This window comes from Streptomyces chrestomyceticus JCM 4735, from assembly GCF_003865135.1.
Taxonomy (GTDB): Bacteria; Actinomycetota; Actinomycetes; order Streptomycetales; family Streptomycetaceae; genus Streptomyces; species Streptomyces chrestomyceticus.
In genome coordinates this window covers 1,380,934-1,496,276 of the sequence record NZ_BHZC01000001.1, presented here as the reverse complement: position 1 = coordinate 1,496,276, position 115,343 = coordinate 1,380,934, and the positions used below count along the sequence as shown (strand labels likewise).

Below are 115,343 nucleotides of genomic sequence, written 5' to 3'. Positions count from 1 at the left end.
TGACCACTGGCGGGACGTCTCGCCGCCGGGCGCCGGGAAGCTGGAGTTCCGCGACATCGAGGCGTTCGACGCGCGGCACGCCGTGGTGCTGTCGGCCGGCGAGGGCGCGGCGTCCCGGGTCTTCCGTACGGACGACGGCGGCGCCACCTGGACCGAGAGCTTCCGCAACACCGACCCGCGCGCCTTCTACGACTGCATGACGTTCTTCGACAGCAGCCACGGCATCGCGCTCGCCGATCCCGTCGACGGCACGTACCGCATCCTGTCCACCGCCGACGGCGGCCGGAACTGGCGGGTGCTGCCCACCCGCGGCATGCCGCCCGCCCAGCCCGGCGAGGCGTCCTTCGCGGCCAGCGGCCAGTGCCTGGTCAGCTCCGGCGCGTACGACGCGTGGTTCGCGACCGGCGGCGCGGCGAAGAGCCGGGTCCTGTACTCCCCGGACCGCGGCCGGAGCTGGACCGTCTCCGAGACGCCGGTCCCGGCGGGCGACCCGGCGCGCGGCGTCTTCGGCCTGGCCTTCCGCGACCGTACGCACGGGCTCGCGGTCGGCGGCGACCACCGGACCGGCCGGCCCTCGCCCAAGGCCGCCGCGGTGAGCGCGGACGGCGGCGCGTCCTGGCAGGCGGCCGCCCGGCCGCCGAAGCGCTACCGGTCCGGTGTGGCCTGGTTCCCCCGCACCACGCGCGTCGCCCTGGCCGTCGGGCCGACGGGCAGCGACGTCACGCTCGACGGCGGCCGGTCCTGGCACACCTTCGACGACGAGTCGTACGACACCGTCGACTGCTCCGCCGACCTCGGCTGCTGGGCGGCGGGGGAGGACGGGCGCGTCGCCCGCCTGGAGCCGTGAGGTAGCGGCGGGCGGGCGCCCTGAGGCCGTCGTACCCGGCCCTCAGGGCACCCGCGCCGACACCGCCACGACGTGCGGCGCCGCCAGGTAGCGCGCGAACAGTGACGCGCTGCCCTCGGCGGCGGTGCGCGGCAGTTGCCAGGCGATGCCGGTGAACCCGGCCTCCGTCAGGGCCCGTTCGTGCGCCTCGCGGGACCAGTAGTAGGCGGTCACCCGGAACGTCTCCTCCTCGGCCCGGCCGTGCAGCCCGACGGGGTCGCCGTCCCGCAGGTGGGCGTCGGCCACGGTGAGGTCGAAGCCGTAGGGCCGGTAGTAGTGCGGGACGGTCGCGAGATCCGGATTGAGCGTGACGGCCACGAAGCGGCCGCCCGGGGCGAGCGTGTCGCGGGCGGCGGCGCACAGCCGGGTCAGCGCCGCCGGGGTGGGGGCGCAGGACGGCGCGTAGACGGCCACGGTCACGTCGAACGCCCCGTCGAGGGCGTCGGTGGTCGCCGTGTCGAGAACGCGGTACGACACGCCGAGGGGCTCCACCTCCTCCCGGTGCCGGGCGTGCGCGATCATCCCGGGCGACCGGTCGACACCGAGCACCCGGGCCGCCCCGTTCCGGGCGAAGAAACGGGCGTAGTGCCCCGAGCCGCAGCCCAGGTCCAGGACCCGCCGCCCCTCGACGCCGTCCGCCGCGGCGAGGACGGAGGGCATTTCGATGTGCCGCCGGAAGGGCAGCTCGTCGATGCTGCGCTCGTGCAGCGCGGCCATACCGTCGAAGGGGGAAGTCATGTCGCTGCCTCCGGAATGCGGGTCGCCGGGCGACGGGGTGGGCGGTGGACGGGCGGGCCCCGGGAGGCCCGCGGCCTGCGGAACGCATCATTCCGCAGCCGGCGGGCGTTCCCGGGGAGGCACCGGGCGAACGGCCGGTGCGCCACTCGCCCTGACCAGACGGCGTAGGGGGAGCGGCGTACGGAAGGAGAGCCGGCGGACCACGGCCGGCGCCCCGCTCGCCCCTCCGGCCCCTCGCGGCCGTCAGTCCAGCAGGCTTCCGAGCCGCCCCTCCAGCAGGACCAGCAACTCGGCCAGCCCCTCGGACAGTTCGGTCCGCCGCTTGCCGTCGATGCCCTCCAGCAGACCGGCCTCGTAGCGCAGTTGCTCGGGCAGCAGCCGGTCGATGACCGCACGGCCCTCGTCGGTGAGCGAGAGGTGCGAGACCCGCCGGTCCCGCTCGTCGGGCCGCCGCGCGACCAGCCCGCGGGTCTCCAACTGCCGTACCCGCTTGGTGACCGCGGCCCCGGAGGCGAACGTCTCGCGCGCGATCCGGCCCGGCGTCAGCTCGCGGTCCATCCGCCGCAGCGTCCCGAGGATGTCGAACTCCGGACGGGTCAGGCCCTCCCGGCGCAGCGGCGCGTCGGCGGCCTGCTGGAGCAGCGCGGAGCAGCGGTTGAGGCGCCCGATCACCGCCATCGGGCCGGTGTCCAGCCCCGGGTGGACCTGCTGCCACTGCCGCAGCACCCCCGCGACGATGTCCTCGGTCACGCGCACCTCTACTTCCCGGGCTCTCCCGGCCCCCGTCGGCATCCTGATTCGCGTACGGCGGGCCGCGGACCGCCGTACGGGCCCCGCGCCGCGCCGCGCCCGGCCAATTCTGCCTGGTGCCGCTCCGGGCGGCAGGGCGGGGCGGGCCGGGTACGGGCCGGACGGCGGGGGAGCGGCACGCGGCTAGGTGGGGATCTGGGGTGCGCGGCTACGCGGCCAGCGTCGGAGCGGACAGCCGGCGGACGAGCCGGGCCAGCGTGCGGTGCCCCTGCCGCTCGGCCAGGGCGACGCGCTCCTCGGGGACGGCGCGCTGCCACCACTCGCCGGCCGACACGTCCACCGCTTCCCGCAGCTCGACCAGGCCGGCGGCCAGGCGGTCGCGCGCCCAGCCGATCTCGCGCGCGTCGTCGCCCCGGGCCCCCTCCGGCCGTACCCGTTCCGCCTCCGGATCACCGTCGCCGTCGCCGTCCAGCAGCCGGAGCGCGGCGGCCTCGGCGGCCGCCACCCGGTCCAGTGCCGCTTCGATGCGGTCGGCGGCGCGGCGGTTGGTGACCAGGACGCAGCAGGCCAGGCCCACGGCCGCCCCCACGACGGTGTCGGTCCAGCGGTCGGTGACCAGTGTCCGGGCGGGCAGGTGGCTGCCGAACTCGGTCAGCAGCAGGGCCATCGGGGTGACCCAGACCGAGCCGAGCCAGTAGTTGCGGGTGATGCTCGCCTCGGCGCAGAACTGGAAGGTGAGCGCCAGCAGGATCATCGCGAGGTGGCCGGTGTGGATGACCGGCAGCAGCGCGGTGAAGAGCAGCAGCCCGAGGAGGTTGCCGATGGTGCGCTGCAAGGCCCGCTGCCACGAGAGGGTGGTGTTGGCCTGGTAGATGGAGGCCGCGGTGACCACGGCCCAGTACGGGTGGCCGACACCGACCGCCATCGAGCCCCAGCCCGCCAGCGCGCAGCCGGCGGCCACCCGCGCGCCGATGGGCAGCAGCGGTGAGCCGGGCGCCAGACGGTGGAGCACGGCGCGGAAGCCGTGCGGGTGGCCGGGCGCGGGGCGGCGCGGCTCCAGGCCCGCGGCCCGTCCGTGGCCGGCGCTCCGTTCGCGGTCCGCGTGCTCCGCGGCGACCCCGGCCAGCTCACCGGCCTGTGCGCCGGTGAGCGCGACCTGCGGCAGCGCCCGGCCTCGGCGCAGCTCGCGCGCCCACGCCGTGCAGCGCTCCGCCTCCTCCTCGTCGGCCTCCTTGGCGGCGAGGGCCGACTCGGCCCGTACGAGCAGCCGCTCCAGCCCCGAACGGTCGGCGGCCGCGGCGGGGGTTCGGCCCGGGACCTGGAAGAGCGTGTGCCAGGCGGCGTTCACGGCGGCGGCGGTGGCGTGCCGCGCGCGGTCCGGTGCGGCGGGGGAGTCGCCGGGCTCCGGGCCGGTGCGCAGCAGCGCGGCGGCGGCCTCCAGGGCCCGCGCCGTGGCGATGCGCTCCGGCCCGCGCGGCCGGAGCAGCGCGGGAGCCATGCACACCAGCCAGGCGAGCGCACCGGCGCCCAGGGCCAGGGACAGGTAGAAGGGCACCTGGCCGATCCGCTGCGGCACGAAGAAGGCGGACGCCGAGATGAAGGTGAAGATCAGGTTTCCCGGCGGCCCGACGCGGGTCGCGTCGCAGACCGTCTTGTGTACGGCGGCGACCAGCGAGGCGAGCAGGACGAGCAGCGGGACCGACGTGGTGAGTGAGGCGGCGGTCAGGGCGGCACCGAGGCTGGCGACCATGCCGAGCACCACCCATGCCAGCGTGCGCGCGCGGGCCGCGTACGGCAGGCCGTGTGCGTACAGGGTACACATCGCGCCGGCCGAGGTGTACAGGACCAGGTCCAGACGGCCCAGCGCGAGCAGGATGAACTCGGGGATGCCGAGGGCGACGACCGCGCTGAGCGCGGGCTTGTGCCAGATGTCCACGGGGCGGCGCAGCAGGACCGTGCTCCTGAGAGGCAGCGGGCGCGCGCGGACCGCGCCGGCGCTCCCGGAGAGGGCCGCTGCCTGCTTTCCCGTCGGTCTGGCGTGTTTCCCCATACCAGAAGCTTAACAGGTGTTTTACTCGTAAAAGATTCGCGTTCGTGTGCTCACCGTGCTCACCGGCCCGGCGCGGGGGAGGCGAGCACCCGCGCCCGGCACTCCGCGGGCGTGCCCCAGGCGCCACGCAGCGCCCGCGCCTTACGTATCCACAAGGAAAGGTCCAGCTCGTCGGTGTAGCCCAAGGCACCGTGCAACTGGAGTGCGGCCCGCGCCGCGGCATAGGCGGCCTCGCCCGCGGCCACCTTTGCCATCGCGATGCCGGTGCCCGCTCCGGCCGGGCCCTCGCCGTCGTCCGCCGTCCCGCCCGCGAGCTCCACCGCGGCCCCGAGGACCAGCGGCCCGGCGAACTCCAGTGCCACCAGCACATCCGCCAGCCGGTGCTTCACCGCCTGGAACGAGCCGATCACGACACCGAACTGGGTGCGCTGCCCGACGTACGCCACGGTGTCGTCCAGCAGCCGCCGGCCGACGCCGAGCGCCTGCGCCGCGGTGAGCAGCCGCGCGGTGTCCGCCGCGTACGCGGCGGCGTCCCGCACGGCCGGTCCGCTCGCCAGGACGTCTCCGCCGTCCACCGCGCACCGGGACAGCAGCCGGGCCGGATCGACCGACGGCTGGGCCGCTCCGCCCCTGCCGGGCCGCCACAGTGTGTCGCCGCGCACGGCGAAGGTGGCGTCGGCGGCCTCCGCGTCGAGGGCGTACGGCCCGCGCGCCAGATCCGCGTACGACACCATCGCGTCCCCGGCCGCCACGGCAGGCAGCCAGTCCTCGGCCGTGACGGCGGGCAGCCGGCCCCCGGTCAAGCCCGCGTCGCCGAGCCGGTCGAGCAGTACGGCCGCCGCGGCCGTCTCCACCAGTGGCCCCGGGACGGCGTGCCGCCCCGCCTCGACGTACGCCACGACCAGTTCGACCGGCAGGAACCCCGAGCCCCCGTACTTCTCCGGTACGGCCAGCCCGAACACCCCGGCCTCCCCGAGCCGCCGCCACACCGCGCGCCCGGGGCCGCGGTCCCCGGCGCCCCAGGCCCGTACGGCGGCCGGGGTGTCCGCCGCCGCCAGCATCCGGCCGAGCGTCCGGCCGAACTCCCGCTGCTCGTCGTCCAGAAGGAACCGCATCCCTCAACTCCCTCGCCGCGCCCCTTGCCGAACGGGCTCGCCGGTCCGGCTCAGCGCCGCCCCTTCGGCAGGCCCAGCAGCCGTTCGGCGATGATGTCGCGCTGGATCTCGTTCGTACCGGCGTAGACCGGACCGGCCAACGCGAAGATCCAGCCGTCGGCCCAGCTCCCGTGGTCCGGAGCCTCGGCGGCGTCGGCGGCCAGCTCGCCGTACGGGCCGAGGAGGTCGAGCGCCGTCTCGTGCAGGGCGATGTCCAGCTCGGACCAGAAGACCTTGGTGAGACTGGCCTCGGCGCCCGGAGCGCCGCCCGCCGCCCCTGGCGCGCCGCCCGCCGCGAGCCGTGCGGCACCGGCGTAGGCGGCCAGCCGGTAGGCGCGGGCGCCGATGACCGCGTCGGCGACCCGGTCGCGCAGTGCGGTGTCGGACGGGTCGGCGGTCTCTTGCCACAGGGCGGCGAGGCGGGCGGCGGCGGCCGTGAAGCGCCCCGGGCTGCGCAGCGTCAGCCCTCGCTCGTTGCCCGCCGTGCTCATCGCGACCCGCCAGCCCCGGCCCGGCTCGCCGATCACGTCGGCGTCCGGCACGAACACGTCGTCCAGGAACAGCTCGGCGAAGGCCGGTTTCCCGTCGAGACGGCCGATCGGCCGCACCGTCACGCCCGGCGCGGCCAGGTCGAACATCAGATACGTGAGCCCGTGGTGCGGCCGGTCCGCGCCGGGGTGGCTGCGGAACAGCCCGAAGGCCCGGTCCGCGAAGGCCGCCCGGGAGGACCAGGTCTTGTGCCCGCGCAGCAGCCAGCCGCCCTCGGTCCGTACGGCGGCCGACCGCAGCGCGGCGAGATCGGAACCGGCGCCGGGCTCGGACCACGCCTGTGCCCAGACGGTCGCGCCACTCGCCATCGCGGGCAGCACACGCGCAAGCTGCTCGCCCGTACCGTGCTCGAAAAGGGTGGGAGCGAGCAGACTGATGCCGTTCTGGGAGACCCGGCCGGGCGCCCGCGCCGCGTAGTACTCCTCCTCGAAGAGCAGCCAGCGGACCAGAGAGGCGCCGCGCCCGCCGTACTCCTCGGGCCAGGACACCACCGACCAGCGCCCTGAGTGCAGTTCGCGCTCCCACGCGCGGTGGGCGGCGAAACCCTCCGCCGTCTCCAGGGAGGGCAGGGGTACGGCGGGTACGTGGGCGGTCAGCCATTCCCGTGCCGCGCACCGGAACTCCTCGTCGTCCGCGCTGAGTTCGAGATCCATCGACGAGCGGCCTCCCCGGTGGCGGCGGGCTCCTGCGGGACCGTTCCCTAACAAGTGTTTGGTAGGTTAGCGTACCGCCATGACGCCCGAGAAGCCTCCGACGGCGCCCCCGGCACCCCCGTACGTCCCCGGACACGGCCTGCTCACCGGCCGCACGGCCGTCGTCACCGCCGCGGCGGGCACCGGCATCGGCGGCGCCACCGCGCGCAGACTCCTGGAGGAAGGCGCGGACGTACTCCTCTCCGACGCGCACACCCGGCGCCTGAAGGAGTACGCGGCCGCGCTCGCCGCCGAGTTCGGCGCCGGGCGGGTCGCCGCGCAGCCCTGCGACGTCACCGACGAGGCGCAGGTCGCCGCCCTCTTCGAACACGCCGAGCGGCTGCACGGGCGGCTGGACGTCGTCGTCAACAACGCCGGACTCGGCGGCAGCGCCGACCTGGTGGCGATGACCGACGACCAGTGGACCGCCGTCCTCGACGTCACCCTGAACGGCACCTTCCGCTGCACCCGCGCCGCGCTGCGCCGGATGCGCGCGGCCGGCCGGGGCGGCGTCGTCGTCAACAACGCCTCGGTGGTGGGCTGGCGCGCCCAGCGCGGCCAGGCGCACTACGCCGCTGCCAAAGCCGGGGTGATGGCACTGACCCGCTGCGCCGCCGTGGAGGCCGCCGCGTACGGGGTCCGGGTCAACGCCGTCTCGCCCAGCCTGGCCGTCCACCCGCACCTGGCGAAGGTCACCGGCGAAGAACTGCTGACCGAGCTGACCGGCCGGGAGGCGTTCGGGCGCTCCGCCGAGCCGTGGGAGGTCGCCAACGTCATCGTCTTCCTCGCCAGCGACTACGCCTCGTACATGACCGGCGAGACGGTCCCGGTCAGCAGTCAGCGCGCGTGACCGGGGAGGGACAATGAGCCCGTGTCCACCGCAAAGAAGACCGCGAAACCGGCCGCCGTGACCCCGCCGTCACCCGCCCGCCGCCGTGAACTGCTCGCCACCGCGGCCGAGGTGTTCGCCGCCCACGGCTACGACGCGACGACCGTACGCCGGATCGCGGACGAGGCCGGGCTGCTCGCGGGCAGCCTCTACTACCACTTCGACTCCAAGGAATCGATGCTGGACGAGATCCTCAGCACCTTCCTGGGCGAGCTGTGGGCCGGGTACGACGCGGTGCTCGCCGCCGGGCTCGGCCCCCGGGAGACCATCGAGGCCCTGGTCACCGAGTCCTTCCGGGAGATCGACCGGCACCGTCCCGCCGTGGCCATCTACCAGAAGGAGTCCAGGCAGCTCGCCGGACGGCCCCGTTTCGGCTATCTCGCCGACTCGCAGCAGAAGTTCGAGAAGGCGTGGCTCGGCACGCTGGAACGCGGCGTCGCCGACGGCGTCTTCCGCCCCGACCTCGACGTCCGGCTCACCTACCGGTTCGTCCGCGACACCGTCTGGGTCGCCGCGAGCTGGTACCGGCCGGGCGGCCACCACGGCCCGGAGGAGATCGCCCGCCAGTACCTGTCGATGGTGCTGGACGGCATCGCCGTACGGGACTGACACACCGCCGTACCCCCGTACCCAGCGTCGCCTTCAGCACCAGCGCACCCCGCACGCTCCGCCCGTCCCGACGACCCAGGAGCCGGCATGGCCGAGGCATACATCATCGACGCGCTGCGCACTCCGGTCGGCAAGCGCGGCGGCGGGCTCGCCGCCGCGCACCCGGCCGACCTCGGCGCGCACGTCCTCAAAGCGCTGATGGCGCGTACGGGCGTGGACCCGGCCGCCGTGGACGACGTGGTCTTCGGCTGCCTGGACGCCGTCGGCCCGCAGGCCGGGGACATCGCCCGTACGAGCTGGCTGGCGGCCGGACTCCCCGAGGAGGTGCCGGGCGTCACCGTCGACCGGCAGTGCGGCTCCTCCCAGCAGGCCGTCCACTTCGCCGCGCAGGCCGTGCTCTCCGGCACCCAGGACCTGGTCGTCGCGGGCGGCACCCAGAACATGTCGATGATCCCCATCGCCTTCGCGAGCCGCCGGGCCGCCGAACCGCTCGGGCTGACCGAAGGACCGTTCGCGGGCAGCGAGGGCTGGCGCGCCCGGTACGGCGACCAGCCGGTGGACCAGTTCCACGGCGCCGAACTGATCGCGGACAAATGGCGCATCTCCCGTACGGACATGGAGGAGTACGCGCTGCGCTCGCACCGGCGGGCCGTCCGCGCCGCCGACGAGGGGCGCTTCGCGCGCGAGCTGGTCCCGTACGGGGACGTGACGGCCGACGAGGGCCCGCGCCGTGACACCTCGGCGGCGAAGATGGCCGCCCTCGCGCCGGTGGTGCCCGGCGGCCGGCTCACGGCCGCCGTCTCCTCCCAGGTGTCCGACGGCGCCGCGGCCCTGCTGCTGGCGAGCGAGCGGGCCGTACGGGACCACGGGCTGACGCCGCGCGCCCGCGTCCACCACCTGTCCGTACGCGGCGAGGACCCGGTCCGGATGCTGTCCGCGCCGATCCCGGCCACCGCCCACGCGCTGAAGAAGACCGGACTCGGCATCGACGCCGTCGACCTCGTGGAGATCAACGAGGCGTTCGCGCCGGTGGTCCTCGCCTGGCTGGAAGAGACCGGAGCCGACCCCGCCCGGGTCAACGTCAACGGCGGCGCCATCGCCCTCGGCCACCCGCTCGGCGCGACCGGCTGCCGGCTCATGACCACGCTGCTGCACGAGCTGGAGCGCACCGGCGGACGCTACGGGCTCCAGACGATGTGCGAGGGCGGCGGCCAGGCCAATGTGACCGTGATCGAACGGCTGTGAGGAGGGCCGGGTGCCGGGCCCCCGGGACCGGCACCCGGCCCGGTGTCAGCAGGACCGGTTCTTTCAGCAGGCCCGGTTCTTCACGTACAGGGCGCGCGGGCCCCGGTCCGTGCCGTACCGGACGTCCTTGGTCGTGCCCTTGGCGAGGCGGCCGTTCACGGCGGGCCGGGCCGGTACGACGATCGTGTAGCAGGCGGTGCGCTGCGCGCAGAGGTTCTTCAGGCGGACGAACCGCTGGTGGTCCTTGGTGAAGTACTTCATCACCTTGGCGCACTGCGGCGCCCGAGGGGCCGCCTCGGCCTGCGCGGCCGTGGCCAGGCCCAGGGTCGTGCTGAGCGCCGTCGCCGCGACGGCCGTGGCGAGGAACTTGCGCATGTGATCTCCCCCGATGGAAACCTCCGCCCGCGGCGGGACCCGGGACGGCCTACAGTGTTCGGCCTCCACCGTAGTGGACGACATCCGGACCGGTGTTCGGGTCCGGCCCGCTCACTCCGTGCCGCCCCGCTCCAGCCGGTCCAGCGTCGCCGCCGCCTCGGCCATGATCCGGCCGACCAGTTCCGCGCACGACGGCAGGTCCTCGATGACCCCGGCCACCTGCCCGGACGCCATCACCCCGGCGTCCGTACGGCCCTCCACCAGCGCGGCCCGCAGCATCATCGGCGTGTTCGCGGCCAGCAGCACCTGGCTCCAGGTCAGCCCCGCGCCCCGCTTCATGGCCAGCCCGTCGCGCACCGTACGGGCCCAGCCCGTCCCCGCCTCCTTCCGGAACGCGGCGGCGTGCCGCACGGCCCGCAGCAGCGCCGCCGGGCGCCCGGACCGCTCCAGGGCCGCCACCAAATCCGTCCGCAGCATCCGGTGCGGCAGCCCGTCCACCGCACGCGTCACGGTGACGTCCCCGACCGAGGCCGCCAGGTAGCGCGCCTTGACCGCCTCCGGGACGGTGCTGTCGGACGTGAGCAGGAAGCGCGTCCCCATGGCCACACCGGCCGCCCCGAAGGCCAGGGCGGCCACCAGCCCGCGCCCGTCGTGGAAGCCGCCGGCCGCCACGACCGGGATGTCCACCGCGTCCACGACCTGCGGCAGCAGCACGCTGGTCGCCACCTCACCGGTGTGCCCGCCGCCCTCCGCGCCCTGGACGATCACCGCGTCCGCACCCCACGCGGCGACCTTCTCCGCGTGCCGCCGCGCCCCCACCGTCGGGATGACGACGACTCCCGCGTCCTTGAGGCGGGCGATCAGCTCCCGCGAGGGCGCCAGGGCGAACGAGGCGACCCGCACGCCTTCCTCGATGATGACGTGCACCCGCTCGGCCGCGTCCCCGGCGTCCGCCCGCAGATTGACGCCGAAGGGCCGGTCCGTACGGGAGGCGACCTCGCGGACCGCGGCCCGCAGCCGCTCGGTCGACATGGTGGCGGACGCCAGGATGCCGAGCGCGCCCGCCTCGGCGGTGGCGGAGACCAGGCGCGGCCCGGCGACCCACCCCATGCCGGTCTGCACGACGGGATGGCGGACGCCCGTCAGCTCGGTCAGCGCGGTGGTCAGGGGCCGCACGGCGGCACCTCGCGGTCGCGCAGCCCGCCCGGGTCGACGACCTCGCGGAGCAGGCGCAGTTCTTCGGCGGTCGGTTCACGGGTGTGCGGAACCTCTCCGTCCGGTACGTGCAGGGTGAACCCCGTCGCCGCGCGGACGTCTTCGAGCCGTACGCCGGGATGCAGCGACCGGACGCGCAGGGTGCGATCGGGCGTCTCGAAGTCGAACACGCCGAGGTCGCTGACGACCTCCGGGACGCGGTGGAAGCGGGTGGCGGACGGCCCGGCCGCCGCGGCCCGGTCGTACCCGACGCCGCAGACCATGTCGACCCGCTCGACAAAGGTCCGCGGCGAGTGCTTCGGCACCCAGTAGCTGGTCGGGTGGTTGAGGGTGTTGACCGGCGCGCCCCGCACCCCGAGCAACTGGCGGGACGGGCGCGCCCAGTCCCCGATGCAGGAGATGTTCTGGTTGCCGTACCGGTCGATCTGGCTCGCGCCCATCATGACGTGGCGGCGGCCGGTGGCCACCAGCGCCAGATGCCGGCGGTACGGCAGCCAGCCCTCGGTCATCGGCTCTGGCGCGCCCGTCCTCCCTGCCGCCGGTCCGCCGCCGACGAGCAGCGCCTCGCCGTCCGTCAGCAGGAGGTCGGGGGAGAAGGTCAGCCGCGCCAGCCGCGCGCCGAGGGCGGGAACCGTGCCCATGGGGGAGGCGAGCACCTCGCCCGCGCCGCGCCACACCTCGGCGCAGGCGATCACGCAGTATTCGGCGCGGGTGACGGCCGTGGGCCGGGTGCGGGCGGTCATCGGCGCTCCTCGGCGGTCGTCCCGGCTGCTGCGGGCTTGCTCTCTTCGCTCTCTTCGCTCTCTCCGGCCTCTTCGGTGAAGGCCGCCACCGCCGCCCGGTAGTCGTCCTCGTCGCCCGACAGGAAGCGCTTGACGAACGCCGCCCACGTGTCCGGGTCCGCCGCCGCCCGGACGTACGCCCGCTGGAACGCCTCGTCCCGCCCGTAGTCCGGCACACAGGACGTGAAGTGCGCACCGCGCGGCGCCTCCACGACACCGCTGACGAACATCCGGCTGACCAGCAGCGTCTGCGGACAGCCCGCCCGCGCCAGCTCTTCGCCGTCCACGATCCGTTCGCACGAGACGTACGCCGTGTCCGCCGCCTCGCAGAAGAGGTCGTCGAAGTACGGGTCGGGCCCCAGATACTGGGCGTTGCCCCGGGCGTCCGCCCGGTTGAGGTGCACCAGCGCCGCGTCCAGCCGCAGCGCCGGGGCGGCGGCCAGCACCTCGCCGTCCTCGTACGGCGAAGTGACCGTACGGAGATGGGGGTTGACCCGCAGCACGTCGGAGCCGAGCCCGGCCCGTACCGGCATGAACGGCAGCCGCTGGCCCGCCGCGGTCAGGCCCCATAGGAACATCGCCTCGTCCAGCTCGGTCAGTTCCAGGGCGCCGCGCTCGCGGGCGGCGCGGAAGTGCGGCTCCAGGGGGACCGAGTCCAGCGTGACGAAGGGCGTGACCAGCCGGCGGATCTTCCCGGCGGCCGCCAGCAGGCCGACATCGGGGCCGCCGCAGGAGACGACGGTGAGATCCGTCAGGCCGGACCGCAGCAGGGCACGGACCAGCGCCATCGGCTTGCGGCGCGAACCCCAGCCGCCGATGCCGAGCGTCATGCCGCTCTCCAGCCGCGCCACCACGCCGTCGGCGGTCATCCTCTTGTCGCTCAACTCGGGTTCCCTTCGGGGGCGTTGGTTTCGGGGGCGTCGGTTTCGGGCGTGTCTTCGCTGCGTTCGCGCTCCGGACCGTCCGCCGGCGTGCTGTTCCCCCTGTTCTCCCTGTTCCGCGCGAAGGCGTCCCGGTGCCGGTCGGCGACGCCGCTGAGGTTGGCCTCGAACGTGAAGCCCTGCTCGAAGCGGTAGCTGCGGTGCACGTCGACCGGGTCGATGCCGTTGATGGCGGCCTTGGCCAGCCGCAGCAGGTACCCGTCCTTGGCGGCGATCTCCCCGGCCAGCGCCAGCGCCGTGGCCAGCACCTCGTCGCGCGGCACCACGGACCAGACGGAGCCGTGCCGGTGGAGTTCGGCGGCGGTCACGGTGCGCGAGGTGTAGTAGAGGGTGCGCATCAGGTGCGGCGGGACGAGCCGGGCGAGGTGGGTGGCCGCGCCGAGCGCGCCGCGGTCCAGTTCGGGCAGGCCGAACGTCGCGTCGTCGCTCGCCACGATCGCGTCCGCGTTGCCCACCAGCCCGATGCCGCCGCCCAGGCAGTGGCCCCGCACGGCGGCGACGACCGGCACCTCGCAGTCGTAGACGGCCGCAAACGCCTCGTAACAGCCCCGGTTGGCGCCGAGCAACGCGGCGTGCCCCGGCGTCCGCCGCATCTCCTTGATGTCCACGCCCGCGTTGAAGCCGCGGCCCGCCGCGGCGAGCACCACACAGCGGACGCCGGGGTCGCGGCCGGCCGCGCGGACCGCGTCGGCCAGGTCGAACCAGTCCTGTACGGGCAGGGCGTTGACCGGCGGCCGGTCGACGGTGACCAGCGCGGTGCCGTCCTGGGGGCGGGACACGGTGACGGAGGTGGAGACACCCATGGGCGGATCAGCTACCTTTCCACCAAACGTTTGTTAGGTGCAGGCCGCTTGCGAAGGTAGCAGCGCGGGGCCCGCAACGGGAGGGCGGAGGTGGCCTTTTGGCGCTCGACATCGATCTGTCGGGGCGCGTCGCGGTCGTCACGGGCGGCACCCGGGGCGTCGGCGCCGGTGTCGTCCGGGCCCTGCTGGCGGCCGGAGCCGAGGTCGTCGCCTGCGCCCGCCGCCCGCCGGAGCGGCCGGTCACGGCGGCGGACGGGCGCACCGCCGCCTACGAACCGGTGGACGTGCGCGACCCCGACGCGGTCGCCGCCTGCTTCGACCGGGTACGGGCCCGTCACGGACGCCTCGACATCCTCGTCAACAACGCGGGCGGCACCCCGTACCGGCTCCTCGACGACTCCTCGCCGCAGCAGGCCGCCCGGGTCGTCGAACTGAACCTCGTCGCGCCGCTGACCGTCTCCCTCGCCGCACGGGCCGTCATGGCGCGGCAGCCGGCCGGCGGCTCGATCATCATGATCGGCAGCGTCAGCGGCACCCGCCCGTCGCCCGGCTCCGCCGCCTACGGGGCGGCGAAGGCGGGCCTGGAGAACCTCGCCCGCACCATGGCCGTCGAATGGGCGCCGCACATCCGCGTCAACACCCTCGTCGTCGGCATGGTCCGTACCGAACTCTCCCACCTGCACTACGGCGACGAGGCGGGCATCGCCGCCGTCGGCCGCACCGTCCCGCTCGGCAGGCTCGCGACCCCCGACGAGATCGGCGAACTCTGCGCCTTCCTCGCCGGCGACCGGTGCGCCTACGTGAGCGGGGCGAGCCTGGCCGTCCACGGCGGGGGCGAACGGCCGGCCTTCCTGGAGGCGGCCGGACAGCCGCCCGGTGCGCCGGACCCGTCCCCGTTCCTGTCTTCGGCGGCCGGTACGGCCGCCACCGCCGACCCGGAGGGCAGCGATGACCGATGACCACCCGACCGTGAGCGCCGCCACCGGTCTCTGCGCCGGCCGCGTGGTCGCCGTCACCGGCGCGGGCCGCGGCCTCGGCCGTGCCCACGCCCTGGCGTTCGCCGCCGAAGGCGCCCGGGTCGTCGTCAACGACCTGGGGGTACGGCCGGACGGCAGCCCGGCCGAGGACGCCGGAGGCCCCGCCGACGCGGTGGCCGCGGAGATCCGCGCGGCGGGCGGCGAGGCGGTCGCCCACGGCGGTGACGTCGCCACGCCCGCCGGAGCCGCCTCGCTCGTCGCCACCGCGCTGGGCACGTACGGACGCCTGGACACCCTGGTCAACAACGCGGGCTTCGTACGCGACCGGATGCTGGTGAACCTGACGGAGGACGAGTGGGACGCCGTCCTGCGCGTCCACCTCAAAGGCCACTTCCTGCCGCTCCAGCACGCGGCGGCGCACTGGCGTGCGCAGGCGAAGGCGGGCACTCCGGCGCAGGCCCGCGTCATCAACACCAGCTCGGGGGCAGGGCTGCTGGGCAGCATCGGCCAGGTCAACTACTCCGCAGCGAAGGCCGGTGTCCTCGGCCTCACTCTCGTGGCCGCCGCCGAACTGGGCCGGTACGGCGTACAGGTCAACGCCGTCGCCCCGGCCGCCCGCACCCGGATGACCGAGCGGACCTTCGCCGAGACCATGGCGGCACCGGCGGACGGCACCTTCGACGCGATGGCCCCCGAGAACGTCTCACCGCTCGTCGTCTGGCTCGGCTCCGCCGCCTCCGAAGGCGTCACCGGCCGGGTCTTCGCGGCCGAAGGCGGGCGCATCACGGTCATGGAGGGCTGGCGCCCGGGCCCCACCACCGACCGGCAGGCCCGCTTCACCCCGGTCGAGGCGGGCGACACGGCGCGCGGACTGCTCGAAGAGGCGACCGCGCCGGAACCGGTGTACGGGGCACCGAGGTAGGTTGGCGACCGCACCACCCACTGATCGCCACGCCTGGCGCATCGGTACGTCCGGCGCATCGTCGGGCCCGCCGCATCGTCAGCCTGGCGCATCGTCGGGTCTGGCGTATCGACTGGTGCGGCGTATCGCATGGGTCGGCGCGTCGACCGGCTCGGCGTGTTGTCGGTCCGTCACGTCCGTCGCGTTGCTGACTTGGCGTTCCGTCACGTCCGTCGCGTTGTCGGTCTGGCGAACCGTTACGTCCGGCACATCCGTCACGCCCGTCGCGTCGTCAGGCCCGGTGATCGCCTTGCTCGTGATGCGCGGGGCCCGCCGAAACCGTCGTGCCTGCCGCATCGCCCTGCCCGCCGAGGAGCACTCCATGTCGTCGTCCCGTACCTGCCTCGTCACCGGAGCGGCCTCCGGCATAGGCCAGGCCACTGCCGCCCGGCTCCGCGCGCAGGGCTGCACCGTGATCGGAGCCGACCTCGACGGCGCCGACATCCACGCGGATCTGGCCACCCCCGAAGGCCGTACGGAACTGGTGGAGCGCGCCCGGGAACTGACCGGCGGCCGGCTCGACGCGGTGATCGCCTGCGCCGGAGTCGCCGGCTTCGACCCGCTGACCGTGAAGGTGAACCACTTCGGGGCGGTGGCCACCCTGGAGGGCCTGCGCCCGCTGCTCGCCGCGGGCACCGACCCGCGGGCGGTCGTCGTCTCCTCGGTGGCGTCCGTGCACCCCTGCGACACCGCCGTCGTCGACGCCGCGCTGGCCGGTGACGAGCCCGCCGCGATCGCCGCCGCGCAGGCGGCCGTCGACCGCGGCGAGGGCTACCTCCTGTACGGCTCCTCGAAGGCCGCCGTCGCGCGCTGGGTCCGCCGCAACGCCACGACCGCCGACTGGGCGGGCGCCGGCATCCCGCTCAACGCCGTCGCACCGGGCACCGTCGTCACCCCCATGACCGCGCCCATGCTCGCCGACCCGGAGACGCGCCAGGTCGTGAACACGAGCGTGCCGATGCCCCTGCACGGCCACGCCCGCCCGGAACAGGTCGCCCCGCTCCTCACCTGGCTGACGTCACCCGAGAACACCCACGTCACCGGCCAGGTCGTCTTCCTCGACGGCGGCGCCGACGCCGTACTGCGGGGTGACCGTACCTGGTGACCCGCGACCTGGTGACACCGCGCCGGCCCGCCGTCGGAGCGGCCGGGTGCGGTCGGACCGGGTGCCGACGGACCGGGCGCCGTCGGACCGGGTGCGGCCGGGCCGGTGCCGCTACGGCTCCGGGAACTCGGCGGGCTCCCACACCGAACCGTCGTGGGCGAACATCACCCGCCGCGGCTCGAACGCGCTGAGCCGCTCCAGCCACGGCGGATGACCGGGCAGCGGGGCGGCGACCCCTTCGAGGGCGGCGTGCCGGGCCAACTGGCCGGACGCGAAGTCCGAGGCGAAGTCACAGGCTTGGCCCGCCAGGACCACCGTGCCGTCCTGCTGTTCCACCACCAGGGACTGGTGCCCCGCGGTGTGCCCCGGCGTGGGGACGATGTGGACGCCGGGCCACACCTCGGCCTCACCGCGCAGCTCCTCGTACACGACGCCCGGGAAGTCGACCAGTGCGTCCACCGTGTACCCGCCCGCGCGGGCCTCGGCCAGCTCCGTCTCCTGCACCAGGACGGGCCGTCCGGCGAACAGCGGATTGCCGCCGCAGTGGTCGAAGTGCAGATGACAGTTGACCACTACGGACACGTCGTCGAGCCGGTGCCCCGCGGCGGCCAGCGCGGCTTCCAGGGACCGGCGCCGGGGGCGGTAGTGCGCCTCGGTCTCCGGATCGGCCTCCCCTATCCCCGTGTCGAACAGCAGTAACCCGGCGTCGTGCCGCACCAGATACGCGAGCACCGGCTCCACCCGAGGCTCCGGCCCGCCGGTCTCCGACGTGGGACGCACGAAGTAGCCGAGATTGATCCTGCGCACGCTCCGCACGGGGGAGTGCTGCGCCGTGCGCCTGCTGACGGTCACCTTCTGATCCAGAGCATCCATCGGCCCATCGTGACAGCGGCCGCCGAACGCCGCCAGGTGCCGATCACGCCGGGGCGCGCGACGGCGTGCCGGACGGCGCACGGCGCGGGATGCGCGGCCCGGCGCGCGGGGGTGGCCTGCGGCCCACAGCCTGCGGACCACGGCCTGCGGGGTACGAGGCGCGGCGCGGGAGGCGCGATGCCGCGGCCTTCAGGCGTACGCCGGAGGATCTTCGCGCGGCTGCCGGTCAGTCGTCGGCGGCGGGCCGGGCCGCCACCACGCGCAGGCCCCGCTCGCCGAACTCCCGCCGGACGGAATCCCGCACGCCGCTGTCCGTGATGAGGGTGTCGAAGACGTCCGCGCCGCCGACCCGGGCGAAGCAGCGGGCGCCGATCTTGGAGGAGTCCGCGACGACCACGGCGCGCCGCGCCCGTTCGGCCATCAGCCGGTTGATCCGGGCCTCCGCCTCGTCGTGCACGGTCGCGCCCATCACCGGCTCCATGCCGTTGGCGCCGATGAAGGCGATGTCCACGGAGATCTGCTGGAGCACCAGCTCACTGAACGGGCCGACCAGTTCGAACGACCTGGAGTGCGCCACGCCGCCGGTCAGCACGATCTTGATCTGCGGCCGTACGGCCAGTTCGTTGGCGATGTTCAGCGAGTTGGTGACGATGGTCAGATGCGGCTGCGGTCCCGCCTCGGCGAACTCCGGCCGGGTGGCCAGCACCCGGGCGATCTCCGTGGTCGTGGTGCCGCCGCTGAGGCCGACCACGTCGCCGCGCTCGACCAGCTTCGCCGCGGCCTGCGCCACCGCTTCCTTCTCCGCGGCGTGGTGCGCCTGCTTGTAACGGATGGGCAGGTCGTACGCCACCGAGCTGAGCACCGCGCCGCCCCGGGTGCGGGTCAGCAACTGCTGGTCGGCCAGGGCGTCCATGTCGCGCCGCATCGTCGCGGCCGACACCTCCAGCCGGGACGCGGCCTCCTCGACCTCCACCCGGCCACGTTCGCCGAGCAGCTCAAGGAGGGCGTTCATCCGTTCATGGCGGTTCATGGCGCGAGCCTAAGTCCTCTCCGGCGGCCTGCGTGATGTCGGGAAGCCCTTCGGCGGCCGGGGGCAGGGGGAGCAGGCGCCACATACACCCCCTGGTGGGAGGGTACGCAAACGCTTTCGCGGCAGGTGCCGGGGGCCCCGTCCAGCGCCGCCCGCCCATCGGAGCGCACACCCACCGAGCGCACACCCCACTGAGCACACACTCCGTAGCCACCCTGCCGGAGCTGCACGCCCCCGAAGCGGGCACCCCACCGAGGCGCGCACCCCGTCAGCCCTCCGCCGGAGCCGCACGCCCCCAAGCGCACCCTCCGTCGGAGCCGCACGCCCCCCGGAGGCCCCCGGCTCACTTCCACACGCGTCACTTCTGCACGGGCGCCTCCGCGGCTGCCGACTGGCCCGGTACCGCGGCCGGGGCGCCGAGCAGGGCCAGGAGCCGGGCGGCCTCCTGGGCCACGGCCTCGCGTGCCGGTTTCACGTACTTGCGCGAGTCGACGAGGGTCAGGTCCGCGTCCAGGGTGTCCCGGATGCTGCGGGTGAAGACGGAGACCAGATGGGTGGAGATGTTGATCTTAGTCATACCTGCTGCGACGGCCCGGCGCAGTTCGTCGTCGGGCACGCCGGAGGAGCCGTGCAGCACCAGCGGCACCGGCAGCTTCCCGGCCAGCGCCCCGATCAGCTCCTTGTCCAGGACTGCGGTGCGTTCGTGCATCGCGTGGGAGGAGCCGACGGCGACGGCCAGCGCGTCCACCCCGGTCGACCGGACGAACGCCAGTGCCTCGTCGGGGTCCGTACGGGCACCGGGCGCGTGCACACCGTCCTTGCCGCCGACCTCGCCCAGCTCGGCCTCGACATAGGCGCCGCGCTGGTGACACCAGGCGGTCAGCTCCGCCGTGGCGGCCACGTTCTCCTCGTACGGGAGGGCCGAGGCGTCCACCATCACCGACCGCACCCCGGCCTCGACCCCCTCCCGCACCAGGTCCGGCTCGGTGATGTGGTCCAGGTGCACGGCGATCCGGACGGGGGACGCCTCGGCGAGCGCGAGGGTGGCGCGGACGATGGGCAGCAGGCTGCCGTGGTAGCGGATGCAGTTCTCGCTGATGCCGAGGATGACCGGGAAGCCGCTGCGCTCGGCGGCCGTGACGAGAGCCTCGGCGGTCTCCAGGTGGATGACGTTGAACGCCGCGGCGCCGGCCCGCGCCTCACGGGCGGCGGTGACGATCGACGAGGTGGGGACGAGGGGCATGGGGGCTTGACTCCCTTGCGGAACACGGAATGCGGGGCACGGAACACGGAGCGCGGAGCGCGATCGTTTCCGGCGGTTCGTGTGGACGGGACGGGTGCGGGGCGTGCACGGTCCGGGGCGCTGAAGGCGGAGGGTGGTGCGAGTGGGGCCGGGCGGGGGAGTGGGGCGGCGGACCCCCGGGCGCAACTCGTACGGTCCGGCCCGTATGGTGCGTCCGGCCCGTACGGCCGCCCGCCCCGCTACCCGGCCGCCGGTTCCGGCGCCGTGAGCATCACCGACCGGGTCAGGCTGCGCGGGTTGTCGGGGTCCAGGCCGCGGGCGCGGGCCCGCTCCAGGGCGATCCGCTGCACCAGCACCAGGTCGGCCAGCGGGTCGCGCCCGTGCCGCACGAACCCGGCGCCGGTCCGGGCGACCTCCGCCTCCAGACCTTCCGGCACCGGGCCGAACACCCAGGTCACGCGGCCCGGTGCCGCTATGGAGATGGGGCCGTGGCGGTACTCCATCGCGGGGTAGGACTCCGTCCAGCTCTGCGACGCCTCCCGCATCTTCAGCGCCGCCTCGTTGGCCAGCCCGTACGTCCAGCCCGTGCCGAGGAAGGAGAACTGCTCGGCGTCCAGCCACTCCTTCTCCACGGGAGCGGTCAGCGCCTCCTCCGCGTCGCGCACCGCGCCGGACAGGTCCTCGCCGAGGTGGGCCCGCAGCAGCGCGAGCGCGGTCGTCGCGAACCGGGTCTGCACCACGGACTGCTCGTCGGCGAACGGCAGGGTGACCGTCGCGTCCGACAGCGCGGTCGCCGGGGTGTCGGGGTCACCGAGCACGGTCACCGTCGGAATGCGGCCCTTCACCTGCTCCAGCAGGCGCAGTACCTCGGTCGTGGTCCCGGAGCGGGTGATCGCCACGACGGCGTCGTAGCCCCGGTCGGCGCCGAGGAACGCCTCCGAGGCCGCGAAGGCGTCCGTCACCCCCAGCCCGGCATCCTCCCGCAGGGCGGCGTACGCCTGCGCCATGAACCAGGAGGTGCCGCAGCCCACCACCGCGACCCGCTCGCCGGCGCCGGGCAGCGGGGTGTCCGCGCCGGCGATCCGTGCCGCCTCCCGCCAGGTGTCCGGCTGGCTGCGCAGCTCCTGCTCCATGTACGAGGTCCCGCTCACGACACCCTCCAGTTGTCTGCGTGAACTTGCAACATCATGCTCGATTGCAAGCAACTCTACGCACGCCCTGCGGCGTAATCCATCCCTCGGAAGGGTGGGAGTGCCCGTATGGCGGGAAGGGATGAGCAGTGAACTGGCGCTCCGTACAGGAGGTATGCGAGGGGCCCGGCCTCCCCGGGTGACTGTTGACACATGACTGAAGGGAGCCGAATACTCGCAAGATCACTCATGCAGCCGCAGTGGGGCGGCGGCCGTCGGACAGCGCTGCCCGCGCCGGCTCCGGGCGGTACGTCCGGTCACCGGCCGTCCACCGGCGGCTGCCGCGGTGATCGTCACGCAGCAAGGCCGTTCCGCCGACAGTCGTCACAAAGGACTCCCCATGTCCGTTGCAACGCGCTCCACGCAGTCACCGTCCCCGCCGCCGGGCCCCGAGGGCCCGCCGCCCCGGCGCACCGGCCGGCTCTTCGCCCTCACCGGAGCCGTCGTCGGCGTCATCTACGGCTACGACACCGGCAGCATCTCCGGCGCCCTGGTGTTCCTGAGCAAGGACTTCCACCTCAGCGACACCGAGAAGGGCCTGGTCAACAGCATCCTGGTGCTGGGGTCGATCCTGGGCGCGCTGATCGGCGGCAAGCTGGCCGACGCGCTGGGCCGCAAGGCCGCCATGCTGATCGTCGCCGGGTCCTACACGGTCTTCGTGGCGCTCTCCGCGCTCGCCCCGAACGTCGTCGTCCTGGACGCGGTACGGTTCCTGCTCGGCGTCGCCATCGGCATCTCGATCGTGGCCGCGCCGCTGTACATCGCCGAGTCGTCACCGGCGCGCACCCGCGGCGCCTCGGTGGCCGCGTACCAGGTCGCCACGGTCGCCGGTATCGCCCTCACGTACTTCGTGAACTGGGGACTGTCCGACGGCGGCCACTGGCGGCTGATGCTGGGCCTGTCCGCGGTCCCCGCCGCCCTCGTGCTGATCCCGCTGTTCCGGCTCCCCGACACGCCGCGCTGGTACGTCCTCAAGGGCCGGACCGACAAGGCCGTCGAGGTCATGACACTGACCGACCCCGACGTCGACCCGCACGCCGAGACCGAGGCGGTCCGGGCCGCCCTGGCCGAGGAGAGCGGCGGGTCGCTGCGCTCGCTGCTGCGCAAGCCCTACGCGCGCGCCACGCTCTTCGTCCTCGGGCTCGGCTTCTTCTGCCAGATCACCGGCATCAACGCGGTGACGTACTACAGCCCGCAGATCTTCGAGGAGATGGGGTTCACCGGCGACGGCCAGAACTTCCTGCTGCCCTCCTTCGTGCAGTTGGCCTCCCTGGCCGCGACGGTCCTCGCCATCCTCGTCATCGACCGGCTCGGCCGTCGCGTCGTCCTGCTCTCCGGCATCGCCACGATGGCGGCCATGCTCGGCGTCCTGACCGCGGTGTTCGGCTTCGGTGACCTGAAGGGCTCCGGCACGTGGATCGGCTTCGGCGCCGTCCTGCTCTTCACCGCCGCCTTCAACTTCGGCTTCGGCTCGCTGATCTGGGTGTACGCCAGTGAGGCGTTCCCCGCCCAGCTCCGCTCCACCGGCGCGTCGGCGATGCTGACCGCCGACCTCGTCGCGAACCTCCTCATCGCGCAGTTCTTCCCGTCCCTGATGTCCTGGGCAGGGGCCGCGACGACCTTCGCGGGCCTCGGCGTCCTCGCGCTCGGCGCGCTGGTCTTCGCCGCGTGCACCGCCCCCGAGACCAAGGGGCGGCAACTGGAGGAAATTCAAGGCTTCTGGCTCAACGGGGGGCGCTGGCCCACCCCGGCCCCGTAGGGCCGAGGGCCGGCCGCGCGGAAAACCGCTGGTCCCGCTCCGGGCACGGCCGTACGATCCGGCCCATGGGCATTTTCATCTGAGCAGCCGGACGTGAGTCCAGAACCACCGGCCCGGCGGGTGCCGCCGGGCCGGTGGTGTCCGTCCGTATGCCCGTGCACCTGCTCAGGAGACACCACCCATGCCGCGCACACCCGTATCGTCCTGCCCCGCCCTCGACCGCCGCGTCGCGCGCCTGCGCGAGCTGGCCGCGGCCGAACCCCGGCTGGAGGGCGTCCTGCTCTACGGCTCGTGGACCCTCGGTGAGGCCGACGCCCACTCCGACATCGAGGCGTATCTGTACGTCCGCGACGCGCACGCCGACACCTTCGACGGCCGGGAGTTCGTGGGGCGCATCGCCCCGCTGAAGCTGGCCTACACCAACATGTACGGCATCCTGGCGGTTGTCTTCGACGATCTGATGCGCGGCGAGTTCCACCTGGTGGCCGCCGGTCCGGGCATCGACGAGGTGCCCACCTGGCGCGGCATGGTCCAGTTGCCGGACCCCGGCGCCGCCGTCCTGCTGGACCGGGACGGACGGCTGACCGCCGCGGCCCGCCACCTCGCCGACCCCTGCCCGCCCGAGCCGGGTCCGACCGCTCAGCAGCTCACCGACGAGCTCACCAAGTGGACGCTGATGCTCGCCCACGTCCTGGAGCGCGGCGAGACGGCCCGCGCACACGCCCTGATGCACTCGGTCGTCGCCCCGCAGCAGCTCCAGTTGTGCCGCCTGCTGCGGGGGGCCACCACACACTGGCTCACCCCCAGCCGCGCCCTGGAACAGGACCTGCCGGCCGCCGACCGCGACCGTTACACGGCGACCACTGCGCCCGCCGTGCTCCCGGCCGTAAGGACGGCGGCGCGGGCTAGCTGGCAGTGGAGCCGGGAGCTGGCCGGCGAGGCGGCGGCGCGCTGGGGGACCGAGGTGCCGACCGCGTTGCATGAGGAGATCGGCGCGCTGCTCGCTCAGGACGGCGGTAGCTGTTCCCGGTAAGGCTCCAGCTCCGGCGCCGTCGTGGTCGCGACGAACTCGGTGATCCGGTAGTCGCAGACGCCCGCGACCGTGAAGGGGTCCTCCGCCACGATCCGCTCGGCCGTCGCCCGGTCCGCGACGGACGCGAGGATGACGCCGCCGTCGCGCGGCACCTTGCGCCCGGCGGCCAGGAAGTGCCCGGCCGCGTAGTGCTTCTTCAGCCATGCCACGTGGTCGGGCAGGGCGGCGTCGACGCGCTCCAGCGGCGCGGTGTAGGTCAGCTCCAGTACGAACATGAGTGCCATGGTAGGCGGCGATGATCACCGCACGGCCCGCAACCCGTGCCCGGGTACCGCCACGTACCCCGGTACGGCTGCCCGCCTCGCCCGGCACCTGCCCGGGCCGCTGTGCCCCGCCGGGCCGGGAGGTGGGGACCCGGCACGGGCACAGCGGCTCAAGCGCCGTGGAACAAGGGGAACCGGTGGAGCAGGCCGTCAGGAGTTGTTCTGGCGGCGGCGCAGGAAGTAGGTGCCACCGACTGCCGCGGTGGCCAGGACCGCGGCACCGGCGACGATCTCCGTGGTGTTGGAGTCCTTGCTGGTGCTGCCGACGCCCGTGTGCACCTTGCCGTGCGGCAGCCTGGCGTCCGTCTTGAAGGTGGTCATCCACTGCTTGCCGTCCGGGCAGTCGCCGTTCACGCCCCAGGTCGAGTAGCGGCCCATGTGGTTCGGTCCGCCGGTGAGCTGGGACGCCACCCGGGCGGTCCCGCGGTACGTCTTGCCGTGCTTGTGGGTGCGGTGGAGCCAGATCGTGCCGCTGCGGAAGCCCTGCGAGGAGGCGGCGATGCGCTGGGCCTTGCCCGTGTCGCAGGTGACGGTGACGGTGACGGCTCCGCCGGGACCGACCAGCTTCGGACTGGTGGAGGCCACCGGCTTGGCGAGCGCGGCACCGGTCGACAGGCCCAGCGCGGCGATGGTCAGGCCGGAAGCGGCGATGATGCGGGTGGGACGCATGGTTGATCCTCCGGCAGCGCGGAGGCGGCACGGGTGCGCCGCGGTGGGTCGGATGGATCCGCGCTGACGCATTTGAGATAAGCCTCGGCGCGCCGTCCCCGCCCGGTGAGGCTTCGTCAGGTAAGGTGCCGCCCTCCGGCGTGTCGGCCCGTACCGGGTGGCGTTGCGGCAGGTCACTGCGCCGACACGCGGTCGGCGATTCGTCCGCGCCGGGCGGGGGCAGACGGGTGAGGGGCGGCCGCGTCCCGTAGGCCGTTCGGGGCGGCCCGCTGACTGCGTGTCCGCCCCGCCTCACCCGTACCTCACGCCCGCCCCGTCACGGCCGCGGCCCCACCACCGTGTCACCGTCCTGGATCAGGATCGCCATGGCCGGACAGGAGTCGGCCGCGTCCAGCGCGTCCTCGTCCTCGGGGATCTCCTCCTTCAGCGGCCGGGCGTGCGGCCCGTCCAGGACGAAGATGCCGGGGGCGATGCCGGCGCACATCCCGGACGCCATGCACTGCTGCCCGTCGATCGAGGCCTTCCACGTCATCCGGCTCACCACCCCACCGGCATCTCGCGCGGGCCGCGGACCAGCATCTGGTCCTTCCACACCACGTCCCCGGCGAGGTGCAGCCCGGGGAAGCGGGTGAGCAGGGCGATCAGCGCCTCCTGGAGCTCCAGCCGGGCCAGCGGCGCGCCGAGGCAGTGGTGCACCCCGTGTCCGAAGCCGAGGTGCTGGTTGCCGTCGCGGGCGATGTCGAGAGTGCCCGGCTCGTCGAAGCGCAGTGCGTCCCGGTTGGCCGCGCCCACGGCGACCAGGACCGGTTCACCCGCCCGGACGAGCGTGCCGCCCACCTCGATGTCCTCGGTGGCGTAGCGGGGGAAGCCCGCGCCGCTGCCCAGCGGTACGAAGCGCAGCAGTTCCTCGACGGCGCTCTTGACGAGCGCGGGCTCCGCGCGCAGCCGCGCCAGTTCGCCGGGGTGGTCCAGGAGCGAGAGGACGAAGTTGGGGATCTGGGTGGCGGTGGTCTCGTGTCCGGCGACCAGGATGCCGACGCACAGGTCGATCAGTTCCAGCTCGCTGAGCCGGTCGCCGACGTCCCGGGCCTCGATCAGCCGCGTCATGATGTCGTCCCGCGGCGTGACGCGGTGATCCTCGATCAACTGCGCCATGTAGGCGCGCAGTTCCTCCCGGTTGGCCTCGAACTCCTCGGCCGTCAGGGAGCTGGTGGACAGCGCCGCGTCGCTCCACGCGCGGAACTTGGGCCGGTCCTCCTCGGGCACGCCGAGCATCCGGCAGATGACCGCGACCGGGATGGGCAGGGCGTAGCGGTCCACGAGGTCGACGGGCGGTCCGGCGGCCTCCAGCTCGTCGATGAGCTGGTGCGTCAGCTCCCGTACCCACGGCCGCAGCTTCTCCACCTGGTGGACGGTGAACGCCTTGGCGACGAGGGTGCGCAGCCGGGTGTGGTCGGGCGGGTCCATGCTCAGGATGCCGCTGTTGCGCTGGCCTTCGGCCTGCCGCGGTTCGTCGTGGTTGAGCCCTTCCGCGCGGCTGAAGCGCCGGTCGCCGAGGACCAGCCGCGCGTCGGCGTAGCGGGTGGCGAGCCAGGCGGGTTCGCCGTACGCCATCTGCACCCGCAGCAGTCCCGGCTGGTCACGGATCTGTTCGTAGGTGTCGGACAGGGCCAGTCCGTCGGGTTCGTTGAACGGGTAGGCAAGGGGCATCGTGTCGGCTGTGGTCACCGGGGGCCTCCCTCGTGTAAGCAACTGCTTACAAAGTAGAGGGGGGTTCTTGGTACGGTCAACGGCCTTGCGCGATCTCCGCCTTGGCGGGGCGTCGGACCCCGCGGACGCGGAAAGGGACGAGAGGAGTACGCCGATGGAGGAGAGCGAGCCGGTGGCCGGTACGGACCGGGTGCCGGACGAATCGGTCTCGGCGCCGGAAACGGACGGCGCCCCCCGGCGCCGTGGGGCCCAGGGCACCCGTCTGCTGCTCCTGGAAGCGGCGGCCGCGCTGTTCGCCGAGCGGGGCTACGAGCGGGCGACCGTACGCGACATCGCGGAGCGGGCCGGGGTCAACCAGGCTCTGCTCTTCCGCTACTTCGGGTCGAAGAAGGCCCTGTTCGGCGAGGTGGTGGCGCTTGGCGGCCAGGAGCAGTTGCACAGCACCCCGCCCGGCGAACTGTTCGAGGTGGCGCTGCGCGGCATGCTCGGCCACCGGGGCGGGGACCCGGGGGACCGCGCCCTGGAGACCTTCCTGCGCTCCATCGGGGACAGCGACGAGATCACCACCGCCGTACGGGAGATGGGGGACGACTACGCGCGCGTGCTCGCCACGCTCAGCACGGCCGACGACCGCGGGCTGCGCGCCGACCTCGCCCTGTCGTGGATGCTCGGCATCGGCCTGATGCGGGTGGTCGTCGGCAAGCAGCCGCTGGCCGACGCCGACCCGGACGCCGTCTGCGCGCTGGTCACCGGCGCGCTCGGCACCCTGCTGGAGGACCTGCCGCGCGCGGCGCCGCCACCCGGGTGACCGGTTCCGGTACGGCGGGCGCGCCCCAGGTCACCGGCCGGCCGCCCGCAGCTCGCGCCACTCCGGGGCCAGCACCGACCAGACCTCCCCGTCGAGGCGTACGCCGCGGAGCGGATAGCTCTCCCGCAGGACCCCCTCCCGTACCATCCCGAGCCGCTCGGCCAGCCTGATGCTGGCCGTGTTCCCGGGGGCCACCCGCCACTCCACGCGGTGCATGCCGCGCTCCTCGACCGCCCAGTCGAGGATCACCCGCACCGCCCGCGTCACGAGCCCGCGCCCGACGGCCGTCTCCTCCAGCCAGCAGCCGACCTCGCAGTTCCCGGTGGCGGTGTCGAAGGAGCCGAAGAGGACGCCGCCGACGAGCGTGCCGTCCGCCCAGATCCCGTACAGCCGGCCCCGGTCGGCGGCGGCCCGGTCCGCGTACGACTGCAGGAACGCCCGGGACGAGGGGAGGTCGGTGCTGACGTCGGGCAGGGGGATCCAGCGGCCGATGTACTCCCGGCCGCGCTCCATGTGCGCCAGGTACTCCTCCGCGTGGTACGGCTCCAGGGGCCGCAGTTCGGCACCGTCGTCGCCCAGCGATATCGCAAACATTCCCGCTCCACAGCACTTGTGCTTCCGCGCTCCTGTGCGCCTGCACGGACCGGGCTCCGTCGCGCGGGCCACCGGTCGCGACCGGCCGCGCGCCGCGCGCATCATCACACACGGCCGTCGCGGCCCACAGCGAATTACCCGCCCGCCCGTTGGATACCGTTGCCCCACCATGACGAACGACGCCACGCTCTCCCTCGAAGACGAACTGGCCCACTGGCCCACCGACGAGGCCGCGGCGCTCGCGACCCAGGACCGGTTGCGCGCCCGGGTACGGACCGCGCAGTCCGGGCCCGAGCCGGGGTTCGCCGGAACGGTCGTCGGTGTGGACGTCGCCTACGACGACGAACGCGACCTGGTGGCCGCGGCGGCCGTCGCCCTGGACGGCGTCACCCTCGCGGTCGTGGAGGAGGCCACCGCCGTGGGCCGGGTCGCCTTCCCGTACGTGCCGGGACTGCTGGCCTTCCGGGAGATCCCCACCGTGGTGGACGCCCTCCGCCGCCTCGGCCGCACACCGGACCTGGTGGTCTGCGACGGCTACGGGCTCGCCCACCCGCGCCGCTTCGGCCTCGCCAGCCACCTCGGCGTGCTCACCGGCCTGCCCACCATCGGCGTCGCCAAGAATCCTTTCACCTCGCGCTACGAACTGCCGGGCGAGGAGCGCGGCGCGTCCTCACCCCTGCTCGACGGCACCGCCGACGGCCGCGACGAGGTGGTCGGGCGGGCCCTGCGTACGCAGAAGGGCGTCAAGCCGGTCTTCGTGTCCGTGGGCCACCGTGTCGACCTCGACCGGGCCTGCGCGCACACCCTCCATCTGTCGCCCCGGTACCGCATCCCCGAGACGACCCGGGCCGCCGACGCGCTGTGCCGGCGCGCCCTGTCGGAGGCTCGCGCCGGCTGACGGCGCGCCGGGCGGCCGGAAGGACCACCGACCACTCGGCTGCCCGCCGCCCGTCAGAGCACCCCGCTCGCCCCCGAGATGGACTCGGCGACCACCCGGAACGTGATGCCCGCCCGCCGCAGCCGCCCGGTCAGCGCGTCACCCATCGCGACCGCCGTGGTCACCTGCCCGGCCGTCGCGGGCAGATCGTCGAAGGCCAGGCTCAGCGCCGACTCCGCGAGGATCTTCGCCGTCTCGTCGTACCCCGGGTCGCCGCCCGAGACCTCCGTCAGGACGCGCCGGCCGCCGCCCTCACCGACGAACCGCACCGAGAACGTACTGCGCGCCCGGCGCTCCTCGTCCGGCCCCGCGCCCGGAGCCAGCCGCCCCGACAGCCAGCGGCGCGCGGGCGGCACCTGCGCGACCGCGCACGCGGCGCCCGCGCCCAGCACACCGCCCACGGCGACCGGCAGCCACTTGACGGCGGCGAAGTGACGGTAGGTGAAGTCGGGCCCGTACCGCTCCAGTCCGGCCGCCGAGCGCGCGACGATCTGGGGGTCGAGCGTCGGCAGCGGCACGGCCCAGGCCCGTACGACGCCGTTGCGGTACGGCCGTCCGAGCGGCGCCCGTACGGTACGGTCCGACGGCCGTCCCTCCAGACGCTGCCGGTCGCGGGCGGCGCGCACCATGCCGAGCGGGCGCGAGGCCGCCGTCAGGGCGGAGGCCAGGGTGCCCCCGGAGATGGAGCCGTTGCTCCGTACGAAGCCGTCGACGCGCAGCGGGACACCGGCCGGCAACTGGCCGACCGTGAAGTGCACGCCGAGGTCGGGCGGTACGCAGTCGAAGCCGCAGGCGTGCACCAGGCGGGCGCCCGACGCACGCGCCGCCGCGTCGTAGCGCACATACGTCCGGTCGACGAACTCCGCCTCACCGGTCAGGTCGGCGTAGTCCGTACCCGCCTCCGCGCAGGCGGCGACCAGCGCGTCCCCGTAACTGAGGTACGGGCCGACGGTCGTGGCGAGCACGCGGGTGCTCGCGGCGAGCGTGCGCAGCGAGCCGGGGTCCTCGGTGTCGGCGCACAGCAGGGGCAGGTCCGCGCAGCCCGGATCGGTCCGCGCCAGATCGTCCCGCAGCCGTTCGAGCTTCCCGAGGTCGCGGCCGGCCAGCGCCCAGCGGCAGCCCTCGGGGGCGTGCCGGGCCAGGTACGCGGCGGTCAGCCGCCCCACGAATCCGGTGGCGCCGAACAGCACCAGGTCGTGGGGTCGTGCTGCGGTGTCCTGCCGTGCGCTCACGCCTGCCTCCGCATCGGTTCCCCGGCCGTGGCGCCGGCCGGTGCGGCGCCACGCTAGGCAGCGGCCGGTCGTCCGTCAACGAGGTGGCCTGCGCGGGCGGTCTTGACACGCCTGGGCGGCTGGACCACATTCACCCGCACGTCCGCCAACATGGGACGTCCGACGTCCGGAATGTTCCTGGCCGGGCGGCCGGCCGCGACGCCCCGGCCGACCGGGCCGCACCCGGTCCCCGGCCGGCACGCGGCACGAGCAGAAAGCTGGTCACCGATGCCCCCACCCGCGCCGCGCTCCGGGCCCCGTCCAGCGCGGCTCCCCGCGCCGCTCACCGGCGTCGTCCCGCCGCTGTGCACCCCGCTGACCCCGGACGGCCGGGTCGACACTCGCTCGCTGGCCGCGCTCACCACCCGGCTCGTCGGCGCCGGGGTCAGCGGGCTCTTCGTCCTCGGCTCCAGCGGTGAGGCCGCCTATCTGACGGACGCGCAGCGCCGCACCGTCGTCGAGACGGTGATCGAGGCGGCCGGAGGGCGGCTGCCCGTACTGGCCGGAGCCATCGACATGACGACCGCCCGGGTCCTGGAACACGCCCGCACCGCCCGGAGCCTGGGCGCCGACGCAGTCGTGGCCACCGCGCCGTTCTACACCCGCACCCACCCCGCCGAGATCGCCGACCATTTCACCCGGGTACGGGACGGCGCCGACCTGCCGCTGTTCGCGTACGACATCCCGATGGCCGTACACACCAAACTCCCGCTGGACACGGTGCTCACGCTCGCCCGCGACGGCGTGCTGGCCGGTCTGAAGGACAGCAGCGGCGAGGACGGGGCGCTGCGGCGCCTGCTGGTGCGCGTCCGCGCCCAGGTGCCGGACTTCTCCGTGCTCACGGGATCGGAACTGACCGTGGACGGCGCCCTGTTGGCGGGCGCCCACGGAGTCGTCCCCGGCCTCGGCAACGTCGATCCGCACGGCTACGTACGCCTCTACGAGCACGCCGCGGCGGGCCGCTGGCGCGAGGCCGCCGCCGAACAGGACCGGCTCGCCGCCCTCTTCGCCCTCACCGACGCGGGCGACCCGGCGGTGATGGGCCGCAACTCCTCCGCCCTGGGCGCCTTCAAGGCGGCCCTGCACCTCCAGGGCGTGATCGACTGCCCGGCCACCGCGCCGCCGCAGCTCCCGCTGGACGAGGCCGCCGTCGGCACGGTCCGGCGGTGTCTGGAAGAAGCCGGACTGCTGTGAGGCCGCGCCCCGCGAAGGGCCGGAACCGGGACCGGCGCCCGCCCTGGTACCGGCAGGTGACGCCCCGCCAGTGGAAGGCGATGCTCGCGGCCTGGGTGGGCTACCTCCTGGACGGCTTCGACTTCGTCCTGATCACCCTCGTGCTGACCGAGATCGCCGGCACGTTCGGACTGAGCACGGCCGGCGCGGCCTCCCTGGTGTCCGGCGCGTTCATCACCCGCTGGCTGGGCGGGGCGCTCCTCGGCGCGGCGGGCGACCGGTACGGGCGCAAGGCCGCGATGATCGCCAGCATCCTGCTGTACTCCCTCGGCACCTTCGCCTGCGGGTTCGCCTGGGACTACACCAGCCTGTTCGCCGCCCGGCTGGTCATCGGCATGGGCATGGCGGGGGAGTACAGCGCCAGTGCCACGTACGTCCTGGAGAGCTGGCCCGCCCCCTTGCGCAACCGCGCCTCCGGCTTCCTCATATCCGGCTACGCGGGCGGCACGGTGCTCGCCGCCCAGCTCTACCAGTGGGTCGTGCCCCAGTGGGGCTGGCGCTGGATGTTCTGGATCGGGGTGCTGCCCGTACTGGTGGCGCTCTGGGTCCGCAGGTCGCTCCCGGAGGCGGGCGACTGGAGCACGGAGGTCGAAGCGGCCGGAGCACGTCCCCGCCCCTTCGGCCCGCTGTTCGCCGGACGTGCCAGGCGGCGGCTGAACGTCCTGCTCGCGGCGGTCGCGTCCGCCGCCCTCTTCTGCGTCTTCACCCCGGCCGGTGCGGGATACACCCCCTGGCTCGCGGCGCTCGCCGCGCTCTGCCTGACCGCCTTCGCCGTCCAGCTCGGCGGGCGGCGCGGCTGGGTGCTGTACGTGTCCCTGACGCTCACCGTGTTCTGCGCGTTCCTGTATAGCTGGCCCGTGCAGGCCCTGCTGCCCACCTACCTCAAGACCGAACTGGGGTACGCGCCCGCCCAGGTCGCGGACGTGATGTTCTACGCCGGGTTCGGCACGATGGCGGGCTGCTGGCTGGCCGGCTTCGCGGGGGACCGGTTCGGCACCCGCCGCGCGTACGCCGGGACGCTGCTGCTCTCCCTCGCGTTCGTCTTCCCGGTGTTCGCCGTCCAGGACAGTCTGGTCGCCCTGGGCGTCCTGCTCTTCGGGCTGCTCGCCCTCGGCCAGGGCATCTCGGGCATCCTGCCCAAGTACATCGCCGGGCACTTCCCGACCGCGGTCCGCGCGGCATCGCTCGGCTTCGTCTACAACGTCGGCGCGCTCGGCGGGGCGGTCGCCCCGGTGCTCGGCGCCCGGCTCGCCGAGGGCATGACACTGGGCCGGGCGCTGGCCGTGCTCACCTTCGGGCTGACGCTGGTCGTCATCGTCCTCGTGGGCGGCGACGTACCGGTGCGGCTCGCGCGCCTGCTGAACCGCGAGACGGTGGGGGATCACCTGGTGCCCGCCGGGGCCGAAGCCGGGGCCGGGGCAGGCTCGGCGGGTGGGTCCGGCCGTCAGCGCCCGAAGTGACGTACGTACCGCCGCTGCCAGGGCGTCTCGACGGCGCGGTGGTCGTAGCTGCCGCGGACGAAGTCCACCGCCTGCCCGGCCGGTACCCCGTCCAGGACGGCAATACAGGCCAGCGCCGTGCCGGTACGGCCGCGGCCGCCGCCGCAGGCGACCTCGACCCGTTCCGTCTCCGCGCGTTCCCAGACCTCGCCGAAGAGTTCCCGGGCCAGGGCGCGGTCGCTCGGCAGCCGGAAGTCCGGCCAGCGCAGCCAGCGCGCCTCCCAGGGCACCTCGGGCGGCTCCTTGCCGAGCAGGTACACGGCGAAGTCCGGTGCCGGGCCCGGCGGCAGCGGGCGGCGCAGGCCACGGCCCCGCACCGCGCGACCGGAGGGCAGCCGCAGCACCCCCGCGTCGGTGTCCTGCCAGACCGTGCTCACCACGCCGCCTCCCCTGCTTCCTGTTTCCTGCTTACCTGTCCCAGGCCGTCACTCCGTACGGTCCGACTCCCGCCCCAGGGACACCCCGCGTACGCCGTCCAGCTCCGTGAGCTGTTCCACGAGCGCGTGCGCCGAGCCCGGACCCTCCAGCCGAAGCAGCACCTCGGCCGGCACCTGGTCGTCCGAGCCCGTCTCCACCTGGACGTCGGTCACCTGGAAGCCGCTGCTGGTGCACATCTCCAGCATCCGGCCCAGCAGACCGTGCTGGGCACGGTAGCTCAGGCGCAGTTCGACGCGCTCGACGAACGGCGCGCGCCGCCGCCCCGAGAACAGCTTCGGGAAGCCGCGGACCACGAGGAAGTGGACGAGCGTCGCGCCCAGGGCCAGCAGGGGCAGGCCGCCCCCGCAGGCCATGCCGATGGCACAGGTCAGCCAGATCGTCGCGGCGGTGGTCAGGCCCCGTACCGCGTCCTTCTTCACGAAGATCAGGCCGCCGCCGATGAAACCGATGCCCGAGACGATCTGCGCGGCCACCCGGGACGGGTCCAGCGCGACGCCGTCCGTGCCCAGCAGTGCGTAGAACCCGTGGACCGACACCTCCATGAAGAGCGCGCTGCCCACGCCGACGAGGGTGTGGGTCCGCAGTCCCGCGCTCTTCTGCTGGACCTGCCGCTCCAGCCCGATGAGGGAGGAGAGGACCAGCGCCAGGGCCAGTTCGGCGAACTGGCGGAGGCCCTGACCGTGGCTGATGTCGAACAACGGGGATGCGAGGTGCGTGTGAGGCATTCGGCCATTGTCCCTCCATGATCGGCTTACGGGCCGTTGTCAGTGGTCGCCGCTAGCGTGGTTCTCATGGCGATCGGCGGACGGTCGCCCGGTGACCGGCGGACGGCCGGTCCGGAGCAGCGGGAGGGGTGAGGGCGATGGTGCGGCGGTCCATATCCGTGTGCGGGGCCATCGCCGGTTCCGACGGGGGAGCGCGCCACTGGTGAGGTGACGCGTGAAGGCCCGTGGCGGCGGTGGGAGTTGACCACCGCCGCCACGGGCTTTTTTCCGTACCGGTCCGGTGCCGTGGGGGCTTGTGGAAAGTGGAACACGTTCTTAACATCGCGAGTGTTACATCAGAAGTGTCACAGTGCTGCGGAGCTCAGGGGGCCCGATGGCAGGGACAGGGAACGGCCCGCTGAGCGGGGTACGCGTGGTGGAGCTGGCCGGCATCGGGCCCGGTCCGTTCGCCGCGATGCTCCTGGCCGACCTCGGCGCCGACGTGGTGCGCGTCGACCGGCCCGGCGGCTCCGGCCTCGGCGTCGACCCGGCGTACGACCTCACCAACCGCAACAAACGCTCCGTGCTGGTGGACCTGAAGTCCGCCGAAGGGCCCGGCCAGGTGCTCGACCTCGCCGAGCGCGCCGACGTGCTGATCGAGGGGTACCGCCCCGGTGTCGCCGAGCGCCTGGGCATCGGCCCGGACGCCTGCCTGGAGCGCAACCCACGGCTGGTGTACGGGCGGATGACCGGCTGGGGCCAGCAGGGGCCGCTGGCCGGGACCGCCGGACACGACATCGGCTACATCGCCGTCACCGGCGCGCTCGGCATGATCGGCCCGCCCGGAGGCCCGCCCGCCGTCCCCGCCAACCTGCTCGGCGACTACGCGGGCGGCTCCCTCTACCTGGTCGTCGGTGTCCTGGCCGCGCTCCGGCACGCCCAGACCGAGGGCGGCCGAGGACAGGTCGTGGACGCGGCCATCGTCGACGGCACCGCCCACCTCACCTCGATGATCCACGCCATGCTCGCCGCGGGCGGCTGGCAGGACCGCCGCGGCGCCAACCTCCTCGACGGCGCGGCGCCGTTCTACGGCACGTACGAGACCGCCGACGGCGGCCACATGGCGGTCGGCGCCCTGGAACAGCGCTTCTACGGCGAGTTCGTCCGGCTGCTCGGCATCGCGGACGAAGCGCCCGCCCGCGACGACCTGGCCGCCTGGGAAGACCTGCGGACCGCCATCGCCGCCCGCTTCAAGACCCGTACGCGTGCGGAGTGGACGGCCGTCTTCGAGGCGTCCGACGCCTGCGTGGCGCCGGTGCTCTCGCTGCGGGAGGCACCCGGCCACCCGCACCTCGCCGCCCGGGGCACCTTCGCCGACCACGGCGGCATCACCCAGCCCGCACCGGCCCCGCGCTTCTCCGCCACCCCCGGCACGATCCGCCGGCCGCCCGCCCAGCCCGGCGCCGACACCGTCGACGTGGCCCGCGACTGGGACGTCCCGGCGCTCACCGACCGCCGCGATCCGGCTTCCGGGGCAGACCGCGGGACGGCCTGGCCGGACGGCACCCGGGCAGCGGACGCCCGCCCCGGTCTCCGAGACCGGAGGACTGATGGACACCCCTGACCCCGCACCCGACCCCCGCCGGCCCCCGGCCGGACCCTGCCGGACCCGAGGAGGCACCCCGCGATGACCGCGCAGTTGGAGCGCCGGATCTTCACCGAGGACCACGAGGCTTTCCGCCGCACCGTACGGACCTTCCTCGACCGGGAGGTCCTGCCACACTACGACCAGTGGGAGCAGGACGGCATCGTCAGCCGCGACGCCTGGCGCGCGGCGGGCAAGCAGGGCCTGCTGGGCCTGGCCGTCCCCGAGGAGTACGGAGGCGGCGGCAACCCCGACTTCCGCTACGCCGCCGTGCTGGCCGAGGAGTTCACCCGGGCCGGCGCCGCCGGGCTCGCCGTCGGCCTGCACAACGACATCGTCGGCCCGTACCTGACCCAGCTCGCCACCGAGGAGCAGAAGCGGCGCTGGCTGCCCGGTTTCTGCAGCGGCGAGACGATCACCGCCATCGCCATGACCGAGCCGGGCGCCGGCTCCGACCTCCAGGGCATCCGCACCACCGCCGAGGACCGCGGCGACCACTGGGTCCTGAACGGCTCCAAGACCTTCATCTCCAACGGCATCCTCGCCGACCTGGTCATCGTCGTCGCCAAGACCACGCCCGAGGGCGGTGCGCACGGACTGAGCCTGCTGGTCGTCGAACGGGGCGCGGAAGGCTTCGAGCGCGGCCGCAACCTGGACAAGATCGGCCAGAAGTCGCAGGACACCGCCGAGCTGTTCTTCACCGGCGTACGGGTGCCCAAGGAGAACCTCCTCGGCGAGCTGAACGGCGCGTTCGTCCACCTGATGACCAACCTCGCCCAGGAGCGGATGGGCATCGCGGTGGCCGGGATCGCCGCCGCCGAACACCTGCTGGAGATCACCACCCGGTATGTGAAGGAGCGTGAGGCGTTCGGCCGGCCGCTCGCCAAGCTCCAGCACATCCGGTTCGAGATCGCCGAGATGGCCACCGAGTGCGCCGTCACCCGCGAGTTCCTGGACCGCTGCATCGTGGACCACTCCGACGGGACCCTCTCCGCCGTGCACGCCTCGATGGCCAAGTGGTGGGCCACCGAACTCCAGAAGCGCGTCGCCGACCGCTGTCTGCAACTGCACGGCGGATACGGCTACATGAGCGAGTACCCGGTCGCCAGGGCCTTCACCGACGGCCGCATCCAGACCATCTACGGAGGCACCACCGAGATCATGAAGGAGATCATCGGCCGCTCGATACTTGGCTGACCGGCCCGGCCCGGCCCGGACCGACCCCCGGAGCCCCGCCCGCGCCCCCGAACCCGCCCCGGGCCCCACCCCCACCCCCACCCCCGCCGCACCCGAAACGCCAGCTTGAAAGGCTGCTCACCGTGACTTCCGAAGCGTACGTGTACGACGCGATCCGCACCCCGCGCGGCCGCGGCAAGGCCAACGGCGCGCTGCACGGCACCAAGCCGATCGACCTCGTCGTCGGCCTCATCCACGAGGTGCGCCGCCGCTTCCCGGACCTCGACCCGGCCGCCGTCGACGACATCGTGCTCGGCGTCGTCGGACCGGTCGGCGACCAGGGCTCGGACATCGCCCGGATCGCGGCGATCGCCGCCGGACTGCCCGACACCGTCGCCGGCGTCCAGGAGAACCGCTTCTGTGCCTCCGGCCTCGAAGCGGTCAACATGGCCGCCGCCAAGGTCCGCTCCGGCTGGGAGGACCTGGTGCTCGCGGGCGGCGTCGAGTCGATGTCGCGGGTCCCGATGGCCTCCGACGGCGGCGCCTGGTTCGCCGACCCGATGACCAACTTCGACACCGGCTTCGTCCCGCAGGGCATCGGCGCCGACCTCATCGCCACCATCGAGGGCTACTCCCGCCGCGATGTCGACGAGTACGCCGCCCTCTCCCAGGAGCGCGCCGCCGCGGCCTGGAAGGACGGCCGCTTCGCGCGCTCCGTCGTGCCCGTCACCGACCGCAACGGCCTGGTCGTCCTCGACCACGACGAACACATGCGGCCCGGCACCACCGCCGACTCGCTGGCCGGCCTGAAGCCGTCCTTCGCCACCATCGGCGACATGGGCGGTTTCGACGCGGTGGCCCTGCAGAAGTACCACTGGATCGAGAAGATCGACCACGTCCACCACGCGGGCAACGCCTCCGGCATCGTGGACGGCGCGGCGCTGGTCGCCATCGGCTCCCGCGAGGTCGGCGAGCGCTACGGCCTGACCCCGCGCGCCCGCATCATCTCCGCCGCGGTCTCCGGCTCGGAGCCCACGATCATGCTCACCGGCCCCGCGCCCGCCTCCCGCAAGGCGCTGGCCAAGGCCGGACTGACCATCGACGACATCGACCTGGTCGAGATCAACGAGGCGTTCGCCGCGGTCGTGCTGCGCTTCGTCAAGGACATGGGGCTGAGCCTGGACAAGGTCAACGTCAACGGCGGCGCCATCGCCCTGGGCCACCCCCTCGGCGCCACCGGCGCGATGATCCTGGGCACCCTCGTCGACGAACTGGAGCGCCAGGACAAGCGGTACGGCCTGGCCACCCTCTGCGTCGGCGGCGGCATGGGCATCGCCACCGTCATCGAGCGCGTCTGACCCCCGTCCGACCCCACCCCGGAGCACCCACCATGACCGAGTCCACCACCATCCGCTGGGAACAGGACGAGACCGGCGTCGTCACCCTCGTCCTGGACGACCCGGACCAGTCGGCCAACACGATGAACGCGGCCTTCAAGGCGTCGCTGACCGCCGTCGCCGACCGCCTGGAGGCCGAGCGGGACACCGTACGCGGCGTCGTCTTCACCTCCGCCAAGAAGACCTTCTTCGCCGGCGGCGACCTGCGCGACCTGATCGCCGTCACGCCCGAGCACGCCCAGCAGGCGTTCGAGACGGGGCAGGGCATCAAGCGCGACCTGCGCCGCATCGAAACCCTCGGCAAGCCCGTCGTCGCGGCGATCAACGGCGCGGCCCTCGGCGGCGGTTACGAGCTGGCGCTCGCCTGCCACCACCGCGTCGCCCTCGACACCCGCGCCACCAAGATCGGCCTGCCCGAGGTGACCCTCGGCCTGCTCCCGGCGGCCGGCGGCGTGGTCCGTACGGTCCGGCTGCTGGGCATCGCCGACGCGCTGCTGAAGGTGCTGCTCCAGGGCACCCAGTACAACGCCACGCGGGCCCTGGAGAACGGCCTGATCCACGAGGTCGCGGCCACCCCCGAGGAACTGACCGAGAAGGCGCGCGCGTTCATCGACGCCCACCCCGAGGCCCAGCAGCCCTGGGACGTCAAGGGCTACAAGATCCCCGGCGGCACCCCGGCGCACCCGAAGTTCGCCGCCAACCTCCCCGCCTTCCCGGCCAACCTGAAGAAGCAGTTGAACGGCGCCCCCTACCCGGCCCCGCGCAACATCCTCGCGGCGGCCGTCGAGGGCTCCCAGGTCGACTTCGAGACCGCGCAGACCATCGAGGCGCGGTACTTCGTCGAGCTGGTCACCGGCCAGGTCTCCAAGAACATGATCCAGGCGTTCTTCTTCGACCTCCAGGCCGTCAACTCCGGCGCCAGCCGCCCCAAGGACATCGCGCCGCGCCCGGTGGAGAAGGTCGCCGTCCTCGGCGCCGGCATGATGGGCGCCGGTATCGCGTACTCCTGCGCCAGGGCCGGGATCGAGGTCGTCCTCAAGGACGTGTCCCTGGAGGCGGCCGAGAAGGGCAAGGCGTACTCGGAAGGACTGCTCGCCAAGGCGCTGAGCCGTGGCCGGACCACCGAGGCCAAGCGGGACGAACTCCTCGCCCGCATCACCCCCACCGCCGACCCGCAGGACCTGGCCGGCTGCGACGCCGTCATCGAGGCGGTCTTCGAGGACACCTCCCTCAAGCACCGGGTGTTCCAGGAGATCCAGCACATCGTCGCCCCCGACGCGCTGCTGTGTTCCAACACCTCCACCCTGCCCATCACCGGCCTCGCCGAAGGCGTCGAGCGCGAGGCCGACTTCATCGGCCTGCACTTCTTCTCGCCCGTCGACAAGATGCCGCTGGTCGAGATCATCAAGGGCGGGAAGACCGGCGACGAGGCGCTGGCCCGCGCCTTCGACCTGGTGCGGCAGATCCGCAAGACCCCCATCGTCGTCAACGACTCGCGCGGTTTCTTCACCTCCCGCGTCATCGGCCACTTCATCAACGAGGGTGTGGCGATGGTCGGCGAGGGCATCGAGCCGGCCTCGGTCGAACAGGCCGCGGCCCAGGCGGGCTACCCGGCCAAGGTGCTGTCCCTGATGGACGAGCTGACCCTCACCCTCCCGCGCAAGATCCGTGACGAGACCCGGCGGGCCGTCGAGGCGGCCGGCGGCACCTGGCCGGAGCACCCGGCCGACACCGTCATCGACCGCATGGTGGACGAGTTCGGGCGGCCGGGCCGCAGCGGCGGCGGGGGCTTCTACGAGTACGGCGAGGACGGGAAGCGGGGCGGCCTGTGGCCGGGCCTGCGCGAGCACTTCACCAAGGCCGGCGCCGCGATCCCGTTCCGGGACATGCAGGAGCGGATGCTGTTCGCCGAGGCGCTGGACACCGTCCGCTGCTTCGAGGAAGGCGTGCTGACCTCCGTCGCGGACGCCAACATCGGCTCCATCCTGGGCATCGGCTTCCCCGGCTGGACCGGCGGCGTCATCCAGTACATCAACGGTTACGAGGGCGGACTGCCCGGGTTCGTCGCCCGTGCCCGCGAGCTCCAGGCGGTGTACGGGGAGCGGTTCGCGCCGCCCGCGCTGCTGGTGGAGAAGGCGGAGAAGGGGGAGAAGTTCAGCGACGCGTGAGACGCGTGAGACGCGGGGTGGTGCGGCCCGGCCGGTGCCGGGTCCGCACCACCACGGCCCCGGCCGGTCAGCGCCCGGCCGGGGTGCAGACACCGGCTCTCAGTCCCCCTTGAGCCGCCACGCCGCGCGGGACCCGGCCCGGCCCGGCACCGGCTCGATCTGCCCGGCGTCCCGCAGCCGGTGGAAGACCCGCTTCATCCGGTTCTCGGAGGCGATGCCGGTGATCCGGCGCGCGATCCGGTTGGGGATCTCCGGGTTGGACCGCAGGTACTGGAGCACCAGTTCCTCGGGCCGGGCCAGCGGCGTGTGCTCCAGCACCACGACGAACGCGTTGTCCTCCACGAAGAACCGCGGCTCCCTGAGCTTGGCCGCCTTCATCGTGCTCAGTACGGTGTCCAGCCCCTCGCCGATGTCCTTGTTCGGCGGGTCCGGGTACTTGTTCAGTAACCGCACGATCGTCGGGTTGCGCGCGAAGCGGTCCGTGAACAGGGTGTCCGGGGTCATGTGGCCGGGCAGCCGGCCCGGACTGCGGACCTCCACCCGGTTGTCGAAGACCGAGATCAGGATGTCGTCGGAGAGGTTGTAGTCCCGGTGGATCACCGCGTTGACGATGATCTCCTTCAGCGCCTCCGGGGGATAGGCCATCGGCGACAGAGCGCCGTCCGGGCCCAGCACCGGCACCGACTGGATGATCCGGGTGACCGCCGCCAGCGTCCGGTCGATCAGCAGCCGGGCCGGCCCGTCCACCGTCGTCGGCGCCGACTTCAGGTGCCGCCGGTCCGGGACCTGCTCCCCGGTCTCGTACCGGGCGATCTTCACCGAGCACTTCTTCGGTACGACGACGGGCGGCTCGGCGGCGAACAGCACGGCGCCCGCCACGGTCGCCGGCGACCCGCCGCGGTCCACCAGGCGCTGCCGGCGCAGGAACCGTTCGGCGGGGGTGCTCGGGCTGTACCGGCCGAGGAAGACGCGCAGCTCGTCCTCGTCCCGCAGCTCCTCCAGGGTGTAGTCGCGCAGCAACTGGTCCTCGTAGGAGCGGGCGCCCTTGGACAGCGACAGATCGGTGATCTGCGTCCCCTTCAGGCGCCGTGACTGGGCGCCCCGGCGCTGCGGCACCTCGCCGCGCGCCGTCCGGTGCACGTCCGGGCTCTTGTGGACCGTGACCAGGCAGGCCCACCCCAGCTCCGGGTGCCCGTCCACCCGCAGGAACTCGATGTCGTACGGAACCGGCGGCTCCACCTGGTCGACCATCGCCTGCTGGACGAAGTTGGCGTCCTCCAGCGAGGCGAAGCCGCGCCACCGCGCCAGCCCGTGCCCGCTGCGCGGGTCCTCGATGCCGACGATGAACTCGCCGCCCTCGGCGTTGGCCAGCGCGGCCGCGATGACCTGCACGACCGCCCCGCCGCTGCGGCCGCTCTTGAACTCCCAGAAGTGGCTCTCCTGCCGGGCGAGGATGTCCGCCGCCTCGGCCCGGGAAATGCTGCGCCCCTCCACCCACGGCCTCGTCTCGCTCGTCGGGTCGTGCCGCACCGCCGGCCGCACCCGCGTACCGGTAACCACGTCATGCCCGCCGGGCGCGGGATCACTCCTCGGCGTAGGTCGCCCGCAGCTCCTCGCGCATCGACCGCTGGAAGGCCGTGACCAGAGCCTGCACCACCATCGGCTGCATGTGCGCGGAGAGCGACTTCATCGACTCCACCTGCTCGGGGTCCGACTCGCGCGCGCGGTACGGGCCCCACACCTCGTCGTGGAAGAGCCGGGTCAGCTCGCGCGCCGCCGAGCGGGTGTGCTCCTGCACGACGGTACGGGCGGCGAGCAGCGTCTCCAGCGCCACCGGTACGTCCAGCAGCCGGATGCCCAGGTGGAGGACGGCCGGGTCGACCCGGAACGCGTCGGGGGCCCCGGTGCGCTCCAGCACGTCCATCGCCGCCAGCCGGTCGATGTCGTCCTCGCTCAGCGCCCGGCCCGCGCGGCGCTCCAGGTGGGCCCGGGTCGCCTCCTCGGCGGAGTCCGGCGACCAGGAGGCGACCAGCGCGCGGTGGATGGCGAGGTCGTGGGCGCTGAGGTCGTCGGGCAGCCGGGCGAGGTAGCGCTCGATGGCGGCCAGCGTCATGCCGTGGTGCTGGAGTTCCTCGATCAGGGCGAGCCGGGACAGATGCGCGGCGCCGTACCGGCCGACGCGGCGCGGGCCGATCGCGGGCGGGGGCAGCAGCCCCCGGGTGCTGTAGAAACGGACGGTGCGCACGGTCACGCCCGCACGGGCGGCCAACTCGTCGACGGTGAGTGTCGGTTCTTCCCCGGCCCCGGTGGCCATGCCGCGCCTCACTTCCCTCGCTGCGTCCGCGCGGGTGCCCGCGCCCCCTGCGCCCGCCGCGTCCGTGCCGCGGGGGACCGTGTTCAACAGTATTGCTGTCTCACCAGCCCTGTGAAACCTTCCGGGACCGGCGGGGGCGGGGCGGGCGCGGGCCGGTCCCGCGCCCGCCGTCGCGGTGCGGCGCCGTGGTCGCGACGCGGCGGCGGTTTCCGGCCAGTGAAGACCGGAACTCGACGGCTGTGCCGTTCTCCTGGGTGAGGGGCGATGACCGGAGCGTGGCGGAATAGCGGGCTCATCGACATGACCCCGACAAGCCATTCCGGGCATAACCGGACGGATTATTGATGGCTCATACATGCTGTGATCCAGCCCACAGACGAGGGGGCGGCTCTGGGGGAAGGTGTGCCGTCGGCCGGACTCGCGTGACCCGTGGGACCGGCGACGGCTCCATCGCCTGCCCGAAAGCGAGATGAACCAGCTGTGAGCACGGAAACCGTCCAGGAAGACGCCCACAGGCCACCGGACGGGGGGAAGGTGTCGGCCGCCCAGGACGCGGGGGACGCCGGATACAGCAAGGGCCTCAAGGGCCGGCACATCAACATGATCGCGATCGGCGGGGCGATCGGCACCGGCCTGTTCCTGGGCGCCGGCGGCCGGCTCGCCTCCGCCGGACCCGCGCTCGCCGTCGCGTACGCGGTCTGCGGCCTGTTCGCGTTCTTCGTCGTACGGGCCCTGGGCGAACTGGTGCTGCACCGCCCGTCCTCGGGCTCCTTCGTCTCGTACGCGCGGGAGTTCCTGGGGGAGAAGGGGGCCTACGTCGCGGGCTGGATGTACGTCGTCAACTGGTCCACGACCGGCATCGCCGACATCACCGCGATCGCCCTCTACACCCACTACTGGAGCCTGTTCACCGCCGTACCGCAGTGGGCCATGGCGCTGATCGCGCTCGCGGTGGTGCTGGCCATCAATCTCATCTCGGTGAAGATCTTCGGTGAGATGGAGTTCTGGTTCGCGATCATCAAGGTCGCGGCTCTGGTCGTCTTCATGTTCATCGGGATCTTCCTGCTGGCCACCCAGCACCCGGTGGGCGGCGAGACCCCCGGCCTGAACCTGATCACCGACCACGGCGGCTTCTTCCCGAGCGGCCTGCTGCCCGTGGTGGTCGTGCTGCAGGGCGTGGTCTTCGCCTACTCCGCCGTCGAACTGGTCGGCGTCACCGCGGGCGAGACCAGCGAGCCGGAGAAGGTCGTGCCCAAGGCCGTGAACTCGATCATGTGGCGGGTCGGTGTCTTCTACGTCGGCTCGGTCATCCTGCTCGCGCTGCTGCTGCCGTGGAACAAGTACACCGGCTCCGAGAGCCCCTTCGTGACCGTGCTGTCCAACGTGGGCGTACCGGCCGCGGGCGACGTGATGAACCTCGTGGTGCTCACCGCCGCCATGTCCAGCCTGAACTCCGGCCTCTACTCGACCGGCCGCATCCTGCGCTCGATGTCGATGGCGGGCTCGGCGCCGAAGTTCGCCGCCCTGATGAACCGCAACCAGGTGCCGTACGGCGGCATCATGCTCACCTCCGCGGTGTGCGTCCTGGGCGTCGGCCTGAACTACCTGGTGCCGGGCAAGGCGTTCGAGATCGTACTGAACATCGCGGCGCTGGGCATCATCAGCACCTGGTGCACCATCATGCTCTGTCACATGGTCTTCGTCCGGCGCTCCCGCGCGGGCCTGGTCGACCGGCCCCGCTTCCAACTGCCGGGCACCCCGGTCACCGACATCGCGACCATCGTCTTCCTGCTCGGCGTCGTCGTCCTGATGGCCTTCGACAGCGAGGGCGTGGGGCAGCAGACCGTGATGCTGGTGCCGGTCATCGGCGCCGCGCTGTTCGGCGGTTGGTTCGTGGTCCGCGGCCGGGTGAGCCGGATCGCGGCCGAACGCGAGGCGGCGGCCGGCCGGGCGACGCTCGACAAGGGCTGATCCTTCGGCAGAGGCTGACCGTGCGGCCGTAGGACACGGCGAAGGGCGGTCGTGCGCACGCCGCGCGACCGCCCTTCGTCCTGCGGGTGACTCTCAGCCGTCCGTAGCTTGAGCCGCCTTCGCGGCCCGGTCGAGTTCCGCCCGCGCCGTACGGTCGGCCGCACGCCGGATGACCGTCGTCAGCACCGTGACCACACAGGTCAGGGCGACCGACACGACGGTGGTCCACATGGCGGCGCGGGCGTACCCGGCGGCGCTCGGCGTGCTGCCGGCCAGCGCGAAGAAGGCCGCGCCGATGACCGCGACACCGGCCGCGCCGCCGAACTGCTGGGCGGTGGTGAGCACCCCGGCGCCGATCCCGGCCCGCCGCACGGGCACCCGCACCAGCGACGCGCCGATCAACTGCGGGAACATCAGCCCGTTGCCCACCCCGGCCACCGCCATGGTGACGACGACCCAGGGCAGTGCCCCGTGGTCCGGCTGGAAGTGCAGTACGAGGGCGACCGCCGTCAGGCCGGTCACCGTGACGAGGCTGCCCAGTTGCAGTATGCGCAGCCCGAAGCGCTGGACCAGCGCCCGGCTCAGCAGGGCGAACCCGGCGTAACACACACCGGTCGGCGCGAACGCCAGCCCCGCCTCGAACGGGCCCAGCCCGAAACCGCCCTGGAGCAGCAGCGTCAGGGTGAACATCACGCTCGCCCAGTACGCCATGAAGGCCGCCCCCGTCACCACACCGGCGAGGTAGGAACCCTCGCGGAACAGCGTGAGGTCGAGGACGGGATCGCCGCCCCGCGCGGCCAGGCGCCGCTGCCAGAGCACCGTGGCCGCGCCCACCGGGACGGTGGCGCCCAGACAGATCCAGGTCCAGGCGGGCCAGCCGGCCGTCCGGCCCATGGCGAGCGGTACGAGCACCAGGCCCAGCGTCAGGGCCACGCCGCCCGCACCGGCCAGGTCCAGTCGGGCGCGGCGCTCGGAGCGCACCGAGGGCAGGAAGCGCAGGGCCAGCAGGGCCGCGACCGCGCCGATCGGCACATTGATCAGGAACAGCACCCGCCAGCCGAGCCCGAGGATGTCGGCGTCCAGCATCAGCCCGCCGAGCACCTGCCCGGCGACCGAGGCCGTCCCGCCGGCGACGCCGTACCAGGCCATCGCCCGGCCCCGGGCGTGCGCCGGGAACGTGGCGGTGATCGTGGCGAGCACCTGCGGCACCATCACGGCCCCGGCGAAGCCCTGGAGCAGCCGGGCGCCGACCAGTTGGGCCGGGTTCACCGCGATGCCGCACAGCAGGGAGGTGACGGCGAAGGCGATCAGCCCGACGACGAATGTCCGCCGGTACCCGAAGAGGTCACCGAGCCGACCGCCGGTGATCATGCCGCTGGCGTACGCGAAGGCGTAGCCGCCGACGATGAGTTCGAGGGCGGCGGGCCCGGTGTGCAGGTCTCTCTCGAACGAGGGGGCGGCGACGTTGACGACGAAGAAGTCGAACTGGGCCATGAACCACGCGGACAGCAGGACGGCGAGCAGCGGTCCCGGGCGCGGGGCGGCGGCGGTGGCGGGGAGGGCCGCGCGGAAGTGGCCCGTGGATCAGCGGATAACTCGGTCACCCCAGCATCCTGGACTTCCGATGTCCAGGAAAGCAAGTGGTGCCACGGTTCTTTGCCCCTTACTGAAAGTCCGCGCCGCCGCCCCGCCCCGAAGAGCCCGGAGCCCTGGCCTGCCGCCTTCAGCGCTGCGCGGCCACCACGGGGTAGTGGTCCGAGAGGTTGGTGTAGGTGTAGTCCTTGCCCCAGCTCGACACCGTCCAGGGGGCGGACCGCTCCTTGACGACCTCGTTGGACCAGCCCGCGGGCCGGGCGTGGCCGCGGCGGTGCAGGACGTGGTCCAGGTCCTCGCGCGGGTCGTCCGGGTAGCGGTAGGCCGCGACGGAGTTCTCCCGGGTGTCGAAGGAGTACGGGTGTCCGGTGCGCGCGTCGGCCGCCACGAGTCCGGCGTCGGTGAGCAGGGAGGCGAACTCGGGGCTGCGCGAGTCCACGTTCAAGTCGCCCGCGACCATGACCTGTTCGTCCGCCGGGATCTTCTTCGCGTCCAGGAAGGCGTCGATCTCCTTGAACTGCTTCGCCCGGACCGCTGCCGCTTCGCCCGCCTTGCATCCCGGGTCGGTCGACTGGGCGTGGGTGCCGACCACGTGCACCGTGGTGCCTCGGACGTTCAGCGCCGCGTAGACGAAGCCCTTGTTGGACCAGGAGTCGGCACCGCAGGCGTCCTTGAACACGTACTGCTCCTTGCGGAGCAGCGGCCACTTGCTCAGCAGGGTGACGCCGCCGTCCTCCGGGGTGGTGGCGGAATAGGCGCCGCCCGTGGCGTCCCAGCCGCTCCTGCCGCGCCCGACCACCGGTGTCTGGTACGGATACGGTGCCGCCGCGGCCGACTTGAGCGCGTCGGAGGACGCGTTGTCGAAGGCTTCCTGGAGGACGACGACGTCCTGGCCCTGGAAGAAACCGGCGGAGGCGATCGCCTTGGCCCGCTGGTCCTGCCCCCAGTTGGGGTAGAGGTTCTTGCTCATCAGGAAGACGTTGTACGAGAGCACCTTCACCGCGGGCACCGCGGCCGGGGCCGGGCCTCCGGCGTCTGGGCGGCCGACGCCGCGGGGGCCACGGCGAGGCACGCCGTGACGGCCGTCCCGGCGGCCAGCGCCGTGGCGAGGACGGCGGTGAGCGGACGGCGTGGCGGACGGTGCGGCATGCGGACTCCTGGTGGCGTGAGGGGGAAGACCCGCCGCACATCGAACCAGGCGCACTTACTTCTGAGTAACTTCTGGGTGGCGCGGAGATGGAGGGGACGTGGCGCGTGCGGCGGGGCCCGGCGCACACCGCGCCGGGCCCCGCTGTCACGTCAGTGCCGGTGACCGTGGCCGGTCTCGTGCACGGTGTTCGTGGCCTGGATCGACTTCCAGGACTTCGGCTGCGCCGGTGCCTTGGCCGGGGCGGCCGACCGGGCGCCGAACGCCTTCTTCAGCGCCGGGGCCGACGGCTTGGACGGCTGGAACAGCCAGGTGTCGAACAGCGCCGCGAGCGGCTTGCCGGTCTTGCGCTCGGCGTACGTCACGAAGTCCTGCACCGAGGCGTTGCCGTACTTCTTGTCGGTGGGCCAGGACTTCAGGAGCCCGAAGAACGCCCGGTCGCCGACCTCGTTGCGCAGGGCCTGCAGCGTGAGCGCGCCCCGGTCGTACACGGCGCCGCTGAACTGGTTGTCCGGGCCCGGGTCGCCCGGCTTGACCTTCCAGAACGGGTCGTCGGCCGGGTGCTGGGCGTAGACGTAGTCGGCCAGCTCCTGGCCGGTGCCCTCACCCTCCTTCTCCGACCACAGCCACTGGCTGTAGCGGGCGAAGCCCTCGTTGACCCAGATGTCCTTCCAGTCCTTGACCGAGACGCTGTCGCCGTACCACTGGTGCGCGATCTCGTGCACCACCACGGAGACGTTGGTGCCGTTGGCGAACGCCTCCTTGCCGTAGAACGGGCGGGTCTGCGTCTCCAGCGCGTACCCGGCCTTCACGTTGGGGACGTAACCGCCGACCGAGTTGAACGGGTACGGGCCGAAGACCGACTCCAGCCACTCCGTGACCTCGGTGGTGCGCTCGATGCTCGCGCGCGCCGAGCCCTCGTAGGAGCCGAGGTCCTTGCTGACGGCGTTGATCACCGGCAGGCCGCTGGCCGTGGTGTCCTTGGTGACGTCGAACTTGCCGACCGCGAGCGTGGTCAGGTACGGCGCCTGCGGCTTGTCCGAACGCCAGTTGAAGCGGGTCCAGCCGAGCTTGGAGGTCTGCGACAGCAGGACGCCGTTGCTCAGCGCCTGGTTGCCGTCCGGCACCGAGACGGAGATGTCGTACGTCGCCTTGTCGGTCGGGTGGTCGTTGCTCGGGAACCACCACACGGCGGAGTCCGGCTCCTGCGCGATCACTCCGCCGTCGGGCGTGCGGTGCCAGGCGGAGTAGCCGTCGATCTTCAGCTCGGACGGCTTGCCCGCATAGCGCACGACGACGCTGATGTCCTTGCCCTTGGGCAGCGGCGTGGCCGGCGTGATCTCCAGCTCGTGCTTGCCGGAGGTGGCGAAGGTCGCCTTCTTGCCGTTGACGCGTATCTCGCTGACCTTCAGGCCGAAGTCGAGGTTGAAGCGGTTCAGGTCCTGCGTGGTCTTGGCGAGCAGCGTCGCCGTGCCCTCCAGCAGGTCCGTCGTCGGCTGGTACTTCAGCCGCAGGTCGTAATGGGAGACGTCGTACCCGCCGTTGCCGCTCTCGGGGTAGTAGGAGTCGCCCGCGCCCGGAGCGCCGGGTGCGTAACTGGCCGCGGAAGCCGGGATCGCCAGCAGCAGGCTGAGGGCGGCCGCACCCGGAACGATGAGTCTGTGACGCACGAAATCCTCCAGCTTGTAGGGGAGGTGAGCCCGGTAGGCCCATCAGATCCTCAGTTGTTCAGACCTTATGTACCGGGGGCCCTCCCGTCATGTCCATGGCCGCACCTGACACATGACCGACATCAGGACGTCACAGGTCACCCCCGCACACCGTGCGCCACGGCACCCCGCGGACACCGCTCCGTTCCCGTCCGCCACCCCGCGCACTCTTACGCACAGGAGTTCCCCCGCGCTACCGTCCGCCCGTGACTCCTAGCGCGCGGTTCCCCCGCATCCCCTGGAAAGCGCTCGTGGCGGCGGTGGCCGTCGCCCTGCTGGCCACACTCACCGGGCCGGCGTCCGCCGCCCAGGCATCCTCCGGTGAGTCCAGACCCGTGTACTCCTACGACCGCGCGATACGCGAATCGGTCTGGGTGGACACCAGGATCGACGGCGACTCGGACGGACGCACCGACCGGGTCGCCGTCGACATCGTGCGGCCGCGCGAACCCGCGCAGCAGGGCCGCCGGGTACCCGTGATCATGGACGCCAGCCCCTACTACTCCTGCTGCGGACGCGGCAACGAGAGCCAGAAGAAGACCTACGACAGCGCCGGACGGCCCGTGCAGTTCCCGCTGTTCTACGACAACTTCTTCGTGCCGCGCGGCTATGCGACGGTCCTGGTCGACCTCGCGGGCACCAACCGCTCGGACGGCTGCGTGGATGTCGGCGGACGCTCCGACATCCAGTCCGCGCGCGCCGTGGTCGACTGGCTCAACGGCCGCGGACGCGCCTACGACTCCCGTACCGGCGGCAAACGCGTCACCGCCGGCTGGTCGAACGGCGACACCGGCATGATCGGCAAGAGCTGGGACGGCACCATCGCCAACGGCGTCGCCGCCACCGGCGTCGAGGGCCTGAAGACCATCGTGCCCATCGCCGCCATCTCCTCCTGGTACGACTACTACTTCGCCAAGGGCGCCCCGCTGTACAACTCCGGCCCCGACGCGCTGGCCAACCGCGTCAACAGCCCCGAGGCGCGCCTGCGCTGCGACGCCGTGCAGAAGAAACTCGCCGAGGGCGCCCCGCGCACCGGCGACCGGACCCCGCTGTGGACCGAACGCGACTACGTCAAGGACGCGGGGAACGTCACCGCCAGCGTCTTCGCCATCCACGGGATGCAGGACCTCAACGTCCGCACCAAGCACTTCGGCCAGTGGTGGGACGCGCTCGCCGACAACGGCGTCGAGCGCAAGGTCTGGCTCTCCCAGACCGGCCACGTCGACCCGTTCGACTTCCGCCGGTCCGCCTGGGTGCCCACCCTGCACCGCTGGTTCGACCACTACCTGATGGGCTACGACAACGGCATCGACGACGAGCCGATGGCCGACGTCGAACGCGCCCCCGACCGGTGGACCACCGACCGCGTCTGGCCCGCCGCCGGCACCTCGGCCACCACCGTACGGCCGCGCAACGGCAGCGCCCCCGGCGTCGGCGAACTCGGCACCCGGCGCGCGCCGCACGGCGCCACCGAGACCTTCACCGACGACCCGCGCCTGAACGAAGAGGACTGGGCCGCGCAGATCGACACGTCCACCCCCGCCAAGGCCGGGTTCACCACCAAGCCCCTCGCCGAGCCGCTGCGCCTGTCCGGCTCCGGCAAGGTGACCGTCACCGCCACCCCCAGCACCACCACCGCCCACCTCTCCGCCGTCCTGGTGGACCTCGGGCCCGACACCATCCGCAACTACGGCGCGGCGGGTGAGGGCATCACCACCCTCGCCGACCGCACCTGCTGGGGCGCGAGCACCGCCGGTGACAGCGCCTGCTACAAGGAGACCAAGGCCGACACGCTGAACGTCGGCCACACCGTCTTCAGCCGCGGCTGGGCCGACCTGGGCAACTGGGCCGACCCGGGCAAGGGCCGCCCGCTGACCCCCGGCAAGCCCTATACGATCACCCTCGACCTGGCCGCGAGCGACCACGTCGTCCCCGCCGGGCACCGGCTCGCGCTCATCATCGCCGGGACGGACGCCGGCCTGATCGACCCGCCGTCCACCACCCCGCGCCTGACCCTGGACCTCGCCCGCACCGCCGCCCGCCTGCCCGTCGTCGGCGGCGGCAAGGCGCTGGCCGCGGCCACGGCGGGGACCGGCGGGGCGCGGATCGCACCGGCGCCGGCGACCGGCGTGGAGCCCTCCGTTCCGCGCCGCGTACCGCAGGCGCGCTGACAGCACGGAGGGGCCGGGCCACCGTGGCCCGGCCCCTCCGCATCCCCCGCACCCGGCAGCACCCCTCCACCGTTCGCCCCACCGTCCGACACCGGAGGCACCCCCTCGTGACATCCCTCTCCCGCGGCCTCGCCTTCGGGGCGCTGGCCGCCGCGCTCACCGCGACCCTGCTGGCCGCGCCGCCCGCCGGGGCGTCCGGCCCGGACCTGCCCCGTACCGGCTTCGAGACCAGCAACGGCGCCCGCTGGACCAGCCAGCCGGAGGAGCGGGACTTCCTCGCCGCCGTGGACCGGGCGAGCGACCGTGTCCGTACGGAACGGATCGGCACCACCGCACAGGGCCGCCCGCTCCAGCTCGTCCGCATCGGCGCACCGGCCCCGAAGAGCGCGGCCGAGGTGCGGCGCGGCAGCGCGGTGCTGCTGATCTGCTCGCAGCACGGCGACGAGCCGTCCGGGCGCGAGGCGTGCCTGTCCACCGTCCGGGACCTCGCCTTCGCCGGGGACCGGGCCACCCGGCGCTTCCTGGAACGCACGAGTGTGCTGGTCGTGCCGACCGCCAACCCGGACGGCCGGGCCGCCGACACCCGGGGCAACTCCGACGGCGTGGACATCAACCGCGACCACCTCGCCCTGAAGACCGCCGAGGCGCGGGCGCTGGCCGCCGTACAGCGCGACCACCGCCCGGACATCGTCTACGACCTGCACGAATACGGGCCCACCGTGCCCTATTACATGAAAGACCTGCTCTCCCTGTGGCCCCGCAACCTCAACACCGCCCGCGCGGTGCACCGGGAGTCCACCGCCCTGTCCGAGAAGTACGTCCGCCCCGCAGCGGCCGACGCCGGTTTCAGCACCGGCATCTACGGCATCTGGACCGACCCGGTGACCGGCGACCCGGTCAAGCAGGTGGCCGGTGACGGCCAGGAGCGCATCCTGCGCAACACCGCCGGGGTGAAGAACTCCGTCGGGCTGCTCGTGGAGACCCGGGTCGACGCGCTGACCGACGCCGAGAAGGCCGACCCGGCGCTGAACAACCGCCGCCGGGTCGCCTCCCAACACGCCGCGCTGGACGGGCTGTTCGATTTCGTTGGTGAACGCCGGGCCCGGATCGAGACCGCCACGGCCCGCGCCCGGCTGGCCGGTTACGCCGACCGGGGGCCCGTCTACCTCGGCGGCGCGGACAACGAACCGCCTTCCGCCGAGAAGGTCCTGGCCGACCCGCCGTGCGCGTACCGCCTCGACGCGCGGCAGTACGCCCAGGTCAAGGACGAACTCGCCCTGCACGGAGTGTTGTCGCACCGAGCCGCGAAGGGCGGCGCCGTGGTGCCATTGCGCCAGTCGCTGCGCGCCCTCGTCCCGCTGCTGTTGGACGGCCGGGCCGATTATCACCTTACGGCCGCGACTCCGCTCAAGGGCTGCTGAACGGGTTCCGCCGCGTGGTAGGGGGTAACGGGTAGGAAAAAACTGGCCAATTGAAAGGTCGACACGTGTCGGAATCAGACAAGGACACGGGCGGCGGGGGAGGCGCGCCGGTCATGGCGGACCTTCCCGGCGAGCCGCGGCGCACCGGCCCTCCGCAGACCGACCGCGTGGTCTTCGGCGTCACGGCGCTGCTCACCCTCGCCTTCATCGTCTGGGGCGCCACCTCCACCGAGTCGCTCAAGAGCGCCTCGTCGACGATGCTGGACTGGGTCATCGCGAACGGCGGCTGGGCCTTCGTGCTCTCCGCCTCCGGCTTCGTGGTCTTCGCGATCTGGCTGGCGGTGAGCAAGTACGGCCGGATCACGCTCGGGAAGGAGGGCGAGGAGCCCGAGTTCCGTACGGTGTCCTGGGTCGCGATGATGTTCAGCGCGGGCATGGGCATCGGCCTGATGTTCTACGGGGTCAGCGAGCCGCTGGGGCACTTCGGCGCGCCGCCGCCGGGCACCGACCCCAAGGACGCCGCCCAGGCCATGGACACCGCGCTGGCCACCACCCTCTTCCACTGGACGCTGCACCCCTGGGCGATCTACGCGGTCGTGGGGCTGGCCATCGCGTACAGCGCCTTCCGGCGGGGGCGGCGGCAGACCATAAGCGCGGTGTTCACCCCGCTGATCGGCCAGCGGCGGGCCAACGGCTGGGGCGGGCAGGTCATCGACATCCTGGCCATCTTCGCCACGCTCTTCGGCTCCGCCGCCTCGCTGGGGCTCGGCGCGCTCCAGATCGGCAGCGGGATCAAGGTGCTCGGCTGGATGGACAAGGTCAGCACCACCCTGCTCGTCGCCGTCATCGCCGTACTGACCGTCGCCTTCATCCTGTCGGCGGTCTCCGGCATCGCCCGGGGCGTCCAGATGCTGTCCAACATCAACATGGTGCTGGCGCTGATCCTGGCCGTCTTCGTCTTCGTCGTCGGACCGACCGTCCTCATCCTGAACATGCTGCCGACCTCCATCGGCACCTTCATCGGCGAACTGCCGCAGCTCGCCGGCCGGACGGAGGCCAGCAGCGGCGACAAGGTCGGTGACTGGCTGCGCGGCTGGACGGTCTTCTACTGGGCGTGGTGGATCTCCTGGACGCCGTTCGTCGGCATGTTCATCGCCCGGATCAGCCGCGGACGCACGATCCGGCAGTTCATCGGCGGGGTGATCCTGGTGCCGAGCGTGGTGAGCCTGCTGTGGTTCGCGGTGTTCGGCAGCTCCGCGATGCACCTCCAGGACACGAAGCGGCTCGCCGGCGAGACCACGCCGGAGGGGCAGCTCTTCGACGTGCTGCACCAGTACCCGGCGGCCACCCTCACCAGCATCCTGGTCATGATCCTCGTCGGGATCTTCTTCGTCTCCGGCGCGGACGCCGCGTCCATCGTGATGGGCACCCTCTCGCAGAAGGGGTCCTTCGAACCGACCCGGCTCGTGGTCGTCTTCTGGGGCGTGGTCACCGGCGCGGTCGCCGCGATCATGCTGCTGATCGGCGGCGGTTCGGGCGACGCCCTCACCGGGCTGCAGAACCTGACGATCCTGGTCGCGGTGCCCTTCACCCTGGTGATGATCGCGATGTGCTGGGCGCTGATGAAGGACCTGCGCCACGACCCGCTGATCGTCCGCGGGCAGAAGGGCGAAGAGGTCGTCGAACTGGCCGTCATCGCGGGCCACGAGCGTTACGACGGCGACTTCGAGATCCGTATCGGACCGGGCAACGGCGCGGACGGCACCCGGGCCGGGGCGGCCGGCGCGTCCGCCCCGGCCGCCGAGGAGGGCACGCCGTAGCACCGGCCGCACGGGAGCGGCCACGAGGGGAGGGCCGGCGGGAGACCGGCCCTCCCCTCACCCCGCCCCGTCGCCCGTCAGCCGCACCACCTCGTCCGCGCACCCCCACGCCACCGTCACACCCGCCCCGCCGTGCCCGTAGTTGTGCACACACAGCGCGCCGCCCGGCAGCCGCTCCGCCTCCAGCCGTACGGCGGTGCGTCCCGGGCGCAGACCGACCCGGTGCGCCAGGACACGGGCGTGCGCCAGCTTCGGGTGGACCCGCGCGCAGCGCTCCACGATCGCGCGGGCGGTCGCCGGGTCCGGCTCCCGCGACCAGGCGCCCTCGCGCGCCGTGCCGCCGAGGACCACCCCGTACGGCTGCGGCAGGATGTACGTCGTGCTCTCGGCGTGCGCGTCCGCCGACCCGAACCACTCCTCGATACCGGGGTTCTCCACGATCACCAACTGTCCCTGCACGGGCTGCACCGCCACGTCCGGCACCAGCTCCCGGGCACCCAGCCCGGAGCAGTTGACGACCGTGCCGGCCTCCCGCCCCGCCTCCGCGAGCGAGGTGAACGGCCGCCGCTGCACCGTGCCGCCCGCCCGCGCCAACCGCCGCTCCAGGTACCGCAGATGGGACGGCATGTCCACCAGCGGCACCGCGGCCCGCCAGCCCGCGCCGCAGCCCGGCGGCAGCTCGTCCGGCGTGGCCCGCCGCAGCCCCGGCACCGCCGCGTGCCAGCCGTCCGGCTCCGCGTCCCCGGCGTCGGCCATCGTGCCGGTCACCAGCCGTACGCCGGTCTCCGCCGGGCGCGCCGCCAGCTCGGTGAGCAGGTGGAGGGAGCGCAGCGACCAGGCGACCGCGCGTTCCTCCGGCCGCACCCGGTAGGGCCAGCACAGGCCGCCCGCGACCGCGGAGGTGGTGTCCCGGGCCGGGTCACGGCTGACGACCCGCACCTCGCGCCCGAGCTCCGCCAGCCTGACGGCGGCCGTCAGGCCGGTCACCCCGCCGCCGATCACGATCACATCGCTCGTCGTCATGCCTGGACGCTATCCGCTGCGCCCGCCGCGGGCGACGGGTGTGACGGGGGCGGCCGCGCGGCGGCACCGGACCGCGGTCCGGCCGCCCGGCGGACCGGCATCGCGGCCGCGTAACCGGAACGTCCCCCTCCCCGTGAATTGCCCGGCGCCGGGCTCATATCAGCGGTCCGTGGGGATACTCAGGACATGGCTGCGCACTACGCGACCTTCGGACTGGCGCCCGCGACACGCGCCGGAGCGGTACTGTCCAACGGCGCGTACGAGGCCCACCGCGACTTCTGGGACTTCATCGTCGACGGCAGACCGCTCCTGCTGCGCCTGGCCGACCTCGACGCGGTCTCCCCGCTCGCCGCCGACCTCGGCCCGTCCCTGTTCACCGCGCACGTGCGGCGGCTGCTCCTGGAGGAGGACGCCCCGCTCGCCGACGGCCGCTACGTCCTCTACGGCTGCCCGGAGTGCGAGGGGCTGGAGTGCGGCGCGGTCACCGCCGTCATCGAGCGGGACGGCCCGGACGTCGTCTGGCGCGACTTCGCCTGGCAGACCGGGCGGACCGCGGACCTGCGGCGCGACGGCTACCCGGGCATCGGCCCGTTCCGCTTCCACGGCGCGCGGTACCGGGCCGCGCTGGAGAACCTGCTGTCCGAGGCCGGCCCGGAGCGCGGCGCGGCGGCCTCCCGGCGGGTCCTGCTGGTCGGCCGGCGGGTCGCGCTGCCCGCCCGGCTGGCCGCCGCCCTGCGCGGCATCGGCATCGGCGCGGAGATCACCCGGGACGCGGCGGGCGCCTCGCCGGACGAGTTACGTTCGTACGGAGCGGTGGCCTTCGGCAGCGCGGTGGGGGAGGCGGAGCGGACCGCGGTGCGCGCCGCGTTCGCGGCGGCGGGCTCCTCGGCGGTCTTCGTGGACCTGCCGGTGCCGGTCGTCCCGCTGCTCGTCGCCCGTGTCGAACAGGCGCTGGACCGGTGCCCGCAGGACCAGCGGCGCCTGCTGCGGCTGGCCGCGGCCCGCGGCGAGGTCACGGTCGAGACCGCGGTGCCGTGCCGGATCGGCATCACCGCGTACCGCGTGGACCGGCTGTCGCGCACCCGGACGGCGGAGCTGTTCGCCGGGCAGGTCGAGGCGGGCACGCACCGGCTGGCGGTGGACGCGCGGGCGACGCGGGGGACGGCGTACGTGGTCGCCCGGACGAGCGGCAGTGTGCTGGTCGCGCCGGTGGCGGGGGAGTAGGCGGGCGGACGGCGGGGCCGGCGCGGACCCGCGTCCGGTACGGCTGAATGTGATCTTGACATTCCGGTGACCCGCACGTCCCGGTGCGTACAAACGGGACCTTAAGCTGGATGTCGGCACCGTCGGCCGATGACGCCCCTCGGACACCCCGCCCCCCGCCCGTCCCGGGTACTCCGTGTGCCCTTCCTCCGTGCTGGGCAGTACGTCCCGCTCGGTACGGGTACGTACCCCTATGTCCGCCGCTCCCGTCCTCGTCATCCGTCGTACAAGGAGGCCCATGCCCCGCGCTCCGCGCGCCGTGCCCACCTGGCTCGCCCACCCCCTGCGCTGGCAGCGGCTGCCCGTGCCCTGGGCCGCCGTGGTGCGCGGAGCCCTGTGCGCCGGCCCGCTGCTCGCCGCGGGCGTGGCCACCGGCCACCCGGCCGCCGGAGTGCTGGCCGGCCTCGGCTCCATGCTCGCGGGCGTCAACGACCGCCCCGGCACCCGCCGCCGCGGCGTCGTGCACATCGGCCTGCCCGCCCTCGCGTCGTCCCTCGGCATGCTGATGGGCGCCACGCTCCAGACCGTCGGCGCGGGCTGGTGGGTGGTCCCCGCACTGTTCGCCGTGGGCTTCGTCTCGGGCGCGGGCAGCGTCGCCGGACCGGTCCGGTCCAACGCGGGCATGCAGATGCTGGCCAGCACCATCCTCGGTGCGGGCATGCCGCTGTCCGGCGCGCCGTGGCTCAAGGCCCTCTACCTCCTCGCCGGCTGCCTGTGGCTGCTCCTGCTGCGCCTGGTGTTCCACCCGCCCCGCCCGGTCGGCGGCCCGCTCAGCGGTGAGCGGGCGGCCGTCGCCACCGTCTTCGACGCGCTCGCGGACGCGCTGGAAGCCGTCGGCGGACCCGGCGCCGAAGCGGCCCGCCGCCGCCTCACCGCCGCACTCGACCGGGCCGACGAAGCCCTGCGGCTGCGCCGCCTGCTGCGCCGCCGCCCCCGCGCGGACGAACGGCTGCTCGCCGAGCGGCTGGCCGCCGGCACCGCGCTGTGCGAGGCCAGCGTCGCGCTGCTGTGGGAGGCCCAGCCGCTGCCGGACCGGGTCGCCGAGGGCCCGCGCCGCTTCGCCGAAGCGCTGCGCACCGGCCGGCCGCCGGGCCGGCTCGCCGCTCCGGAGACCAGCTCCCCGGCGCGCGGCGCCTTCGACCGCGCCCTCCTGGACGCCGCGGTGGTCTTCGCCCGTACGGAACCGCTGGACACCGCCGGGGCCGACGGCGGGCCCGCGGCGATCTCCGGGGCCGTACCCGTGCGTACGGAGACGTCGGGGGAGACGGCGACGGATGGGCAGATCGAGACGCAGCCGGGGGACGGGGAGCGCGGGACCCCCGCCGCGGAACGTCCCGCGCCTGGCCGCCGCCCCTCCCTGCGCGACCGGGCGATCGCGCTGCTCGCCCCCCGTACCCGGCGCGGCCGGAGCCTCCTCGGGCCGGCCGGCCGCGACTACGGCCTGCGGGTCGGCCTGTGCATCGCCGTGAGCGCGGCGGTGGCCCTCGCGCTGCGCGCCGAGCACTGGTACTGGCTGCCCGCCACCGTCACCTTCCTGGTCAAGCCCGACCTGGGTCCGCTCTTCTCCCGTACGGTCAACCGCTTCGCCGGGACCGTCGCCGGCGTGCTGGTCTTCGCGGCGGCCGGGATGCTGCTGGACGGCTGGTGGTGGCCCGCGCTCATCGCCGGAGCGGGCGGCGCGCTGCTGCCGTTCGCCACCCGCCACTTCGCGCTGCAGACCGTCGCGATCACCCTGATGGTGCTGTCGTTCGTGCACGTCAGCGGCGACCCGCAGGCCGCGCTGGAGCGGATCGTGGACACCTCGGCCGCCTGCGGCATCGTGCTCGTCGTCGGCCACCTGCCGCGGCTCGCCGACCCGCGCCGCCGCGTCGGCCACCGGGTCACCGCCGCGCTGCGCGCCACCGGCGCGTACCTGGGCGAGGTGCTCAGGACCGAACCGGGGCACGACCGGGGCGAGCGGCTGGTCCTGCGCCGGGAGGCCTACCGGGCGCTCGGCGAGGCCCGCGCGGCGGCCGAGACCGCGGCCGCCGAACTGGTCGCGGCGCGCGGCCGCAACCCCGACTGGCTCACGGTCGTCACCGCCGCCGAACGCATCGTCGACGCGGCGACCGCCTGCGCCGTACGCCTCGACCACGGCGCCCGCCGCCCGACCCGGCAGGAGGCCCACCGGCTGTCCGAGGCGCTCACCGCGATGGCGGACGCGCTGGAGGACCCGGGCCGCCCCGGCCCGCCCGCACTCGCGGCGCAGATCCCGCCCGTACCGGGCTGCGCGACGCTCACGGACGTGGCCGCCGAGCTGGAACGGATGCGCGGCTTCGCGGGCGCGGCCTGAAGCGGTCAGCGGAGCCGCGAACGTCCGGTCTGAACCCACCCGCATCGGGTAGGCGTGCTGCCGACGGGCGCCGGTTCGGCTTCCGCCACCCGCTTGGCACGCCGGGCATGCCGACGCCGCCGGGCCGGTGCGCTACTGGAGGAGCCGGGCGGCACCGTCGCGGCGCCACCGAACCGTCGATTCCAGCGTGAAGCCGGGAGCCAGCATGGGTGACATGTCGAAGAACCGCCCCGAACGGGAGCGCAGGGCAGAGCGCGCGGCGCGGGAGAACGCCCCCGCCTCCCCGGACCGCAGTGCCGGGGAGGCCGCCGGCGTAGGGGAGAGCTACGTGTCGCAGGAGGGCGACCACTGGGTCAGCCACGTGGGGAAGCCGGAGACCGGGAAGCACCGCAAGGGCCCCGGCCCGGTACCGCGTACGGACACGCCCGAGTGAGCTGAACGGGCGGCCGGGACCGGCTCGAACCGGTCCCGGCCGCGCCGTGCTCAGCGTCCGCCGCGCTCCTTGCCCAGGAGGCCCGCCCGGCGCAGGGCGTCGGCCATGGCGCCGTTCGCCGGGGCCGCGTCCCGCGAGCCGCCGCGGCGCTCGGTGCCGCCCTGGCGCTGACGCGGGGTGCTGCCGCGCCGCTGCTGGCCCTCCCGGTCACCGCGCCGCCCCTCGCGCGGGGCGCCCTGGCGCTGTCCGCCGCCGTCCGCGCCGCCGCCCTTGCCGGGCTCGTCGTCCAGGCGCAGCGTCAGCGAGATCCGCTTGCGCGGGATGTCGACGTCCAGCACCTTGACGCGCACGATGTCGCCCGGCTTGACCACGTCGCGCGGGTCCTTGACGAAGGTCCTGGACATCGCGGAGACGTGCACCAGGCCGTCCTGGTGGACACCGACGTCCACGAACGCCCCGAAGGCGGCGACATTGGTCACCACGCCCTCCAGGAGCATCCCGGGCTCCAGGTCGCCGATCTTCTCCACGCCCTCCTTGAAGGTGGCCGTCTTGAAGACCGGGCGCGGGTCGCGGCCCGGCTTCTCCAGCTCCTGGAGGATGTCGGTGACGGTCGGCAGGCCGAAGGAGTCGTCCACGAAGTCGGCGGGCTTCAGCGAGCGCAGCACCGCCGTGTTGCCGATCAGCGAGGACACCTCGCCGCCCGCCGTCTTCACCATCCGGCGCACCACCGGGTACGCCTCCGGGTGCACGCTGGACGCGTCGAGCGGGTCCTCGCCGTCGCGGATGCGCAGGAAGCCCGCGCACTGCTCGTACGCCTTCGGGCCGAGCCGCGCCACGTCCTTGAGGGCCTTGCGGGCGCGGAACGGGCCGTTGGCGTCGCGGTGCGCGACGATGTTCTCGGCCAGCCCGGAGCTGATGCCGGACACCCGCGACAGCAGCGGCGCCGAGGCGGTGTTGACGTCCACACCGACACCGTTCACACAGTCCTCGACCACCGCGTCCAGCGAACGCGACAGCTTCACCTCGGACAGATCGTGCTGGTACTGACCGACGCCGATCGACTTGGGATCGATCTTGACCAGTTCGGCCAGCGGGTCCTGGAGGCGGCGCGCGATCGAGACGGCGCCGCGCAGCGACACGTCCAGCTCCGGCAGCTCCTGCGAGGCGAAGGCGGAGGCCGAGTACACCGAGGCGCCCGCCTCGGAGACCATCACCTTGGTCAGCTTCAGCTCGGGCTGCGCCGCGATCAGATCGGCGGCCAGCTTGTCCGTCTCACGGGACGCGGTGCCGTTGCCGATGGCGATCAGCTCGACGTCGTGCTCCCGGGCCAGCCGCGCCAGTGTGGCCAGCGACTGGTCCCACTTCTGCTGCGGCACGTGCGGGTAGATCGTCTCCGTCGCCGCCACCTTGCCGGTCGCGTCCACGACGGCGACCTTCACGCCCGTACGGAAACCGGGGTCCAGGCCCATCGTGGCGCGGGTGCCGGCGGGCGCCGCCAGCAGCAGGTCGCGCAGGTTGGACGCGAAGACCCGTACCGCCTCGTCCTCGGCGGCCTGCCGCAGCCGCAGCCGCAGATCGATGCCGAGGTGCACCAGGACGCGGGTGCGCCAGGCCCAGCGCACGGTGTCCTTGAGCCACTTGTCGGCCGGCCGGCCGCGGTCGGTGATGCCGAACTTGTGGGCGATGGCCTGCTCGTACGCCGTGGTGCCCTCCACCGGCTCGGTCTCCGGCTCCAGCGCCAGGTCGAGGATCTCCTCCTTCTCGCCGCGCAGCATCGCCAGGACGCGGTGCGACGGCAGCGCGGTGAACGGCTCCGCGAAGTCGAAGTAGTCGGCGAACTTGGCGCCCGCCTCCTCCTTGCCCTCACGCACCTTCGCGGCGACCTGCCCGCGCGACCACATGCGTTCCCGCAGCTCGCCGATGAGGTCGGCGTCCTCACTGAACCTTTCGGTGAGGATGGCCCGCGCGCCCTCCAGGGCGGCGGCCGGGTCGGCGACGCCCTTGTCCGCGTCCACGAACGCGGCAGCGGCGGCCGTGGGCTCCACCGACGGGTCGCTCAGCAGGCCGTCCGCCAGCGGCTCCAGGCCCGCCTCGCGCGCGATCTGCGCCTTGGTGCGCCGCTTGGGCTTGTACGGCAGGTAGATGTCCTCCAGCCGGGCCTTGGACTCGGCGCCCCGGATCTGCGCCTCCAGCGCGGCGTCCAGCTTGCCCTGCGACCGTACGGACTCCAGGATCGCGGTCCGCCGCTCCTCCAGCTCCCGCAGGTAGCGCAGCCGTTCCTCCAACGCGCGCAACTGCGCGTCGTCGAGCATTTCGGTCGCTTCCTTGCGGTACCGGGCGATGAAGGGCACGGTCGAGCCGCCGTCGAGCAGCTCGACCGCGGCCTTCACCTGCCGCTCCTTGACGCCGAGCTCGTCGGCGATCCTCGCTTCGATGGATCCGATGGTCCCGGACGCCCCGTTGGCCTCGGTGGATGCCGTCACGTTGTTTCCTGCCCCGCCTTCCAGCGTTTGCTTGAGCCTGCATTGTGCAGGTTGGCGGGCTTCACTGTCGCGCGACCCGGGCCGCCGCGGCGAGGTGTGAGAAGCCGCACGCGCGGGGTGGCGGCCCGTACGGGACGTGGGGATACGCACGGGACGGGCGGGGCGGGACGTACCGCGCACCGGGGGCCGGCGGGCGGCCGGGACGGGCTCGGTGTCCGGGCGTGTCAGCGTGTGCGCCGGCGGCCCCCGGCCGTCGGTCAGCCGTCGGTGCGGCGCAGCACCAGACTGACGAATCCCCAGCTTTCCCGGTAGACGCGCAGCCACTCCGTGCGGTGGGCACCGGCCGCCGCCAGTGCCTCGGTCCGGTCGGGGCCCTCCGGCTGGTCCAGCGCCCACGAGGCCAGCGATCCGCTCCAGGACCACTCGTAGTCGTCCAGCTCCCGGCGGCTGCTGACGTGTCCGTAAACGGGGGTCCACCCGGCGGCGGTGACGCGTTCCAGAGTGGTCGGCAGGTCGGCGAAGTCCCCGAGCATCTCGACGGCCTCCGGGGACGGCGTACGGTCCCAGAATCCGTCACCGACCAGGACCCGGCCGCCGGGGGCCAGGTGTTGCCGCGCCGCGGCCAGCGTGGGGAGCAGGCCGCCGAAGGCGTGCGCGGCCCCGACGCTGAGCACCAGGCCGAACGGGTGCGGGGAGCGGAAGTCCGCGGCGTCCACGTGGTGCAGCACGAGGCGGTCCGCGACGCCCTGCGCGGCGGCGGCCGTACGGGCGTGGGCCAGGGATTCCGTGGAGACGTCCACACCCTCGGCGCGCAGCCCCGGATGCCGGGCCAGCGCGCGCAGCAGCCATTCCCCGCCCCCGCACCCGAGATCGAGCACCCGCTCGTCGCCGCGCGGCAGGGCGTGTTCCAGCAACTGCCGCACCGCGTCGCCGTCGAGCGGCGCCGCGATCGGGTGGTCGGTGTGGGCGATCCGGGAGATCCGTTGACGGTCCATCGGCGCAGCCTGGCAGCGGCGGCCCGTCCCGTGCACCTGGATATCCGTGCGCGGGATGCCGTACGGATCCCTGGCCGGCGGGCCAACTGGCGTACGGTTCCCGCGCGTCGGCCCGGACGGCTCCGCCTGCGGCTCAGGCCCTCAGCGCTTGCCGAGGAGTTCCTTCGGGAACGCGCCCGCCGCCACCGCGGCCTGCGTGAAGCCGGTGGCCAGCTCGGTGAGCCGGGCGACGTCCGCCGCGCCCAGGTGCTCGTACGGTGCCAGGTCCAGCCGGTCCGTGGTGTCCTCCAGGTCCGCGCGCAGCTTGGTGCCCGCCTCGGTCAGCGCGCCCGCCGCGTCCAGGATGCCGCGCTCGCGCAGCCCCTCCTCGGCGGCCTCCCACTGCTCCAGTGACCAGCCGCGGGTCGCCAGGAGCCACGAGCGGTCCGCGCCGCGGTCGGTGGCGGTGTGGGTGACCAGCGCCTCCAAGCCGTTCAGCCCGGCCTCCAGCAGCGCGACCAGGTGGCCGTCGCCCCGGTGCTCGCGCAGCAGCGTCGCCGCGTGCCAGTAGGCGAGGTGCGGGGCCTCGGGGACCGGGAGGTCGGCGTGCGCGGCGTACAGCGGACGGGCGTGCCGGGTGCAGCCCTCGGTGGCGCGCAGCGCCAGCCGGGCCGCCTCGGCCATCTCCGGCGACTCCACCACGGCGTCGCCGAGCAGCCGCCGCAGCGTGCTGTCGACCGCCCGCAGCCGCGCGGCCAGCACCTCGGCGGGCGGCACGACCGACCAGACCTGCGGTATGTGGCGGGCGACCAGGTCGTACGCGAAGTTGTAGAAGGTCGCGGTGACGGTGCCGGGGCCCACCGCGCCCAGGGCCGCGGCCCGGCTCGCGAAGTAGGCGGCGGCGCGGTCCTCGACGCCGACGGCCGCGAGTTCGGCCGGCAGGTCCGGCGAGAAGTAGACGGTCGAGTGCAGCGGGTTGACGACGTGGTGACAGCGCCGGCCGGCGCGCTCGGGAGCGAGGTCGTGGAGGTCATGCCCGCAGGTTACCGACCCGTTGGTATGGAAGGGAGGGCAGGCCCGCGGCACGCCGGTCCGGGGCCGCTTCCCACGGCCGCCGATGGCCGTAAAGGTGGGTTATTCGTCATTGCCGCCATCGCCGCACCCGCCCAGGATGGGCGCCATGGAACAGCGCGACGTGCTGGTCGTCCTCTTCGAGGGCGTACAGAGCCTCGATGTCACCGGCCCCCTGGAGGTCTTCACGGGAGCCGCCCTGCGAGCGCCCGGCGCGTACCCGGTCCGTACCGCCTCCCTCGACGGCGCCCCGGTGCGTACGTCCAGCGGACTGACTGTGACCCCCGACCTCCGGCTGTCCGACGCCGCACCGCCGCACACCCTCCTCGTGCCCGGCGGCCGGGGCACCCGGGCGCCCGACCCCCGGCTCGTCGACTGGCTGCGTACGAACGCCCCGCAGGCGCGGCGCAAGATGGCGGTATGCACCGGAGCGTTCCTGTTCGCCGCTGCCGGGCTGCTCGACGGGCGCCGGGCGACCACCCACTGGACCCGCTGCGACGCGCTCGCCGCGGGCTTCCCGGCCGTACGGGTCGACCCGGAGCCGATCTACGTACGGGACGGCGACGTGGCCACCTCGGCGGGCGTCACGGCCGGCATCGACCTCGCGCTGGCGCTGGTGGAGGAGGACCTCGGGCGCGACCTCGCCCTGGACATCGCCCGCCACCTGGTCGTCTTTCTGCGCAGGCCCGGCAACCAGACGCAGTTCAGCGCCCAGCTCGCCGCCCAGACAGCGGACCGGCGCCCGCTGCGCGACGTACAGCAGTGGATCACCGAGAACCCGGCGGCCGACCTGTCCGTCGAGACGCTCGCCGACCGCGCGGGCCTGTCGCCCCGGCACTTCGCCCGCGCCTTCCGCGCCGAGGTCGGCATGACGCCCGGCCGCTACGTCGACCGGGTACGGCTGGAGGCCGCCCGGCGCCTCCTGGAGGACACCGCCGACGGCGTCGAGGGCATCTCCCGCCGCTGCGGCTACGGCACTCCGGAGGCGATGCGCCGCGCGTTCACCCGCACGCTGGGCGCCGCTCCCGCCGAATACCGCCGCCGCTTCCGGCCCGCCTCGCCGCCACCGTTCGGCTGACCGGCCCGGCCGCTGGCCGCCGAGGCCCGCGCCGCACCGGAAGGTCCCGTACCGAAAGGCCCCCACATGCAGATCGCCATCCTCCTCTACGACCGCTTCACCGCCCTCGACGCCGTCGGCCCGTACGACACCCTCAGCCGCATCCCGGGCGCCGAGACCGTCCTCGTCGCCGAGCGCACCGGAGAACACCGCAACGACACCGGCACCCTCGCCCTGACCGCCGACGCGGCCCTGTACGACGTCACCGCCCCGGACGTGCTCGTCGTGCCCGGCGGCCCCGGCCAGGCCGCGCTGATGGACGACGGCCCGCTGCACGACTGGATCCGCGCCGTCGACACCCGCACCACCTGGACCACCTCCGTCTGCACCGGATCGCTGATCCTCGCCGCCACCGGGCTCCTCAAGGGCCGCCGCGCCACCTCCCACTGGCTCGCGCTGGACCAACTTCCGTCCCACGGCGTCGAACCGACCGGCGAACGCGTCGTCTTCGACGGCAAGTACGTGACCGCCGCCGGTGTGTCCTCCGGCATCGACATGGGCCTCGCGCTGGCGGGCCGGATCGCCGGCGACACCCGCGCGCAGACCATCCAGCTCGGCATCGAGTACGACCCGCAGCCGCCGTACGAGGCGGGCTCGCCGGAGAAGGCCCCGGCCGAGGTCACGGCGGCGATGCGGGCCCGCAGCCGGTTCGTCCTGGAAGGCTGACGGCCGGGCCGTACCCCTCAGGGAGCCTCCGGCCCGCCGCCCTCCAGCTCCTCCTGCCACAGCAGTTCCGTCAGCCGGCCGATCCCCGCCGCCAGATGACGCCGGTACGTCGTCATCGGCAGCCGCAGCAGCTCAGCGGCGCGCGCCTGGGTACCGGCCGGGCGCAGATACGTGTGGTGCAGCGCCCGGAACGCCCGGCGGTCCGGCGGCGACTCCTCCAGCGCTGCCGCCGCCGCGCGGATCGCGTCCCGCAGCGCCGCCACCCGCTCCCGCGCGCCCGTCCCGTCCACCGCGTCCGCCGCGCACCGCCCGGCCACCAGCCGCGTCTCCAGCAGCGGCGAGTCCCGCAGCCCGTCCGGGCGCGCGAACTCGCGCAGCGCGTCCCGTACGGCCGCCGCGAACACCTCCCGGTCCAGCACCCGCAAGGGGCCGGACGGCGCGGGCGGGGCCACGGCGAACGGGTCCTCGGCCCGCTCCCGCTCGGTCAGCATCGCCAGCCACGCCAGCCCCGGCACCCGCCGCCAGTCGTGCACGAACATCCCGAACCGGTGCCCGCCGGACGTGAAGTCCGCCGCGGGCAGCCGGGCGAAGTCCACGTACGCGCAGCCCGGCTCCCAGAATTCCGGGTCGGCGAACGGCAGCAGCGTCACGGCGGGCTGGCGGCCGGTGAGGTAGTGGTGGGTCAGCCGCAGCGTGATCAGGGTCTGCACGGGGGAGACGGCCTGGTACTCGTCGCGGCTCATCCAGAACCGGACCAGCAACGCCGTCTCGTCGCCGCGCAGTTCACCGTACGCGTCCAGCCAGCCGCAGGCGGCCCGTACCGCCGGGTCGTCCGGCCCGCCCGGCGGGGGCGCGCCGCCCAGCTCGATCAGCGTGTAGAAGCCCGCCGCCACCCCGTCCGGACCGCGCACGGTGTACGTCTCGGCCTCCGGACGCCGTGACCACTCGTGCACCAGCCGCGCCGCCTCGATCCCCTCGTGGATCGCGGCGACCGTGCACGCCTCCACCAGCTCGCCCCCGGTGACCGGCCCCGGCGAGACGGTCAGCCGGTCCAGCCGGGCCGCGCCCGCCGCCCCCGCGCCACCGGCTCCAGCAGCGGACCGACGACCGGGCTGTCCCGGTGCAGGTACGCGAAGTCCGCGAGCACCGCCCGCTGCCGCCCCCGGTCGTCCTCCCGGGTGAACAGCCGCTGGTAGTACGCGCTGGCCCGGCGGTGCAGCGCCGCCCTGCGCTCCGGGTCGCGCCAGCGCAGCTCCGCGTCCAGCGCGTCCCGCACGAGATCGTGCGGATGCACCCCGCGCGCCCCGCTCTCCACGGCGGACAGCCCGCACAGCCAGTCGAAGTACGGCCGGGCGTCGGGCACGTCCAGCAGCGCGGCCAGCAGCGGCTCGGTCGTCGAGAGCACCTGCGAGGACGCCTCCAGCGCCGTCCGGTGCAGCGGCGTGGGCACCGCTTCCAGCAGGCTGGCCAGCAGCGCCCGGACCACCTGCGGCGACGGCTCGGGCCCGGCCGCCTCGCCGCCGAGCGCGGCGACGTCCGCCACCAGCGCGAGCGCCAGCGGGTGCCCGCGGGTGAAGGCCAGCCCCTGCTCCTGCACGGCGGGCGGCACCCCGCGCCGGGTGAGCAGCTCCCGGCTGTCCGCCTCGTCCAGCGGACCGAGCGGCAGCAGCCGCAGCAGCCCCTGCCAGGCCGGGTCCAGACGCCACGACAGCGGCGGCGCCGTCCGGCAGGCCAGCGCGACCAGCGCGTCGGCGGGCAGCCGGGGCAGCAGCTCGCGGTGCACGGTCTCGCGCGTGGCCCGCGCGTCGTCCAGGCCGTCGATCAGCAGCACCAGATCGGGCCGGTCCGGAATGCGCTCCGCCAGTTCCTCCTCGAAGGAGCGCACCCCGGACGCCTCCAGTTGGACGACGGTCCGCCCGGCGCGCCGGGCGATCTGCGCGAAGTGGTGCAGCAGCGTGGTCTTCCCGATGCCGCCGGGGCCGTGCACGTACACCACCGCGCCGCGTCCGGCGGCCAGCAGCTCGCGGAAGGCCGTGGTCTCACCACGGCGGCCGACGAAGCCCTCTTCGCGCGCCGTCGCGAGCCGGTCGCCCAACCGGTCGGACACCCGACAAGTATGTCGCCGGGGTGGCCGGAACGGACCCGTATCGGACAGGAAACGGACAGCGGCCGGGCTGCCATCCGGTCGGTTCCCGCCCGTAGCTTCCTGGTGTCGGTCCATCCGGCGACTCAGGGGGGCGAAGCAAGATGAACCGCAGGATCACCGCTGTCATGGGGACGGTGTGCGCCGGGGCCGCGGCCGCGGGGCTGGCCCTGTCGGCCGCCGGTCCGGCCGCCGCCGCGCAGTTCTACGGCGGGACGCTGCGTCCGGGGGAGCAGCGTTGCGTGCAGCAGTCCGCCCAGCACACCGTACGGGCGGACGGCAAGGCCACCGGCCAGGGCGCGAAGTTCAAGCTCCAGTACCAGGGCGCGACCGTACCGGGCACCGGCTCGCCCGGCCTGGTCACCGCCTACGGCGCGGAACTGCGCGACACCTGGGCCGGCTGGCCGGGCGCCGGCGACTACACCGCCTGCGTCACCAACAACGGCACGGCCGACACGAACGTGCGTCTGACGCTCAAGACGGACGGCGAGGTGGGATGACCCGTCTCCCCGTGGCCCGTATCACCGAGCCGTCCAGGTGAAACGCGGCGTCCGGCGTTCGAGGAAAGCGGCGACACCCTCCGCGGTGTCGCCGCTTTCACCTGCCTGCGCCTCCCAGTGGGCCACCCGCTCCGCGTCGGCGGGACCGTCCGCGAACTCCTTCGCCGCGGCCTGCGTCAGTTGCGACCGGCTCGCCAGTACGGCGGTGAAGTCCGCCACCCGCTTGTCCAGCCCGCCCTCGGGCAGCACCTCGTCCAGCAGCCCGGTCCGCAGCGCCCGCGCACAGTCGATCAACTCGCCCGAGAACAGCAGGTACTTGGCGGCCGACGGGCCCACCAGACGCACCAGCCGCCGGGTCGCGGACGCCGGGTAGACGATCCCCAGCTTCGCGGGCGTCACCCCGAACAGGGCACCCTCCTCCGCGAACCGCAGGTCGCACGCGGCCGCCAGTTGACAGCCGCCACCCACGCAGTACCCGCGTATCGCCGCCAGCGTCGGCTTCGGGAACGCCGCGAGCGCCTCCTCCGCAGCCGTCGCCAGCCCCTTCTCCGCCCCCGCCGACCCGCGCAGCGACCCGATGTCCGCGCCGGCGCAGAACGTGCCGCCCGCCCCGGTCAGCACCAGCACCCGCACGGCACGGTCCGCCGCCAGCCGCTCCAGCAGCGGCGGCACCTCCCGCCACATCTCCGTCGTCATGGCGTTGCGCTTGGCGGGGTGGCTGAGGGTGACGGTCGCTGTGCCGCCGCTGACGTTCGTGACGATGCCCGGTTCCATGCCCCGGATATTAGAGCGACGGCCTGGTCACGGGCCCGATACGATCAGCGGTCTGATGTCTGCCACCGCCGCCACCCTCGTCGCCAAGTCCCTCGCCGCCGGCCACGGCGAGCGCGTCCTGTTCTCCGGCCTCGACCTGGTGGTCGCGCCCGGGGACGTGATCGGCCTGGTCGGCGCCAACGGCGCCGGCAAGTCCACCCTGCTGCGCCTGCTGGCCGGGCTGGACACCCCGGAGGAGGGCGGGCTGAGCCTCAGCCCGCCCACCGCCACCGTCGGCCACCTCCCGCAGGAGCCGGACCGGAACGGTGGGGGCACCTCCCAGACGGAGTCTGGGGGAGAGTCCGTACGCGCCTTCCTCGGCCGCCGTACCGGCGTCACGGCCGCCCAGGCCGCCCTGGACGCCGCCACCGAGGCGCTGGTCGAGGAACGGCCGGGCGCCGACGACGCGTACGCCACCGCCCTGGAGCGCTGGCTCTCGCTCGGCGCCGCCGACCTCGACGAACGCGCCGCGGAGACGGCCGCCCAGCTCGGCCTCGCGGTCGGCCTCGACCAGCCGATGACGTCCCTGTCCGGCGGCCAGGCCGCCCGCGCCTCCCTCGCCTCGCTGCTGCTCTCCCGCTACGACGTCTTCCTGCTGGACGAGCCCACCAACGACCTCGACCTGGACGGCCTGGCCCGGCTCGAGGAGTTCGTCACCGGCCTGCGCGCCGGCACGGTCCTGGTCAGCCACGACCGCGAGTTCCTGACCCGCACGGTCAGCCGCGTCGTCGAACTGGACCTCACGCAGCAGCAGGTCAACACCTACGGCGGCGGCTACGCCGCGTACCTGGAGGAGCGCGAGTGGGCCCGGCGCCACGCCCGCGAGGAGTACGAGGAGTACGCGGACACCAGGGCGTCCCTCGAAGCGCGCGCCCACACCCAGCGCAGTTGGATGGAGAAGGGCGTCAAGAACGCCCGGCGCAAGGCCACCGACAACGACAAGATCGGCCGCAAGTTCCGCACCGAGTCCACCGAGAAGCAGGCCGCCAAGGCCAAGCAGACCCAGCGCATGATCGAGCGCCTGGAGGTGGTCGAGGAGCCGCGCAAGGAGTGGGAACTGCGCATGGAGATCGCCGCCGCGCCCCGCGCGGGCGCGGTCGTGGCCACCCTGCGCGGCGCCGAGGTGCGGCGCGGGGACTTCCGCTTCGGCCCGGTGGACCTCCAGATCGACTGGGCCGACCGGGTCGCCGTCACCGGCCCCAACGGCTCCGGCAAGTCCACCCTGCTCGCCGCCCTGCTGGGCCGGCTGCCGCTGGACGCCGGACACGCCGCCCTCGGCCCCGGAGTCGTCGTCGGCGAGGTCGACCAGGCCCGCGGCGCCTTCCTCGGCGACGAGCCGCTGGCGGAGGCGTTCCGTACGGCCGTACCGGAGATGTCCCCGGCCGACGTACGGACCCTGCTCGCCAAGTTCGGGCTCAAGGCGGCCCACGTACTGCGCCCCGCCTCGACGCTCTCCCCGGGCGAGCGGACCCGCGCCGCCCTCGCCCTCCTCCAGGGCCGCGGCGTCAACCTGCTGGTCCTGGACGAGCCGACCAACCACCTCGACCTGCCGGCGATCGAACAACTGGAGTCCGCGCTCGCCTCCTACCGGGGCACGCTGCTGCTGGTCACCCACGACCGCCGGATGCTGGAGGCGGTGGACACCGGCCGGCGCATCGAGGTCGAGGCCGGGCGGATCACGGAACGCGTCCGCTGAGCGGCCCCGCCGCGCCCGGCAGGGCCGTCCCGCCCGGCGATTTGGCGTACGGCCCCGGCGCCCCGTAGTGTGGTGTTCACCGACGCGGGGTGGAGCAGCTCGGTAGCTCGCTGGGCTCATAACCCAGAGGTCGCAGGTTCAAATCCTGTCCCCGCTACTTCCGCAGCAGGCCCGGTGCTTTCCGTAAGCACCGGGCCTGCTGTCGTGCGTGCGCTGCCATCCGGCCCTGAACGGGGTATACCGGGACAAAGGCATCCATGAGGAGGACCGCGATGCTCGGCAGAAGCAGATCCTCGAAGACCTCGGCAGCGACGGCGCCGCCGGGGACACAGGCGGCCGGTGAGCTGAAGCGCAGCTTCGGCCTGCTGGCGGTGCTCGGGGCGATCCTGGTGGTCGCCGGTCTGGTGGGCCTCGTCTACGTCGGTTTCGCGACGCTCACCTCGATGCTGCTCTTCGGCTGGCTGCTGCTGATCGGCGGCGTGGTCGGGCTGCTGCACGCGATCCAGTCGCGCGGCACCAGCTTCTTCTGGCTCGCGGTGATCGTGGCGGCCCTGAACATCGCCGCGGGAGTGGTCGTCATCCGGGAGCCGGAGGTGGCCGCGGCGGGGCTGACGATGTTCGCGGCGCTGCTGTTCCTCACCGGGGGCGTCTTCCGGCTCGCCGGCGGCGTGGTCGTACGGGGGCCGCAGTTCGGCTGGACGCTGGTGCAGGGGGCCTTCGGCATCCTGCTGGGCGTGCTGGTGCTCGGCGACTGGCCGCACAGCAGCCGGTACGTGATCGGCTGCTTCTTCTCCCTCGCGCTGCTCTTCGACGGGCTGGGGCTGATCGCGATGGGCGTCGGGGGGCGGCGGATCGTCGGTATGGTGGCGGGCGGCCGCGGCCCGCGGACGGGCGCACCGGACGCCACCGGGCGCCCACCGGCCTCGTCCGGCAATCCTTGAACAGGAAACAAAAAGGTCAGGATCAGTCGCAGGTCTGATCACCGATTACGGATTCGGTCAGAAGGCGTCGATAGAAGCTGACTTGTGTTCAGCGGGCCGGTCCTGACCTGCTCACAACCAACACTCGGAGGGTGAGGACGCCTTCCGGCCCCCCGGCCGAACCCCCGAGGAGCTGACCGCCGCGCGCGCGTACGAAGGAGTCTGGCGCTTCACCGCACCGGCACTGGAGTCGTCGGTGCCCCAGGCACGCCACGCGGTCCGGGACCTGCTCGCCCGGCAGCGCGTGCCGGCGGCCGGGGAGGTCATGGACGCCCTGCTGCTGATCGTCTCCGAACTGGTCACCAACGCCGTGCAGCACGCCGCGCTGCTCTCCCCCGAGATCACCGTCGAGATCACGGTCGGCGCCGACTGGATCCGGGCCGCCGTCGAGGACGACCACCCGTACCGCCCCAAGGCCCTGGAGGCGGGCGAGGGCGACATCGGCGGGCGCGGACTGTGGCTGGTCAAGATGCTCACCGCCGAGGCGGGCGGCAAGTGCGACGTCGAGCACACGGCGAGCGGCGGCAAGGCGGTCTGGGCCGAACTGCCGCTCGCCCCGCAGACGGGCGGGCCTACCAGCCCGCCGACGGCCCGGTGAGCTCCCGTACGGCGGGCCTGGCCGCGTCCAGCACGGTCATGAACCACGCCGAGAACGGCGCCTGCCCGTGCCGCTCGGCCAGCTCCTGAGGCGTCACGAACGCGATCTCGCCGACCTCCTCGGGGTCCGGCTCCGGCGCGGCCTGCACCAGTCCCACGAACAGGTGGTTGTACTCCTGCTCGACCAGCCCGGACTCCGGGTCCGGGTGGTTGTAGCGGACCGTACCGGCCTCGCCGAGCAGCGCCGGGGCGACCCCCAGCTCCTCGGCGGTGCGCCGGGCCGCCGCGGCGAACGGCGTCTCACCGGGGTACGGATGGCCGCAGCAGGTGTTGGACCAGACGCCGGGGGAGTGGTACTTGCCCAGGGCCCGGCGCTGGAGCAGCAGCCGCCCCCGGTCGTCGAAGAGGAAGACCGAGAATGCCCGGTGCAGCAGGCCGGGCGGCTGATGGGCGGCGAGCTTCTCCTCGGTGCCGATCGTCGTGCCGTTCTCGTCGACCAGCTCCAGCAAGATCGGTTCGGCGGTGCCGTCCGGCGGGGTCACCGCCGTGGTCCCGGCGGTCTGTCCGTTGGCAGGTGTGATCGGCATGCCCATCCTTGTCGTCGGTCTCCTCGCCGCTCAAGTCTGCCCTAGCCGCGCCCGCATCATGGGCACAGTTGCGCCTCGTGCGCCGCCAGGCCGCCCGGCTCGAGCTGGAACGTGCAGTGCCCGACGTCGAAGTGCCCGCCCAGGCAGCCGCGCAGCGCGCGCAGCATCTTCTCCTGACCCTCGGTGTCCAGTACGTCCGGGGCGACGACCACGTGCGCCGAGAGCACCGGCATCCCGGACGTGATCGTCCAGGCGTGCAGATCGTGGACGTCCTCGACGCCCGGCAGCGCCAGCAGATGCGCCCGCACCTCGGTCATGTCCACTCCCTTGGGCGCGGACTCCAGCAGTACGTCCAGGGACTCGCGGAAGAGCTTCCAGGTACGCGGCACGATCATCAGCCCGATCACGATGGACGCGACCGGGTCGGCCGCCGCCCAGCCCGTGACGGTGACCAGCAGGGCCGCCACGACGACCGCCACCGACCCCAGCGCGTCCGCCGCCACCTCCAGGAAGGCACCGCGCACATTGAGGCTGTCGCGCTGCCCGCGCATCAGCAGGGCCAGCGACACCAGGTTCGCCACCAGGCCGACGGCGCCGAAGACCATGGTCGTACCGCCCTCGATCCCGACCGGCTCGAAGAACCGCGGCACCGCCGTGACCAGCACGTACCCGCCCACCCCGAACAGCAGCAGGGCATTGGCCACCGCCGCGAGGATCTCGGCGCGGGCCAGACCGAAGGTGCGCTGCGGCGACGGCGGCCGGTTCGCGAAGCGGATCGCGATCAGCGCCATCGTCAGCCCGACCACGTCCGTGGCCATGTGCCCCGCGTCGGCGAGCAGCGCCAGCGAACCGGTGACCACGCTGCCGATGACCTCGGCAACCATGACGGCCGAGGTCAGCACCAGCGCCCCACGCAGCCGCCCGCGATACGCAGCGGCCGCCGTACCGGCCCCCGCACCGCCCGCCACCGACCCGCCGAACCCGTGATCGTGCCCTGCGCCCATGCCGTACGCCTCCGTCCGAACTGCCGCCACCACACCGCGCCGGCCGAAGCCGCCGGCACCAGCAGTGAACTACGGGTGGGGGGTATGTGGCAACGCGAAGCTGAACACCGTTGTCATGCGCTGACCTGCGGTTATGCGGGGGCGGGGCGGCGGGGGAGGGGGTGCGGACGCCCCGCCCGCCGGGCGTGGCGGACGCCCCACCCGCCGGGCGTGCGCTTCCCGTCGGCCACCGCTGGGTAAGCCCCCGGTGGGGTACGTGGTGCTCCGCCTGTAGGCGCTTCGCCCGACGCCGAAACCCGTTCCGCCGGGACGCGCCCCGCCTCGCCCGGGCCCGCTCCGTCATGTCCCCGCTCCGCTCGCCCCGCCCGCCCGGCGCGTGCTTCCCGGCCGCCTCCGCTGGGTAAGCCCCCGGTGGGGGTACGTGGTGCTCCGCCTGTAGGCGCTTCACCCGACGCCGAAACCCGCCCCGCCGGGGCTCATCCCGCCTCGCCCGGCCCCGCCCCGCCCCGCTCACCCCACCCACCCGGCTTTCCCGCCACCCGGCATTCCCCCCACCCCGTGCCCCACCCCACCCGCCCGGCATTCCCCCCACATGTGGCCAGATGTGGCATAACCGGCGCGATGTCCGGGGCGCGGCCGGGCGTCAGTTGTTCCTGGGTGCGTTGATCCACCATGATGATCGCGGCAGGCGCAGCCTGCGGTCACTCGATCGTGCGGTGAATGCGCGGTGAACGGCCGCATCCGGCGATCCGATAGCCTCTGCCGACGTGCCCACCCGCCCCCTGGGGGCCCAGGTGTGCCACGCCCGCTGCCCGGGTAGTTCGTATCGAATGCGGACCGACCGGCGCGGCCTCGCCAGCTTCCAAGGAGTGAGTTCGTCTGTCGACCGCCATCCTCACCGGTCCGCCGGTCGCCGGGTCGCCGCTCGAAGCCGCCCTGCGCTCGCTGGGTTTCGACGTCCGTACGGCGGACGGTGCCGCGGCCGTGGCCGACGCGCTCGCCGCGGTTCCGGCCGATGAACGCGTCGCCGTGGTCGACCCCCGGTTCGTGGGCCACCTGCACAGCCTCCGGCTGGCGCTGACCGACCCGCGCTTCCCGGCCGCCGCGGTGCCGGGTGCCGTCACCGCGCAGCCCGAGGCGCGCGCCGCGCTCCAGCAGGCCGCCGCCGCGGTGCCCGCCGGGCCCGGCACCCGTTACCGCGTGGACGTCCTGCCGGACGCGCTCGCCGAGACCATGGAGGCCGGAGACGCCGCGTTGCAGCGCGTCGAGCTGGGCAGCCTGGTCGCCGCCGTCCCGCTGACGCCAGCGGAGCGCGCCACGGCCGAGGAGGCCGTCGCCGCCGTCGACGACGAGGCCGTACGGCTGCGTACCGCCGTCAAGGCCCGTGACGGGTTCTTCACCACCTTCTGCATCAGCCCGTACTCCCGCTACATCGCCCGCTGGTGCGCGCGCCGCGGCCTGACCCCCAACCAGGTCACCACGGCGTCGCTGCTCACCGCGGTGGTCGCGGCGGGCTGCGCGGCCACCGGCAGCCGCGGCGGGTTCATCGCCGCCGGCCTGCTCCTGATCTTCTCCTTCGTCCTGGACTGCACCGACGGGCAGCTCGCCCGCTACTCGCTCCAGTACTCGACGATGGGCGCCTGGCTCGACGCGACCTTCGACCGGGCGAAGGAGTACGCGTACTACGCGGGTCTCGCGCTCGGTGCGGCGCGTGGTGGCGACGACGTGTGGGCGCTGGCTCTGGGGGCCATGGTGCTCCAGACCTGCCGGCATGTTGTCGACTTCTCCTTCAACGAGGCGAACCACGACGCCACCGGCAACACCAGCCCCACCGCGGCCCTGTCCGACCGGCTCGACAGCGTCGGCTGGACGGTCTGGGTACGCCGGATGATCGTGCTGCCCATCGGCGAACGCTGGGCCATGATCGCCCTGCTGACCGCCTGCACCACCCCGCGCATCGTCTTCTACGCGCTGCTCGTCGGCTGCGCCCTGGCCGCCTGCTACACCACGGCGGGCCGGGTGCTGCGCTCGCTGACGCGGCGCGCCCGCCGTACCGACCGGGCGGCGGCCGCACTCGCCGACCTCGCGGACTCCGGCCCGCTCGCCGAGCTGGTGGCCAAGGGCCCGGCGGCGGGCGGCCCGGTGACCGCTCCGGTCATGGCGTTCGCGGGCGTGGCCTTCCTCATGGCGCAGTTGACGTGGAGCGACGCCGGAAGCTGGTGGCCGGTGCTCGGCGCCGCCGTGTACGCGGCCTTCGCCGGTGGCGCCGTCGCCCGCCCCCTCAAGGGCCCGCTCGACTGGCTCGTACCGCCGCTCTTCCGGGTGGGCGAGTACGTAGCCATCCTGGTCGTGGCGGCCCGCTCGGACGCCGACCAGGCGCTGCCCGCGGCGTTCGGCCTAGTCGCGGCGGTCGCCTACCATCACTACGACACCGTCTACCGCATCCGCGTCGGCACGGGGGCCCCGCCGCGCCGGCTGGTGCGGGCGGCCGGCGGGCACGAGGGGCGCACGTTGCTCGTTGTCCTCCTGGCGGCTCTGCTGCACGGCTCAGGTTTCACAATCGCGCTGACGGTCCTGGCACTGGTTTTGGCGCTGCTGGTGCTCGTGGAGAGCATCCGCTTCTGGGTGTCCTCCGGAGCACCCGCCGTACACGATGAAGGAGAACCCGCATGATCGGCCTCGTGCTGGCCGCCGGCGCCGGACGGCGTCTGCGTCCCTACACCGACACTCTGCCCAAGGCCCTGGTGCCGGTGGACGGTGACACGACCATCCTGGACCTGACGCTCGGCAACTTCGCCGAGATCGGCCTGACCGAGGTCGCGATCATCGTCGGCTACCGCAAGGAGGCCGTGTACGAGCGCAAGGCGGCGCTGGAGGCCAAGTACGGCCTCAAGCTCACGCTCATCGACAACGACAAGGCCGAGGAGTGGAACAACGCCTACTCCCTGTGGTGCGGTCGGGACGCGATCAAGCACGACGTGATCCTCGCCAACGGTGACACCGTGCACCCGGTCTCCGTCGAGCGCACGCTGCTGGCCGCCCGCGGCGACGGCAAGAAGATCATCCTCGCGCTGGACACGGTCAAGAACCTGGCCGACGAGGAGATGAAGGTCGTCGTGGACCCGGACAAGGGCGTCCAGAAGATCACCAAGCTGATGGACCCCGCCGAGGCCACCGGTGAGTACATCGGCGTCACCCTCATCGAGGGCTCGGCCGCCGAGGAGCTCGCGGACGCGCTGAAGACCACCTTCGAGCGCGACCCCGACCTGTACTACGAGGACGGCTACCAGGAGCTGGTCAACCGCGGCTTCCAGGTGGACGTGGCGCCCATCGGCGAGGTCGCGTGGGTCGAGATCGACAACCACGACGACCTCGCGAAGGGCCGTGAGATCGCATGCCGGTACTGACCCGCCTCATTCCGTCCCCGGTCGTCGTCGACATCAGCGCCGGCGCACTGGACGACCTGGCGGGCCTGCTGGCCGATCAGCGCATCTCCGCGTCCGGGAAGCTCGCCGTCGCGATCAGCGGCGGTTCGGGCGCCCGGCTGCGGGAGCGGCTGGCCCCCGCGCTGCCCGGCGCCGACTGGTACGAGGTCGGCGGCGGCACGCTGGACGACGCGATCAAGCTCGGCGACGCCATGAAGAAGGGCCACTACGACGCGGTGGTGGGCCTCGGCGGCGGCAAGATCATCGACTGTGCGAAGTACGCGGCGGCCCGTATCGGCCTGCCGCTGGTCGCCGTCGCGACGAACCTGTCGCACGACGGCCTGTGCTCGCCGGTGGCCACCCTCGACAACGACGCGGGCCGCGGCTCCTACGGCGTGCCCAACCCGATCGCCGTGGTGATCGACCTCGACGTCATCCGGGAGGCCCCGGTCCGCTTCGTCCGGTCCGGGATCGGCGACGCCATCTCCAACATCTCCGCCGTCGCGGACTGGGAGCTGTCGCACCGCGAGACCGGCGAGGACATCGACGGGCTGGCCGCCGCCATGGCACGCCAGGCCGGCGAGGCCGTGCTGCGCCACCCCGGCGGCGTCGGCGACGACGGCTTCCTCCAGGTGCTGGCCGAGGGCCTGGTCCTCACCGGCATCTCGATGTCGGTGGCCGGCGACAGCCGTCCGGCCTCCGGCGCCTGCCACGAGATCAACCACGCCTTCGACCTCCTCTACCCCAAGCGGGCGGCGAGCCACGGCGAGCAGTGCGGCCTCGGCGCCGCCTTCGCCACGCACCTGCGCGGGGACAAGGAGACCTGCGGGCTGATGATCGAGGTGCTGCGGCGGCACGGCCTGCCGGTGACGCCCGGCGAGATCGGCTTCAGCGACGAAGAGTTCGTCGAGGCCGTCGCCTACGCGCCGCGGACCCGCCCCGGCCGCTACACGATCCTCGAACACCTCGACCTGTCCACCGACCAGATCAGGGACGCATACGCCGACTATGCACAAGCCGTCCGTAGCTGAACTCCGCCCGGTCGTGCACCCCGCGGGTGTCAAGGACCGACGCAGCGGTGAGCACTGGGCCGGTCGCCTCTACATGCGGGAAATCTCGCTGCGCTGCGACCGGTACCTGGTGAACACCAGGATCACGCCGAACCAGCTCACCTATGTGATGACCCTCTGCGGTGTCCTCGCGGCCCCGGCCCTGCTGGTGCCGGGGATCTGGGGGCCGTCCTCGGGGTGGTGATGGTCCAGCTCTACCTGCTGCTCGACTGCGTCGACGGCGAGGTGGCCCGCTGGAAGAAGCAGTTCTCGCTCGGCGGGGTCTACCTGGACCGGGTCGGTGCCTACCTCACCGACGCCGCCGTACTGGTCGGCTTCGGACTGCGTGCCGCCGACCTGTGGGGCTCCGGGCGGATCGACTGGCTGTGGGCCTTCCTGGGCACCCTGGCCGCCCTCGGCGCGATCCTGATCAAGGCCGAGACCGACCTGGTCGGCGTCGCCCGCCACCAGGGCGGACTGCCGCCGGTCAAGGAGGCCGCGTCCGAGCCGCGCTCGTCCGGCATGGCGCTGGCCCGCAAGGCCGCCGCCGCGCTCAAGTTCCACCGGCTGATCCTCGGCATCGAGGCGTCGCTGGTGATCCTGCTCCTGGCGGTCGTGGACGCGGTACGGGGCGACCTGTTCTTCTCGCGGCTCGGCGTCGCGGTGATGGCCGGTATCGCGCTCCTCCAGACGCTGCTCCACCTGGTGTCCATCCTCGCCTCCAGCAGGCTCAAGTGACGGGGGCGCGCGAGATGAAGGTCGGCGCCGTCGTCCTGACCATGGGCAACCGCCCCGAGGAGCTGCGCGCCCTGCTCGACTCGGTCGCCAAGCAGCACGGCGACCCGATCGAGGTCGTGGTCGTCGGCAACGGTTCGCCGCTGCCGGCGCTGCCCGAGGGCGTACGGACCGTGGAGCTGCCGGAGAACGTCGGCATCCCCGCCGGGCGCAACGTCGGCATCGAGGCGTTCGGCCCGGGCGGCAGCGAGGTGGACGTGCTGCTGTTCCTGGACGACGACGGGCTGCTGGAGCGGGCGGACACGGCCGAGCTGTGCCGTGAGGCGTTCGCCCGCGACAAGAAGCTGGGCATCATCAGCTTCCGTATCGCGGACCCGGAGACGGGGGAGACCCAGCGCCGGCACGTGCCGCGGCTGCGGGCCTCCGACCCGCTGCGGTCCTCCCGGGTCACCACCTTCCTGGGCGGCGCCAACGCGGTCCGTACGAAGGTCTTCGAGGAGGTCGGCGGGCTGCCCGACGACTTCTTCTACGCCCATGAGGAGACCGATCTGGCCTGGCGGGCCCTGGACGCGGGCTGGATGATCGACTACCGCGCGGACATGGTGCTGCTGCACCCCACGCACGCCCCCAGCCGGCACGCGGTCTACCACCGTATGGTGGCCCGCAACCGGGTCTGGCTGGCCCGCCGTAACCTTCCGGCTCCGCTGGTTCCGGTCTATCTCGGTGTCTGGTTCCTGCTCACCCTGGCCCGGCGGCCCTCGCGGCCCGCGCTCCGTGCCTGGCTGGGCGGCTTCAAGGAGGGCTGGGCCACGTCCGGTGGTCCCCGGCGCCCCATGAAGTGGCGTACCGTGTGGCGACTGACCCGGCTGGGCCGCCCTCCCGTCATCTGACAAGCTCGGATCTGAGAGCATCAGGCGCGAACCCGGGGCACGGCCCCGGCAGCGCACCTTGAGGACGAAAGTGTCAACAGTGAGCGAGACTACGCACGACAGTGCGGTCGCCATGAGTGCCCCGCCATCATCCGACGACGGGCTGTCCCGTGCCGAGCTGGCCCGCAAGTACGGGCTCACGCAGAGCGGGGCGCGGCCCAGCCTGCCGGAGTACGTCCGGCAGCTTTGGGACCGGCGGCACTTCATCCGCGCCTTCTCCAGCGCGAAGCTGACCGCGCAGTACAGCCAGGCGAAGCTGGGCCAGGTGTGGCAGGTGGTGACGCCCCTGCTGAACGCGCTCGTCTACTACCTCATCTTCGGCCTGCTGATCGGCACCAGCCGCGGTGTCGCGGACTACGTGCCCTTCCTGGTCACCGGCGTCTTCATCTTCACCTTCACGCAGAGCTCGGTGATGGCCGGCACCCGCGCGGTCTCCGGCAACCTGGGCCTGGTGCGCGCCCTGCACTTCCCGCGCGCCTGCCTGCCCATCTCGTTCTGCCTGATGCAGCTACAGCAGCTCCTGTTCTCGATGGGCGTGCTGGTCCTCATCCTGCTGGGCTACGGACAGGTGCCCACCTGGTCCTGGCTGCTGGCGATCCCGGCGCTGGTGCTCCAGTTCGTCTTCAACACCGGACTGGCCATGGTCATGGCCCGGCTGGGCAGCAAGACGCCGGACCTGGCGCAGCTCATGCCGTTCATCATGCGGACGTGGATGTACGCGTCCGGCGTGATGTTCAGCATCGACCAGATCCTCAAGGAGAAGAAGATCCCGGGCTTCGTGCACGTCCTGCTGGACTGCAACCCGGCCGTGGTCTTCATCGACCTGATGCGGTTCGCGCTGATCGACAGCTTCACCTCCGACAAGCTGCCCCCGCACGTGTGGCCGCTGGCCGTCGGCTGGGCGCTGGTGATGGGCGTCGTCGGCTTCGTGTACTTCTGGAAGGCTGAGGAGCGGTACGGCCGTGGCTGAGCAAGAGGACGCCGTACAGACGGCGGACGGGAACCGCGTCCCCACCGTGATCGCGGACGACCTGCACATCGTGTACCGGGTGTACGGCACCGGAGCGGGCAAGGGCAGCGCCACCGCGGCCCTGAACCGCATCATCCGCCGCAAGCCCTCCGGTGGGGTGCGTGAGGTGCACGCGGTCAAGGGCGTCAGCTTCACCGCCTACCGCGGCGAGTCGATCGGCCTGATCGGCTCGAACGGCTCCGGCAAGTCGACGCTGCTCAAGGCCGTCGCCGGCCTGCTGCCCGCGGAGCGCGGCCGGGTCTACTCGCACGGCCAGCCGTCGCTGCTGGGCGTGAACGCGGCCCTGATGAACGACCTGACCGGCGAGAAGAACGTGGTGCTCGGCGGCCTGGCGATGGGCATGTCCCGCGAGCAGGTGCGCGAGCGCTACCAGGGGATCGTCGACTTCTCCGGCATCAACGAGAAGGGCGACTTCATCTCGCTGCCGATGCGGACGTACTCGTCCGGCATGGCGGCCCGGCTGCGCTTCTCCATCGCGGCGGCCAAGGACCACGACGTCCTGATGATCGACGAGGCGCTGGCCACGGGTGACCGGGCGTTCCAGAAGCGCTCCGAGGCCCGCATCCGCGAGCTGCGCAAGGAGGCCGGTACGGTCTTCCTGGTCAGCCACAACAACAAGTCGATCAGGGACACCTGCGACCGGGTGCTGTGGCTGGAGCGGGGCGAGCTGCTGATGGACGGCCCGACCGACGAGGTGATCAAGGCGTACGAGAAGGAGTCGGGCAAGTAGCCCGCCCGGCGCCGCACGGCCCCCGCGAGTCCGGCTCGCGGGGGCCGTTGATCGTCGCGGGTCGGCCGCGGAAGGTCGTGTGCCGGTCTTGAGATCGTTAACGGCTGGTCAACTCGGCCGGATACAGGAACAGTTCATGGCCTATGGATGTTGACCGGATCGTTGCTTCGAGGTTCGGTACCCCCTCGGACGCCAAGGAGATGTACGGCGTAAGCTGTACGGGTACTGAACAGCACAAGTGGCGCAAGTCGGGCAATGCGTACCCGTCCTGGCGACCGGGATCCCGATCGGGCGGGTCGCGTCATGCGGCGTGTCCGAAATGGGATGTTTTGGCTTGGCGGTGTAGAACGGGAGGCGTGACGGCAATGGCTACTGGAACTCTCCGGCTCCGAAACGCGCCGGGCAGCCTCCGGTGAGCCGAGGGATGGCACGGGCACGCGACGTCCTGGTCCGGCCCCGGACGCCGGGCGGCGGCCGGGACGACGCGCAGTCGCGCACCGTCACGGACCAGGCCGCACACGAGAACTTCCCGGTCGCGCCGTTCTTCCTGCCGCGCGCCTGGCGCCGGGACCTGATGGCCGTCTACGGCTTCGCCCGTCTCGTGGACGACATCGGCGACGGCGACCTGGCCCCCGGCGGCGGTGACGCCGCCCGGCTCGGGCTGGACCCCGAGCGGGACGGCAAGGACGCGCTCGCCCTGCTCGACGCGCTGGAGGCGGACCTGTACCGCGTCTTCAGCGACCGCGCCCCCGGACCGCTGCACCCCCTGATGCGCCGCCTCGGCCCCACCGTGCGCCGCTGCGGCCTGACTCCCGAGCCCTTCCTCGGCCTGATCGAGGCCAACCGGCAGGACCAGCGGGTCGGCCGCTACGCGACCTACGGCGACCTGCTCGCCTACTGCGAGCTGTCCGCCAACCCCGTCGGCCGGCTCGTCCTGGGCATCACCGGCACCGCCAGTCCGGAGCGGGTCCGGCGCTCGGACGCGGTCTGCACCGCGCTGCAGATCGTCGAGCACCTCCAGGACGTCACCGAGGACCTGGGCCGGGACCGGGTCTACCTCCCCGGCGAGGACATGAAACACTTCGGCGTCACCGAGGCGGACCTGGCCGCCCCGACAGGGGGCGCGTCGGTGCGCGCGCTGATCGCGTACGAGGCGGAACGCGCCCGTGCGCTGCTGAATGAAGGCACCCCGCTGGTGGGTAGCGTCCACGGCAGGCTCAAGCTGCTGCTCGCCGGCTTCGTCGGCGGCGGACGCGCCGCACTCCGGGCGGTCGCGGCCGCCGACCACGACGTACTCCCTGGACCGCCCAAGCCGACCAAGCTCAGCCTGCTGCGCGAGGTGGGGGCGACATTGCGAAGAGAGGGGTGAGTCGGACCGTGGAGGACATCGCACACGCGTCCGCGCCGGTGCTCGCTGCATACCGTTACTGCGAGGCCGTGACCGGGCAGCAGGCACGTAACTTCGCCTACGGCATCCGGCTGTTGCCGGCCGACAAGCGGCAGGCCATGTCGGCGCTCTACGCCTTCTCGCGCCGGGTCGACGACATCGGCGACGGCCCGCTGGAGGACGGCGCCAAGCAGCAGCGGCTGGCGGAGACCCGGGCCCTGCTCGCCCGCATCAAGGACGGCGCGGTCGACGAGGACGACACCGATCCGGTGGCGGTCGCGCTGGCCGACGCGGCCCGGCGCTTCCCGATCCCGCTCGACGGGCTGGACGAGCTGATCGACGGCGTCCTGATGGACGTACGCGGCGAGACGTACGAGACCTGGGACGAGCTGAAGGTCTACTGCCGCTGTGTCGCCGGGGCCATCGGCCGGCTCTCCCTGGGAGTGTTCGGCACCGTACCCGGCGCGCCGGACACCGCACGCGCCGCCGAGTACGCCGATACGCTCGGGCTGGCGCTGCAACTGACCAATATCCTGAGAGACGTTCGCGAGGACGCGGGAAACGGCCGTACGTATCTCCCCTCCGACGACCTCGCCAAGTTCGGCTGCACGGTGGGCTTCCACAGTCCGGTACCACCGCCCGGCGCGGACTTCACCGGACTGGTCCACTTCGAAGTCAGGCGTGCCCGTGCCCTGTTCGACCAGGGCTTCCGGCTGCTGCCGATGCTCGACCGGCGCAGCGGTGCCTGCGTCGCCGCCATGGCCGGCATCTACCACCGTCTCCTGTCGCGGATCGCGGCGGACCCGGAGGCCGTGCTGCGCGGCCGGGTCTCGCTGCCCGGCCGGGAGAAGGCGTTCGTGGCGGTGCGCGGACTGTCGGGTTTCGACGCGCGGGCGATCGGCCGCCGGCAGGCGGCCCGGGCGGCGGGACGGCCGCCCGTGAGGAGGCGCGGATGACGGTCCGGGAGCCGGGTGAGGGCGACGAGCCCTGCTCAGGGCCACTGCGGCGGTCCAAGCGGCGGGCAACCCTCCGCGGGGCCGCTGCGTCCCTGACGGCAGAAATCAGGGAGGGCGAATGACATCGGAACCGATGGGGCCCGACCGGCACGATGCACAGGAAGCAGGCCGTCCCGATGGGGCGGCTGCGGTGGTCATTGGGGGCGGTCTGGCCGGCATCACGGCGGCGCTGGCGTTGGCCGACGCCGGACTGCGGGTCACCCTCGTCGAGGGCCGGCCCCGGCTGGGCGGCCTGGTCTTCTCCTTCCGCCGCGAGTCCGCGGCGGGGGAGCTGACCGTCGACAACGGTCAGCACGTCTATCTGCGGTGCTGCACCGCGTACGACTGGTTCCTCGACCGGGTGGGGGGACGCGCGCTGGTGCCCCTCCAGGACCGGATGGACGTCCCGGTGCTGGACGCCGACGGCCTGCGGCTGGGGCGGCTGCGGCGGACGGCCCTGCCCGTACCGCTGCACCTGGCGAAGAGCCTGGCCATGTACCCGCACCTGTCGCTCGCCGAGCGGGCGAACGTCGGGCGCGCGGCGCTGGCCCTGCGGAAGCTCGACCCCGAGGACCCCGCGCTGGACGGCGTCGACTTCGCCTCCTGGCTGGCCCGGCACGGCCAGTCGCCGCGCGCGGTCGAGGCGCTGTGGGACCTGGTCGGCGTCGCGACGCTCAACGCGCGCGCCGGTGACGCGTCGCTGGGCCTGGCCGCCAAGGTCTTCAAGACCGGGCTGCTCTCCGACAACGGCGCCGCCGACATCGGCTGGTCCCGGGTGCCGCTCGGCGAGGTGCACGACACGCTCGCGCGCGAGGCCCTGGAGAAGGCGGGCGTCCGCATCGAGCTGCGCACCCGCGCGAGCGCCCTGTCCCGTGCCGAGGACGGCACCTGGCAGGTGACGGTGGAGAACGGGCCGCACGGCCGCGAGCGGCTGACTGCCAAAACGGTCGTGCTGGCCCTGCCGCAGCGCGAGACGCACGGCCTGCTGCCCGAAGGCACCCTGGACGGCCAGGACCGGCTGCTGGACATCGGCACCGCGCCGATCCTCAACCTGCACGTCATCTACGACCGGCCGGTGTTGCGGCAGCCATTTTTCGCGGCCCTCGGCTCGCCGGTGCAGTGGGTCTTCGACCGTACGGAAGCCTCCGGTCTCGCCGCGCTGCCCGGCGGCGCCCGCAGCCAGTACCTGGCCGTGTCGCAGTCCGCCGCGCAGGACGACATCGACCGGCCGGTGGCCGAGCTGCGCGCACGCTATCTGCCGGAGCTGGAGCGGCTGTTGCCCGCCGCGCGCGGCGCCGGCGTCCGCGACTTCTTCGTCACCCGCGAGCGCACCGCGACGTTCGCCCCCACCCCGGGCGTCGGCCGGCTGCGGCCCGGCGCCCGTACCCAGACCCCTGGCCTGTACCTGGCCGGTGCGTGGACCGCCACCGGGTGGCCCGCGACCATGGAAAGCGCTGTTCGCAGCGGCCTCGGCGCCGTTCGCGAGGCGCTCACCGAACTCGGCTTCCCCCAGGGCCAGTTGCCCCAGGAGGCGGCATGACCACGAGTACGAGCGCTCGCACGAGCACGAGCACCGGAAACAGAGGAGAAACCGTGAATCCGGCTTCCCCAGCTATCGACACCGAGAGCGTCACCGCGCTGCTGGAGCGCGGGCGGCAGCTCGCCACTCCCGTGCTGCGTGCCGCCGTGGACCGGCTCGCGCCTCCCATGGACACCGTCGCCGCGTACCACTTCGGCTGGATCGACGCCGCCGGCCGGCCCGCGTCCGGGGACGGCGGCAAGGCCGTCCGCCCCGCGCTCGCGCTGCTGTCGGCGCAGGCCGCCGGACAGCCGCCGGAGGTCGGCGTGCCCGGCGCCGTCGCCGTCGAACTGGTCCACAACTTCTCGCTGCTGCACGACGACCTGATGGACGGCGACGAGCAGCGCCGCCACCGCGACACGGTGTGGAAGGTGCACGGCCCGGCGCAGGCGATCCTCGTCGGCGACGCGCTGTTCGCCCTCGCCAACGAAATACTGCTGGAACTGGGCACGGTCGAGGCCGGCCGCGCCACCCGCCGCCTCACGGTCGCCACCCGCAAGCTCATCGACGGCCAGGCCCAGGACATCTCCTACGAGCACCGCGAGCGGGTCACCGTCGAGGAGTGCCTGGAGATGGAGGGCAACAAGACGGGCGCGCTGCTCGCCTGCGCCGTCTCCATCGGCGCCGTCCTCGGCGGCGCCGACGACCGTACCGCCGACATCCTGGAGCGGTACGGCTACCACCTCGGCCTCGCCTTCCAGGCCGTCGACGACCTGCTCGGCATCTGGGGCGACCCGGACGCCACCGGCAAGCAGACGTGGAGCGACCTGCGGCAGCGCAAGAAGTCGCTGCCGGTCGTCGCCGCCCTGGCGGCCGACAACCCGGCCGCCGAACGGCTCGCCGGCATCCTCGCCGCGGACGCGAAGAAGAGCGAGGACGAGATCGCCGACTTCACCGAGGAGGAGTTCGCCTCCCGCGCGGCCCTCATCGAGGAGGCCGGCGGCCGCGAGTGGACCTCCCAGGAGGCCCGCCGCCAGCACGCCACCGCCATCGCCGCACTGGACGAGGTGGACATGCCCGCACCGGTCCGCGCGCAGCTCGTCGCGCTCGCGGACTTCGTCGTCGTACGAGAGAGATGATCACTATCGAACCGATCTAGATCGCAGTCGCCGGCCGGCGCCTTCCCCGCTGTCGAGGCGGGGTCCGGGCACCGGCTGACGGAATCCCTGAGCACGCTTCACAGAGTTCACTGCAGAAGGGGAAACCATGACAGCGACGACCGACGGAAGCACCGGGGCGCTGCCGCCCCGTGCCCCCTCGGCCGGCGACGCCACCGCCGAGAACACCGAGAACGGCCCGGCCGCCGCCACGGACGTGGCCGCCGCCGCCCGCCGCGCCGCGGCACGCGCCACCGACTACCTGCTGTCCGTGCAGGACGACGCGGGCTGGTGGAAGGGCGACCTGGAAACCAATGTGACCATGGACGCCGAGGACCTGCTGCTGCGGCAGTTCCTGGGCATCGGCGACCGGGAGACCACCGAGGCCGCCGCCCGCCACCTCCGCGGCGAGCAGCGCGCGGACGGCACCTGGGCCACCTTCTACAACGGGCCCGGCGAGCTGTCCGCCACCATCGAGGCGTACGTCGCCCTGCGGCTGGCCGGCGACGCGCCGGACGCCGCCCACATGGCCCGCGCCGCCACCTGGATCCGCGAGCACGGCGGCATCGCCGCCTCCCGCGTCTTCACCCGGATCTGGCTGGCGCTGTTCGGCTGGTGGAAGTGGTCGGACCTGCCCGAACTGCCGCCCGAGCTGATCTACTTCCCGAAGTGGTTCCCGCTCAACATCTACGACTTCGCGTGCTGGGCGCGGCAGACGATCGTGGCACTGACGATCGTCTCCGCCGTGCGCCCGGTACGGCCCGCGCCGTTCGCCCTGGACGAGCTGCACGCCGACCCGGCCCGCCCGAACCCGCCGCGCCCGCTCGCCCCCGTCACGAGCTGGGACGGGATCTTCCAGCGGCTGGACAAGGCGCTGCACGGCTACCGCAAGGTGGCCGTCCGCGGGTTGCGCCGCTCGGCGATGAAGGCCGCGGCGAGCTGGATCGTCGAGCGCCAGGAGAACGACGGCTGCTGGGGCGGTATCCAGCCGCCGGCCGTCTACTCGATCATCGCGCTGCACCTGCTGGGGTACGACCTGAAGCACCCGGTGCTGCGCGAGGGCCTGAAGTCGCTGGACCGGTTCGCGGTGTGGCGCAAGGACGCGGACGGCGCGCCCGTCCGCATGATCGAGGCGTGCCAGTCCCCGGTCTGGGACACCTGCCTCGCCGCCATCGCGCTCGCCGACGCCGGCCTGCCCGCCGATCACCCGCAACTGGTCAAGGCGGCCGAGTGGATGCTCGCCGAGCAGATCCGCCGGCCGGGTGACTGGAGCGTCCGTAAGCCGCAACTCCCGTCCGGAGGCTGGGCGTTCGAGTTCGAGAACGACAACTACCCGGACATCGACGACACCGCCGAAGTCGTCCTCGCGCTGCGCCGCATCCAGTACCCGGGCCCGGAGCGGGTCGACTCCGCCGTCCGGCGCGCCGTGCGCTGGACCCTGGGCATGCAGTCCAGGAACGGGGCCTGGGGCGCCTTCGACGCCGACAACACCAGCCCGTTCCCCAACCGGCTGCCGTTCTGCGACTTCGGCGAGGTCATCGACCCGCCGTCGGCCGATGTCACCGCGCACGTCGTGGAGATGGCCGCCGACCTCGGCATGACGCACGACGCGCGGGTCCGGCGCGGCATCCGCTGGCTGCTGGCCGAACAGGAGCCGGACGGCTCGTGGTTCGGCCGCTGGGGCACCAACTACGTCTACGGCACCGGCTCGGTGCTCCCCGCGCTGGCCGCCGCCGGCATTCCCGCCTCGCACCCCGCGGTCCGCCGCGCCGTGCGCTGGCTGGAACGCGTCCAGAACGAGGACGGCGGCTGGGGCGAGGACCAGCGCTCCTATCAGGACAAGGCGTGGGCGGGCCGCGGCGAGTCGACCGCCTCGCAGACCGCGTGGGCGCTGATGGCGCTGCTCGCGGCGGGCGAGCGGGAGAGCGCGGCGGTCACGCGCGGGGTGCGCTGGCTGGCCCGTACGCAGCGCGCCGACGGGTCCTGGGACGAGCCGTACTTCACCGGTACGGGCTTCCCCTGGGACTTCTCGATCAACTACCACCTGTACCGGCAGGTCTTCCCGCTGACGGCCCTCGGCCGTTACGTCAACGGCGGACCGGCCGGCGCGTCCCAGGGGGTCTGATGCGCACGTCGCGCAGCGCGGCCGCCGCCCGCGGCGGCCAGGGGGCCCGGCCGCAGGGGCCGCCGCCGCTGCTGGTCGCCTGTGCGCTCGGCATCGAGCGGTTCGCGCTGCGCGGCGGCGACCGCAGTGGCACGAGCGCGCCCGCCGTCGTGCTCCGTACGGGCATGGGCCCGCGGGCGGCGTCGGACGCCGTCAGCCACGCGCTGCGCGACGGCTCCGTCGCGGCCCGGGCGCCGGTCGTCGCCACCGGCTTCTGCGCCGGGCTGGTCCCCGGGATGCTGCCGGGGGACGTGGTGGTCGCGGAGTCGGCCCGCGGCCATTTGCCCGGCGCGCCGGACGTGGCCTGCTCCGACAACGGTCCGCTGCTGCGGGCCCTGAAGGAGCGCGGCGTGACGGTGCACACCGGCCTGCTGCGCGGCTCCGACCACGTCGTACGCGGCGCGGAGCGGGCCGGGCTGCGGGCCGCGGGCGCCGTCGCGGTGGACATGGAGTCCGCCGCGACGCTGGAGGCCGCGACGCGGGACGGCGGTCGTCCGGTTGCGGCCGTCCGGGTGATCGTGGACGCTCCAGAACATGAACTTGTCCGAATCGGCACTTTACGCGGTGGAATGTCGGCCTTTCGTGTGCTGCGCTCCATCCTTCCTGTCTTCTTCGAATGGCACCGTTCTTTGCAGCTCCCCAGGAGGTGAGCCAGATGGCCATGCCGCTCCGTCAGTCCATCAGGGTCGGTACGTATCTCTTTGAACAGAAAGTCCGCAAGCGGGAGAAGTTCCCGCTCATCGTGGAGCTGGAACCCCTCTTCGCCTGCAACCTCAAGTGCGAGGGCTGCGGAAAGATCCAGCACCCGGCCGGTGTGCTCAAGCAGCGGATGCCGGTCGCGCAGGCGGTCGGCGCGGTGCTGGAGTCCGGCGCGCCGATGGTCTCCATCGCGGGCGGCGAGCCCCTGATGCACCCGCAGATCGACGAGATCGTGCGGCAGTTGGTGGCCAAGCGGAAGTACGTCTTCCTGTGCACCAACGCCATGCTGCTGCGCAAGAAGATGGACCAGTTCACCCCATCCCGCTACTTCGCCTTCGCGGTGCACATCGACGGGATGCGCGAGCGGCACGACGAGTCGGTGGCCAAGGAGGGCGTCTTCGACGAGGCGGTGGAGGCGATCAAGGAAGCCAAGCGGCGCGGCTTCCGGGTCACCACCAACTCCACCTTCTTCAACACCGACACCCCGCAGACCATCATCGAGGTGCTCGACTTCCTCAACGACGACCTCCAGGTCGACGAGATGATGCTCTCGCCCGCCTACGCCTACGAGAAGGCCCCCGACCAGGAGCACTTCCTCGGCGTCGAGCAGACCAGGGAACTGTTCAAGAAGGCGTTCGCGGGCGGCAACCGGCGCCGCTGGCGGCTCAACCACAGCCCGCTGTTCCTGGACTTCCTGGAGGGCAAGGCGGACTTCCCCTGCACGGCCTGGGCGATCCCCAACTACTCGCTCTTCGGCTGGCAGCGGCCCTGCTACCTGATGAGCGACGGGTACGTCCCCACGTACCGCGAGCTGATCGAGGAGACCGACTGGGACAAGTACGGCCGGGGCAAGGACCCGCGCTGCGCCAACTGCATGGCGCACTGCGGCTACGAGCCCACCGCCGTCCTCGCGACGATGGGCTCCCTCAAGGAGTCCCTGCGCGCCGCCCGTGAGACCGTCGCGGGAAACCGCGGGTGACGTGATGGGTACCGGAGAGCCTCCCGGAGGCAGCGCTTCCGGGACCGCCGTCGCCCTGGGCCTGCCCGAGGTGCCGGCCCGGCCGCTCGCGGAGCGGCGCGTCTCGCGCCGTATCCAGGTCGGGCCGGTGCCGGTGGGCGGCGGCGCCCCCGTATCGGTGCAGTCGATGACCACGACCAACACGGCCGACATCGGCGCGACGCTCCAGCAGATCGCCGAGCTGACCGCGTCCGGCTGTCAGATCGTCCGGGTCGCCTGCCCGACCCAGGACGACGCCGACGCGCTGCCGGTCATCGCGAAGAAGTCGCAGATCCCGGTGATCGCGGACATCCACTTCCAGCCGAAGTACGTGTTCGCCGCGATCGACGCGGGCTGCGCCGCGGTCCGGGTCAATCCGGGCAACATCCGGCAGTTCGACAACCGGGTGAAGGAGATTGCCAAGGCGGCGGCCGACGCCGGGGTGCCGATCCGGATCGGGGTCAACGCCGGCTCGCTGGACAAGCGGCTGCTGGAGAAGTACGGCAGGGCGACGCCCGAGGCGCTGGTGGAGTCGGCGCTGTGGGAGTGCTCGCTGTTCGAGGAGCACGGTTTCCGGGACATCAAGATCTCGGTGAAGCACAACGACCCGGTCGTGATGGTCAACGCGTACCGGCAACTGGCCGCGCAGTGCGACTACCCGCTGCATCTGGGTGTGACGGAGGCCGGTCCGGCGTTCCAGGGCACGATCAAGTCGGCGGTGGCCTTCGGCGCGCTGCTGAGCGAGGGGATCGGCGACACGATCCGCGTCTCCCTGTCGGCGCCGCCGGCCGAGGAGGTCAAGGTCGGCCTGCAGATCCTGGAGTCGCTGAACCTGCGCCCGCGCCGTCTGGAGATCGTCTCCTGCCCGTCCTGCGGCCGCGCCCAGGTGGACGTGTACAAGCTGGCCGACGAGGTGACGGCGGGCCTGGAGGGCATGGAGGTGCCGCTGCGCGTCGCGGTCATGGGCTGCGTCGTCAACGGCCCCGGCGAGGCCCGTGAGGCCGACCTCGGTGTGGCCTCCGGCAACGGCAAGGGCCAGATCTTCGTCAAGGGCGAAGTGATCGCCACCGTACCCGAGTCGAAGATCGTCGAGACGCTGATCGAAGAGGCCATGAAGATCGCCGCAGACATGGCGGCCGAAGGAGTGGTGCCCGGCACCCCCGACGTCACCGTCGGCTGAACCCGCAGAGCTGTACCCATGGAGGGGGACCGAGCATGTCGATGCTGGAACAGATCCGCGACCCGCACGACCTCAAGGAGATTCCCGGGGAAGCCCTCGGCGCACTCGCCGAGGAGATCAGGCAGTTCCTCGTGCACGCGGTGGCGCGGACCGGCGGCCACCTCGGGCCCAACCTGGGCGTGGTGGAACTGACCATCGCCCTGCACCGGGTCTTCGACTCGCCCGCCGACCGCATCCTGTGGGACACCGGACACCAGTCGTACGTGCACAAACTCCTGACCGGCCGCCAGGACTTCTCCAAGCTGCGCGGCAAGGGCGGACTGTCCGGCTACCCGTCCCGCGAGGAGTCCGACCACGACGTCATCGAGAACTCGCACGCCTCCACCGTCCTGGGCTGGGCCGACGGCCTGGCCAAGGCCAACCAGGTGCGCGGCCGCGCCGACCACGTCGTGGCCGTCATCGGCGACGGCGCGCTGACCGGCGGCATGGCCTGGGAGGCACTCAACAACATCGCCGCCGCCAAGGACCGCCCCCTCATCATCGTCGTCAACGACAACGAGCGCTCCTACGCGCCCACCATCGGCGGCCTCGCCAACCACCTCGCCACCCTGCGCACCACCGACGGCTACGAGCGCTTCCTGGCCTGGGGCAAGGAGATCGTGCAGCGCGCCCCCGTCGTGGGCCGCCCGCTGTACGAATCGCTGCACGGCGCCAAGAAGGGCTTCAAGGACGCCTTCGCGCCGCAGGGCATGTTCGAGGACCTGGGGCTGAAGTACGTCGGCCCGATCGACGGCCACGACATCGCCGCCGTCGAGTCCGCGCTGCGCCGCGCCGCCCGCTTCCACGGGCCCGTCCTGGTGCACTGCCGCACCGAGAAGGGCCGCGGCTACCGGCCCGCGCTGGAGGACGAGGCGGACCGGTTCCACACCGTCGGCGCGATGGACCCGCTGACCTGCGCCCCCGTCGCACCGCCCGGCCCGCCGTCGTGGACCTCGGTCTTCGGCGACGAGATGGTCAAGATAGGCGAGGAGCGCCCGGACGTCGTCGCGATCACCGCGGCGATGCTGCAGCCCGTCGGCCTCGGCAAGTTCGCGGCCGCCTTCCCCGACCGTACGTGGGACGTGGGCATCGCCGAACAGCACGCGGCGACCTCGGCGGCGGGCCTGGCCACCGGCGGCCTGCACCCGGTCTTCGCGGTGTACGCGACCTTCCTCAACCGGGCCTTCGACCAGGTCCTGATGGACGTCGCGCTGCACAAGTGCGGCGTCACCTTCGTCCTCGACCGGGCCGGGGTGACCGGCACCGACGGGCCGAGCCACAACGGCATGTGGGACATGTCCGTCCTCGGTGTCGTCCCGGGCCTGCGGATCGCCGCGCCGCGCGACGCCGACCAGCTCCGCGCCGAGCTGCGGGAAGCCGTCGACGTGGACGACGCGCCGACCGTACTGCGCTTCCCGAAGGAGTCGGTGGGCGCGCCGGTGCCGGCGCTGGAGCGGATCGGCGGGGTGGACGTGCTGAGCCGCGGTGAACGGGAGGACGTGCTGCTCGTCTCGGTGGGTGTGCTGGCCCCGGTCTGCCTGGAGGCGGCGGAACTGCTGGCGGAACGCGGCATCGGCGTCACCGTCGTCGACCCGCGCTGGGTCAAGCCCGTCGACCCCGCGCTCGTCCGGCTCGCCGCGACACACGCCGCGGTGGCCGTCGTGGAGGACAACAGCCGCAACGGGGGAGTGGGGTCGGCGGTCGGCCAGGCGCTGCGCGACGCGGACGTGGACGTACCGCTGCGGACCTTCGGCATCCCCGAGCAGTTCCTGGCGCACGCCAAGCGCGGCGAGGTGCTCGCCGACATCGGGCTCACCCCGGCCGAGATCGCCGGCCGGATCAGCGCCTCCCTGGCCCGTAAGGAGAACGACGCGTGACGGAGAACGGATCGTGACCGGATTCGACCTGACCAAGCTGCTCGCCGAACGCGGCGCCGAGCGCTACGACCTGCACGCCAGGTACGTCAACCACCAACTGCCGCGGATGCTGCACACCATCGGCTTCGACAAGGTCTACGAGCGGGCCGAGGGCGCCTACTTCTGGGACGCGGACGGCCAGGACTACCTCGACATGCTGGCCGGGTTCGGCGTGATGGGCCTGGGCCGGCACCACCCGGTCGTCCGGCAGGCCCTGCACGACGTCCTCGACGCCCAGCTCGCCGACCTCACCCGCTTCGACTGCCAGCCGCTGCCCGGCCTGCTCGCCGAGAAACTGCTGTCCCACACACCCCACCTGGACCGCGTCTTCTTCGGCAACAGCGGCACGGAAGCCGTCGAGACGGCCCTGAAGTTCGCCCGCTACGCCACCGGAAAGCCCCGCGTCCTGTACTGCGCCCACGCCTTCCACGGCCTGACCGCCGGCTCCCTGTCGGTCAACGGCGAGGACGGCTTCCGCGACGGCTTCGCACCGCTGCTGCCGGACACCGGCATCGAGATGGGCGATCTGGAGGCGCTCGAACGGGAGCTGCGGCGCGGCGACGTGGCGGCCTTCATCGTCGAACCGGTCCAGGGCAAGGGCGTCCACCCCACACCCCCCGGCTTCCTGCGGGCCGCCCAGGAACTGCTGCACCGCCACAAGGCGCTGCTCATCGCCGACGAGGTGCAGACCGGCCTGGGCCGCACCGGCGACTTCTTCGCCTACCAGCACGAGGACGGCGTGGAACCGGACCTGGTGTGCGTGGCCAAGGCGCTCTCCGGCGGCTACGTCCCGGTCGGCGCGACCCTCGGCAAGGACTGGATCTTCAAGAAGGTCTACTCCTCCATGGACCGCGTCCTCGTCCACTCCGCCAGCTTCGGCGCCAACGCCCAGGCGATGGCCGCCGGCCTGGCGGTCCTGACGGTCATGGAGGACGAACAGACCGTCGCCAACGCCCGCCTCACCGGCGACCTGCTCCGTACGAGGCTGGCCGCCCTCGTCGACCGGTACGAGCTGCTGCACGACGTGCGCGGCCGGGGCCTGATGATCGGCATCGAGTTCGGCCGCCCCAAGTCCCTGAAACTGCGCGGCCACTGGACCATGCTCCAGGCAGCCCGCAAGGGCCTGTTCGCCCAGATGGTCGTGGTCCCCCTCCTCCAGCGCCACCGCATCCTCACCCAGGTCTCCGGCGACCACCTGGAGGTCATCAAGCTCATCCCGCCCCTGACGATCGGGGAGCGGGAGGTCGACCGTTTCGTGACGGCGTTCACGGAGGTGATGGACGACGCGCACCAGGGCGGGGGCCTCATGTGGGACTTCGGGCGAACCCTGATGAAACAGGCGCTGCAGACGCGCTGACGCCGGCGCCGGGGGTCTGCCCGGTGGCACGCGTCGCCCTTGGCCCCACGTAGGGTGATCGGCCGACAGTGTGCGAGACGCGGCCGTGGCCCCCGGGGCCGGGCCGCGTCCTGGGCGGAAGGACTTCACGGGGTGATAGCGGCGCGCACTCTCCGCGCGGTGGGCAGCACGGTGCTGGCGGGGGCCCTGCTCTACGGGGCGGCTCCCGCCGCGCTGGCGGACGCGACCAGGGACGCGCAGTGGCCGCTGCAGTCCTTCGAGGCGGAGAGGATCTGGCAGCAGTCGACGGGGAAGGGGGTGACGGTCGCGGTCATCGACAGCCCGATCAAGGCGGACCACCCCGATCTGGTGGGCAACGTGCTGCCGGGCAAGAGCTTCTTCGACGGTGACGAAGACAAGGACGACGGCGATCACGGCACGAGCATGGCCGCCCTGATCGCCGGGCACGGGCACGGTCCGGGGCACGCGGACGGGGTGAAGGGGCTGGCGCCCGATGCCAAGATCCTCCCGGTGAACGTGCCGGAGCAGGGCGGTCCGCCCATCGGCAAGGCGATCCGGTACGCCGCCGACAACGGCGCCAAGGTCATCAACCTCTCGCTCGGCGTCGACTGGTTGACGGTCATCGACGAGCAGGACATCGCGTACGCCTACCAGAAGAACGTGGTGATCGTCGCGGCCACCGGGAACGAGAGCTCCAAGCCGAGCAAGCTGTCCACGTACCCCGGCGTCGTCGGAGTGGGCGCCGTGGGGCAGGACGGCAAGGTGTGGCAGAACTCCAACTCCGGGCCCGGCGTCATGCTGACCGCCCCTGGTGTACACATCAGGTCCGCCGGCGCGACCGAGCCGTACCGCCAGGCTTCCGGTACCTCGGACGCCACGGCGTACGTCTCCGCGGCCGCCGCGCTCCTCCGCGCCAAGTTCCCCGACCTGACCGCCGGACAGATCGTCAACCGCCTGGTGAAGACCGCGGGCATGGCACCAGGCAACCAGAACCTGTCGCTGCCCGACCCGCACTACGGCCACGGCTTCATCCGGCCGCTGCGGGCCCTGACCGCCGACCTGCCGGCCGGACCGGCGAACGGTCCGCTGAAGGTCCCCGAGGACCCGTACGCGGACGTACGGGCCGACGCGGCGAAGAAGGCCGCCGAGCCGAAGGCCAAGGGGCCCGACTCCCTCCTGATCATCGGCATCGCGACGGCCGGCGGGTTCGCCGTCCTGGGCGCGCTGGGCGCCGTACTCGCCGCCAACAAGCGCAAGCGCCGACGGCAGGCGGCGCAGTCCGCGGTGCCGGGCGGTTTCGGCGGACCGAACGGGCCGGGTGGGCCGGGCGGCTGGCCGCAGCAGGGCGTGCCTCCGCAGTACGGCGCGCCACAGCCGCCCCCCGGCGCGCCGGGGCCGTATGCGCCACAGCAGCCACCGGCTCCGTACCCGCCGCAGGGCCAGACCCCGTACCCATCGCAGGCCCAGCCCGCGTACCCGCCTCAGCAGCCGCCCGCCGGACCTCCCGGGGCGTGAGGCTCAGTCCGTCGGCGGGCCGACCTCCCGATGTCGTGTCGCGTTCCCGGGCAGAACGTCCTCGGGCGGCAGCGGAGTCAGCCGGGTGACCGCGGCGACCGGCGTCGTGCCCGCCGGGCGGGTGCCGGGCTGCCGCTCACGTTCGGCGTAGGGGGTCAGCAGCGCGCGGATGGCGGCGGCGAGTCCGGCCAGCTCCGCCGGGGTCACGTGGATCACGGTGCGGTAGGACACGTCGCCCTCCGCCGGTGCGTACGGCCCTGATGGTGCGGCCGGCCCGGACGGCGCGTCCGGGCCGTTCTCCGTGTCCGGGCGGACGGCCGCGGCGTCCCAGCGCAGCCGCCACGGCCGGGCCCGCCCGCCGGTGTGCGGCACCTCCTCGATGAGGCCGTGCCGGGCGAGCTGGCGCAGGTGGAACGAGCAGAGGCCGGAGCTGTGGCCGAGGCGGGCGGCGGCCTGCGTGGACGTGACGGTGCCGGCCTCGGCGAGCAGGTCCAGCAGGGCGATGCGTACGGGGTGGTCCGGGAGCGACCGCGCGGCGCGGTGCGACGGCGGGCCGGTGGACGCTGCTGGGGATTCTTCGTCGGTCACTTTGCAAAGAGTGCTACTTTGCAAAGCGTTCGGTCAAGCCGACCTGCCGTCGGCCGGGGATTCCGCCCCGGCCGACGGCAGGCATGCGCGGAAGGCGTTGATACTCCATGGCTGTCGGTTTCGGTGACACCCCGCAGGACCGCCGGGTCCGGGTGCAGGGCGAGCCCGTGGACACATACCCGCGGCTCGCGCCGGAGGTGGAGCGCGGGGCGGTACGCCGTATCACCGTGGTCGGGGAGGAGGTCCTGCACCGCCCGTGCCGGGAGGTCACGCGGTTCGGCACGCCGGAACTCTCCCGGCTGGTCGACGACATGTTCGCCACCAACCAGGTGGCGGAGGGAGCGGGGCTCGCCGCCAACCAGGTCGACGTGGACGTGCAGGTGTTCGTCTGGGACATGACGGATGACTGGGGCGTGCGGCATGTCGGGCACATCGTCAACCCGGTCCTGGACGAGGTGCCGGCCGAGCAGCGCAGGCTGGTCGAGGAGTCCGAAGGGTGTCTGTCCGTGCCCGGCCCCTACCGGGTGGTGCCCCGCCTGGACCGCGCCGTCGTACGGGGCCGCGACAAGGACGGCAACCCCCTGGTGATCGAGGGCCGGGGCTACTTCGCCCGGTGTCTCCAGCACGAGACGGATCACCTGCGCGGCCATCTCTACCTGGACCGGCTCGCCGCCCGGGAGCGCAAGACGGCGCTGCGGGAGATGGCGGCGGCCAAGGAGGAGAAGTTCGCCCGGCGCGCCGAACTGGCGGCGAAGCTGGGCAAGTGACCGCGCGGGCGAGGTGGCTCAGTCCTCCAGGAGCTGGGCGCGCAGCCGCTCGCGGGTCTCGGGGGACAGCCCCAGGCCCTCGCTGAAGTACGCCTCCGTCGAGCCCCAGGTCGTCCCGATGGCGTCGAGAGCCGCGGACAGGTACTCGGCGCGGGCGTCGAAGAGCGGCGCGAGCAGTTCCATGACCTCGGGGGACATGCCGACCGCCGAGGTGTCGGAGCGGCGCACCTTGTACCGGCGGTGCGCGGCGTTGGACTCCAGGTAATCGGCCTCGACGGCCTCCGGTTCGACGCCGACGGCGAGCAGCGTGACGGCGACGGACAGGCCCGCCCGGTCCTTTCCGGCCGCGCAGTGCATGAGCGCGGGGACGCTGTCCTCGGCGAGCGCGTGCAGGACGCGGCTGTGGTCGGCGGTGCGGGTGGTGATGATGTGGCGGTACGTCTGTGCCATCCGGTCCGCCGCCTTGCCGTCGCCCAGCGCCGTCCGCAGATGGCCCAGCTCGCCGTCGCGCACCATCGCCCAGAACTCGGCGCCGTCGGCCGGGTCGGTCAGCGGGATGTTCACGTTCCGTACGCCGGGCAGCGTGACGTCGGGGCCCTCCAGCTTGATGTCGGCGGCGTTGCGGAAGTCGAAGACCGTGTGCAGCCCGAGACCCGCGAGGAAGGCCGCGTCCGCCTCGGTGGCCGCCGCCAGATGACCGCTGCGGAACAGCCGGCCCTTGCGCACCCGGCGCCCGTCCACGGTCGGCAGCCCGCCCACGTCACGGAAGTTGCGCACCTCCGCGAGCTCGGAGTCGGTCGACGGGACCTCCGGGGTCTGCTGCGGCACGGGCGCTCCTCGGGACAGGTCGCCGACGCTGCTCGTCGACGAGGCGGGCCGCTTTGACGATACGACATCGGTGCAGCCCGCAATCAGGCCGGTGACGGCCGGTTCCGCGGCGGCTCGGGAGCGGCCCGCGCGACATGGTCGCCGAGCGGATGACCGCCTCCCGGACCCCGCCGCCCAGCCACCCCCGCACCCCGACAAACGACCGAAAAAAGCCGTTTATCGTCCCCGTTTTCTATTCCGACTTGATCAGAATTTGACCGGGTGGCATTAATCACCCCACGTCAACCCCTGGTTACGGTGGCGTAAGTCACTTCCCGGGGTGAAGTATGTCCTGACGTGGCAGACGATTCGAAGAAGATGAGCAGTGGCGCAGACGGCGCCATCGGGTCGTACGCAGCCGTCGGGGACAGCTTCACCGAGGGAGTCGGGGATCCCGGCCGTGACGGGGCGTACATCGGCTGGGCGGACCGGCTCGCGGTCCTGCTGTCGGACCGGCGCGCGGAGGGCGAGTTCCGCTACGCCAACCTCGCGGTCCGCGGCCGCCTGCTGGACCAGATCGTGGAGGAACAGGTGCCGCGGGCCAAGGAGCTGGCCCCCGACCTGGTGACGTTCTGCGCCGGCGGCAACGACATCCTGCGGCCGGGCTCGGACCCGGACGCGGTGGCCGAGCGGTACGAGGCGGCCGTCGCGGACCTGCGGGAGAAGGTCGGGACGGTGCTGCTGTGCACCGGGTTCGACACCCGGGGCATGCCGGTGCTGCGGCATCTGCGCGGCAAGATCGCGACGTACACCGCGCACGTCCGGGCGATCGCCGACCGGCACGACTGCCCGGTCCTGGACCTGTGGTCGCTGAAGTCCGTGCAGGACCGGCGGGCCTGGAGCGAGGACCGGCTGCACCTGTCGGCCGACGGGCACACGCGGGTGGCGCTGCGCGCCGCGCAGGTGCTGGGCCTCGACGTCCCGGCCGACCCGGACCAGGCGTGGCCGCCGGAGGCCGGGCGCACCGCGGCCGAGGCGCGCCGCGACAACATCCACTGGGCGCGGGAGCATCTGGTGCCGTGGATCGGCCGCCGGCTGCGCGGCGAGTCCTCCGGTGATCACGTGGAGCCGAAGCGGCCGGATCTGCTCCCGCTGTAGCGTCGGCGGAAGCCGCGGAACGAGAAACGGCGATGCCACACCGCCGCCCGCCGCTCAGGCGCGGGCGGCGGTTTCAGTGTGCGGTGGGCGGCCCGTAGGGCAGGTCGGCCCAGACGGTGCGGCCGCGGCCGGACGGGCCGGGGCGCACGCCCCAGCTCTCGGAGAGGGCGCCCACCAGGAACAGACCCCGGCCGCACTCCTTGTCCACGCTGCCGGGCTGGACGTGCGGTGCCGAGCCGCCCCGGCCCTGGTCGGTGATCTCCAGGCGCAGGAAGGCGCCGACGACCGTCAGTTCGCAGTCGACCTTTTCGCTGTCGGTGTGCCGTACGGCGTTGGTGAACAACTCCGACACCACCAACTCGGCGTCGTCACAGACCTGTTCTGCCGCGCCCCACTCGTGCAGCACGGCGATCACGCGTCTGCGCGCCTCCGGAACGGAGGTGCGACGGGCCGGCAAGTGGAACGCGTCCCGGAGACGCTCGGCGACGAAGCCGCCACAGCGCCCTAACGAAGGAGCGTTGTTGGAGGAAGCCACTCCGCAACTATGTGCGATGTTGGTCACCGATGGCAAGGATCAATGTGTAATTTGCAGAATCGCAAGCGCAGTCTGTTCGCTCTGCTGACGGCATGACACACTGCGATCACTCAGGTTGGTGGGAGGGGATCAGAAGTGGCGGAAGCACGGTCGGGTGGCGCTCCGACCGTCCTGCGGGTGGTGCTCGGCAAGAGGCTGCAGGACCTGCGCGAGAAGGCGGGGCTGTCCTACGAGCAGGCGGCCGGCGCCCTCGATGTCACGCACGCCACCGTACGGCGTATGGAGAAGGCCGAGGTCGGCCTCAAGATCCCGTACGTGGAGAAGCTGCTGGCGACCTACGGCGTCACCGACAAGGAAGAGATCGACGGCTTCCTCAAGCTCGCGCGCGAGGCCAACCGGCCCGGCTGGTGGCACAACTACCGCGACGTGCTGCCCGAGTGGTTCAGCGCCTACGTGAGCCTGGAGAGCGAAGCCAACCTCATCCGCGGTTACCAGCCCCACTACGTACCGGGGCTGCTGCAGACCGAGGAGTACGCCCACGCCGTCCTGCGCGCCGGCATGCCGCACGCGGCGCGGGAGGAGATCGACCGCGCGGTCGCGCTGCGCCTGGAGCGGCAGTCGCTGCTCACCCGCCCCGACGCGCCCATGCTCTGGGTGGTCATGGACGAGACGGTCTTCCGGCGCCCGATCGGCGGCCCGCGGGTGATGCGCGAGCAGATCGCGCACCTCGCCGAGGCCACCACCCGGCCCAACGTCCGGCTGCAGATCATCCCGTTCGCCGCCGGACCGCACCCCTCGATGTACGGGCCGTTCCACATCTTCCGCTTCCCGATCCCGGAACTTCCCGACATCGCGTACGCGGAGAACCTGGTGGGCGCCGTCTATTTCGACCAGCGCGACGACGTCTCGCAGTACCTGGAGGCACTGGACCGGATGTGCGCGCAAGCCGCGCCGGCCCAGACCACCGAGGCCCTTCTGGGCGGCTTTCGCAAGGAGATCTGAACCATGGATCGCATACGCATCTACAACGGCATGCCCGCCACCGAGCTGGGCAGCGACGGCTGGCACAAGCCGTGGAGCGGCGGCAACGGCGGCGAGTGCGTCGAGGCGCTGCGACTGGGCGACGGACGGGTGGCGCTGCGCCAGTCCACCGACCCGGGCGGCCCGGCCCTGATCTACACCCATGGTGAGATCAAGAGCTTCATCGAGGGCGCGAAGGCCGGCGCCGCCGACTTCCTGCTCACCGCCGCGCCGTGCGGCTGCGGCTGCGGAACCGACCGGAGGACGGCGTGACGGAGACGGAATTCTCCCGGGGCGTGATCGGCTCGTGGGACGAGGACGGCTCGCAGGGGCTGCAGGACGCGGCGGCGTTCAAGGCCGAGGAGATCGACACCAGCAAGCCGCACCCCGCCCGGATGTACGACTACTACCTGGACGGCCGGGACAACTACGAGGTCGACCGGGAAGCCGCGCAGCGCGTCATCGCGGCGCACCCGCAGGTGCGGCTGAGCGCCCGCGCCAACCGGGCGTTCCTGCACCGCGCGGTGCGCGAGGTGGTCGCCGGCGGCATCCGGCAGATCATCGACATCGGCACGGGCATCCCCACCTCGCCCAACACCCACGAGGTGGCCCGGGAGACGGCGCCCGGCGTACGGGTCGTCTACGTGGACAACGACCCCATCGTCGCCACGCACGCGGGGGCGCGGCTGACGACCACCGAGGACTCCGGGTTCGTACTGGCCGACGTGCGCGATCCGCGGGCGATCCTCGACCACCCGACGGTGCGCGAACTGATCGACTTCGACCAGCCGGTGGCCCTGCTGCTGGTGGCCGTCCTGCACTTCGTCCGCGACGACGAGGACCCGGCCGGGATCGTCGCCACCCTGGCCCGCGCGCTGCCCGCCGGCAGCGTCCTCGTGCTGTCCCACGCCACGGGCGAACCGTACGAGGCGTGCGAGCAGGGGCGCACGGACGAGCGGGCGCGGGACGGCGTGCTGGACGTCTACAAGAACGCGACGGCCGCCCTGAACCTGCGGACCAGGAGCGAGATCGAGCCGCTCTTCGGGCCGTTCGAGCTGCTGGAGCCGGGCGTGGTGCGGGTGCCGCTGTGGCGTCCGGACGGGCCGCCCCCGGGTCCCGAGGAGCTGAACAACATCATCTTCTACGGGGGAGTCGGCCGGAAACCGTAGCGCACGCCGCCGCCGACGGCGTACACCTCGTCCAACTGCGCGGTACCGGACGGCGGTTGACAGTGTCACCCGGCGGGCCGAGGGTGAGACCTGTGGGCGGCCGGTGACGCGACGGCCGCCCACCGGAGGTCGCCCGAGGGGCGGGACGGGGGCAACGGTGGCTGAAGCGGCGGGGGAGCGGCACGCGGTCGTCATCGGGGGCGGGCTGGCCGGAATGCTGGCGGCCGCCGCGCTGCTGGGGCACGTGGACGCGGTGACGGTGGTCGAACGGGACCGGTACCCGCAGGGGTACGCGTTCCGTAAAGGGGTGCCACAGGCCCGGCACCTGCACGTCTTCCTCAGCGGTGGCCTGCGCGCGCTGGAGGAACTGCTGCCCGGCACGGGCCAGGCGTTCACCGACGCCGGGGCCCACATCCTCTACCTGCCGAGCGACCTGGTCACCCGCACGGCCGTGGGCTGGCAGCACCGCTTCGACGAACGCCGCCACGGATGCCTGTCGGTCACTCGTCCGGTGATCGACGGCGTCGTACGGGACCGGGTGCTGCGGGCGGCGGCCGCATCGGCGACCCGCCTGGACGTGCTGGAGGTGACCGAGGCGATCGGCCTGACCGGCGACGCGGGACGGGTCACGGGCGTACGGGTACGGACGCGGCCGGGCGGCGGCCGGGCCGACGGGGCGGGCCCGGCCGAGCGGGTCGTCCCCGCCGCGCTCGTCGTCGACGCCTCCGGGCGCAGTTCCCGGGCCCCGCAGTGGTTCACCGAACTGGGCCGCCGTGCGCCGCGCGAGGAGAGCGTCGACGCCGGTATCGCCTACGCCACCCGGATGTTCCGCCCCACCGGGCCGGCCGGCGCCCCGGACGTGGCCGTCAACATCCTCGGCTGGCGCGGGAACCCGCGCGGCGCCGTCTACGTACCGGTCGAGGACGGCATCTGGCTGCTGACCGCCGCGGGCGTGCGCGGCCACCACCCGCCCACCGACGAGCAGGGTTTCGCCGACTTCACCGCCACCGTCGGCGACCCGTACATCCACGGCCTGCTGCCGTACGTCGAGCCGGTCTCGCCCGTCCACGGCTTCCGGGACACCGCCAACCGCCGCCGGCACTACGAGCGGACCGGCGCCGTTCCGGAAGGCTTCGTCGTCGTGGGCGACGCCAACTGCACGTTCAACCCGATCTACGCGCAGGGCATGTCGGTCGCCGCGCTCGGCGCCTCGGCGCTGCGCCGCACCCTGGACTCCGGCGGCGGTCTGCGGCCGGGGCTCGCGCAGGCGGCCCAGCGCGCGGTGGCCCGCGCCACCGAGGCCGCCTGGATGACCGCCGTGGGCGCCGACCGCCCGTTCGCGAGCGACGCGACCGCCCGCCCGGGCCCGGCCGAGCGGCTGACGTCCTGGTACGTACGGCGGCTCACCCTCCGCGCCGTCACCGACCCGGTCCTCGGCGCCACCGTCCGCGACGTCTTCTGTCTGACCGCGCCGCCGTCCCGCCTGATGTCCCCGCGCACGGTGCTGCGTACCGTGCTGCTGCCGTGCCGGCCCGGCCCCGACACCCCGCCGACCAGCGTCGTCCCCGTGCGCCGGGCGGCCGGACGCCGTCTCACCGCCCACCGCCCGGCAGGAACAGACTGACCGCCCCGGTGGCCAGCGGCGCGAGGATGCCGAACGCCGGGGCCAGCACCTTCGGCAGCGAGATGTCCAGGCGCAGGAAGGCCACCAGCCGCGCCCGGCGTTCGATCCAGTCCTCGGTCAGCTCGTCGGCCTCCGGGATACGGACCGTCGACTCGACCAGCCGCCCGGCGACCGACCGCCACAGCACCACGACCGGCAGGAAGACCAGCGCGAACATCACGCTGAAGAAGGCGCCGTAGAGCAGCACGGAGGACGCCGGGAAGCTCTTCTCGGGCATGCCGTACGCCAGCAGGGCGTTGCGCAGCGCGCCCGCGTCGACCACCGCGGTCGAGATGATCAGGCTGCCGCCGGTCAGGAAGCGCACCGCGTCCCGCCACCCCAGGTGCAGTTCCCGCAGGGCCCCCACCGGCGCCAGGACGTCCGGTTCGGTGGGCAGCCGGCGGCTCAGCCGCAGCAGCCGTACCTGGACGTCCCACAGCCCCACCGCACCCGGCGCCGCCGCCAGCATCCCCAGGACGAGCAGCAGGGGCACCCGCCACGCCAGCCCGTCCAGCGGCACGGGCACGCTGTCAGGCGGGGTGAAGAAACGCAGGATGCCGAAGACGGCGCCCAGCAGCACGGCGGCCCCCGCCACCAGCACCGCCACCGCCCGGGGCGCCGGCCGGTCGATCGGCTGCCGCCAGCGCCGGCGCACCGCGTACGACATGGCGTACGCCACCGCCACGTACAGCGCGATCGAGGCGCCGACCAGGGCGCTCCACAGGTCGAACTCCAGCAGCGAGGTGAAGGCACGCGCCTCCGGCGACTCGGCGGCCCCGAACCGCCCGACGAACCCCGTGCCGAGCGCGGCGACGGTCAGCAGCCCGAGCGTGACCGCCAGCGGTACGGCCACCAGGCGGACGCCCGGCCGGGAGAGGTGCGGGGCGGCGCGTGCCACGGGCGGGGGGAGGTCGGCGGCCGCCGGGACGGTGCCCTTCGTCCGCATGTCCGTACCGGGGCGATCCGCGCCCTCCGGCTGTCCCGCCACCCCTTGCGACGGTAACGGCACCGCTCCGTCCAACGGCACCGCTCCGTGCGAGGGCGCTGTCCCGCTGTCGGCGGGCGTACCGCCCGGGGCGTCCTCGCGTTCCGGTGGCTGCCCAGGCGGCAGCGTCTGGCTCATGCCACGACGGTAGGGCCGTACGGCCCGCCACGGAATGCCGGGACGGGCCGAGTGGTTCGGTAGGCGCAGGGAACACGTGTCGTGTCCGGGTGCCACGGTGCCACGGTGTCCGCGGCGGGCACCAGGAGCCCGGACGCCGGCGTGCCGGAACCCGTCAGCCTGGCGGTCCGTTCACCGCACGGCGACTAGTTGACAGCGCTACCGCTCCGATCCATGGAGGTGCCGTGCCCGGCTCCCGACCCCGCAGTGAGTCCTCGTCCGCCCCGCGTCCCGCAGAGCGGTTCGGGCTGCGCCGCCCCGCCGTCTTCGGCGCGTGGCCCACAGGGGAACGGCTGGCGCGGATACAGAGATCACCGCAGTTCGCCGACGGCCAGTTCCGCAACCCCGTACCGACCCGGCAGATGGCCTCGGGCAGCGCGCTGGCCGTGGCCCGCCAGCAACTGAGCCGCGAGGGCCGGCTGCGCCGTGCGCCGGTCGGCCGTATCCCCGTGCACCGGCCCACCGCGGCGGACTGGGGCGAGCCGCCCGCCTCCGGGCTGCGGCTGACGTGGCTGGGGCATTCGAGCGTGCTCGCCGAGATCGACGGGCACCGGGTGCTGTTCGACCCGGTCTGGGGTGAGCGCTGCTCGCCGTTCACCTGGGCGGGCCCCCGGCGCCTGCATCCCGTACCGCTCCCGCTCCGGGACCTGGACCCGGTCGACGCCGTGGTGATCTCGCACGACCACTACGACCACCTGGACATGCCGACGGTCAAGGCCCTGATCCGTACGGGCACGCGGTTCGTCGTACCGCTCGGCATCGGCGCCGACCTCGAACTGTGGGGCGTGCCCGAGGAGCGGATCACCGAACTGGACTGGCACGAGTCGGCGTCCGTCGGTGACCTGACGCTCACCGCGACGCCCGCCCAGCACTTCTGCGGCCGCGGGCTGCGCGGCCCGCAGCACACCCTGTGGGCGTCCTGGGTGGTGGCCGGCCCCGCGCACCGCGTCTTCCACAGCGGCGACACCGGCTACTTCCCCGGCTTCGCCGAGATCGGCGCCGAGCACGGCCCGTTCGACGCGACGATGATCCAGATAGGCGCGTACAGCGAGTTCTGGCCGGATGTGCACATGACACCCGAAGAGGGCCTGCGCGCCCACCTCGACCTGTCCGGAGGCACCCCCTCCGGCACCCTGCTCCCCATCCACTGGGGCACCTTCAACCTCGCCCCGCACCCCTGGTCGGAGCCGGTGGAACGGACGGTCGCGGCGGCCCGAGCGGCCGACGCGAAGGTGGCCGCACCCCTGCCCGGCAAGCCCTTCGAACCGGCCGACGAGCAGATCGTGGACCCGTGGTGGCGGGCGGTGGCCCTGCCACCGGTGCACGGGTGGCCGTCGTGGCCTGCTGGGGCGTCTTCGGCGGATGCTTTTGAGGTGGTGCAGTAAAGCGAGGGGTTACCTGGCCGCCCGGACTGCTCCGTGGTGACGGCAATTGCCGACCGGCACGTCGCGAATTCCCCACCCGGCAGCGCGGCGTGCCGGTATCGAGTCCGGACCCATTCCGTCCCGGTCCGCCGGGGCGGTGGTCCGGCGGTTCGAGGGCCCGTGGTGGCGGCGCGATTCCTCCTGTACCGGCAGTGCTTGAATGTACCTTTACGGATTCGTTCAGCCGTTCGCGGTTCAGGAGGACATATGCAGGTTGAGGACGGCCGCTGGAGCTGGGAACGCGGAATCCCGTTGCGGTATCTTCTGGTGGCCGACGGCGGCGAACAGGTGTGGGCCCGGTGTGCCGGCGCCGAAGGGCTGTTCGCCGATCCGGTACCTGCTCCGAGGGAGCGGCTGACCTTTCTCGGATGTGACCCGGCCGGACCGCTGCGGACCGCCGTCGAGCAGCCCGCGGGGACCGCCGTCGAACTGGGCGAGCTCTGCCTCGAAGTCGGGGACGGGAAGCGCCCGGTGGAGTGGTGGGGACTGACCGACGCCGAAGTCGTCGACCGGCGCCCCAGCAGCATCGGCCCCGCCCTGGTCGACGTCGTCGTCGAGGCCGGTGTGGAGGAGCCGGAGGAGGGCCGTGCCGAGCTGACCGGACAGCGGCGGTTCGAGCTGTTCGAGAAGGACTCCCTCGGCACCTGTGAGGGAGTCGAAGGTCTGTACGTCGAACGGTCCGGGCCTCCGGAAGAGCCGATGAAGCTGATCGGCTGCGAGCCCACCGAGGAGCTGCGGGCCGTGCTGGACGCGCCGGAATCAGGGGCAGCCGCCGAGCTGTGGGCCCTGGACCGCTCCGGCCGCCCGATGACGTCCCGGAGCCTCGCGCTGGACGTCGCCGAGGTGCGCCCGTCCGTCCTCGGGGGCGGCCTGCTCGACATCACGCTCACCGGCGGTGTCGACGACCCGCCCCCGCTCCTGGCCGGACCGGTCTGGGATGTCTGGTACGAGGGGGTGCCGGACGCGCTCAACGAGTGGGCGCGGTTCACGCCCGAGGGCAGGCACGAGTGGCTCAAGGTCGCCTTCCGGAACCGGGCCAGAGGGGGCGCCGACACGTCGGGCGGCACCTACCACGTCGACGGCACCCACGTGACAGACGTCTACGGGCTGCACTGCGCCCTGGGCGAGGCGCTCCACGGTCCCGGCGGGTACTACGGCATGGACTGGCAGTCGTTCAACGACTGCCTCGGTGGCGGGGTCGGTGTGGTGCCGCCCTTCACGCTGGTCTGGCACGACGCGGAGACCGCCCGCCGCGCACTGGCCGGTGTCGTGGAAGACCCTGAAGAAGGGCTCACCTACTTCGAGGAGATCGTGCGACGCCTCGAACGTTACGGCGTGGTGGTCGAGCTCCAGTAGAACGACGGAGGGCCTTGCCGAGTGGGAACTCGGCAAGGCCCTCCGCATCAGCTGGGGGAGGCGGTGTCAGTGACTCTCAAGAGCCCTGAGAACAAACGCACCTCGTACGTCCGCCCCGGCGGCTAACCCTTGGGATCGTAAATGGTGACCCGGTTGTAGTTGTGCTCCGAGATCCAGCCGATGTCCCCGTACTTGTTCACCAGGATTCGGTAGTTGTTCTCGCCGTCTCCCATGTCGTAGATCTTCGCGTCTTTCCACTTCCGCAGAACAGAGGGCGGCGTCTTGTTGGGGCCACTGGTGCGGCCTTCGTAGAAGTCAGGCGTCCCGTCGGGATTACGGCGTTGCGACCGCTCGCCCTTCATCACCTTCTCGACGTTGTCATGGATGACCTTCGGCGTCTGCCCGCTGCCGCCGCCCTTGCTGCCGGACCGCTTGCTCCGGGCCTCGCGGAGCGCCGTCCCGAGACCCTCGTCGATACGGCCGACGCCGTCAGCGGTGGCGTACGCGCCGCCGATGATCACGCCGGTGCTCGCGACGATCGCCGGAGCTCCCGCCACGCACAGGACTCCGGTGGCGCACAGGAAGCCGCCCCCGATGTCGCCCGAGGCGCCGAGCCCGATCCCGCCGAGGCCGAGGAGCGTCTCGAAACTTCCCGCCCAGATGTCGCCGTTGCCGAGAATGGACGTGGCATAGTCGGCGAAGGTTTCCGCACCGTCCTTGACCGCGCCGGCGCCCTTCTTGAGCCAGCCCGGTGCCCAGTCCGGCCAGCCGTCGTCGTCGTCCTCCTTCGACTCATTGGCCTCGGCGAACTTCTTCTTCCAGGCCTCCTGGAGCTTCCGCCACTCGGCAGCTTCCTTGCGCTGCTTGTCGACGACGATCTGCTTGGCCTCGTCGGCGGCCTTGTTCGCCGCCTGGGCGTCCTTGCCCGCCGCGGTGGCCGAGGCGCGTGCCTCGCCGGCGGCGGTCCATGCCTGGTCGGCCGAGCCGCGGGCATAGTTGGCCCAGGACTGCGCCTGGGTGGCGGACCGGACGGCCCGGGTGGCCGCGTTGTTGGCGTCGGCCTCGGCGGCGCGGGCCTGCCGGGCGGACTCGGCGGCCTGGGCGGCGGACGCTTCGGCCTGCCGGGCGGATTCCTGGGCCTTCTTCGCGTAGTCGTCGGCCTCGGCGGACGACTTCTGGGCGGCGTTGGCGGCCTTGCGTGCCTCGTCGGCGGCCTTCTCGGCACGCAGGGCGTGCTCGTTGGCGAGATGGGCGTTCTGCTGCGCGGTGGCCGCTACCCCGGCCGCCTCGGCGATCAGCTGCTGCACCCCGGCGACGTGCGTGGCAGTGAGCCGGTCCTGACGGGCCGCCTTGTACTGGCCGGTCTGGACGAACGCCCGGATCACCTGCGGCGGTCCCACCAGGGCGACCTTCGCCGCGGCCTGGACCTCCGGGCTGCCGCTGCTGGACAGCTGGATGGCGCGGGTGCGCTCGTCGGCCTCCCTGGCGGCGAACTGGCCCTCGTCGAGGAAGTCCACCAGGGCCTGGGTGGTGCCCGCCTTGATCGCTTCCTTGGCGGCCGCCCGCGTCTGGGTGCTGCCCGTGCTCGACAGCTGCACCGCCTTGGTGCGGTACGCGGCGGCGGCCGCCTCGTGCCGGCCGGTGGTCAGGAACTGGTGGATCTGCTCCGCGTTGCCCGCCAGGGACTTCTCGGCGGCTTCCCGGACCGGGGCGGACAGGCCCTCCTCGGCCAGGCGCTCGACCTGGGTCCGCTCGTCCTTCTCGGCGGCCTGCTGCCGGTCGACGAGCACGTACTTGCGTACGTCCTCGTCCGAACCGGCGAGGGCGGCCCCGGCCGCGGCCTGGCTCCAGGCCTCCCGGGTCTTCAGCGCGGCCAGCGCCACCTTGCGGCCCTCGACCGCCGTCTGCCGGGGGTCGGCGCCGGGCTCGGCGGCCTTGGCGGCCAGCCGGTCGGCCTCGGCGTCGAGCTCCTTGGCCTGCTTGGCGGCGCGCTCGGCCCGTGCCTTGCCGTCCTCGTACTCCGTCTTGAGGTCGCGGGACAGGTCCATCGCGGTCGCGGTACGGGTCTTGAGGTCCTCGGCCTCGGTCTCGCGCGCCAGGTCGAAGATCTCACGCGCCTTCTTCACCGCGGCGGACGCTTCGTCGGCGGCCTTCTGCGCCTCGGTGGCGTGCCGCCGGGACTCGCCCGCGGCCTTCTCCGATTCACCGGCGTGCTCGGCGGCCTTCTCGGCCTCGTCCGCCGCCTTCTTGGCGTGTACGGCGGCCCTGTTGGCCGCGTCGCGCGCCTGGTAGGCCGCGGCCGCGGAGCGCTTCGCCAGGCTGGTGGCCGTCTGGGCGGCCCGGGACGCCTCGCGGGCGTGCCGCTTGGCCTGGGCGGCGGCTGCCTGCGCCTCGGCCGAGTGCGTCCCGGCCGCGTCCGCGTAACCACTGGCCTGCAGCGCCGCGTCGGCGGCCGCGTTGGCGTTCGCGCTGGCGCTGGTGGCCGCGCCCGCCGCCTCGCTGGCCCGGTCCGACGCCTTGCCGGCCTCGTCGGCGGCCTGGGCCGCCCACGTCGCGTTCTTGGCGGCGTTCCGGGCCACCTCGGCCGCCTTGCGGGCGTCGGCCGCCTTGCCGGCGTCCGACGCGGCCGCGGCGGCCGCGTTGCGGGCCCGGGAGGCGGCGTCGGAGGCACCGGCCGCAGCGGCTGCCGCCTGCGAAGCGGCGTTGGCCGCGTGCCGTGCCGCGGCGTTGGCCGCGTTCGCGGCGCCGATCGCCTGCTGCGCAGCGCGCGCCGCGCCGCGTGCCAGTTCGGCGGCCTGCGCGGCCGCACTGGCGGCCTGCTGGGAGCCCTTGCGGGCCTCCTTGGCCTCTTCGGCAGCCCGCTGCGCGGCCTCCTTGGCCAGCCTCGAAGCCTCCACCGCACGGTCGGACGCTTCCTTGGCGGCTTCGGTCTTCCGCTTGGCCAGTTCCCCGGCCTCCTTGGCCCGCTGGGCCAGCTCCTCGACGGAGGCCCGCTCCTCGTCCCGGGCGCGGGCCACGTACTGGCCCACCTCCAGGAACTCCCGGATGTCCGACGGACCCGACCTCAGCGCGACCTTCGCCGCCTCACGCGTGGCCTTGCCGCCGCCGCTCATGATCTGGATGAGCCGGGTGCGTTCGTCCGCCTCGCGAGCCGAGTACTGGTCCGTGTCCAGGAACGCGCTGATGTCCTCGGCGGACCCCTTCAGGGCTTCCTTGCCGGCTTCCCGCACATTCGTGTCGCCGGCGCTGATGACCTGGACGGCACGAGTCCGCTGGTCCGCCTCCAGCGGCGTCTTCCAGCCGTCCTTCAGGAAGCTGCTCAGCGCCTCCGGAGAGCCGGCCTGCGCCTTTTTCAGTGCTTCTTTGGCAGCTTCCTGCAGATTGCGGCCGCCTGCCGAATGGATCTGGATCGTCGCGAGGCGCTCGTCGCCCAGCTGAGCCAGTGCCTCGTCGTTGTCCAGGAATTGGCGGACGTCCGCATCGGTGCCCAGCAGCGCGGCTTCCGCCGCCGCCTTGACTCCCGGCCCGCCGTTCTTCCAGAACTGAACGACGCGGCCGCGATCGGTCAGCTGAGGCTGACCGGCGTTCCCGTCGTTCTGGTCTCCCGCCGCGTAGGCCGGGCTCGTCCCGATGACGCCCGCGACCAACGCCAGCGGCAGTACGCCTGCGCACACGGCACGTATGCTGCGCGGCGGCTTTCCTCTCGCTCTCACTACTGTACAAACCCTTCCGGTTTGCTATGTGCTGCCGACTTTCGGCGTCGCGAGCATATCCGCAGCAAACACGGTGGCCGGTACGGCCTTGAGGCGCCAAGTCATCGGCTAAACGCGCGCGTCGGTTCTGTTGCCGCACCGGCTTCGGACGAACGAAGAGGTGGCGGGTTGTGCACCCGATGAGTTTCGTTTTGATTTCGTTACCCACGAGGTCCAGGTGCCTCGATGAACCGTCAGGGTGCTAGGTTTACGGCTCCCCTTTGGGCTGGTTTCCCTGCGGCTGCAGTGCGTTGCCGCCTCGTAAGTGAAAGGAACTCTGGTGATACATCGCCTCCGCAAGTTTCTGATTGCCGGTGTTGTCGGCGCGTCCGCGGCGGTCGCGGGCGGGGCCGCCTTCGCCGTGGCGCAGGCGAGCCCGCAGACTGCGCCCGCCGTGCAGCAGGCGGCTGCCGACACCCCGCCCTCCGCGGTGGAGGATTTCGACTACCCGAACGCGGACAAGATCCTGAAGGAAGTGGGCCTCAAGCTCCGCAAGGGCGACGGGCACATCATCCTCGCCGACTGCAACGGCGCCGCGGACCTCGAAGTCATGGCCAACAAGGACAAGAAGCCCGTCAGCTACTGCTTCAAGGTCACCGGAAAGAGCGGGTACCTCACCCTGGAGGTGCCGCAGCTCGTCGGCATCTGGGAGAACGAAGGTCGCGCCGCCAAGGCCACGCTCACCACCGAAGGCAAGACGAAGACCGTCGCGCTGAAGAAGAACGACCTCACGGAACTGGGTGAGGGCGACATCACCACGGGCGCCAAGGAAGCGACGCTGCTCGAACTGCGCGTCACGGGCTGACACAGCACCTGACGTGCGGAAGGCGACCGGCGCCCCGTGTCGTCGGCGTTGGTCGCACGGAATCCCGGTCCGTACGGACCGGTCCGGCGAGCGGGTACAATCTGACGGCACCTCAAAAGGGCATGGCAAGCGGAGCGGAACAGGCTGACGTAAAGTCGGCCTCCCCCTGGTTCTGCCTGCCTTCGGCGGTATCCCGAATGAGGCGGACCGTGAATCGCGGCATGGCCGCCATTCCCCGGGGTCCGAAACTCCGAGGCCGAACAGGCTCCCATAGGTATACCCATGGGTATCAATACCTGGCTGCCTGAATGCCCGGAAACATCGGCCCCTTTCCACCTCTCCGACGGCCTCGCATGCAATCCCGATCAGGACGGCTCCGGCCGGCCTGATCTGTCGCGGCACGCTACCCGGTGCGCGCGCCGATCCACCGGAACGGGCGCGAATGCGTCCGGCGTCCTGCTCGGAGCTGCTCACCTTCCACAGCGTCACAGGCTCTTCAGTCTTCCCGCACCCCCGCAACATCAGATTCGGAATAGAGAAGCAACATGTACAGCAAGCCTCCGCGCACCTCGTGGATGACCGGGCTTGTGGCTGCGTCCGTCGTAGCCGGCTCACTCGTCGCCGCCTCTCCCGCGCTCGCCGTAGGCGGCGGCACCACCGCGGACGCGACCTATGCGTTCACCGCGAAGCTCGACATCGGCAACGGACAGCGTTCCTGCTCGGGGGCGCTGGTCGACAAGCAGTGGGTGCTGACCGCCGCCAGCTGCTTCACGGCCGAGGCGGGCAAGAACGACGCGCTCACCGACGGGCCGCCCAAGCTCAAGACGACCGCCACGGTCGGCAGCACCGACGTGTCGGGCTCGGCCGGACAGGTGGCGGACGTTGTCGAGCTTGCGCCGTACCCGGGGCGCGACCTGGTGATGGCCAAGCTCGCGAAGCCGGTCACCGGCGTCACCCCGGTGGCCGTCGGCAGCACCGCTCCCGTCGAGGGTGAGCAGCTGAAGGTGGCCGGCTTCGGCCGGACGAAGACCGAGTGGGTGCCGAACAAGCTGCACGCCGCCGCGTTCACGGTGGATTCCGTGCGGGACGGTGCGCTCGGGCTGACCGGCAACAACGCCTCGGTGTGCAAGGGCGACACCGGCGGGCCGGCGCTGCGGGAGAAGGACGGCCAGGTCGAGCTGGTCGCTGTCAACAGCGCCTCCTGGCAGGGCGGGTGCTTCGGCACGAACCCGGCGGAGACCCGCACGGGCGCCGTGGACGCCCGGGTGGACGACCTGAACAATTGGGTCAGCAAGGTCCGTTACCGCGGCGTCTTCCCCAACGCTCCGTGGGGCAAGGCCACTCACTTCGCGTCGGGCTACTTCACCGGCGGCTCGGCCGGCGGCACCCGGCACATGGACCTGATCGTGCGCTGGACCGACGCCGAGATGACCCTGTACCAGGGTGGGGACGACAAGGACCCCAAGCACCCCTTCGTCGCCGAATACCGGCTGGCGGCGCCGAACACGCCCAAAAAGAAGAGCACCTGGGACTACGCCCGGCAGATCACCGGTGCGAGCTTCGGCGACGGCTCGGACGGTCTGGTGGTGCGCTGGGTCGACGGTGAGGTGACGCAGTACACCCATGTGGACAAGGACGGTTTCCACGGGGAGAAGATGCTGGCCAAGAGCGCGGACTGGACGAAGGCCGCGCAGATCACCGCGGGCCGCTACACCGCCAACGCGCAGCGCGACGACCTGCTGGTCGTGTGGAACGACGGCCGCGTCACCCTGCACCCGGACCTGGACTCGAACGGTGTGAAGCCGGCGGCGCAGAAGGTTCTGACCAAGGCGAACTCGACGTGGCCGCACGCCACGCAGATCACCTCGGGTGAGTTCACCGGCAAGAAGACCGCGGACCTGCTGGTGCGCTGGTCCGACGGTGAGGCCACCATCTACCCGGGCGTGGACACCGCCGGCTTCCACGGCGAGATCCAGCTCCGGCCGGCCAAGTCGCCGTGGTCGGGCGCGACCGTGGTCGGCGCGGGTGCCTTCGTGGCCAACGAGCGTCCCAACGACGTGATCGT

General features: G+C 73.0%; 98 protein-coding genes, 1 tRNA gene and 2 pseudogenes (2 of these 101 only partly in view). 59 read left to right on the top strand and 42 right to left on the bottom strand.

Annotated features, from left to right (window positions below; genetic code table 11):
* On the top strand, window positions 1–847 hold the 3' portion of the coding sequence (locus tag EJG53_RS06170; protein ID WP_125049192.1) for a WD40/YVTN/BNR-like repeat-containing protein. 296 nt of this gene lie to the left of the window's left edge; only the last 847 of its 1,143 coding nucleotides appear in the window; its start codon lies off the left edge, out of view; it ends in the stop codon at window positions 845–847.
* 42 nt (window positions 848–889) lie between these two features.
* On the opposite strand, the gene EJG53_RS06165 is transcribed toward EJG53_RS06170, so the two are convergent.
* From EJG53_RS06165 to EJG53_RS06145, 5 genes are all read right to left on the bottom strand, one after another.
* Complete coding sequence (locus tag EJG53_RS06165; RefSeq protein ID WP_125043991.1) at window positions 890–1,624, bottom strand: class I SAM-dependent methyltransferase; 735 nt, start codon at window positions 1,622–1,624, stop codon at window positions 890–892.
* A 243-nt stretch (window positions 1,625–1,867) separates the two neighbouring features.
* Window positions 1,868–2,374, bottom strand: a complete 507-nt coding sequence (locus tag EJG53_RS06160) for a MarR family winged helix-turn-helix transcriptional regulator (RefSeq protein WP_031002500.1) — start codon at window positions 2,372–2,374, stop codon at window positions 1,868–1,870.
* A gap of 208 nt (window positions 2,375–2,582) precedes the next feature.
* Window positions 2,583–4,424, bottom strand: a complete 1,842-nt coding sequence (locus tag EJG53_RS06155) for an FUSC family protein (RefSeq protein ID WP_125043990.1) — start codon at window positions 4,422–4,424, stop codon at window positions 2,583–2,585.
* A 59-nt stretch (window positions 4,425–4,483) separates the two neighbouring features.
* Window positions 4,484–5,539, bottom strand: a complete 1,056-nt coding sequence (locus EJG53_RS06150) for an acyl-CoA dehydrogenase family protein (RefSeq protein WP_125043989.1) — start codon at window positions 5,537–5,539, stop codon at window positions 4,484–4,486.
* 50 nt (window positions 5,540–5,589) lie between these two features.
* Window positions 5,590–6,780, bottom strand: coding sequence for an acyl-CoA dehydrogenase family protein (locus EJG53_RS06145; protein ID WP_125043988.1), 1,191 nt, complete (start codon window positions 6,778–6,780; stop codon window positions 5,590–5,592).
* Between the two features lie 79 nt (window positions 6,781–6,859).
* Here EJG53_RS06145 and EJG53_RS06140 point away from each other — a divergent pair, with 79 nt between their 5' ends.
* From EJG53_RS06140 to EJG53_RS06130, 3 genes are all read left to right on the top strand, one after another.
* Complete coding sequence (locus EJG53_RS06140; protein ID WP_125043987.1) at window positions 6,860–7,669, top strand: SDR family oxidoreductase; 810 nt, start codon at window positions 6,860–6,862, stop codon at window positions 7,667–7,669.
* Between the two features lie 21 nt (window positions 7,670–7,690).
* Complete coding sequence (locus EJG53_RS06135; protein ID WP_125043986.1) at window positions 7,691–8,317, top strand: TetR/AcrR family transcriptional regulator; 627 nt, start codon at window positions 7,691–7,693, stop codon at window positions 8,315–8,317.
* A gap of 87 nt (window positions 8,318–8,404) precedes the next feature.
* A complete protein-coding gene (locus EJG53_RS06130) occupies window positions 8,405–9,562 on the top strand; it encodes an acetyl-CoA C-acetyltransferase (RefSeq protein ID WP_125043985.1) in 1,158 nt (385 codons plus the stop codon).
* 63 nt (window positions 9,563–9,625) lie between these two features.
* On the opposite strand, the gene EJG53_RS06125 is transcribed toward EJG53_RS06130, so the two are convergent.
* From EJG53_RS06125 to EJG53_RS06105, 5 genes are all read right to left on the bottom strand, one after another.
* On the bottom strand, window positions 9,626–9,937 hold the full coding sequence (locus EJG53_RS06125; RefSeq protein WP_125043984.1) for a hypothetical protein: 312 nt from the start codon (window positions 9,935–9,937) through the stop codon (window positions 9,626–9,628).
* Window positions 9,938–10,048: 111 nt separating this feature from the next.
* A complete protein-coding gene (locus EJG53_RS06120; RefSeq protein ID WP_125049191.1) occupies window positions 10,049–11,104 on the bottom strand; it encodes an NAD(P)H-dependent flavin oxidoreductase in 1,056 nt (351 codons plus the stop codon).
* Complete coding sequence (locus EJG53_RS06115) at window positions 11,101–11,895, bottom strand: CoA-transferase subunit beta (RefSeq protein WP_125043983.1); 795 nt, start codon at window positions 11,893–11,895, stop codon at window positions 11,101–11,103. The genes EJG53_RS06120 and EJG53_RS06115 overlap by 4 nt, the downstream gene beginning before the upstream one ends.
* Complete coding sequence (locus EJG53_RS06110) at window positions 11,892–12,803, bottom strand: CoA transferase subunit A (RefSeq protein ID WP_244955587.1); 912 nt, start codon at window positions 12,801–12,803, stop codon at window positions 11,892–11,894. Before EJG53_RS06110 ends, EJG53_RS06115 begins: the two co-directional genes overlap by 4 nt.
* An 11-nt stretch (window positions 12,804–12,814) precedes the next feature.
* Complete coding sequence (locus EJG53_RS06105) at window positions 12,815–13,678, bottom strand: enoyl-CoA hydratase family protein (protein ID WP_244955005.1); 864 nt, start codon at window positions 13,676–13,678, stop codon at window positions 12,815–12,817.
* A gap of 98 nt (window positions 13,679–13,776) precedes the next feature.
* Here EJG53_RS06105 and EJG53_RS06100 point away from each other — a divergent pair, with 98 nt between their 5' ends.
* Both EJG53_RS06100 and EJG53_RS06095 read left to right on the top strand, forming a co-directional pair.
* Window positions 13,777–14,637: an SDR family oxidoreductase gene (locus EJG53_RS06100; RefSeq protein WP_174856369.1), complete on the top strand. Its 861-nt coding sequence runs from the start codon at window positions 13,777–13,779 to the stop codon at window positions 14,635–14,637.
* Window positions 14,627–15,577, top strand: coding sequence for an SDR family oxidoreductase (locus EJG53_RS06095; protein WP_125043982.1), 951 nt, complete (start codon window positions 14,627–14,629; stop codon window positions 15,575–15,577). The genes EJG53_RS06100 and EJG53_RS06095 overlap by 11 nt, the downstream gene beginning before the upstream one ends.
* 78 nt (window positions 15,578–15,655) lie before the next feature.
* Here the strand turns inward: EJG53_RS06095 and EJG53_RS06090 are convergent, their stop codons facing one another.
* Complete coding sequence (locus tag EJG53_RS06090) at window positions 15,656–15,940, bottom strand: hypothetical protein (RefSeq protein WP_125043981.1); 285 nt, start codon at window positions 15,938–15,940, stop codon at window positions 15,656–15,658.
* On the opposite strand from EJG53_RS06090, the gene EJG53_RS06085 reads away from it, so the two are divergent.
* Complete coding sequence (locus EJG53_RS06085; RefSeq protein ID WP_125043980.1) at window positions 15,939–16,721, top strand: SDR family oxidoreductase; 783 nt, start codon at window positions 15,939–15,941, stop codon at window positions 16,719–16,721. The two genes, EJG53_RS06090 and EJG53_RS06085, sit on opposite strands and share 2 nt — an antisense overlap.
* 111 nt (window positions 16,722–16,832) lie before the next feature.
* On the opposite strand, the gene EJG53_RS06075 is transcribed toward EJG53_RS06085, so the two are convergent.
* The 4 genes from EJG53_RS06075 to EJG53_RS06060 all read right to left on the bottom strand — a co-directional run bounded on the left by EJG53_RS06075 (window position 16,833) and on the right by EJG53_RS06060 (window position 21,018).
* Window positions 16,833–17,594 carry an N-acyl homoserine lactonase family protein gene (locus EJG53_RS06075; protein WP_125043979.1) on the bottom strand — a complete coding sequence of 254 codons (762 nt, stop codon included), beginning with the start codon at window positions 17,592–17,594 and terminating at the stop codon, window positions 16,833–16,835.
* A gap of 226 nt (window positions 17,595–17,820) precedes the next feature.
* A complete protein-coding gene (locus EJG53_RS06070) occupies window positions 17,821–18,624 on the bottom strand; it encodes a DeoR/GlpR family DNA-binding transcription regulator (protein ID WP_125043978.1) in 804 nt (267 codons plus the stop codon).
* A 358-nt stretch (window positions 18,625–18,982) separates the two neighbouring features.
* Complete coding sequence (locus tag EJG53_RS06065; protein WP_125043977.1) at window positions 18,983–19,867, bottom strand: class II fructose-bisphosphate aldolase; 885 nt, start codon at window positions 19,865–19,867, stop codon at window positions 18,983–18,985.
* Between the two features lie 239 nt (window positions 19,868–20,106).
* Window positions 20,107–21,018 carry an SIS domain-containing protein gene (locus EJG53_RS06060; protein ID WP_125043976.1) on the bottom strand — a complete coding sequence of 304 codons (912 nt, stop codon included), beginning with the start codon at window positions 21,016–21,018 and terminating at the stop codon, window positions 20,107–20,109.
* Window positions 21,019–21,397: 379 nt separating this feature from the next.
* On the opposite strand from EJG53_RS06060, the gene EJG53_RS06055 reads away from it, so the two are divergent.
* Both EJG53_RS06055 and EJG53_RS06050 read left to right on the top strand, forming a co-directional pair.
* Complete coding sequence (locus tag EJG53_RS06055) at window positions 21,398–22,816, top strand: sugar porter family MFS transporter (RefSeq protein WP_125043975.1); 1,419 nt, start codon at window positions 21,398–21,400, stop codon at window positions 22,814–22,816.
* 181 nt (window positions 22,817–22,997) lie between these two features.
* On the top strand, window positions 22,998–23,849 hold the full coding sequence (locus tag EJG53_RS06050) for a nucleotidyltransferase family protein (protein ID WP_125043974.1): 852 nt from the start codon (window positions 22,998–23,000) through the stop codon (window positions 23,847–23,849).
* Here EJG53_RS06050 and EJG53_RS06045 read toward each other — a convergent pair.
* The 4 genes from EJG53_RS06045 to EJG53_RS06030 form a co-directional block, all read right to left on the bottom strand.
* On the bottom strand, window positions 23,822–24,124 hold the full coding sequence (locus EJG53_RS06045) for a YciI family protein (protein WP_031002534.1): 303 nt from the start codon (window positions 24,122–24,124) through the stop codon (window positions 23,822–23,824). The two genes, EJG53_RS06050 and EJG53_RS06045, sit on opposite strands and share 28 nt — an antisense overlap.
* A 198-nt stretch (window positions 24,125–24,322) precedes the next feature.
* Window positions 24,323–24,841, bottom strand: coding sequence for a hypothetical protein (locus EJG53_RS06040; RefSeq protein ID WP_125043973.1), 519 nt, complete (start codon window positions 24,839–24,841; stop codon window positions 24,323–24,325).
* A gap of 316 nt (window positions 24,842–25,157) precedes the next feature.
* Entirely contained in the window at window positions 25,158–25,373 is a 216-nt protein-coding gene (locus EJG53_RS06035) for a ferredoxin (protein WP_125043972.1), read from the bottom strand.
* 5 nt (window positions 25,374–25,378) lie between these two features.
* Window positions 25,379–26,569: a cytochrome P450 gene (locus EJG53_RS06030; RefSeq protein WP_125043971.1), complete on the bottom strand. Its 1,191-nt coding sequence runs from the start codon at window positions 26,567–26,569 to the stop codon at window positions 25,379–25,381.
* A 136-nt stretch (window positions 26,570–26,705) separates the two neighbouring features.
* On the opposite strand from EJG53_RS06030, the gene EJG53_RS06025 reads away from it, so the two are divergent.
* Window positions 26,706–27,359: a TetR/AcrR family transcriptional regulator gene (locus EJG53_RS06025; RefSeq protein ID WP_244955004.1), complete on the top strand. Its 654-nt coding sequence runs from the start codon at window positions 26,706–26,708 to the stop codon at window positions 27,357–27,359.
* Between the two features lie 30 nt (window positions 27,360–27,389).
* On the opposite strand, the gene EJG53_RS06020 is transcribed toward EJG53_RS06025, so the two are convergent.
* Window positions 27,390–27,953, bottom strand: coding sequence for a GNAT family N-acetyltransferase (locus tag EJG53_RS06020; RefSeq protein WP_125043970.1), 564 nt, complete (start codon window positions 27,951–27,953; stop codon window positions 27,390–27,392).
* 169 nt (window positions 27,954–28,122) lie between these two features.
* Here EJG53_RS06020 and EJG53_RS06015 point away from each other — a divergent pair, with 169 nt between their 5' ends.
* Window positions 28,123–28,851, top strand: coding sequence for an endonuclease V (locus EJG53_RS06015; protein ID WP_125043969.1), 729 nt, complete (start codon window positions 28,123–28,125; stop codon window positions 28,849–28,851).
* Window positions 28,852–28,904: 53 nt separating this feature from the next.
* On the opposite strand, the gene EJG53_RS06010 is transcribed toward EJG53_RS06015, so the two are convergent.
* Window positions 28,905–30,122: a saccharopine dehydrogenase family protein gene (locus EJG53_RS06010; RefSeq protein ID WP_125043968.1), complete on the bottom strand. Its 1,218-nt coding sequence runs from the start codon at window positions 30,120–30,122 to the stop codon at window positions 28,905–28,907.
* Window positions 30,123–30,389: 267 nt separating this feature from the next.
* Between EJG53_RS06010 and EJG53_RS06005 the strand changes: the two genes are divergently transcribed.
* Window positions 30,390–31,355: a dihydrodipicolinate synthase family protein gene (locus EJG53_RS06005; RefSeq protein ID WP_125043967.1), complete on the top strand. Its 966-nt coding sequence runs from the start codon at window positions 30,390–30,392 to the stop codon at window positions 31,353–31,355.
* Complete coding sequence (locus EJG53_RS06000; protein WP_125043966.1) at window positions 31,352–32,854, top strand: sialate:H+ symport family MFS transporter; 1,503 nt, start codon at window positions 31,352–31,354, stop codon at window positions 32,852–32,854. The genes EJG53_RS06005 and EJG53_RS06000 overlap by 4 nt, the downstream gene beginning before the upstream one ends.
* On the opposite strand, the gene EJG53_RS05995 is transcribed toward EJG53_RS06000, so the two are convergent.
* Together EJG53_RS05995 and EJG53_RS05990 are read right to left on the bottom strand one after the other, a co-directional pair.
* Window positions 32,839–33,270, bottom strand: a complete 432-nt coding sequence (locus EJG53_RS05995) for a phosphatase domain-containing protein (protein ID WP_125049188.1) — start codon at window positions 33,268–33,270, stop codon at window positions 32,839–32,841. The genes EJG53_RS06000 and EJG53_RS05995 overlap by 16 nt on opposite strands.
* A 48-nt stretch (window positions 33,271–33,318) precedes the next feature.
* Window positions 33,319–34,056: an MgtC/SapB family protein gene (locus tag EJG53_RS05990; RefSeq protein ID WP_125043965.1), complete on the bottom strand. Its 738-nt coding sequence runs from the start codon at window positions 34,054–34,056 to the stop codon at window positions 33,319–33,321.
* A gap of 373 nt (window positions 34,057–34,429) precedes the next feature.
* On the opposite strand from EJG53_RS05990, the gene EJG53_RS05985 reads away from it, so the two are divergent.
* The 4 genes from EJG53_RS05985 (at window position 34,430) to EJG53_RS05970 (ending at window position 40,421) form a co-directional block, all read left to right on the top strand.
* A complete protein-coding gene (locus EJG53_RS05985; RefSeq protein ID WP_125043964.1) occupies window positions 34,430–35,659 on the top strand; it encodes a CaiB/BaiF CoA transferase family protein in 1,230 nt (409 codons plus the stop codon).
* A gap of 75 nt (window positions 35,660–35,734) precedes the next feature.
* Window positions 35,735–36,877 carry an acyl-CoA dehydrogenase family protein gene (locus tag EJG53_RS05980; protein ID WP_125049187.1) on the top strand — a complete coding sequence of 381 codons (1,143 nt, stop codon included), beginning with the start codon at window positions 35,735–35,737 and terminating at the stop codon, window positions 36,875–36,877.
* Between the two features lie 122 nt (window positions 36,878–36,999).
* The gene (locus tag EJG53_RS05975) at window positions 37,000–38,214 is read left to right on the top strand and encodes an acetyl-CoA C-acetyltransferase (RefSeq protein ID WP_125043963.1); all 1,215 of its coding nucleotides are present in this window, start codon (window positions 37,000–37,002) and stop codon (window positions 38,212–38,214) included.
* A gap of 32 nt (window positions 38,215–38,246) precedes the next feature.
* Window positions 38,247–40,421 (top strand): 3-hydroxyacyl-CoA dehydrogenase NAD-binding domain-containing protein, encoded by a 2,175-nt coding sequence (locus EJG53_RS05970; RefSeq protein ID WP_125043962.1) that lies wholly within the window; start codon window positions 38,247–38,249, stop codon window positions 40,419–40,421.
* A gap of 99 nt (window positions 40,422–40,520) precedes the next feature.
* On the opposite strand, the gene EJG53_RS05965 is transcribed toward EJG53_RS05970, so the two are convergent.
* Complete coding sequence (locus EJG53_RS05965; RefSeq protein WP_167515065.1) at window positions 40,521–41,915, bottom strand: ATP-binding protein; 1,395 nt, start codon at window positions 41,913–41,915, stop codon at window positions 40,521–40,523.
* A gap of 88 nt (window positions 41,916–42,003) precedes the next feature.
* Window positions 42,004–42,735, bottom strand: a complete 732-nt coding sequence (locus EJG53_RS05960; protein WP_125043960.1) for a MerR family transcriptional regulator — start codon at window positions 42,733–42,735, stop codon at window positions 42,004–42,006.
* Between the two features lie 480 nt (window positions 42,736–43,215).
* Here EJG53_RS05960 and EJG53_RS05955 point away from each other — a divergent pair, with 480 nt between their 5' ends.
* Window positions 43,216–44,706 carry an amino acid permease gene (locus EJG53_RS05955; RefSeq protein ID WP_167515064.1) on the top strand — a complete coding sequence of 497 codons (1,491 nt, stop codon included), beginning with the start codon at window positions 43,216–43,218 and terminating at the stop codon, window positions 44,704–44,706.
* Window positions 44,707–44,799: 93 nt separating this feature from the next.
* Here EJG53_RS05955 and EJG53_RS05950 read toward each other — a convergent pair whose 3' ends face one another.
* The 3 genes and pseudogenes from EJG53_RS05950 to EJG53_RS05940 form a co-directional block, all read right to left on the bottom strand.
* Window positions 44,800–46,200: an MFS transporter gene (locus EJG53_RS05950; protein ID WP_244955003.1), complete on the bottom strand. Its 1,401-nt coding sequence runs from the start codon at window positions 46,198–46,200 to the stop codon at window positions 44,800–44,802.
* A gap of 229 nt (window positions 46,201–46,429) precedes the next feature.
* Window positions 46,430–47,448: pseudogene (sph, locus tag EJG53_RS05945) on the bottom strand (sphingomyelin phosphodiesterase).
* Between the two features lie 150 nt (window positions 47,449–47,598).
* Entirely contained in the window at window positions 47,599–49,116 is a 1,518-nt protein-coding gene (locus EJG53_RS05940) for a M1 family metallopeptidase (RefSeq protein WP_125043957.1), read from the bottom strand.
* 245 nt (window positions 49,117–49,361) lie between these two features.
* On the opposite strand from EJG53_RS05940, the gene EJG53_RS05935 reads away from it, so the two are divergent.
* The 3 genes from EJG53_RS05935 (at window position 49,362) to EJG53_RS05925 (ending at window position 54,567) form a co-directional block, all read left to right on the top strand.
* Window positions 49,362–51,326, top strand: coding sequence for a Xaa-Pro dipeptidyl-peptidase (locus EJG53_RS05935; RefSeq protein WP_174856368.1), 1,965 nt, complete (start codon window positions 49,362–49,364; stop codon window positions 51,324–51,326).
* A 107-nt stretch (window positions 51,327–51,433) separates the two neighbouring features.
* Window positions 51,434–52,747 carry a M14 family metallopeptidase gene (locus EJG53_RS05930; protein ID WP_125043956.1) on the top strand — a complete coding sequence of 438 codons (1,314 nt, stop codon included), beginning with the start codon at window positions 51,434–51,436 and terminating at the stop codon, window positions 52,745–52,747.
* A 113-nt stretch (window positions 52,748–52,860) separates the two neighbouring features.
* Window positions 52,861–54,567, top strand: a complete 1,707-nt coding sequence (locus EJG53_RS05925) for a BCCT family transporter (protein WP_125049185.1) — start codon at window positions 52,861–52,863, stop codon at window positions 54,565–54,567.
* A 57-nt stretch (window positions 54,568–54,624) separates the two neighbouring features.
* On the opposite strand, the gene EJG53_RS05920 is transcribed toward EJG53_RS05925, so the two are convergent.
* A complete protein-coding gene (locus EJG53_RS05920; protein WP_167515063.1) occupies window positions 54,625–55,590 on the bottom strand; it encodes an FAD-dependent oxidoreductase in 966 nt (321 codons plus the stop codon).
* A gap of 186 nt (window positions 55,591–55,776) precedes the next feature.
* On the opposite strand from EJG53_RS05920, the gene EJG53_RS05915 reads away from it, so the two are divergent.
* The 3 genes from EJG53_RS05915 to EJG53_RS05905 all read left to right on the top strand — a co-directional run bounded on the left by EJG53_RS05915 (window position 55,777) and on the right by EJG53_RS05905 (window position 59,618).
* Window positions 55,777–56,814, top strand: a complete 1,038-nt coding sequence (locus EJG53_RS05915; protein WP_125043955.1) for an oxidoreductase — start codon at window positions 55,777–55,779, stop codon at window positions 56,812–56,814.
* Between the two features lie 277 nt (window positions 56,815–57,091).
* The gene (locus tag EJG53_RS05910) at window positions 57,092–59,185 is read left to right on the top strand and encodes an FUSC family protein (protein WP_125043954.1); all 2,094 of its coding nucleotides are present in this window, start codon (window positions 57,092–57,094) and stop codon (window positions 59,183–59,185) included.
* 214 nt (window positions 59,186–59,399) lie between these two features.
* Window positions 59,400–59,618 (top strand): hypothetical protein, encoded by a 219-nt coding sequence (locus tag EJG53_RS05905; RefSeq protein WP_125043953.1) that lies wholly within the window; start codon window positions 59,400–59,402, stop codon window positions 59,616–59,618.
* Between the two features lie 50 nt (window positions 59,619–59,668).
* Here the strand turns inward: EJG53_RS05905 and EJG53_RS05900 are convergent, their stop codons facing one another.
* The 3 genes from EJG53_RS05900 to EJG53_RS05890 form a co-directional block, all read right to left on the bottom strand.
* Window positions 59,669–62,101 (bottom strand): Tex family protein, encoded by a 2,433-nt coding sequence (locus EJG53_RS05900; RefSeq protein WP_125043952.1) that lies wholly within the window; start codon window positions 62,099–62,101, stop codon window positions 59,669–59,671.
* Between the two features lie 257 nt (window positions 62,102–62,358).
* Entirely contained in the window at window positions 62,359–63,096 is a 738-nt protein-coding gene (locus tag EJG53_RS05895; protein ID WP_125043951.1) for an SAM-dependent methyltransferase, read from the bottom strand.
* A 141-nt stretch (window positions 63,097–63,237) separates the two neighbouring features.
* Complete coding sequence (locus EJG53_RS05890; RefSeq protein WP_125049183.1) at window positions 63,238–64,047, bottom strand: SCO6745 family protein; 810 nt, start codon at window positions 64,045–64,047, stop codon at window positions 63,238–63,240.
* 208 nt (window positions 64,048–64,255) lie between these two features.
* On the opposite strand from EJG53_RS05890, the gene EJG53_RS05885 reads away from it, so the two are divergent.
* Together EJG53_RS05885 and EJG53_RS05880 are read left to right on the top strand one after the other, a co-directional pair.
* Entirely contained in the window at window positions 64,256–65,224 is a 969-nt protein-coding gene (locus EJG53_RS05885; protein ID WP_125043950.1) for a GlxA family transcriptional regulator, read from the top strand.
* Between the two features lie 66 nt (window positions 65,225–65,290).
* Entirely contained in the window at window positions 65,291–65,929 is a 639-nt protein-coding gene (locus EJG53_RS05880) for a DJ-1/PfpI family protein (protein ID WP_125043949.1), read from the top strand.
* A gap of 17 nt (window positions 65,930–65,946) precedes the next feature.
* Here the strand turns inward: EJG53_RS05880 and EJG53_RS05875 are convergent, their stop codons facing one another.
* Both EJG53_RS05875 and EJG53_RS43260 read right to left on the bottom strand, forming a co-directional pair.
* Window positions 65,947–66,936, bottom strand: coding sequence for a hypothetical protein (locus EJG53_RS05875; protein WP_125043948.1), 990 nt, complete (start codon window positions 66,934–66,936; stop codon window positions 65,947–65,949).
* A gap of 35 nt (window positions 66,937–66,971) precedes the next feature.
* Entirely contained in the window at window positions 66,972–68,036 is a 1,065-nt protein-coding gene (locus EJG53_RS43260; protein WP_167515062.1) for an ATP-binding protein, read from the bottom strand.
* 140 nt (window positions 68,037–68,176) lie between these two features.
* On the opposite strand from EJG53_RS43260, the gene EJG53_RS05865 reads away from it, so the two are divergent.
* On the top strand, window positions 68,177–68,572 hold the full coding sequence (locus tag EJG53_RS05865) for a hypothetical protein (RefSeq protein WP_125043946.1): 396 nt from the start codon (window positions 68,177–68,179) through the stop codon (window positions 68,570–68,572).
* A 21-nt stretch (window positions 68,573–68,593) separates the two neighbouring features.
* Here the strand turns inward: EJG53_RS05865 and EJG53_RS05860 are convergent, their stop codons facing one another.
* Window positions 68,594–69,346 (bottom strand): enoyl-CoA hydratase/isomerase family protein, encoded by a 753-nt coding sequence (locus EJG53_RS05860; RefSeq protein ID WP_125043945.1) that lies wholly within the window; start codon window positions 69,344–69,346, stop codon window positions 68,594–68,596.
* 55 nt (window positions 69,347–69,401) lie between these two features.
* Here EJG53_RS05860 and EJG53_RS05855 point away from each other — a divergent pair, with 55 nt between their 5' ends.
* The 4 genes from EJG53_RS05855 to EJG53_RS05840 all read left to right on the top strand — a co-directional run bounded on the left by EJG53_RS05855 (window position 69,402) and on the right by EJG53_RS05840 (window position 72,659).
* Window positions 69,402–71,081, top strand: coding sequence for an ABC-F family ATP-binding cassette domain-containing protein (locus tag EJG53_RS05855; protein WP_125043944.1), 1,680 nt, complete (start codon window positions 69,402–69,404; stop codon window positions 71,079–71,081).
* An 83-nt stretch (window positions 71,082–71,164) separates the two neighbouring features.
* Window positions 71,165–71,238 (top strand) — tRNA-Met (locus EJG53_RS05850).
* 115 nt (window positions 71,239–71,353) lie between these two features.
* The gene (locus EJG53_RS05845) at window positions 71,354–72,022 is read left to right on the top strand and encodes an HdeD family acid-resistance protein (RefSeq protein WP_125043943.1); all 669 of its coding nucleotides are present in this window, start codon (window positions 71,354–71,356) and stop codon (window positions 72,020–72,022) included.
* A 235-nt stretch (window positions 72,023–72,257) separates the two neighbouring features.
* The gene (locus EJG53_RS05840) at window positions 72,258–72,659 is read left to right on the top strand and encodes an ATP-binding protein (RefSeq protein WP_371858660.1); all 402 of its coding nucleotides are present in this window, start codon (window positions 72,258–72,260) and stop codon (window positions 72,657–72,659) included.
* Here the strand turns inward: EJG53_RS05840 and idi are convergent.
* Together idi and EJG53_RS05830 are read right to left on the bottom strand one after the other, a co-directional pair.
* The gene (gene idi, locus EJG53_RS05835) at window positions 72,634–73,245 is read right to left on the bottom strand and encodes an isopentenyl-diphosphate Delta-isomerase (protein WP_125043941.1); all 612 of its coding nucleotides are present in this window, start codon (window positions 73,243–73,245) and stop codon (window positions 72,634–72,636) included. The two genes, EJG53_RS05840 and idi, sit on opposite strands and share 26 nt — an antisense overlap.
* A 56-nt stretch (window positions 73,246–73,301) precedes the next feature.
* A complete protein-coding gene (locus tag EJG53_RS05830; protein ID WP_125043940.1) occupies window positions 73,302–74,249 on the bottom strand; it encodes a cation diffusion facilitator family transporter in 948 nt (315 codons plus the stop codon).
* An 879-nt stretch (window positions 74,250–75,128) separates the two neighbouring features.
* On the opposite strand from EJG53_RS05830, the gene EJG53_RS05825 reads away from it, so the two are divergent.
* From EJG53_RS05825 to EJG53_RS05740, 18 genes and pseudogenes are all read left to right on the top strand, one after another.
* Window positions 75,129–76,922, top strand: a complete 1,794-nt coding sequence (locus tag EJG53_RS05825; RefSeq protein WP_125043939.1) for a DUF5941 domain-containing protein — start codon at window positions 75,129–75,131, stop codon at window positions 76,920–76,922.
* The gene (locus tag EJG53_RS05820) at window positions 76,919–77,656 is read left to right on the top strand and encodes a phosphocholine cytidylyltransferase family protein (RefSeq protein ID WP_125043938.1); all 738 of its coding nucleotides are present in this window, start codon (window positions 76,919–76,921) and stop codon (window positions 77,654–77,656) included. Before EJG53_RS05825 ends, EJG53_RS05820 begins: the two co-directional genes overlap by 4 nt.
* Window positions 77,644–78,705, top strand: a complete 1,062-nt coding sequence (locus tag EJG53_RS05815) for an iron-containing alcohol dehydrogenase family protein (RefSeq protein WP_031012712.1) — start codon at window positions 77,644–77,646, stop codon at window positions 78,703–78,705. Before EJG53_RS05820 ends, EJG53_RS05815 begins: the two co-directional genes overlap by 13 nt.
* Before the next feature lie 73 nt (window positions 78,706–78,778).
* Window positions 78,779–79,461 (top strand): annotated as a pseudogene (locus tag EJG53_RS05810) (CDP-alcohol phosphatidyltransferase family protein).
* A gap of 14 nt (window positions 79,462–79,475) precedes the next feature.
* Window positions 79,476–80,348, top strand: coding sequence for a glycosyltransferase family 2 protein (locus EJG53_RS05805; protein ID WP_125049182.1), 873 nt, complete (start codon window positions 79,476–79,478; stop codon window positions 80,346–80,348).
* A 79-nt stretch (window positions 80,349–80,427) separates the two neighbouring features.
* A complete protein-coding gene (locus EJG53_RS05800; RefSeq protein WP_125043937.1) occupies window positions 80,428–81,357 on the top strand; it encodes an ABC transporter permease in 930 nt (309 codons plus the stop codon).
* On the top strand, window positions 81,350–82,147 hold the full coding sequence (locus EJG53_RS05795) for an ABC transporter ATP-binding protein (RefSeq protein WP_030023851.1): 798 nt from the start codon (window positions 81,350–81,352) through the stop codon (window positions 82,145–82,147). Before EJG53_RS05800 ends, EJG53_RS05795 begins: the two co-directional genes overlap by 8 nt.
* A gap of 424 nt (window positions 82,148–82,571) precedes the next feature.
* The gene (gene hpnC / locus EJG53_RS05790) at window positions 82,572–83,516 is read left to right on the top strand and encodes a squalene synthase HpnC (protein ID WP_244955002.1); all 945 of its coding nucleotides are present in this window, start codon (window positions 82,572–82,574) and stop codon (window positions 83,514–83,516) included.
* A complete protein-coding gene (gene hpnD / locus EJG53_RS05785) occupies window positions 83,513–84,490 on the top strand; it encodes a presqualene diphosphate synthase HpnD (protein ID WP_371858659.1) in 978 nt (325 codons plus the stop codon). The genes hpnC and hpnD overlap by 4 nt, the downstream gene beginning before the upstream one ends.
* Window positions 84,491–84,623: 133 nt before the next feature.
* Complete coding sequence (gene hpnE / locus EJG53_RS05780) at window positions 84,624–86,069, top strand: hydroxysqualene dehydroxylase HpnE (RefSeq protein ID WP_125049180.1); 1,446 nt, start codon at window positions 84,624–84,626, stop codon at window positions 86,067–86,069.
* The gene (locus EJG53_RS05775; protein ID WP_125043935.1) at window positions 86,066–87,187 is read left to right on the top strand and encodes a polyprenyl synthetase family protein; all 1,122 of its coding nucleotides are present in this window, start codon (window positions 86,066–86,068) and stop codon (window positions 87,185–87,187) included. Before hpnE ends, EJG53_RS05775 begins: the two co-directional genes overlap by 4 nt.
* Before the next feature lie 127 nt (window positions 87,188–87,314).
* On the top strand, window positions 87,315–89,330 hold the full coding sequence (shc, locus tag EJG53_RS05770; RefSeq protein WP_125043934.1) for a squalene--hopene cyclase: 2,016 nt from the start codon (window positions 87,315–87,317) through the stop codon (window positions 89,328–89,330).
* Entirely contained in the window at window positions 89,330–90,019 is a 690-nt protein-coding gene (locus EJG53_RS05765; RefSeq protein ID WP_125043933.1) for a phosphorylase family protein, read from the top strand. Before shc ends, EJG53_RS05765 begins: the two co-directional genes overlap by 1 nt.
* A 5-nt stretch (window positions 90,020–90,024) precedes the next feature.
* Window positions 90,025–91,047 carry an adenosyl-hopene transferase HpnH gene (hpnH, locus tag EJG53_RS05760; RefSeq protein WP_125043932.1) on the top strand — a complete coding sequence of 341 codons (1,023 nt, stop codon included), beginning with the start codon at window positions 90,025–90,027 and terminating at the stop codon, window positions 91,045–91,047.
* Window positions 91,048–91,051: 4 nt separating this feature from the next.
* Window positions 91,052–92,245 (top strand): flavodoxin-dependent (E)-4-hydroxy-3-methylbut-2-enyl-diphosphate synthase, encoded by a 1,194-nt coding sequence (gene ispG / locus EJG53_RS05755; protein WP_125043931.1) that lies wholly within the window; start codon window positions 91,052–91,054, stop codon window positions 92,243–92,245.
* A 35-nt stretch (window positions 92,246–92,280) separates the two neighbouring features.
* Entirely contained in the window at window positions 92,281–94,161 is a 1,881-nt protein-coding gene (gene dxs / locus EJG53_RS05750; protein WP_125043930.1) for a 1-deoxy-D-xylulose-5-phosphate synthase, read from the top strand.
* Window positions 94,162–94,174: 13 nt separating this feature from the next.
* Entirely contained in the window at window positions 94,175–95,557 is a 1,383-nt protein-coding gene (locus EJG53_RS05745) for an aspartate aminotransferase family protein (RefSeq protein WP_125043929.1), read from the top strand.
* A 159-nt stretch (window positions 95,558–95,716) separates the two neighbouring features.
* Window positions 95,717–97,072, top strand: a complete 1,356-nt coding sequence (locus tag EJG53_RS05740) for a S8 family serine peptidase (RefSeq protein WP_244955001.1) — start codon at window positions 95,717–95,719, stop codon at window positions 97,070–97,072.
* A 3-nt stretch (window positions 97,073–97,075) separates the two neighbouring features.
* On the opposite strand, the gene EJG53_RS05735 is transcribed toward EJG53_RS05740, so the two are convergent.
* Window positions 97,076–97,660, bottom strand: coding sequence for a winged helix-turn-helix domain-containing protein (locus EJG53_RS05735; RefSeq protein WP_244955000.1), 585 nt, complete (start codon window positions 97,658–97,660; stop codon window positions 97,076–97,078).
* Between the two features lie 107 nt (window positions 97,661–97,767).
* On the opposite strand from EJG53_RS05735, the gene def reads away from it, so the two are divergent.
* A complete protein-coding gene (gene def, locus EJG53_RS05730) occupies window positions 97,768–98,427 on the top strand; it encodes a peptide deformylase (protein WP_125043926.1) in 660 nt (219 codons plus the stop codon).
* Between the two features lie 18 nt (window positions 98,428–98,445).
* Here the strand turns inward: def and EJG53_RS05725 are convergent, their stop codons facing one another.
* A complete protein-coding gene (locus tag EJG53_RS05725) occupies window positions 98,446–99,255 on the bottom strand; it encodes a tyrosine-protein phosphatase (protein WP_167515061.1) in 810 nt (269 codons plus the stop codon).
* A gap of 336 nt (window positions 99,256–99,591) precedes the next feature.
* On the opposite strand from EJG53_RS05725, the gene EJG53_RS05720 reads away from it, so the two are divergent.
* Window positions 99,592–100,392, top strand: a complete 801-nt coding sequence (locus tag EJG53_RS05720; RefSeq protein ID WP_030998241.1) for an SGNH/GDSL hydrolase family protein — start codon at window positions 99,592–99,594, stop codon at window positions 100,390–100,392.
* A gap of 73 nt (window positions 100,393–100,465) precedes the next feature.
* Here EJG53_RS05720 and EJG53_RS05715 read toward each other — a convergent pair whose 3' ends face one another.
* Complete coding sequence (locus EJG53_RS05715; RefSeq protein WP_244954999.1) at window positions 100,466–100,807, bottom strand: ATP-binding protein; 342 nt, start codon at window positions 100,805–100,807, stop codon at window positions 100,466–100,468.
* 255 nt (window positions 100,808–101,062) lie between these two features.
* On the opposite strand from EJG53_RS05715, the gene EJG53_RS05710 reads away from it, so the two are divergent.
* The 4 genes from EJG53_RS05710 to EJG53_RS05695 all read left to right on the top strand — a co-directional run bounded on the left by EJG53_RS05710 (window position 101,063) and on the right by EJG53_RS05695 (window position 104,740).
* Window positions 101,063–101,929, top strand: a complete 867-nt coding sequence (locus EJG53_RS05710) for a helix-turn-helix domain-containing protein (protein ID WP_125043925.1) — start codon at window positions 101,063–101,065, stop codon at window positions 101,927–101,929.
* Window positions 101,930–101,932: 3 nt separating this feature from the next.
* Entirely contained in the window at window positions 101,933–102,220 is a 288-nt protein-coding gene (locus EJG53_RS05705) for a DUF397 domain-containing protein (protein WP_030998248.1), read from the top strand.
* Between the two features lie 59 nt (window positions 102,221–102,279).
* Window positions 102,280–103,116, top strand: a complete 837-nt coding sequence (locus tag EJG53_RS05700; protein WP_167515272.1) for an SAM-dependent methyltransferase — start codon at window positions 102,280–102,282, stop codon at window positions 103,114–103,116.
* A 214-nt stretch (window positions 103,117–103,330) separates the two neighbouring features.
* Window positions 103,331–104,740, top strand: a complete 1,410-nt coding sequence (locus EJG53_RS05695) for an NAD(P)/FAD-dependent oxidoreductase (RefSeq protein ID WP_371858788.1) — start codon at window positions 103,331–103,333, stop codon at window positions 104,738–104,740.
* On the opposite strand, the gene EJG53_RS05690 is transcribed toward EJG53_RS05695, so the two are convergent.
* Window positions 104,709–105,902, bottom strand: coding sequence for a hypothetical protein (locus EJG53_RS05690; protein ID WP_125043923.1), 1,194 nt, complete (start codon window positions 105,900–105,902; stop codon window positions 104,709–104,711). The genes EJG53_RS05695 and EJG53_RS05690 overlap by 32 nt on opposite strands.
* A gap of 224 nt (window positions 105,903–106,126) precedes the next feature.
* On the opposite strand from EJG53_RS05690, the gene EJG53_RS05685 reads away from it, so the two are divergent.
* Together EJG53_RS05685 and EJG53_RS05680 are read left to right on the top strand one after the other, a co-directional pair.
* Window positions 106,127–107,326, top strand: a complete 1,200-nt coding sequence (locus EJG53_RS05685) for an MBL fold metallo-hydrolase (RefSeq protein WP_125043922.1) — start codon at window positions 106,127–106,129, stop codon at window positions 107,324–107,326.
* A gap of 246 nt (window positions 107,327–107,572) precedes the next feature.
* A complete protein-coding gene (locus EJG53_RS05680) occupies window positions 107,573–108,721 on the top strand; it encodes a barstar family protein (protein WP_244954997.1) in 1,149 nt (382 codons plus the stop codon).
* Between the two features lie 122 nt (window positions 108,722–108,843).
* On the opposite strand, the gene EJG53_RS05675 is transcribed toward EJG53_RS05680, so the two are convergent.
* Window positions 108,844–112,395, bottom strand: a complete 3,552-nt coding sequence (locus tag EJG53_RS05675) for a chemotaxis protein (RefSeq protein WP_167515060.1) — start codon at window positions 112,393–112,395, stop codon at window positions 108,844–108,846.
* Window positions 112,396–112,753: 358 nt separating this feature from the next.
* Between EJG53_RS05675 and EJG53_RS05670 the strand changes: the two genes are divergently transcribed.
* Window positions 112,754–113,278, top strand: a complete 525-nt coding sequence (locus tag EJG53_RS05670) for a hypothetical protein (protein WP_244954996.1) — start codon at window positions 112,754–112,756, stop codon at window positions 113,276–113,278.
* 545 nt (window positions 113,279–113,823) lie between these two features.
* Window positions 113,824–115,343: the 5' portion of a S1 family peptidase gene (locus EJG53_RS05665; RefSeq protein ID WP_125043920.1), read on the top strand. Its footprint extends 82 nt past the window's final position; the window shows 1,520 of its 1,602 coding nt (coding positions 1–1,520); the start codon lies at window positions 113,824–113,826; the stop codon falls past the right edge of the window.

Coding starts and splice junctions, on each gene's coding strand:
- EJG53_RS06165 (WP_125043991.1), bottom strand. CDS start 1,624: ATGACTTCCCCCTTCGACGGTATGGCCGCGCTGCACGAGCGCAGCATC.
- EJG53_RS06155 (WP_125043990.1), bottom strand. CDS start 4,424: ATGGGGAAACACGCCAGACCGACGGGAAAGCAGGCAGCGGCCCTCTCC.
- EJG53_RS06150 (WP_125043989.1), bottom strand. CDS start 5,539: ATGCGGTTCCTTCTGGACGACGAGCAGCGGGAGTTCGGCCGGACGCTC.
- EJG53_RS06145 (WP_125043988.1), bottom strand. CDS start 6,780: ATGGATCTCGAACTCAGCGCGGACGACGAGGAGTTCCGGTGCGCGGCA.
- EJG53_RS06140 (WP_125043987.1), top strand. CDS start 6,860: ATGACGCCCGAGAAGCCTCCGACGGCGCCCCCGGCACCCCCGTACGTC.
- EJG53_RS06130 (WP_125043985.1), top strand. CDS start 8,405: ATGGCCGAGGCATACATCATCGACGCGCTGCGCACTCCGGTCGGCAAG.
- EJG53_RS06125 (WP_125043984.1), bottom strand. CDS start 9,937: ATGCGCAAGTTCCTCGCCACGGCCGTCGCGGCGACGGCGCTCAGCACG.
- EJG53_RS06115 (WP_125043983.1), bottom strand. CDS start 11,895: ATGACCGCCCGCACCCGGCCCACGGCCGTCACCCGCGCCGAATACTGC.
- EJG53_RS06110 (WP_244955587.1), bottom strand. CDS start 12,803: ATGACCGCCGACGGCGTGGTGGCGCGGCTGGAGAGCGGCATGACGCTC.
- EJG53_RS06105 (WP_244955005.1), bottom strand. CDS start 13,678: ATGGGTGTCTCCACCTCCGTCACCGTGTCCCGCCCCCAGGACGGCACC.
- EJG53_RS06095 (WP_125043982.1), top strand. CDS start 14,627: ATGACCGATGACCACCCGACCGTGAGCGCCGCCACCGGTCTCTGCGCC.
- EJG53_RS06085 (WP_125043980.1), top strand. CDS start 15,939: ATGTCGTCGTCCCGTACCTGCCTCGTCACCGGAGCGGCCTCCGGCATA.
- EJG53_RS06090 (WP_125043981.1), bottom strand. CDS start 15,940: ATGGAGTGCTCCTCGGCGGGCAGGGCGATGCGGCAGGCACGACGGTTT.
- EJG53_RS06075 (WP_125043979.1), bottom strand. CDS start 17,594: ATGGATGCTCTGGATCAGAAGGTGACCGTCAGCAGGCGCACGGCGCAG.
- EJG53_RS06070 (WP_125043978.1), bottom strand. CDS start 18,624: ATGAACCGCCATGAACGGATGAACGCCCTCCTTGAGCTGCTCGGCGAA.
- EJG53_RS06065 (WP_125043977.1), bottom strand. CDS start 19,867: ATGCCCCTCGTCCCCACCTCGTCGATCGTCACCGCCGCCCGTGAGGCG.
- EJG53_RS06055 (WP_125043975.1), top strand. CDS start 21,398: ATGTCCGTTGCAACGCGCTCCACGCAGTCACCGTCCCCGCCGCCGGGC.
- EJG53_RS06050 (WP_125043974.1), top strand. CDS start 22,998: ATGCCGCGCACACCCGTATCGTCCTGCCCCGCCCTCGACCGCCGCGTC.
- EJG53_RS06045 (WP_031002534.1), bottom strand. CDS start 24,124: ATGTTCGTACTGGAGCTGACCTACACCGCGCCGCTGGAGCGCGTCGAC.
- EJG53_RS06040 (WP_125043973.1), bottom strand. CDS start 24,841: ATGCGTCCCACCCGCATCATCGCCGCTTCCGGCCTGACCATCGCCGCG.
- EJG53_RS06035 (WP_125043972.1), bottom strand. CDS start 25,373: ATGACGTGGAAGGCCTCGATCGACGGGCAGCAGTGCATGGCGTCCGGG.
- EJG53_RS06025 (WP_244955004.1), top strand. CDS start 26,706: ATGGAGGAGAGCGAGCCGGTGGCCGGTACGGACCGGGTGCCGGACGAA.
- EJG53_RS06020 (WP_125043970.1), bottom strand. CDS start 27,953: ATGTTTGCGATATCGCTGGGCGACGACGGTGCCGAACTGCGGCCCCTG.
- EJG53_RS06015 (WP_125043969.1), top strand. CDS start 28,123: ATGACGAACGACGCCACGCTCTCCCTCGAAGACGAACTGGCCCACTGG.
- EJG53_RS06005 (WP_125043967.1), top strand. CDS start 30,390: ATGCCCCCACCCGCGCCGCGCTCCGGGCCCCGTCCAGCGCGGCTCCCC.
- EJG53_RS05990 (WP_125043965.1), bottom strand. CDS start 34,056: ATGCCTCACACGCACCTCGCATCCCCGTTGTTCGACATCAGCCACGGT.
- EJG53_RS05985 (WP_125043964.1), top strand. CDS start 34,430: ATGGCAGGGACAGGGAACGGCCCGCTGAGCGGGGTACGCGTGGTGGAG.
- EJG53_RS05970 (WP_125043962.1), top strand. CDS start 38,247: ATGACCGAGTCCACCACCATCCGCTGGGAACAGGACGAGACCGGCGTC.
- EJG53_RS05960 (WP_125043960.1), bottom strand. CDS start 42,735: ATGGCCACCGGGGCCGGGGAAGAACCGACACTCACCGTCGACGAGTTG.
- EJG53_RS05950 (WP_244955003.1), bottom strand. CDS start 46,200: ATGGCCCAGTTCGACTTCTTCGTCGTCAACGTCGCCGCCCCCTCGTTC.
- EJG53_RS05925 (WP_125049185.1), top strand. CDS start 52,861: ATGGCGGACCTTCCCGGCGAGCCGCGGCGCACCGGCCCTCCGCAGACC.
- EJG53_RS05920 (WP_167515063.1), bottom strand. CDS start 55,590: ATGACGACGAGCGATGTGATCGTGATCGGCGGCGGGGTGACCGGCCTG.
- EJG53_RS05915 (WP_125043955.1), top strand. CDS start 55,777: ATGGCTGCGCACTACGCGACCTTCGGACTGGCGCCCGCGACACGCGCC.
- EJG53_RS05910 (WP_125043954.1), top strand. CDS start 57,092: ATGCCCCGCGCTCCGCGCGCCGTGCCCACCTGGCTCGCCCACCCCCTG.
- EJG53_RS05905 (WP_125043953.1), top strand. CDS start 59,400: ATGTCGAAGAACCGCCCCGAACGGGAGCGCAGGGCAGAGCGCGCGGCG.
- EJG53_RS05895 (WP_125043951.1), bottom strand. CDS start 63,096: ATGGACCGTCAACGGATCTCCCGGATCGCCCACACCGACCACCCGATC.
- EJG53_RS05885 (WP_125043950.1), top strand. CDS start 64,256: ATGGAACAGCGCGACGTGCTGGTCGTCCTCTTCGAGGGCGTACAGAGC.
- EJG53_RS05880 (WP_125043949.1), top strand. CDS start 65,291: ATGCAGATCGCCATCCTCCTCTACGACCGCTTCACCGCCCTCGACGCC.
- EJG53_RS05865 (WP_125043946.1), top strand. CDS start 68,177: ATGAACCGCAGGATCACCGCTGTCATGGGGACGGTGTGCGCCGGGGCC.
- EJG53_RS05860 (WP_125043945.1), bottom strand. CDS start 69,346: ATGGAACCGGGCATCGTCACGAACGTCAGCGGCGGCACAGCGACCGTC.
- EJG53_RS05855 (WP_125043944.1), top strand. CDS start 69,402: ATGTCTGCCACCGCCGCCACCCTCGTCGCCAAGTCCCTCGCCGCCGGC.
- EJG53_RS05845 (WP_125043943.1), top strand. CDS start 71,354: ATGCTCGGCAGAAGCAGATCCTCGAAGACCTCGGCAGCGACGGCGCCG.
- idi (WP_125043941.1), bottom strand. CDS start 73,245: ATGCCGATCACACCTGCCAACGGACAGACCGCCGGGACCACGGCGGTG.
- EJG53_RS05830 (WP_125043940.1), bottom strand. CDS start 74,249: ATGGGCGCAGGGCACGATCACGGGTTCGGCGGGTCGGTGGCGGGCGGT.
- EJG53_RS05820 (WP_125043938.1), top strand. CDS start 76,919: ATGATCGGCCTCGTGCTGGCCGCCGGCGCCGGACGGCGTCTGCGTCCC.
- EJG53_RS05815 (WP_031012712.1), top strand. CDS start 77,644: ATGCCGGTACTGACCCGCCTCATTCCGTCCCCGGTCGTCGTCGACATC.
- EJG53_RS05805 (WP_125049182.1), top strand. CDS start 79,476: ATGAAGGTCGGCGCCGTCGTCCTGACCATGGGCAACCGCCCCGAGGAG.
- hpnC (WP_244955002.1), top strand. CDS start 82,572: ATGGCACGGGCACGCGACGTCCTGGTCCGGCCCCGGACGCCGGGCGGC.
- hpnE (WP_125049180.1), top strand. CDS start 84,624: ATGGGGCCCGACCGGCACGATGCACAGGAAGCAGGCCGTCCCGATGGG.
- EJG53_RS05775 (WP_125043935.1), top strand. CDS start 86,066: ATGACCACGAGTACGAGCGCTCGCACGAGCACGAGCACCGGAAACAGA.
- shc (WP_125043934.1), top strand. CDS start 87,315: ATGACAGCGACGACCGACGGAAGCACCGGGGCGCTGCCGCCCCGTGCC.
- EJG53_RS05765 (WP_125043933.1), top strand. CDS start 89,330: ATGCGCACGTCGCGCAGCGCGGCCGCCGCCCGCGGCGGCCAGGGGGCC.
- hpnH (WP_125043932.1), top strand. CDS start 90,025: ATGGCCATGCCGCTCCGTCAGTCCATCAGGGTCGGTACGTATCTCTTT.
- ispG (WP_125043931.1), top strand. CDS start 91,052: ATGGGTACCGGAGAGCCTCCCGGAGGCAGCGCTTCCGGGACCGCCGTC.
- dxs (WP_125043930.1), top strand. CDS start 92,281: ATGTCGATGCTGGAACAGATCCGCGACCCGCACGACCTCAAGGAGATT.
- def (WP_125043926.1), top strand. CDS start 97,768: ATGGCTGTCGGTTTCGGTGACACCCCGCAGGACCGCCGGGTCCGGGTG.
- EJG53_RS05705 (WP_030998248.1), top strand. CDS start 101,933: ATGGATCGCATACGCATCTACAACGGCATGCCCGCCACCGAGCTGGGC.
- EJG53_RS05695 (WP_371858788.1), top strand. CDS start 103,331: ATGCTGGCGGCCGCCGCGCTGCTGGGGCACGTGGACGCGGTGACGGTG.
- EJG53_RS05690 (WP_125043923.1), bottom strand. CDS start 105,902: ATGAGCCAGACGCTGCCGCCTGGGCAGCCACCGGAACGCGAGGACGCC.
- EJG53_RS05680 (WP_244954997.1), top strand. CDS start 107,573: ATGCAGGTTGAGGACGGCCGCTGGAGCTGGGAACGCGGAATCCCGTTG.